Origin of the sequence: Olleya sp. ITB9 (assembly GCF_001315805.1) — a bacterium.
Taxonomy (GTDB): Bacteria; Bacteroidota; Bacteroidia; order Flavobacteriales; family Flavobacteriaceae; genus Olleya; species Olleya sediminilitoris.
This window is the reverse complement of sequence record NZ_BCBW01000017.1, coordinates 36-103,396: the sequence shown is the minus strand read 5'-3', so window position 1 is coordinate 103,396 and position 103,361 is coordinate 36. Positions and strand designations below refer to the sequence as shown.

Annotated in this window: 101 protein-coding genes and 1 other RNA gene; 56 read left to right on the top strand and 46 right to left on the bottom strand. The window is 31.1% G+C overall.

The features are described 5' to 3' along the window. Positions 1 to 181: 181 nt before the first annotated feature. The 6 genes from ITB9_RS04140 (at position 182) to ITB9_RS15570 (ending at position 2,989) form a co-directional block, all read left to right on the top strand. On the top strand, positions 182 to 541 hold the full coding sequence (locus tag ITB9_RS04140) for a rhodanese-like domain-containing protein (RefSeq protein ID WP_261975550.1): 360 nt from the start codon (positions 182 to 184) through the stop codon (positions 539 to 541). Between the two features lie 29 nt (positions 542 to 570). Beyond that, positions 571 to 840, top strand: a complete 270-nt coding sequence (locus ITB9_RS04135; protein WP_054851264.1) for a heavy-metal-associated domain-containing protein — start codon at positions 571 to 573, stop codon at positions 838 to 840. 11 nt (positions 841 to 851) lie between these two features. Beyond that, positions 852 to 1,850 carry a DUF3365 domain-containing protein gene (locus tag ITB9_RS04130; protein ID WP_054851263.1) on the top strand — a complete coding sequence of 333 codons (999 nt, stop codon included), beginning with the start codon at positions 852 to 854 and terminating at the stop codon, positions 1,848 to 1,850. Between the two features lie 12 nt (positions 1,851 to 1,862). Then, on the top strand, positions 1,863 to 2,159 hold the full coding sequence (trxA, locus tag ITB9_RS04125; protein ID WP_036600384.1) for a thioredoxin: 297 nt from the start codon (positions 1,863 to 1,865) through the stop codon (positions 2,157 to 2,159). Beyond that, positions 2,159 to 2,740, top strand: coding sequence for a methyltransferase domain-containing protein (locus ITB9_RS04120; RefSeq protein WP_054851262.1), 582 nt, complete (start codon positions 2,159 to 2,161; stop codon positions 2,738 to 2,740). Before trxA ends, ITB9_RS04120 begins: the two co-directional genes overlap by 1 nt. Positions 2,741 to 2,839: 99 nt before the next feature. Beyond that, entirely contained in the window at positions 2,840 to 2,989 is a 150-nt protein-coding gene (locus tag ITB9_RS15570) for a hypothetical protein (RefSeq protein ID WP_162874837.1), read from the top strand. 82 nt (positions 2,990 to 3,071) lie between these two features. Here the strand turns inward: ITB9_RS15570 and ITB9_RS04115 are convergent, their stop codons facing one another. From ITB9_RS04115 to ITB9_RS04105, 3 genes are all read right to left on the bottom strand, one after another. Further along, positions 3,072 to 3,635 carry a dual specificity protein phosphatase family protein gene (locus ITB9_RS04115; RefSeq protein ID WP_054851261.1) on the bottom strand — a complete coding sequence of 188 codons (564 nt, stop codon included), beginning with the start codon at positions 3,633 to 3,635 and terminating at the stop codon, positions 3,072 to 3,074. 59 nt (positions 3,636 to 3,694) lie between these two features. Continuing rightward, on the bottom strand, positions 3,695 to 5,797 hold the full coding sequence (locus ITB9_RS04110; protein ID WP_054851260.1) for a TonB-dependent receptor domain-containing protein: 2,103 nt from the start codon (positions 5,795 to 5,797) through the stop codon (positions 3,695 to 3,697). 65 nt (positions 5,798 to 5,862) lie between these two features. Further along, positions 5,863 to 6,234, bottom strand: a complete 372-nt coding sequence (locus ITB9_RS04105) for a hypothetical protein (protein WP_051419274.1) — start codon at positions 6,232 to 6,234, stop codon at positions 5,863 to 5,865. A 191-nt stretch (positions 6,235 to 6,425) separates the two neighbouring features. On the opposite strand from ITB9_RS04105, the gene ITB9_RS15800 reads away from it, so the two are divergent. The 6 genes from ITB9_RS15800 (at position 6,426) to ITB9_RS15565 (ending at position 11,364) form a co-directional block, all read left to right on the top strand. Then, positions 6,426 to 6,716, top strand: a complete 291-nt coding sequence (locus ITB9_RS15800; protein WP_261975549.1) for a redoxin domain-containing protein — start codon at positions 6,426 to 6,428, stop codon at positions 6,714 to 6,716. 22 nt (positions 6,717 to 6,738) lie between these two features. Further along, positions 6,739 to 7,149 (top strand): redoxin domain-containing protein, encoded by a 411-nt coding sequence (locus ITB9_RS15795; RefSeq protein WP_261975548.1) that lies wholly within the window; start codon positions 6,739 to 6,741, stop codon positions 7,147 to 7,149. Positions 7,150 to 7,254: 105 nt separating this feature from the next. Then, positions 7,255 to 8,610 (top strand): cytochrome ubiquinol oxidase subunit I, encoded by a 1,356-nt coding sequence (locus tag ITB9_RS04095; protein ID WP_054851259.1) that lies wholly within the window; start codon positions 7,255 to 7,257, stop codon positions 8,608 to 8,610. Between the two features lie 9 nt (positions 8,611 to 8,619). Continuing rightward, on the top strand, positions 8,620 to 9,657 hold the full coding sequence (cydB, locus tag ITB9_RS04090; protein WP_054851258.1) for a cytochrome d ubiquinol oxidase subunit II: 1,038 nt from the start codon (positions 8,620 to 8,622) through the stop codon (positions 9,655 to 9,657). 65 nt (positions 9,658 to 9,722) lie between these two features. Beyond that, complete coding sequence (locus ITB9_RS04085) at positions 9,723 to 11,180, top strand: NAD(P)/FAD-dependent oxidoreductase (protein WP_054851257.1); 1,458 nt, start codon at positions 9,723 to 9,725, stop codon at positions 11,178 to 11,180. A 46-nt stretch (positions 11,181 to 11,226) separates the two neighbouring features. Then, positions 11,227 to 11,364 carry a hypothetical protein gene (locus tag ITB9_RS15565; RefSeq protein WP_187294250.1) on the top strand — a complete coding sequence of 46 codons (138 nt, stop codon included), beginning with the start codon at positions 11,227 to 11,229 and terminating at the stop codon, positions 11,362 to 11,364. 82 nt (positions 11,365 to 11,446) lie between these two features. Here ITB9_RS15565 and ITB9_RS04080 read toward each other — a convergent pair whose 3' ends face one another. Then, a complete protein-coding gene (locus tag ITB9_RS04080) occupies positions 11,447 to 12,445 on the bottom strand; it encodes a metal-dependent hydrolase (protein WP_054851256.1) in 999 nt (332 codons plus the stop codon). A 134-nt stretch (positions 12,446 to 12,579) separates the two neighbouring features. On the opposite strand from ITB9_RS04080, the gene ITB9_RS04075 reads away from it, so the two are divergent. The 6 genes from ITB9_RS04075 to ITB9_RS04050 all read left to right on the top strand — a co-directional run bounded on the left by ITB9_RS04075 (position 12,580) and on the right by ITB9_RS04050 (position 19,781). Further along, positions 12,580 to 13,887 carry a TolC family protein gene (locus ITB9_RS04075; protein WP_054851255.1) on the top strand — a complete coding sequence of 436 codons (1,308 nt, stop codon included), beginning with the start codon at positions 12,580 to 12,582 and terminating at the stop codon, positions 13,885 to 13,887. 8 nt (positions 13,888 to 13,895) lie between these two features. Next, positions 13,896 to 14,972 carry an efflux RND transporter periplasmic adaptor subunit gene (locus tag ITB9_RS04070; protein ID WP_054851254.1) on the top strand — a complete coding sequence of 359 codons (1,077 nt, stop codon included), beginning with the start codon at positions 13,896 to 13,898 and terminating at the stop codon, positions 14,970 to 14,972. Positions 14,973 to 15,144: 172 nt separating this feature from the next. Beyond that, positions 15,145 to 18,339, top strand: coding sequence for an efflux RND transporter permease subunit (locus ITB9_RS04065; RefSeq protein WP_054851253.1), 3,195 nt, complete (start codon positions 15,145 to 15,147; stop codon positions 18,337 to 18,339). Between the two features lie 168 nt (positions 18,340 to 18,507). Then, on the top strand, positions 18,508 to 18,717 hold the full coding sequence (locus ITB9_RS04060) for a DUF2892 domain-containing protein (protein WP_054851252.1): 210 nt from the start codon (positions 18,508 to 18,510) through the stop codon (positions 18,715 to 18,717). A 93-nt stretch (positions 18,718 to 18,810) separates the two neighbouring features. After that, positions 18,811 to 19,365, top strand: a complete 555-nt coding sequence (locus tag ITB9_RS04055) for a YeeE/YedE family protein (protein ID WP_054851251.1) — start codon at positions 18,811 to 18,813, stop codon at positions 19,363 to 19,365. Positions 19,366 to 19,367: 2 nt separating this feature from the next. Further along, positions 19,368 to 19,781 (top strand): DUF6691 family protein, encoded by a 414-nt coding sequence (locus ITB9_RS04050; RefSeq protein ID WP_054851250.1) that lies wholly within the window; start codon positions 19,368 to 19,370, stop codon positions 19,779 to 19,781. A gap of 59 nt (positions 19,782 to 19,840) precedes the next feature. Here ITB9_RS04050 and ITB9_RS04045 read toward each other — a convergent pair whose 3' ends face one another. Further along, the gene (locus ITB9_RS04045) at positions 19,841 to 21,598 is read right to left on the bottom strand and encodes an alkaline phosphatase (protein WP_261975547.1); all 1,758 of its coding nucleotides are present in this window, start codon (positions 21,596 to 21,598) and stop codon (positions 19,841 to 19,843) included. Positions 21,599 to 21,754: 156 nt separating this feature from the next. Here ITB9_RS04045 and ITB9_RS04040 point away from each other — a divergent pair, with 156 nt between their 5' ends. From ITB9_RS04040 to ITB9_RS04015, 6 genes are all read left to right on the top strand, one after another. Next, positions 21,755 to 22,093 carry a DUF4870 domain-containing protein gene (locus tag ITB9_RS04040; RefSeq protein ID WP_028291002.1) on the top strand — a complete coding sequence of 113 codons (339 nt, stop codon included), beginning with the start codon at positions 21,755 to 21,757 and terminating at the stop codon, positions 22,091 to 22,093. Positions 22,094 to 22,274: 181 nt separating this feature from the next. Then, positions 22,275 to 25,127 carry a histidine kinase gene (locus ITB9_RS04035; protein ID WP_261975546.1) on the top strand — a complete coding sequence of 951 codons (2,853 nt, stop codon included), beginning with the start codon at positions 22,275 to 22,277 and terminating at the stop codon, positions 25,125 to 25,127. 7 nt (positions 25,128 to 25,134) lie between these two features. Next, positions 25,135 to 25,887, top strand: coding sequence for a LytTR family DNA-binding domain-containing protein (locus tag ITB9_RS04030; RefSeq protein WP_028606301.1), 753 nt, complete (start codon positions 25,135 to 25,137; stop codon positions 25,885 to 25,887). 116 nt (positions 25,888 to 26,003) lie between these two features. Continuing rightward, on the top strand, positions 26,004 to 27,227 hold the full coding sequence (locus ITB9_RS04025; protein ID WP_054851247.1) for a hypothetical protein: 1,224 nt from the start codon (positions 26,004 to 26,006) through the stop codon (positions 27,225 to 27,227). A 189-nt stretch (positions 27,228 to 27,416) separates the two neighbouring features. Beyond that, positions 27,417 to 29,954, top strand: a complete 2,538-nt coding sequence (locus ITB9_RS04020; protein WP_054851246.1) for a T9SS type A sorting domain-containing protein — start codon at positions 27,417 to 27,419, stop codon at positions 29,952 to 29,954. A 27-nt stretch (positions 29,955 to 29,981) separates the two neighbouring features. Further along, complete coding sequence (locus ITB9_RS04015; protein WP_054851245.1) at positions 29,982 to 30,536, top strand: hypothetical protein; 555 nt, start codon at positions 29,982 to 29,984, stop codon at positions 30,534 to 30,536. A 68-nt stretch (positions 30,537 to 30,604) separates the two neighbouring features. Here the strand turns inward: ITB9_RS04015 and ITB9_RS04010 are convergent, their stop codons facing one another. The 7 genes from ITB9_RS04010 to ITB9_RS03980 form a co-directional block, all read right to left on the bottom strand. Next, complete coding sequence (locus ITB9_RS04010) at positions 30,605 to 30,994, bottom strand: hypothetical protein (RefSeq protein ID WP_054851244.1); 390 nt, start codon at positions 30,992 to 30,994, stop codon at positions 30,605 to 30,607. A 153-nt stretch (positions 30,995 to 31,147) separates the two neighbouring features. After that, complete coding sequence (gene dnaN / locus ITB9_RS04005) at positions 31,148 to 32,266, bottom strand: DNA polymerase III subunit beta (protein ID WP_028290995.1); 1,119 nt, start codon at positions 32,264 to 32,266, stop codon at positions 31,148 to 31,150. A gap of 85 nt (positions 32,267 to 32,351) precedes the next feature. After that, positions 32,352 to 34,031 carry a gliding motility-associated ABC transporter substrate-binding protein GldG gene (gldG, locus tag ITB9_RS04000; protein WP_054851243.1) on the bottom strand — a complete coding sequence of 560 codons (1,680 nt, stop codon included), beginning with the start codon at positions 34,029 to 34,031 and terminating at the stop codon, positions 32,352 to 32,354. Continuing rightward, complete coding sequence (locus tag ITB9_RS03995; RefSeq protein WP_028290993.1) at positions 34,012 to 34,497, bottom strand: hypothetical protein; 486 nt, start codon at positions 34,495 to 34,497, stop codon at positions 34,012 to 34,014. Before ITB9_RS03995 ends, gldG begins: the two co-directional genes overlap by 20 nt. 1 nt (position 34,498) lies before the next feature. After that, the gene (gene gldF / locus ITB9_RS03990) at positions 34,499 to 35,212 is read right to left on the bottom strand and encodes a gliding motility-associated ABC transporter permease subunit GldF (protein WP_028606294.1); all 714 of its coding nucleotides are present in this window, start codon (positions 35,210 to 35,212) and stop codon (positions 34,499 to 34,501) included. A gap of 46 nt (positions 35,213 to 35,258) precedes the next feature. Next, a complete protein-coding gene (locus tag ITB9_RS03985) occupies positions 35,259 to 35,555 on the bottom strand; it encodes a putative quinol monooxygenase (RefSeq protein ID WP_054851242.1) in 297 nt (98 codons plus the stop codon). A 10-nt stretch (positions 35,556 to 35,565) separates the two neighbouring features. Next, on the bottom strand, positions 35,566 to 36,420 hold the full coding sequence (locus ITB9_RS03980; RefSeq protein ID WP_054851241.1) for an S-adenosyl-l-methionine hydroxide adenosyltransferase family protein: 855 nt from the start codon (positions 36,418 to 36,420) through the stop codon (positions 35,566 to 35,568). A gap of 109 nt (positions 36,421 to 36,529) precedes the next feature. Between ITB9_RS03980 and ITB9_RS03975 the strand changes: the two genes are divergently transcribed. Further along, positions 36,530 to 37,483 (top strand): PhoH family protein, encoded by a 954-nt coding sequence (locus ITB9_RS03975; RefSeq protein WP_054851240.1) that lies wholly within the window; start codon positions 36,530 to 36,532, stop codon positions 37,481 to 37,483. 67 nt (positions 37,484 to 37,550) lie between these two features. Beyond that, positions 37,551 to 38,498 (top strand): phosphoribosylaminoimidazolesuccinocarboxamide synthase, encoded by a 948-nt coding sequence (locus ITB9_RS03970; protein WP_054851239.1) that lies wholly within the window; start codon positions 37,551 to 37,553, stop codon positions 38,496 to 38,498. 253 nt (positions 38,499 to 38,751) lie between these two features. Here ITB9_RS03970 and ITB9_RS03965 read toward each other — a convergent pair whose 3' ends face one another. The 7 genes from ITB9_RS03965 to ITB9_RS03935 all read right to left on the bottom strand — a co-directional run bounded on the left by ITB9_RS03965 (position 38,752) and on the right by ITB9_RS03935 (position 43,578). Continuing rightward, positions 38,752 to 39,435 carry a haloacid dehalogenase type II gene (locus tag ITB9_RS03965; protein ID WP_054851238.1) on the bottom strand — a complete coding sequence of 228 codons (684 nt, stop codon included), beginning with the start codon at positions 39,433 to 39,435 and terminating at the stop codon, positions 38,752 to 38,754. Between the two features lie 11 nt (positions 39,436 to 39,446). After that, positions 39,447 to 40,136, bottom strand: coding sequence for a peroxiredoxin-like family protein (locus ITB9_RS03960; RefSeq protein ID WP_054851237.1), 690 nt, complete (start codon positions 40,134 to 40,136; stop codon positions 39,447 to 39,449). 40 nt (positions 40,137 to 40,176) lie between these two features. Continuing rightward, a complete protein-coding gene (locus tag ITB9_RS03955; protein WP_054851236.1) occupies positions 40,177 to 40,821 on the bottom strand; it encodes a DsbA family oxidoreductase in 645 nt (214 codons plus the stop codon). A 2-nt stretch (positions 40,822 to 40,823) separates the two neighbouring features. Then, positions 40,824 to 41,138, bottom strand: coding sequence for an EthD family reductase (locus tag ITB9_RS03950; protein ID WP_054851235.1), 315 nt, complete (start codon positions 41,136 to 41,138; stop codon positions 40,824 to 40,826). Between the two features lie 79 nt (positions 41,139 to 41,217). Continuing rightward, positions 41,218 to 41,766: a carboxymuconolactone decarboxylase family protein gene (locus tag ITB9_RS03945; RefSeq protein ID WP_054851234.1), complete on the bottom strand. Its 549-nt coding sequence runs from the start codon at positions 41,764 to 41,766 to the stop codon at positions 41,218 to 41,220. Positions 41,767 to 41,840: 74 nt separating this feature from the next. Next, positions 41,841 to 42,404, bottom strand: a complete 564-nt coding sequence (locus ITB9_RS03940; protein ID WP_054851233.1) for a TetR/AcrR family transcriptional regulator — start codon at positions 42,402 to 42,404, stop codon at positions 41,841 to 41,843. Positions 42,405 to 42,489: 85 nt separating this feature from the next. Next, positions 42,490 to 43,578: a heparan-alpha-glucosaminide N-acetyltransferase domain-containing protein gene (locus ITB9_RS03935; protein WP_082396035.1), complete on the bottom strand. Its 1,089-nt coding sequence runs from the start codon at positions 43,576 to 43,578 to the stop codon at positions 42,490 to 42,492. 65 nt (positions 43,579 to 43,643) lie between these two features. Between ITB9_RS03935 and ITB9_RS03930 the strand changes: the two genes are divergently transcribed. Next, on the top strand, positions 43,644 to 45,020 hold the full coding sequence (locus tag ITB9_RS03930) for a sodium:alanine symporter family protein (protein ID WP_054851232.1): 1,377 nt from the start codon (positions 43,644 to 43,646) through the stop codon (positions 45,018 to 45,020). A 130-nt stretch (positions 45,021 to 45,150) separates the two neighbouring features. Next, complete coding sequence (locus tag ITB9_RS03925; RefSeq protein WP_054851231.1) at positions 45,151 to 46,224, top strand: right-handed parallel beta-helix repeat-containing protein; 1,074 nt, start codon at positions 45,151 to 45,153, stop codon at positions 46,222 to 46,224. A gap of 230 nt (positions 46,225 to 46,454) precedes the next feature. On the opposite strand, the gene ITB9_RS03920 is transcribed toward ITB9_RS03925, so the two are convergent. Further along, positions 46,455 to 47,375 carry an AraC family transcriptional regulator gene (locus tag ITB9_RS03920; RefSeq protein WP_054851230.1) on the bottom strand — a complete coding sequence of 307 codons (921 nt, stop codon included), beginning with the start codon at positions 47,373 to 47,375 and terminating at the stop codon, positions 46,455 to 46,457. A 173-nt stretch (positions 47,376 to 47,548) separates the two neighbouring features. On the opposite strand from ITB9_RS03920, the gene ITB9_RS03915 reads away from it, so the two are divergent. The 10 genes from ITB9_RS03915 to acs all read left to right on the top strand — a co-directional run bounded on the left by ITB9_RS03915 (position 47,549) and on the right by acs (position 61,020). Next, positions 47,549 to 49,048, top strand: a complete 1,500-nt coding sequence (locus ITB9_RS03915) for an aldehyde dehydrogenase family protein (protein WP_054851229.1) — start codon at positions 47,549 to 47,551, stop codon at positions 49,046 to 49,048. A gap of 68 nt (positions 49,049 to 49,116) precedes the next feature. Beyond that, on the top strand, positions 49,117 to 49,470 hold the full coding sequence (locus tag ITB9_RS03910; protein ID WP_054851228.1) for a DUF779 domain-containing protein: 354 nt from the start codon (positions 49,117 to 49,119) through the stop codon (positions 49,468 to 49,470). Between the two features lie 161 nt (positions 49,471 to 49,631). Next, positions 49,632 to 50,051: a helix-turn-helix domain-containing protein gene (locus ITB9_RS03905; RefSeq protein WP_054851227.1), complete on the top strand. Its 420-nt coding sequence runs from the start codon at positions 49,632 to 49,634 to the stop codon at positions 50,049 to 50,051. A gap of 106 nt (positions 50,052 to 50,157) precedes the next feature. Then, positions 50,158 to 51,405 (top strand): hypothetical protein, encoded by a 1,248-nt coding sequence (locus ITB9_RS03900; protein ID WP_054851226.1) that lies wholly within the window; start codon positions 50,158 to 50,160, stop codon positions 51,403 to 51,405. Between the two features lie 12 nt (positions 51,406 to 51,417). Next, positions 51,418 to 51,678 carry a DUF4212 domain-containing protein gene (locus ITB9_RS03895; protein ID WP_054851225.1) on the top strand — a complete coding sequence of 87 codons (261 nt, stop codon included), beginning with the start codon at positions 51,418 to 51,420 and terminating at the stop codon, positions 51,676 to 51,678. A 33-nt stretch (positions 51,679 to 51,711) separates the two neighbouring features. Beyond that, positions 51,712 to 53,478 (top strand): sodium:solute symporter family protein, encoded by a 1,767-nt coding sequence (locus ITB9_RS03890; RefSeq protein WP_054851224.1) that lies wholly within the window; start codon positions 51,712 to 51,714, stop codon positions 53,476 to 53,478. A 355-nt stretch (positions 53,479 to 53,833) separates the two neighbouring features. Next, a complete protein-coding gene (locus ITB9_RS03880; protein WP_054851222.1) occupies positions 53,834 to 56,524 on the top strand; it encodes a sensor histidine kinase in 2,691 nt (896 codons plus the stop codon). Positions 56,525 to 56,541: 17 nt separating this feature from the next. Beyond that, positions 56,542 to 56,907: a response regulator transcription factor gene (locus ITB9_RS03875; protein ID WP_028606278.1), complete on the top strand. Its 366-nt coding sequence runs from the start codon at positions 56,542 to 56,544 to the stop codon at positions 56,905 to 56,907. Positions 56,908 to 57,199: 292 nt separating this feature from the next. Then, on the top strand, positions 57,200 to 59,095 hold the full coding sequence (locus ITB9_RS03870; protein ID WP_054851221.1) for an acetate--CoA ligase: 1,896 nt from the start codon (positions 57,200 to 57,202) through the stop codon (positions 59,093 to 59,095). 17 nt (positions 59,096 to 59,112) lie between these two features. After that, positions 59,113 to 61,020, top strand: a complete 1,908-nt coding sequence (gene acs / locus ITB9_RS03865) for an acetate--CoA ligase (RefSeq protein ID WP_054851220.1) — start codon at positions 59,113 to 59,115, stop codon at positions 61,018 to 61,020. Positions 61,021 to 61,183: 163 nt separating this feature from the next. Here the strand turns inward: acs and ITB9_RS03860 are convergent, their stop codons facing one another. Next, the gene (locus ITB9_RS03860) at positions 61,184 to 61,798 is read right to left on the bottom strand and encodes a fumarylacetoacetate hydrolase family protein (RefSeq protein ID WP_054851219.1); all 615 of its coding nucleotides are present in this window, start codon (positions 61,796 to 61,798) and stop codon (positions 61,184 to 61,186) included. A 142-nt stretch (positions 61,799 to 61,940) separates the two neighbouring features. On the opposite strand from ITB9_RS03860, the gene ITB9_RS03855 reads away from it, so the two are divergent. From ITB9_RS03855 to ITB9_RS03845, 3 genes are read left to right on the top strand one after another with little or no spacing between them, the layout of a single operon-like run. Then, positions 61,941 to 62,513: a Crp/Fnr family transcriptional regulator gene (locus ITB9_RS03855; RefSeq protein WP_054851218.1), complete on the top strand. Its 573-nt coding sequence runs from the start codon at positions 61,941 to 61,943 to the stop codon at positions 62,511 to 62,513. Positions 62,514 to 62,573: 60 nt separating this feature from the next. Then, positions 62,574 to 63,308 (top strand): acyl-CoA desaturase, encoded by a 735-nt coding sequence (locus ITB9_RS03850; protein WP_028290964.1) that lies wholly within the window; start codon positions 62,574 to 62,576, stop codon positions 63,306 to 63,308. Between the two features lie 55 nt (positions 63,309 to 63,363). Continuing rightward, the gene (locus ITB9_RS03845) at positions 63,364 to 64,590 is read left to right on the top strand and encodes a class I SAM-dependent rRNA methyltransferase (RefSeq protein WP_054851217.1); all 1,227 of its coding nucleotides are present in this window, start codon (positions 63,364 to 63,366) and stop codon (positions 64,588 to 64,590) included. A gap of 236 nt (positions 64,591 to 64,826) precedes the next feature. Here ITB9_RS03845 and ITB9_RS03840 read toward each other — a convergent pair whose 3' ends face one another. Continuing rightward, the gene (locus tag ITB9_RS03840; protein WP_054851216.1) at positions 64,827 to 66,728 is read right to left on the bottom strand and encodes a DUF294 nucleotidyltransferase-like domain-containing protein; all 1,902 of its coding nucleotides are present in this window, start codon (positions 66,726 to 66,728) and stop codon (positions 64,827 to 64,829) included. Between the two features lie 153 nt (positions 66,729 to 66,881). On the opposite strand from ITB9_RS03840, the gene ITB9_RS03835 reads away from it, so the two are divergent. Then, the gene (locus ITB9_RS03835) at positions 66,882 to 67,514 is read left to right on the top strand and encodes a MarC family NAAT transporter (RefSeq protein WP_028606271.1); all 633 of its coding nucleotides are present in this window, start codon (positions 66,882 to 66,884) and stop codon (positions 67,512 to 67,514) included. Here ITB9_RS03835 and ITB9_RS03830 read toward each other — a convergent pair. The 8 genes from ITB9_RS03830 to ITB9_RS03795 form a co-directional block, all read right to left on the bottom strand. Next, positions 67,511 to 68,731: a multidrug effflux MFS transporter gene (locus ITB9_RS03830; RefSeq protein ID WP_054851215.1), complete on the bottom strand. Its 1,221-nt coding sequence runs from the start codon at positions 68,729 to 68,731 to the stop codon at positions 67,511 to 67,513. The two genes, ITB9_RS03835 and ITB9_RS03830, sit on opposite strands and share 4 nt — an antisense overlap. 135 nt (positions 68,732 to 68,866) lie before the next feature. Further along, complete coding sequence (locus ITB9_RS03825) at positions 68,867 to 70,408, bottom strand: acyl-CoA carboxylase subunit beta (RefSeq protein ID WP_054851214.1); 1,542 nt, start codon at positions 70,406 to 70,408, stop codon at positions 68,867 to 68,869. Between the two features lie 60 nt (positions 70,409 to 70,468). Then, positions 70,469 to 71,911: an acetyl-CoA carboxylase biotin carboxylase subunit gene (accC, locus tag ITB9_RS03820; protein WP_054851213.1), complete on the bottom strand. Its 1,443-nt coding sequence runs from the start codon at positions 71,909 to 71,911 to the stop codon at positions 70,469 to 70,471. Between the two features lies 1 nt (position 71,912). Next, positions 71,913 to 72,398: an acetyl-CoA carboxylase biotin carboxyl carrier protein subunit gene (locus ITB9_RS03815; RefSeq protein ID WP_028290957.1), complete on the bottom strand. Its 486-nt coding sequence runs from the start codon at positions 72,396 to 72,398 to the stop codon at positions 71,913 to 71,915. A gap of 66 nt (positions 72,399 to 72,464) precedes the next feature. After that, complete coding sequence (locus ITB9_RS03810) at positions 72,465 to 73,142, bottom strand: PrsW family intramembrane metalloprotease (RefSeq protein ID WP_028290956.1); 678 nt, start codon at positions 73,140 to 73,142, stop codon at positions 72,465 to 72,467. A 9-nt stretch (positions 73,143 to 73,151) separates the two neighbouring features. After that, entirely contained in the window at positions 73,152 to 73,703 is a 552-nt protein-coding gene (locus ITB9_RS03805) for an NUDIX domain-containing protein (RefSeq protein WP_054851212.1), read from the bottom strand. Beyond that, positions 73,704 to 74,870 carry an aminotransferase class V-fold PLP-dependent enzyme gene (locus tag ITB9_RS03800; protein ID WP_054851211.1) on the bottom strand — a complete coding sequence of 389 codons (1,167 nt, stop codon included), beginning with the start codon at positions 74,868 to 74,870 and terminating at the stop codon, positions 73,704 to 73,706. Positions 74,871 to 74,940: 70 nt separating this feature from the next. Further along, the gene (locus tag ITB9_RS03795) at positions 74,941 to 76,032 is read right to left on the bottom strand and encodes a M42 family metallopeptidase (protein WP_054851210.1); all 1,092 of its coding nucleotides are present in this window, start codon (positions 76,030 to 76,032) and stop codon (positions 74,941 to 74,943) included. Between the two features lie 124 nt (positions 76,033 to 76,156). On the opposite strand from ITB9_RS03795, the gene ITB9_RS03790 reads away from it, so the two are divergent. After that, the gene (locus ITB9_RS03790; RefSeq protein WP_028290952.1) at positions 76,157 to 76,828 is read left to right on the top strand and encodes a DUF4294 domain-containing protein; all 672 of its coding nucleotides are present in this window, start codon (positions 76,157 to 76,159) and stop codon (positions 76,826 to 76,828) included. Positions 76,829 to 76,832: 4 nt separating this feature from the next. Next, positions 76,833 to 77,459 carry a hemolysin III family protein gene (locus tag ITB9_RS03785; protein ID WP_054851209.1) on the top strand — a complete coding sequence of 209 codons (627 nt, stop codon included), beginning with the start codon at positions 76,833 to 76,835 and terminating at the stop codon, positions 77,457 to 77,459. Here ITB9_RS03785 and ITB9_RS03780 read toward each other — a convergent pair whose 3' ends face one another. From ITB9_RS03780 to ITB9_RS03745, 8 genes are all read right to left on the bottom strand, one after another. Then, positions 77,460 to 78,062: a short chain dehydrogenase gene (locus tag ITB9_RS03780; protein ID WP_054851208.1), complete on the bottom strand. Its 603-nt coding sequence runs from the start codon at positions 78,060 to 78,062 to the stop codon at positions 77,460 to 77,462. Between the two features lie 18 nt (positions 78,063 to 78,080). Further along, complete coding sequence (locus ITB9_RS03775) at positions 78,081 to 78,791, bottom strand: flavodoxin family protein (RefSeq protein ID WP_028606260.1); 711 nt, start codon at positions 78,789 to 78,791, stop codon at positions 78,081 to 78,083. An 84-nt stretch (positions 78,792 to 78,875) separates the two neighbouring features. Next, on the bottom strand, positions 78,876 to 79,550 hold the full coding sequence (locus tag ITB9_RS03770; protein WP_054851207.1) for an aspartate/glutamate racemase family protein: 675 nt from the start codon (positions 79,548 to 79,550) through the stop codon (positions 78,876 to 78,878). Beyond that, entirely contained in the window at positions 79,543 to 80,493 is a 951-nt protein-coding gene (locus tag ITB9_RS03765) for an L-histidine N(alpha)-methyltransferase (protein ID WP_054851206.1), read from the bottom strand. The genes ITB9_RS03770 and ITB9_RS03765 overlap by 8 nt, the downstream gene beginning before the upstream one ends. A 1-nt stretch (position 80,494) precedes the next feature. Further along, positions 80,495 to 81,643, bottom strand: coding sequence for an ergothioneine biosynthesis protein EgtB (gene egtB / locus ITB9_RS03760; protein WP_054851205.1), 1,149 nt, complete (start codon positions 81,641 to 81,643; stop codon positions 80,495 to 80,497). Positions 81,644 to 81,923: 280 nt separating this feature from the next. After that, positions 81,924 to 82,352 carry a DUF4268 domain-containing protein gene (locus ITB9_RS03755; protein WP_028606256.1) on the bottom strand — a complete coding sequence of 143 codons (429 nt, stop codon included), beginning with the start codon at positions 82,350 to 82,352 and terminating at the stop codon, positions 81,924 to 81,926. A 40-nt stretch (positions 82,353 to 82,392) separates the two neighbouring features. Beyond that, complete coding sequence (locus ITB9_RS03750) at positions 82,393 to 83,064, bottom strand: ZIP family metal transporter (RefSeq protein ID WP_036600372.1); 672 nt, start codon at positions 83,062 to 83,064, stop codon at positions 82,393 to 82,395. Between the two features lie 8 nt (positions 83,065 to 83,072). After that, positions 83,073 to 83,804: a bifunctional 2-polyprenyl-6-hydroxyphenol methylase/3-demethylubiquinol 3-O-methyltransferase UbiG gene (locus ITB9_RS03745; protein ID WP_054851204.1), complete on the bottom strand. Its 732-nt coding sequence runs from the start codon at positions 83,802 to 83,804 to the stop codon at positions 83,073 to 83,075. 169 nt (positions 83,805 to 83,973) lie between these two features. On the opposite strand from ITB9_RS03745, the gene ITB9_RS03740 reads away from it, so the two are divergent. From ITB9_RS03740 to ITB9_RS03730, 3 genes are read left to right on the top strand one after another with little or no spacing between them, the layout of a single operon-like run. After that, the gene (locus ITB9_RS03740; RefSeq protein WP_054851203.1) at positions 83,974 to 85,137 is read left to right on the top strand and encodes a class I SAM-dependent RNA methyltransferase; all 1,164 of its coding nucleotides are present in this window, start codon (positions 83,974 to 83,976) and stop codon (positions 85,135 to 85,137) included. Then, a complete protein-coding gene (locus tag ITB9_RS03735) occupies positions 85,137 to 86,771 on the top strand; it encodes a sulfatase-like hydrolase/transferase (RefSeq protein WP_054851202.1) in 1,635 nt (544 codons plus the stop codon). Before ITB9_RS03740 ends, ITB9_RS03735 begins: the two co-directional genes overlap by 1 nt. Before the next feature lie 2 nt (positions 86,772 to 86,773). Then, positions 86,774 to 87,844 (top strand): acyltransferase, encoded by a 1,071-nt coding sequence (locus tag ITB9_RS03730; RefSeq protein WP_054851201.1) that lies wholly within the window; start codon positions 86,774 to 86,776, stop codon positions 87,842 to 87,844. A gap of 1 nt (position 87,845) precedes the next feature. Here ITB9_RS03730 and ITB9_RS03725 read toward each other — a convergent pair whose 3' ends face one another. Genes ITB9_RS03725 through rlmD form a run of 3 tightly spaced genes read right to left on the bottom strand, consistent with a single transcriptional unit; the run spans position 87,846 to position 90,516 of the window. Continuing rightward, the gene (locus tag ITB9_RS03725) at positions 87,846 to 88,607 is read right to left on the bottom strand and encodes a DUF6048 family protein (protein ID WP_054851200.1); all 762 of its coding nucleotides are present in this window, start codon (positions 88,605 to 88,607) and stop codon (positions 87,846 to 87,848) included. Continuing rightward, positions 88,573 to 89,091 carry a DUF6452 family protein gene (locus tag ITB9_RS03720; protein ID WP_054851199.1) on the bottom strand — a complete coding sequence of 173 codons (519 nt, stop codon included), beginning with the start codon at positions 89,089 to 89,091 and terminating at the stop codon, positions 88,573 to 88,575. The genes ITB9_RS03725 and ITB9_RS03720 overlap by 35 nt, the downstream gene beginning before the upstream one ends. 12 nt (positions 89,092 to 89,103) lie before the next feature. Then, entirely contained in the window at positions 89,104 to 90,516 is a 1,413-nt protein-coding gene (rlmD, locus tag ITB9_RS03715; RefSeq protein WP_054851198.1) for a 23S rRNA (uracil(1939)-C(5))-methyltransferase RlmD, read from the bottom strand. 184 nt (positions 90,517 to 90,700) lie between these two features. Here rlmD and rocD point away from each other — a divergent pair, with 184 nt between their 5' ends. From rocD to ITB9_RS03700, 3 genes are all read left to right on the top strand, one after another. Continuing rightward, entirely contained in the window at positions 90,701 to 91,981 is a 1,281-nt protein-coding gene (rocD, locus tag ITB9_RS03710) for an ornithine--oxo-acid transaminase (RefSeq protein WP_054851197.1), read from the top strand. 116 nt (positions 91,982 to 92,097) lie between these two features. Further along, the gene (locus ITB9_RS03705) at positions 92,098 to 92,313 is read left to right on the top strand and encodes a hypothetical protein (protein WP_051419272.1); all 216 of its coding nucleotides are present in this window, start codon (positions 92,098 to 92,100) and stop codon (positions 92,311 to 92,313) included. Continuing rightward, positions 92,310 to 92,870 carry a Smr/MutS family protein gene (locus tag ITB9_RS03700; RefSeq protein ID WP_028290938.1) on the top strand — a complete coding sequence of 187 codons (561 nt, stop codon included), beginning with the start codon at positions 92,310 to 92,312 and terminating at the stop codon, positions 92,868 to 92,870. The genes ITB9_RS03705 and ITB9_RS03700 overlap by 4 nt, the downstream gene beginning before the upstream one ends. Here the strand turns inward: ITB9_RS03700 and ITB9_RS03695 are convergent. Further along, a complete protein-coding gene (locus tag ITB9_RS03695; RefSeq protein WP_054851196.1) occupies positions 92,867 to 93,799 on the bottom strand; it encodes a hypothetical protein in 933 nt (310 codons plus the stop codon). The two genes, ITB9_RS03700 and ITB9_RS03695, sit on opposite strands and share 4 nt — an antisense overlap. Positions 93,800 to 93,910: 111 nt before the next feature. Here ITB9_RS03695 and ITB9_RS03690 point away from each other — a divergent pair, with 111 nt between their 5' ends. Together ITB9_RS03690 and ITB9_RS03685 are read left to right on the top strand one after the other, a co-directional pair. Further along, the gene (locus ITB9_RS03690) at positions 93,911 to 95,053 is read left to right on the top strand and encodes a cysteine desulfurase family protein (RefSeq protein WP_054851195.1); all 1,143 of its coding nucleotides are present in this window, start codon (positions 93,911 to 93,913) and stop codon (positions 95,051 to 95,053) included. Positions 95,054 to 95,092: 39 nt separating this feature from the next. Continuing rightward, positions 95,093 to 95,881, top strand: a complete 789-nt coding sequence (locus ITB9_RS03685; RefSeq protein WP_054851194.1) for an alpha/beta fold hydrolase — start codon at positions 95,093 to 95,095, stop codon at positions 95,879 to 95,881. Here the strand turns inward: ITB9_RS03685 and ITB9_RS15420 are convergent. The 4 genes from ITB9_RS15420 to ITB9_RS03665 form a co-directional block, all read right to left on the bottom strand. Next, positions 95,878 to 96,048 carry a Lacal_2735 family protein gene (locus ITB9_RS15420; protein ID WP_036598169.1) on the bottom strand — a complete coding sequence of 57 codons (171 nt, stop codon included), beginning with the start codon at positions 96,046 to 96,048 and terminating at the stop codon, positions 95,878 to 95,880. The genes ITB9_RS03685 and ITB9_RS15420 overlap by 4 nt on opposite strands. Before the next feature lie 60 nt (positions 96,049 to 96,108). Then, a complete protein-coding gene (locus tag ITB9_RS03675; RefSeq protein ID WP_054851193.1) occupies positions 96,109 to 96,495 on the bottom strand; it encodes a DUF2306 domain-containing protein in 387 nt (128 codons plus the stop codon). A 95-nt stretch (positions 96,496 to 96,590) separates the two neighbouring features. Next, complete coding sequence (locus ITB9_RS03670; RefSeq protein WP_054851192.1) at positions 96,591 to 99,056, bottom strand: carboxypeptidase-like regulatory domain-containing protein; 2,466 nt, start codon at positions 99,054 to 99,056, stop codon at positions 96,591 to 96,593. Between the two features lie 11 nt (positions 99,057 to 99,067). Then, positions 99,068 to 100,756 carry a M23 family metallopeptidase gene (locus ITB9_RS03665; RefSeq protein WP_054851191.1) on the bottom strand — a complete coding sequence of 563 codons (1,689 nt, stop codon included), beginning with the start codon at positions 100,754 to 100,756 and terminating at the stop codon, positions 99,068 to 99,070. A 174-nt stretch (positions 100,757 to 100,930) separates the two neighbouring features. Here ITB9_RS03665 and ITB9_RS03660 point away from each other — a divergent pair, with 174 nt between their 5' ends. The 4 genes from ITB9_RS03660 to rny all read left to right on the top strand — a co-directional run bounded on the left by ITB9_RS03660 (position 100,931) and on the right by rny (position 103,338). Then, positions 100,931 to 101,221 (top strand): hypothetical protein, encoded by a 291-nt coding sequence (locus ITB9_RS03660; RefSeq protein ID WP_028606247.1) that lies wholly within the window; start codon positions 100,931 to 100,933, stop codon positions 101,219 to 101,221. 16 nt (positions 101,222 to 101,237) lie between these two features. Continuing rightward, entirely contained in the window at positions 101,238 to 101,531 is a 294-nt protein-coding gene (locus ITB9_RS03655; protein WP_054851190.1) for a cell division protein ZapA, read from the top strand. Positions 101,532 to 101,590: 59 nt separating this feature from the next. Then, a non-coding RNA gene (gene ssrS, locus ITB9_RS15295) (6S RNA) lies at positions 101,591 to 101,716 on the top strand. Positions 101,717 to 101,766: 50 nt separating this feature from the next. Further along, the gene (gene rny, locus ITB9_RS03650) at positions 101,767 to 103,338 is read left to right on the top strand and encodes a ribonuclease Y (RefSeq protein ID WP_028290929.1); all 1,572 of its coding nucleotides are present in this window, start codon (positions 101,767 to 101,769) and stop codon (positions 103,336 to 103,338) included. Positions 103,339 to 103,361 lie beyond the last annotated feature (23 nt).

The window sequence follows — 103,361 nt, the reverse complement described above, 5'->3', positions numbered from 1 at the left end:
TTAAAACAACAAATATTCCTAGAACAGACTTTAGATTTGTCCATCTACATTAAAATAAAAAACTTAGTTTTTTTAGTTAGAAAAAGCGCGTATTGCAATCTTGTAATACGCGCTTTTTATGTAACAAAAGTTACTAATAATACGTCCTGTATTTATTAATTTTATAGTAAATAAATTATAAATGAAACACATAATTATCATGTCAATATTTACAGCTCTTTTTGGTTCTAAAACATCAAATAACAATTATATTAAAGTATTAAGCGCTCAAGAGTTTAGAGCACAAATCACAAACAAAAATGTGCAGTTAATAGATGTTAGAACTCCAAAAGAATACAATTCAGGACATATTAAAAATGCAAAAAATATTGACTTTTTTTCAAGTAAATTTAATGCTCAATTCGATAAGTTAGATAAAGATAAAGCAATATATGTATACTGTAGAAGTGGTAGTAGAAGTAAGCAGGCTTCTAAAAAATTAGTTACCTTAGGTTTTAAAGAAATTTACGACTTAAAAGGAGGTTTTTTAAATTATAATTAGTTTCAAAAAAAAAACAAAATACATAAAAAATGAAAACATCAATAATAGTACAAAATTTAAAATGTGGTGGTTGTGCAAACACAATTCAAACTAAATTATCTGAAATTGAAAATATATCAGATATTAAAGTAGATGTAGAGGCAAGTAAAGTTCAATTTAATTATACTAAAGAGGAAGATGCTTTTGCAGTGCAAGACAAATTAAAAGTTTTAGGCTACCCTTCAATAGAAGATACAAATAATATACTATCAAAAGCTAAATCTTTTGTTAGCTGTGCAACTGGCAAGCTTTCAAAATAATAAAAGTTAAAATGAAAAAAGTAATTGCATTTGGAGTATTAATAGTTGTGTTTTTTGGTTGTAAAAACACAAAAAATGAAGCTTATTCTGTATTTGACAAGCAAATGGAAGCTAATAAGCATCCAGGAAAAAAATTAATGGAAATTAATTGTTATACCTGTCACAGTCCATCTGCTAGTCAAACAGATAGGATTGGACCACCAATGATCGCTATTAAAAAGCATTACATTGACGAAAATACAACTAAAACTCAATTTACAGCAGATATGCAATTATGGATTAAAAATCCAAATGCACAAGATGCTAAAATGTATGGTGCAGTAAAACGTTTTGGTGTTATGCCTAAACAGTCCTTTCCAGAAGAAACTATTGCTAAAATTGCCGAGTATATGTTTGACTATGAAATTGATCAGCCAGAATGGTTTGAAAAACATTATAATGAAGAAAAAGGTGATTTTAAAAGTAATGGAAAAGGAAAAAAAAGTACTATTGATCAACAACAAGTCGAAAATAGTATAGAAGAGTTACCATACGCAGAAAGAGGTTTAAAATACGCCTTAACAACAAAAGCGGTATTAGGAAAAAATCTAATGGGTACTATTCAAAAAAAAGGAACTTTAGAAGCATTAGCTTTTTGTAATGAAAAAGCCTATCCATTAACGGATAGTATGTCTGTAGTGCATAATGCATCAATTAAAAGAGTGTCTGATAAACCAAGAAATCAAAATAATTTAGCAAATAAAAAAGAATTAACGTATATTAATTCTTTTAAAAACGATATTAAAAATAATACAGAACCAAAACCAATAGTTGATGTTTTAGAAGATAAAGTACAGGTTTATTATCCAATAAAAACAAACGCAATGTGCTTGCAATGTCATGGTAAACCAAATCAAGATATAAAAAGACCTATATTAAAGAGCCTTGCTAATTTATATCCTGATGATAAGGCTGTAGGTTATGATTTAAATCAAGTTAGAGGGATTTGGAGTATTAGTTTTGATAAATAAATGATATAAATAATGAGTAAATTTTCAGAAATAATCAATCAAGATCAACCAGTTTTAGTAGATTTTTATGCAGAGTGGTGTGGACCTTGTAAAACTATGAGCCCTATTTTAAAGGATGTAAAAGACAATTTAAAAGACCGAGTTTCGATTATTAAAATTGATGTTGATAAAAACCAAGAGTTAGCATCTAAATATCAAGTTAGAGGAGTGCCAACATTATTGCTGTTTAAAAAAGGAAAACAAGTTTGGAGACAATCAGGTGTGCTTCAAAAAAACCAATTAATTGACGTTATAACTGCTACCTATTAATGGATTTAAGTGCAGATTTTTGGGATAATAGATATCAGTCCGATGATATTGGTTGGGATTTAGGAGAAGTTTCGCCTCCTTTAAAAGCTTATTTTGATCAATTAACCAATTTGGATTTAAAAATTTTAATTCCTGGTGGAGGCAATAGCTATGAAGCAGAATACCTTTATGAAAAAGGTTTCAAAAATGTATATGTTGTAGATTTATCTAAAACAGCTTTAGAGAATTTTAAAAAAAGAGTGCCATCGTTTCCTACTTCAAATTTAATTTTAAATAATTTTTTTGATTTAGATCAGACGTTTGATCTAATTATAGAGCAAACCTTTTTTTGTGCTATTAATCCCAGTTTAAGAGGTGATTACGCAAAAAAAGTTTCAGAATTATTAAATATTAATGGTAAAGTTGCAGGTTTATTATTTGATGCAGTTTTAAATACAACTCATCCACCATTTGGAGGTGATAAAACAGAGTATTTAGGCTATTTTAAACCTTATTTTAATATAAAGATTATTAAGGAAGCGCATAACTCTATAAAACCAAGAGCTGGTCGAGAATTGTTCTTTATTTTTCAGAAAAAATAAAGGTCTAAAAAAGGTATCACAAAACTGATATATGTCATATTAATTATGAAAGTACAGTAGTAATTTTACAGTATTAAATAACGATACAATTTTTACACTATGATACCTCAAAACATTGCATTATATAACTGGAACAACGGAGTAATTATGATTGCTATATTTGCTCTAGTTTGTTTAGGGCTTATTGGTTTATTAGTAAGCTCTATGACAAATAGTGACAGAGATAAAGAAGAGCCAAAAGAAAGGTAAATTAAAGGCTGAATAATATTTTTTATAAATAGATTAATTAAACTAAAAGGCTCGATAATTATTAAATCGAGCCTTTTTAGTTTTAATTGATAGTTTTTAACTGCTTTTTGATGTCCTCAACATTTAAATGTTCTAGTAAATAAAGTAGATTTGGATACTTGTTTTCATGATAACCAAATTTTTTAGTTCTAAATTCCTTAATTGCTTTTTCTTTACTCCAGTTTTCTATAACTATTCTGTATGCAGCAACCATTACTCCTGTTCGGTCAGAGCCATGCCAACAATGAATTAAAAGTGGTTTTTCAGCATTGTCAATATGTTGAATAACTTCAAAAATATCCTGTTCTGTAATTTGCTTTGTAGTTAATGGGATATGTTCTAATTGCAAATCAGTGCCTTTAGCTTTTTTAATGTCATTTCGTAATCTTCGTAAATTAACAATGGTTTTTATTCCTGAAGTATCTAATTCTATAAAACCTTTTTTACTTGGTTGTTCTGAACGATAAATAGAATCGTTGATACGATATAAATTGTCAAAGTTTTTAGATTTAATTTCAATATTATCATCTTGTTTTTCTCTGTCGTTTGTATTTTGTGCATAGCCAAAAGTCACAAAAAGTGTAAATACAATTATTAATTTATTCATTCTTTTTTATTTATTTTATAGTTTCGAATTAAAAACAATACTTTCCTCATTTTTTTCTATTAAAAAATATACTGTAAAAATACTGAAAAGTTACGTCCAGGTTCTGTAATAGGTGTACGTCCAAAATCTTCTTGATTAGTAAAAGAGAAGTTTAAATGGTTATTATAAGCTTCATCTAAAGCATTAATTACAGCAACACCTAAAGTAATATTCTTAACGGGTTTAACGCCAAAACGGATGTCTAAAGTTTGATAACCATGCGTTTCGGTTTCTCCAAAACTTCTAGAAATATTATCCTGTTTAGATACGATGTTATATTGTGCATTTCCCCAAAATTTTTCTTTCTGAAATCCTAAAACTAATTTGGTATTAAAAGGAGGCGTTAAGGGGAATGACTCTGCTAAATCTTTGTTTTTAGCATAGACATAAGCAAATTCAGTTTTGAAGTAATAATCGTCTAAAAAATAGATTTCAGCCATAGCTTCAAATCCTGTTTTATAAGCTTCATTTATATTTTTAAATACTTTTACATTGGTTGGGTCCGAAGTAGGATTAAACTTTCTTGTTAATGTTGGATTTATAACACCAACAATATAATTTTCAAAAAACGAATAATAAAAAGACGTTTCGTATTTAAAGCTATTAAATCCATTTTTTAATGGTTGTTTTCCTTTAAAGCCAATTTCAAATTGATTATTTACTTCAGATTTTAAATTAGGATTTCCTACATATTCATAAGGGTCTTGACCAACAGTAAAATGGTTAATAAAACGCTCAATCATATTAGCAGATCGCACACCACGTCCATAAGCAGCTTCTAGTGTAAAATTATTGGTTACTCTTTTTTTAATTGAAATGGTTCCGCTAACATTGTGTTCCGTTCGTTTTTTTAAGTCGTATAAAGCTTCAAAATCAGCTTCTGGATCTTGTATGTCTGAAGTTACATTGTCATAACGTACACCTGCTGTAATAATGGTTTTAGGGTTAATAGAATACTTAGCTTCTGTAAAAACACCCAAATCTGTAATGTACGAATCTTGCCAAACCTTATCGTTAAACGTTATTGGAGTAGCTAACATATTCCCATTCATAATTTTAATAATTCTAGTTCTGCCACCATCTCTAGCAACATGCATAGCATCTAAACCAGAAAAGATATTTAGTTTTTCAAGCGGTTTCCAATTTAATTCTAATTTACCACCAATAGTTGTTGCATCTACCGCAGACGACGCTTCCATCATCATAAAGGACGGTCTGTTATTGTTTGTCATTAAGTGATCAACATAGCTATAATATCCTTTTGCAGTCAAAGATTTAAGGACGTTACCAATGTTATCCAATTTATAGTCTAAAGATAAAATACTGCTGTTATCAAATTCAGTATCCATTGGTAAAGCTGCATGTAAGACATCACGACCAAAAGATTGTCTCCAATGTGCTTGTAGACGTTGGTCTTCAGTAAAATTATACCCTAATTTGATGCCGTAATCGGTACTTCTAAAGGACGAGGGGATTTCTGTTCCATTACCGTCTTCATAATTTCCAAAATCTCTGTAACCAGCATTAGCTACAATATCATATTTTTCTTGAATGTATTGTAATTGCGCTAAATTGACTAATGAGCTTCCGTTGCTTTCATAACCACCAGATACTTTTCCGTAGATGCCATAATCTTCATAATCTGGTTTTTGTGTTACTAAATTAACAACACCTCCAAATGTAGCACCATAACGCACAGTATAAGGTCCTTTTATAATTTCAATTTTAGAAATTTCTTCAGGAATAATATGTGTTGTAATGGGATCCATTCTATTTGGACAAGCATGCATTGCTTTGGTGCCACCATCATATTGGATGTTTAATTGCTCATATTGAGATGCTCTAAAAGATGGGTCTATAGCATAGTTACCTCTTTTAATTACCGAAAAACCATTGATGTTGTTAAACAAATCAGCAACGTTTTTAGGTTGTACAATGTCTTTTTCATAATTATTAGAAACAATTGTTAATACAGGATCTGTGTTTAATTTTCCAGTAACAATAACTTCGTCTAATTTGTGTACTTTTTGATTTGTAGTGTCTTTTTTAGTTTCGTTTTGATTTTGACTAAAAGACATAGCTGTAATTAGCATGCATAAAAGCACGCTATATATTTTTTTCATTTATAGTAGTATTATATTTAACTTCTGTGTTTGGGGTAGATCAACTACCTATACTAAAAGATAAATTATACCTGTGGAGGATGGAAACAATCGTTAATACTGCTAAACGAATACAGGTTTTTGTAAATTGAAGTATTTTGTTTTTTTAGATCGTTTTTGTGTTTAAATGCTAATTTTTCTGTGGTTAGCGTAAATAAAAGAAGCTCTTTAAAATCGACTATATTTTCTGATGTATTTTGCTCTTTATCTAATGATTTTGAAACCTTTTTTAAATGACATTTACCATTACATTGTAACTCAGGTTTATCTTTATTAACACATAAAGCTTCAATAAAACCTATAGGATCTAGTTTATAATAGGCATAAGTTAAGGAGACTCTTGTACTATTAAATAGTATAAGAGTGGTTACACTTAAAGTGAATATATAAGTACTCATTTTCATTAGTGTAAAAATAAAATAACAGTGTGTCATAAAAGGTGACATTTGTTACATTACAGCAGATTTTAGTTGATAGCTAAATCTTATTTTAATATAAGCTTAAGATATTGTTTAAGTGACAAATGTTACACATAGCCACAGCCTTCTAAAGTAATTTTACAGTATCAATAAATTAAAATATATATACTATGAACACATTAGAAACAACACAACAAGAAGTTTTTGCAATGCCAAGAATAGGAGTTAAGGCACCAGAATTTAAAGCAGTAACAACTCAAGGAGATATTAATTACCCATCGGATTATAAAGGGAAATGGTCTATACTATTTAGTCATCCAGCAGATTTTACGCCTGTTTGTACATCTGAGTTTATGACATTTGCGCATTTAGAAGAAAAATTTGAAAAAGCAAATTGTAGTTTAATAGGATTGTCTATTGACGGTCTGTACAGTCATATTGCTTGGTTAAGCAACCATTAAAGATAAAATTGAATTTAATGGAATGAAAGACATTGAAGTTAAATTTCCTTTAATAGAAGATATCTCCATGGAAGTTGCTAAAAAATACGGAATGATTCAACCAGGAGAAAGTAAAACGCAATCGGTTAGAGCTGTTTTTTTTGTTGATCCAAATGAAACTGTTAGAGCTATCATTTATTATCCATTAAGCTTAGGACGTAACTTTGATGAACTTTACAGAGCATTAATAGCTATGCAAACCTCAGACAAATTTAATGTAGCCACTCCTGCAGATTGGAATCCTGGAGATGATGTTATTGTATCACCAGCAGGTTCTTGTGGTGTTGCAGAAGAGCGTATGACGTCTACAGAAGATCTAGATTGTAAAGACTGGTTTTTCTGTACTAAAAAATTAGATAAAGATTTAGTATTGGATTCAATCTTAAAAAAGTAAGTCAATTACATTTAAAAAGAGCCTTTTATTAAGGCTCTTTTTTGTAATATAAGTTACATAATAATTAAGCGTTGTGTCGTATTTTTGTATTAAAATAAATAAGCTATGGATACCGAAATTTTAGCCAGAATTCAATTTGCCTTCACCATTGCCTTTCATTATATCTATCCTCCATTAAGTATTGGTATAGGTTTGATCATGGTTATTATGGAAGGACTATATCTTAAAACAGGAAATAAGCATTATGAAGTATTAACTCGCTTTTGGTTAAAAATCTTTGCTATAACTTTTGGTATTGGTGTCGCAACAGGTATTATTATGGAGTTTGAGTTTGGTACCAATTGGGCAGTATATTCAAGATATGTTGGTGATATTTTTGGAAGCGCTTTAGCAGCCGAAGGTTTATTTGCATTTGGATTAGAAAGTGCCTTTTTGGGAGTGTTAATTTTTGGATGGAATCGTGTATCTCCTAGAGTACATTTTATATCTACAATTGGTGTTTTTCTTGGTTCCATGTTTTCGGCAGTTTGGATTGTTGTGGCTAATAGTTGGCAGCAAACTCCTGCTGGTTATCATATAGTTGGTGAAGGATTTAATGCTAGAGCAGAAGTGACAGATTTTTGGGCAATGGTTTTTAATCCATCTAGTGTAGATAGAATAATTCATGTTTGGCAAGGTGCCTTTTTGGCTGGTGCCTTTTTAGTATTAAGTGTGCATGCTTATTATCTACTTAAAGGTCGATATGTTGAAATTTCAAAAAAAGCATTTAAAATTGCATTAGGATTAGCAACTATTGTATCATTAACTCAGTTACTTTCAGGACATAGTTCAGCAGATGGTGTAGCTGTAAATCAGCCAGCTAAATTAGCAGCTATGGAAGGACATTATGGCAAATCTGCACCTGCTGATTTATACTTGTTTGGTTGGGTTAATGATAAAACTCAAGAGGTTACAGGTATTGGTATACCAGGAGGATTATCGTTTTTAGTGCATCAAGATTTTGAAGCTCCAATTACTGGATTAAATGCTTTTCCAGAAGCGGATAGACCAGGTCAAGTTAATGCAGTATTTCAATTTTATCATATTATGATTTCTATTGGTATGTTTTTAATTGGATTAACATTGTATGCTTCGTTTTTATGGTGGAAAGGAACTTTATTTAAAAAACGATGGTTGTTAAAAATCTTTGCATTTTCAGTCTTACTGCCACAAATAGCAAATCAAGTCGGATGGTTTGCTGCAGAGATGGGACGTCAACCATGGATTGTGTATGGGCACTTAAGAACTAACGAAGGATTTTCGCAAGAAGTGTCTTCTAATCAAATTTTATTCTCTTTAATTTTATTTTTAGTAGTCTATACTATATTGTTTTTATTATTCCTTTATTCTGTAAATAAAAAGATAAAGCATGGTCCTTATGATGAAGCTAAAAACCCAGATGAATTTTTAAAATACGTTTAATACAAAATTATGGAAACAATATTAGGTATAGATTATCCAACACTTTGGTATTTAGTTGTCGGCTTATTATTTTCTGGTTACGCCATCTTAGAAGGCTTTGATTATGGCGCAGGAGCATGGCATTTATTTTTAAAAAAAGACTTAAGTCGTCGTATTGCAATTAATGCAATTGGGCCATTATGGGACGCAAATCAAGTCTGGTTAATTATTGGTGGAGGCGCATTATTTGCTGGTTTTCCGGTTATGTATGCTACTATGTTGTCCGCCATGTATATTCCTTTCATGTTGTTTTTAATGCTTTTAGTATTAAGATCTGCTGCTATAAAATTTAGAAGTGCTGAAGACATGACTTGGTGGCGAAAAACATGGGATATTATTTACTTTATTTCTAATACGCTAATAGCTTTTTTATTAGGTGTCGTTTTAGGAAATGTTTTACAAGGTTTTGAGTTAGGAGAAAATCTAACCTATCAAGGTGGTATTTTTTTCTCCTTTTTAAGTCCTTATGCTATTATGGTTGGGTTGACAACATTGTCTATTTTTATGACACAAGGTGCTATTTTTTTATTGCTAAAAACTGAAGGTCGCTTACATGCTAGATTAACTTTTTTACTTAAAAAAGGAATGATTTTCTTTATTATAAGTTTTGCAGTAACATCCTTATATACTTTGACTTTTTTACACGGAGTTACAGATAAATTTAAAGAAAATCCTGTATTTTTTGTACTACCTATTTTAGCCTTTTTAGCAGTTGCTAATGTGCCTAGATTAGTGTCTAAGAAAAAATACGCTAATGCTTTAGTTTTTTCATCTTTAACAATGGCTTTTTTATTAATGTTGGTTGCTTTTCAGTTATATCCAGTATTATTGCCTTCTACCATAGATCCTAAATACAGTGTAACTATATATAATGCAGCTTCATCTCAAAAATCCTTAGGCATAATGTTAACCATTGTTGCTATTGGAGCACCATTATTAGCAGGTTATTTCTTATTTTTATATAAAACATTTCATGGTAAAGTAAAATTGGACGATACTAGTTACTAGTTATGTAACATAAGTAGCTGTGCAGGTTTTAAGTATATAATATCTTTATTTAAAATTCAAAGATTATGTCTAAAATCGTCATTTTAGGAGCCGGAATTTCTGGTCATGTAGCAGCTTCTCATTTAAGAAGAAAACTATCTAAAGATCACGAAGTTGTTGTGGTATCTCCTAACAGTAATTACCAATGGATTCCTTCCAATATTTGGGTTGGAATTGGTAGAATGAAATCAAAAAAAATCTTATTCCCATTAGCACCTTTATACAAAAAGAAAGGAATAGGTTATAAACAAGCTAAAGCAATTTCGTTTTTTCCTGAAGGCGATAAAAATGATGATAAACCATATGTTTTATCAGAGTATGTCGCAGGAGCTAATAAAGGTCAACAGGAAAAAATAACATACGATTATTTAATTAATGCTACAGGTCCAAAATTAAATTTTGAAGCTACTGAAGGTTTAATTCCTGGACAAAATAAAACCTATTCTGTTTGTACATATACACATGCAGACCATGCTTGGGAAGGTTTAAATGAAGTCATTCAGCAAATGAAAGCTGGTAAAAAAATGAAGATTTTAATTGGTACAGGTCACGCCAAATCAACTTGTCAAGGAGCTGCTTTTGAATATATATTAAATGTAGAACAAGAATTACGTAAGCATAAAGTTAGAGAAATGGCTGAAGTCACTTGGATTTCTAACGAATACCAATTAGGTGATTTTGGTATGGATGGTATGTTGTTAAGCTACGGAAGTATGACCATGAAATCTCATGAAATGGTTGAAATGATTTTTGAAGATAGAGATATCAAATGGATATTAGGAGCAGGTGTTAATAAAATTGAAGATGGCATTGCACATTATGAAAACTTGGAAGGAGAATATAAGACTGAAACTTATGATTTTGCAATGTTAATTCCATCATTTTCTGGTCATGGTTTTAAAGCTTTTGATAGAAATGAAAATGACATCACAGAAAAACTATTTAAAGGGTTTATGATTGTAGATGCGGATTATACAACAAAACCATACGAAGAATGGTCTGTAAAAGATTGGCCAGAAACATATCAAAATCCGAGTTATAAAAACATTTTTGCTCCAGGAATTGCATTTGCGCCACCACATGCCATTTCTAAACCAAGAACAAGTAAAAACGGAACAGTTATTTCACCAGCTCCACCACGTACAGGAATGCCATCTGGTATTACCGCAAAATTGGTTGCAGATAATATTATAGATTCTATAAAATCCGGAAAAGAGTCTTTAACCCATAAGGGAAGTTTAGGTAATATGGGAGCAGCTTGTATTGCTTCTGCTGGATATGGAATGACAAAGGGAAGTGGTGTTAGTATAACAACCTATCCCATTGTTCCAGATTACGAAAAATATCCTAAAACACAAGGTAGACAATTAGGGAAAACCTTCGGAGAAATAGGTTTAGCAGGTCATTGGCTAAAATTGGCTTTACATTACGCATTTATTTATAAAGCAAAAATGCGACCATTTTGGTGGTTGATTCCAGAATAGAAATCAAACTAAAACAAGTTGATTCCTAATTAAAAATATAAATATTATGACACAAAGAATATCAAAATATCAAAGATTTAAAATGATGAATCCAATCATTCAGTTTTTCAAATTCATTTATTTAGGTATAAAAATAATGATTGTTGTAGCTGGAGGTCATGGAGGTACAAGAAAAGTTAACTGATGTGGTTATCAGTTTTTTGATTGGTTGTGAAAAAGGCATTTATAAGCAATTATAAGTGTCTTTTTCTTCTTTATCTAACGTATTAATTTCCTTTTATACGTTGCCATAATTCGGTTAACAGCTTTTTACCATCACGACTATCTTTAGGTGCTTCATTAAAAGTAACGTTACCTGAAGCATCAATATCTAACCTATATTTAAACACGAAATTTTCAGATTTAGGTGTTAGACTTAGTAATCCAAATCTTAAATCGTTAAAATATAATGAGTCATTCTGTTTTGTAATTGTGTACCAACCTTCGGTAATTGCAATCATACGTTTTACGCTTTCATCTTCAATCAAATGTCCTAACAACTCATGGTTTTTGGGATAGCTTTCAAAAGTAATGGCTTGTGTATCAAAAAATGAATAATTCCCAAGTAAATAAGCTTCTTCAGTTTGCACATTAGCACTCCAAAGTATTGTGTTTAAAGGCGAAGGTCTAGTATCAATATCTAAATACGCTATGTTTTGTGTATCTAAAGCAGCTTCAAATTTAGAATAGGAAATCCATTTTAAAACTAAGGTTAATGCCAAATAAGAGGTGCTAATTAGTAATCCCATTGTATTGTAAAAACGACGTTTTGTAGAAGTACGTTTTTCTCGCATTGCCAAAATTAAAAACACTAAAAAAGGGATTGTGTACAATGGATCAATTACAAATATGTTTTTAAAAGCTAATCGTAAATCAAAAGGCCAAAACAATTGCGTTCCCCAAGTAGTATGTGCATCTAAAATAGGATGCGTCACAAACGACCAAAAGAATAACCACGACCAATCCTTAAAATTTTTGTAGGTTTCATAACGCGATACCAACCATCCAAATATGGGAGCAAATAACACAGAAAATACAATAGAATGTGTAAATCCACGATGTATAGCAAGTGCAGAAACAGTATCTGTAAAGTACGAAGCAAACACATCAAAATCAGGAATAGTTCCAGCTATAGCTCCATAAAGCATCGCTTTATTACCAAGTTTTTTGCCTAAAACAACCTCTCCAACAGCTGCTCCTAATACTATTTGTGTTAATGAATCCATATAGTTTACAAAAGTAAGTGTTAGCGTTATATTTACAACAATACTTTATCTTTAACTTATCATGCCACTTGGTAACTTTTGTTACTGACTTCGGTGTTTATCTAACGTACATTTGTACTGTAAATTAATAATTGATGAAAAAACACATTTATATACCTCTATTGGTTTTTGTTTTCAGCATAACTGTTAAAGCACAAGACGTTGTACCTATTGCAAAGTCTGATGTTTTGTCTAAAGTGTCTGAAAATAACACAAGTATTAAAATTTCTGAAGAAGAATTTAATGCTGCAAGAGCAGATTACAGACAAACAAATGCAGTATTTCTTCCTAATATTACAGCAAGTCATACAGGAATAGCAACTACAAACCCGTTAGTGGCTTTTGGTTCTAAATTAAATCAGGAGATTTTAACGCAAAACGATTTTAATCCTGCGTTATTAAACGATCCTTCTCAGATTGAAAACTATGCAACCAAGCTAGAAATTCAGCAACCATTAATAAACTTAGATGGTATTTACCAACGTAAAGCAGCCAAGTCTAAAATGGAAGCCATGTCTTTAAAAACAGAGCGTACACAAGATTATTTAGTATTTGAAGTCGATAAAGCTTACATGCAATTGCAATTAGCTTATAAAGCAGTAGCTGTTTTAGAAAAAGCGTTAGAAGCTGCAAATGCAAATAAAAAATTGGCAGACGATAGTTTTAAACAAGGCTATTTACAACGTGCAGACTTATTGAATGTTGAAGTGAGAGTAACTGAAGTTCAAAATCAGTTGCAAACCGCTAAAAGTAATGTGCAAAATGCCTCTAATTATTTGTCTTTTTTAATGAATGATGACACTTATGTGGTATATACTCCAACCGATGAATTAACCATTGCAACGTTTACATTAGAAGATAAAATGGTGTCAGAAAATCGTTCAGACATTAAAGCTATGCAATTAGCAACCAATGCTTATGAAGCGATGAATAAAGCAGATAAAATGGCGTTTTTACCACGTTTAAATGCGTTTGGAAGTTATGAGTTGTATGACGATCAAATTTTCCAAGGAAGTGCTAATGGGTACCTTTTCGGAGCACAATTAAGTTGGGATATATTTCAAGGGTCTAAACGTATTGGTAAAGCTCAAAAAAGTAAATCAGAATTCGAAAAATCTAAATTAGAATACAAGCAATATGTATCTAAAAGTAATTTAGAATTAAACAAAGCTAAACGTGCTTTTATAGATGCCGACAATAAGTTGAAATTAACAACTTTAGCATTGCAACAGTCAGAAGAATCTTTACGTATTAGAACCAACAGATTTAAAGAAGGTTTAGAAAAAACATCCGATTTACTAATTGCCGAAACACAATATGCACAAAAGCAATTGGAATACTACCAAACTATTTTTGAATACAATTACACACAAGCATACTTACAATTTTTAACTAAAGAATAATTTTTAAGATGAAAAACATATATACAATCCTAACACTTTCTGTAGCGCTATTATTAGCCAGTTGTGGTAGCGAAGACAAAAAACCAGTGGTAGATAATTCGCCAGCAATTAGTGTAAAAACTAGTCAAGTTGCAGCAAATACCAATAGTCCTTTTTTATCGGTTAGCGGAAAAATTCAAGCTACAAATAGTGCAGATTTAAGCACTAGAATGATGGGTTATGTTAATAAAGTGCATGTCAACGTTGGCGATAAAGTACGTAAAGGACAATTATTAGTCTCTATTAATAATAGCGATTTACAAGCTAAAAGAGCTCAGGTTAATGCAGGAATAACAGAAGCTAATGCAGCTTTAAATAATGCGCAAAAAGATTACAACCGTTTTAAAAATTTATTTGCAGACAATAGTGCCTCTCAAAAAGAAATGGATGATATAACTGCAAATTACGAAATGGCTAAGGCTAGAGTAGAAGGTGCCAATCAAATGAAAAACGAGATTAACGCACAGTTTGCTTACAGTAATATTACTGCACCTTTTAGCGGAACCGTAACTAGTAAAAATGTAGAAGCTGGTAATATGGCAAATCCTGGTGTGCCATTAATAAGTATAGAAACACCTGGAAATTTTGAAGTGATGGCAATGGTACCTGAAACTGAAATTTCAGAGATTAAATCAGGAACTACAGTAGATGTTTTGGTTAAATCGATTAACAAAACTTTAAAAGGAAAAGTAAAAGAAGTAAGTACATCAGCCAAAAATACTGGAGGACAGTATTTAGTAAAAATTGATTTAGATAAAACAGAAGCTAATATTTTATCAGGCATGTTTACAACAGTGCAATTTCCTGTAGAGAGAAAAGCAACGTCATCAATGGTTTTAATACCTACTGAAGCTATTGTTACAAACGGACAATTATCTGGAGTTTATACAGTAAGCCAAAGCAATACAGCATTATTACGATGGTTGCGTTTAGGTAAAACTTTTGGAGATCAAGTGGAAGTGTTATCTGGTTTAAATGCAGATGAAGCATACATTGTTTCTGCTGAAGGAAAATTATTTAATGGCGCTAAAATTTCAATTCAATAACTAATAAGTCGCGTTAAGGATAGAAGTGGAAATCCTTTTTACGTCAGTTCGAGTGAATTTGCCTAAGCAAATTTGTATCGAGAACAAGTAAAAAGATTGCAACGGATAGCCTGTTAAAACGCCCAAAATATAAAGATTTCCATTGTCATGGGAATGAAAAAAAGTAATAATTATGAAAGAAGGAATCGCAGGTAAAATTGCCAAAGTCTTTATGCAATCGAAGCTTACAGTGCTTTTAATGATTGTATTTATGGTAGTTGGTGTGTACAGTTCGTTTTTAATTCCGCGCGAAGAAGAACCGCAAATCGATGTGCCTATGGCAGACATTTTTGTGGGTTATCCTGGAGCAAGTCCTACGGAAGTGGAGTCGCGTGTGATTAAGCCTTTAGAACAATTAATTTCGAATATTAAAGGTGTGGAATACGTGTATTCTACGTCTATGAAAGAGCAAGGAATGGTCATCGTACAGTTTTATGTTGGCGAAGATATTGAGCGTAGTTTCGTAAAATTATACAACGAAATTAACAAGCATATGGACCAAATGCCTGAAGGTGTTACGTTTCCGTTAGTAAAAACGCGTGCGATTGATGATGTGCCAATGTTAGGGTTAACGTTGTGGAGCGAAAAATATGACGATTACCAGTTAAACCAGATGGCTCAAGAGTTGGAAGCTGAAATTAAGAAGATAAACGATGTGGCTATTACGCATAAAATTGGTGGTAGAGATCGCCAATTACGTGTGGTTTTAGATAAAGATAAATTGGCTGCAAGTGGTTTGGATTTCTTGTCGGTTTCGGAAATGATTAAAGCCAATAATAGCCAATTAAGTGCTGGAAGTTTTGATAAAAACGATACTGAGTTTTTAGTAAATACAGGTGCTTTTTTAGCTTCGGTTACAGATGTAGAAAATCTAGTAGTTGGTGTGCAACAGAATCAGCCTATTTATTTAAAGCAAGTCGCTAAAATTATTGATGGACCAGAAGTACCACAAAATTATGTGAGTTTAGGTTACGGAAAAGGAAGTGTAAAATCGGCTGATTATAAGTCGGAATATCCTGCAGTCACCATTTCTGTTGCTAAACGTAAAGGTGCAGATGCCATGAAAATTGCAGATGTGATTATTGATAAAGTAGATCACTTACGTAGCACTTTAATTCCGGATGATGTACATGTAGAAATTACAAGAAATTATGGTGAAACAGCGTCTCATAAAGTATCGGAATTACTATGGCATCTTATTGGATCTATCTTTGCGGTTACACTTGTAGTGATGTTAGCCATGGGTTGGCGTGGTGGATTGGTCGTGTTTTTATCGGTTCCAATTACGTTTGCATTGACCTTACTAAGTTACTACATGATGGATTACACGTTAAACCGAATTACCTTATTCGCGTTAGTATTTGTAACAGGAATTGTGGTGGATGATTCCATTATTATTGCCGAAAATATGCACCGACATTTTAAGATGAAACGCTTGCCATTTAAAGAGGCTGCTTTATATGCAATAAATGAAGTTGGAAACCCAACCATTTTAGCAACATTTACTGTAATAGCATCAGTTTTACCTATGGCTTTTGTATCAGGATTAATGGGTCCATATATGGCACCAATGCCAATTGGAGCGTCTATTGCTATGATATTGTCTTTATTTGTGGCCTTAACTATTACACCTTATTTAGGATATATTTTCTTAAGAGAAAAAGATAAAAAAGGCGCAGAAGAGAAACCAGAAAAAGCAGTGGAAGACACGCTTATTTATAAGGTTTACAACAAGTTTGAACGTCCTTTATTAGAAAGTAAAGGCAAACGTTGGTTGTTTTTAGGATTGACTTTTATGGGCTTAATGTTAACCATGTTGTTGTTTTTTACTAAATCGGTTGCTGTAAAAATGTTACCATTTGATAATAAGAATGAGTTTCAGGTGGTTATTGACATGCCAGAAGGCACAACGCTAGAAAGAACAGGAGTTGTAGCACAAGAAATATCTCAATATTTAGCGACGCGACCAGAAGTAGTTAATTACCAAAACTATGTTGGTACCTCTGCACCAATTACATTTAATGGTTTAGTACGTCATTATGATTTACGTGGTGGATCTAATATGGCTGATATACAAGTGAATTTAATTGATAAAGGAGAACGTTCTGCACAGAGTCATGATATTGCTAAATTATTGCGTCCAGATATTCAGAAAATAGCTGCAAAATATAATGCAAACGTGAAGTTAGTTGAAGTTCCACCAGGACCTCCAGTTTTATCGACTATTGTTGCAGAAGTTTATGGACCTGATTATGATGAGCAAATTAGGATAGCTAATAGCGTTCAGGAAATCTTAAAAAACACAGATGATGTGGTAGATATAGATTGGATGGTGGAAGCTGATCAAACTGAATATCAATTCGATATCAACAAAGAAAAAGCCATGTTATATGGTGTTGCGCCACAACAAATTGCTTACACGATGAATATGGCACTATCCAACAGAGCCATCACAAATTTATATGATGAAGATGCTGTAAACCAAGTTGGATTGATATTGGCTTTAGATGAAAAAGAGAAATCTACAATTACTGATATTTCGCAATTAAAGGTAAAATCTAAACAAGGGAATATGGTGCCTATTGCAGATTTAGTAACGATTACTAAAACGATTGCAGCAAAAAGTATTTACCGTAAAAACCAGAAGCGCGTGGTTTATGTGATGGCAGATATGGCTGGAGATTTAGAAAGTCCTGCGTATGCTATTCTTGGAATGGAAGAAAAGTTAAAAGAAATTCCGTTACCAAAAGGCTACGAGTTAAACGAAATGTATTTAGGACAACCAGACTTTGAAGACAATTATACCGTTAAATGGGATGGGGAATGGCAAATTACTTTAGAGGTATTTAGAGATTTAGGTATTGCCTTTTTAGGAGCCATTATCTTAATATACATCTTAATTGTAGGCTGGTTTCAAAACTTTAAAGCACCAATTGTTATGATGGTGGCAATACCATTATCGTTAATCGGAATTATTTTAGGTCACTGGATTATGGGAGCATTCTTTACAGCAACGTCGTTTATTGGGATGATTGCTTTAGCAGGTATTATGGTTAGGAATTCGGTTTTACTTATTGACTTTATAAATTTAAGAACAGCGGAAGGTGTACCTCTTAAAGAAGCGTGTATTGAAGCAGGAGCAGTGCGTACAACACCAATTTTATTAACAGCAGGAACGGTTGTTATAGGAGCATTTGTGATACTGTTTGATCCAATTTTTCAAGGATTGGCAATATCATTAATGGGAGGGACTATTGTGTCTACAGTATTGACTTTACTGGTTGTACCTCTTGTTTATTATATGATAGAGAAGAAGAATTATAAATAATGGGAAACTGTGTTGTTAATAATGAGATTCTGAAATGAATTCAGAATGACGAGCGGTTTGCAGATAAGATTGGGTAATAAAAAGAAAGTTGAGTTGTGAATAATTAGGTTCTGAAATACGTTCAGAATGACTTGAATATTAAGTGTTAAATTTTAAAAAAGAAGAAAAATGTTGAATACATATTTTAGAGTAATTGTTGGTGTAATGATATTATTAAGTGTGGTGCTTTCTGTTTATGTAAGCCCAAAATGGATGTGGTTTACTGTATTTATTGGAGTAAACTTAATACAATCAGCTTTTACAAAATGGTGTTTGTTAGAAACTATATTAGTAAAGTTAGGTGTGAGGAAAGAAAGCGCAGGTTGTAGCGTTAAATAGCTTTAGTTTTATAATAGGTTAATTCCTATAAAATTAGTAGACTAAAAGTCCATAAATTGATTTGTAGCACGTATTTTTGCGCAAACTTAATTTATGGATTTTTTATTTCAACCTTGGCATTGGTTTGTCTCTGGTTTTTTGATAGCACTAACAATGCTAATTTTATTATTAATGGGAAAAAGGTTTGGAATGTCTTCCAATTTAAGAACCTTTTGTGCTGCTTGTGGAGCAGGAAAAGCTAGTGCTTTTTTTAGATTTGATTGGAAGTCTGACCAATGGAACCTACTGGTTGTTTTTGGAGCAATGCTTGGTGGTTTTGTGGCATCGTATTATTTATCTGCTTCAGAAATGCCTGCTATTAGTGAAGATACAAAAGCATCCCTATCAAGTATACAAGTTTCGGTTGATAATAAATACTTACCTGTTGAGCTATTTTCAATTTCCACTTTAAGCGATATAAAAACTATTGTAATTTTAGTTATTGGTGGACTTTTAGTTGGATTTGGAGCACGTTACGCAGGAGGTTGTACGTCTGGTCATGCTATTTCTGGATTAAGTAATTTGCAATTACCATCGTTAATTGCTGTTATTGGGTTCTTTATAGGAGGATTAGTAATGGTACATTTATTATTCCCTTTAATTTTTTAATGATGAAACAAATACTTTTTATTTTAATTGGGTTTTTCTTCGGAATTATTATGTTTAAATCTGAAGCTGCTTCATGGTTTAGAATTTATGAGATGTTCCGTTTTGAAGCGTTTCATATGTATGGAATTATAGGTACTGCTTTAGCTTTTGGAATTTTGTTTGTGCAAATTATAAAACGTTATAAAATAAAATCCTTTGATGGAAATGAAATAAAAATTACGCCTAAAGACAAATCGTTTTCAAGATACATGTATGGTGGAATTATTTTTGGTTTAGGTTGGGCTTTAGTTGGTGCTTGTCCAGGACCAATTTTTGTGTTAATAGGAGCTGGTTATTTACCTATAATAATTGTGTTTTTATCGGCAGCTTTAGGTACTTTTTTATACGGTTTGGTTAAAGATAAATTACCTCATTAAAAGGTAAAACCCTAAATGTTTTAAAAACACTTAGGGTTTTATTATTAAGTTAAGTTATTTTATGCTGTTATAGTTTGTCCAGTTTGTGCTGAAAAAGAGTCAGAAAAAACAGTGTCTACAAATATCCAATTAGAAGTTGCACTTCCTGGAGCAAAGGTTACTTGCATGTAACCACGTTGGGCTGAGTCAAAATAATTTAAGTCATCAATTAATATAGTAATAGCATCTTGAAAAGCACTTACAAAAGCAGGCTCAGAACCTAAATAGGTGTCAAAACCAGGAGATGATACAGATGATGTTGCAAATTCGGTTGCGGTAACGTTTCCGCTATTGGATACAATCTGACTAGACCAAGCATTGTGTGTATCACCAGCTAGAACTACTAATTTTTTACCAGCAAAAGCTTCTAAGATAATTTCTCTTTCGGTTGGATAGCCATCCCAAGCATCTAAATTGTATGGTAAAACTGTATTTATTCTAGCTAATTCTTGAGGAGTTAATGTAGGATCGTTATTTAATACTCTTACTTTTAACTGAACTAATTCTGCTAGTTGTTGTTGGAAAGCAGCCATAGAAGCGTCTGATGCAGATCCTGTTGCGCTTATTTCTGCTATAATTGTACCTAATGCATTTAACAATTCTGCAGGAACCATCATTTTACCCATTAATACTTGTTGACCTAATACTTGCCACTCTGCTGTGTTACCAGACACTTCTCCTAATAACCAATTTTTTTGTGTTGTACCCAACATAGTTCTATTAGGATCTAACCATTCTTGTTGGTAAGTTGCTGCATCAAAATTACCTGAAGCATCAAAATAATCAGTAATACTTAGCTGTTTATCACGACCTACTAAACGTGTGTCAAGCATAATTAAGTTAGCTAAATCACCTATTTGAAAGCTTCTGTAAATAATGCTAATATCATTGGTCATAGCAGGAAGATACTCGCTGTAAGCTTGTAACGCACTTTGTTTTCTAGCTTCAAAAGACCCTTCGTCTTCTTGATGGTTTTCTGCTCCGTTTACATAAGTATCGTTAGTGATTTCATGATCATCCCAAACCGAAATAAATGGCTTTTTCTGGTGTAATAACATTAAGTTTTCATCACTTCTGTATTGCTTGTAACGGGTTCTGTAGTCGTCTAAAGTAATAATTTCGTGAGTTGGATTATGTGTTCTTCCTAGTGTTTCGGTATATTGATTAGTACCATATTCGTTTTCTCCATATTCATATATATAATCGCCTAAATGCACTACAATATCTATGTCAGAATTAGCCATAGCATTATAAACATTAAATAAACCTGCAGCATAATTAGCGCAAGAGGTAACACCAAGTTTTACTTGATTAACACTACCTGTAGGTAATGTTATAGTCTCTCCAATAGGTGAAACAGTTTGATCATTTAGATTAATAAAACGATAATATAATTTTTGGTCTGCTTGTAAATCTTGTACTTCTACAGCAATAGTAAAATCACGAGAGCTATCTGTTGTTACTTCTCCACTTCTTACTAAAGTATTAAAAGAAGAATCTGTAGAAATTTGCCACACTAAAGAAGCATTTGCATTTTCAGTAGAATATCTGGTCCATATAATAACTTGAGATTGGGTAGGGTCAAAACTAGCTACACCAAAGTCAAAATTAGATTGGTTTAAGTTTTCAGGAATTAAAATTTGATCACTTATATCGTCATCGTTGGAACAACTAATAAAGTTTGGAATTAGAATAATTCCTCCAGTTGCTAATAATGAATTTTTTAAAAAAGATCGTCTGTTAAATTGTTTAGCCATGATACGTTTTATGTTATGCATGCATAATTAATTTAATAATGTTATTTGATAGTTATAGAGTTGTTAAGAATAAATTAAATAATTAAAATTTGTAACATTTTGAAGTTTAACGCGTCATATATGTGTAAGTCAGTAATAAGATTTGCAAAATCAATCATCAATTTAAATCAATCATCAATGAAAACAGATAGACAATTATTAGTATTAACCCATTTAAGTCAATTAGTAACTTTATTAATAGGTTGTGGTAGTTTAATATTACCATTTATATTATGGATAACGCAAAAGGACAGAGTATATCAAATGGATACACAAGGTAAAGCAATTGTTAATTTTCAATTAAGCCTAGTTGTATTATATATTGTTTGTGTACCTTTAATACTGTTATTTGGATTAGGATTATTAGGCTGGTTTGTTTTAGGATTAGTATCTATCATTTATCCAGTCTTAAATGCAATAAAAGTAAGCAACGGTCAAAACCCAGAATACCCTTTATCTTTTAATTTTATTAGTTAGTTATATTAATTTGATAAAGAAAAAAAACGCAACCTGTAAGGGTTGCGTTTTTAGTTTAGAAAAAAAAAAGAGACCTACAGAAAAAAATAAAACAGAATATGTGATTAAATATTAATTTTGTTAATCAGTCATTATGTCTCGTTTTATTTTTTACATATTATTTTTAGTAAACATTTGTTTTTTGCAAGCACAAAACCCTGTTTTTGTGCCTATGTCTAATGTTTCTAAACTTCCGGATGTTGAGTTTTATGATGTAATAGAAGACAAACAACACTATATATGGTTAGCAGCAAATAAAGGTTTGTACAGGTATAACGGAAAAAATTACAAGCATTTTAGTCATCCTAAACAAAAAGCAAACTCCTTATTTCAGTTAAAACTTGATAGTAATGGAACTTTGTGGTGTAATAATATTTATGGACAAATATTTTATGTAGAAGACAATAGCTTGAAACTTTTTCACGATGCCAGTAAATTAGTAATTGGTCAATTAGCACCTTTTACAATACACGAAGACTATATCAGATTATTTACTGTAACAGGTATTTATGATATTGATATTACAACAAAAAAAACAACTAAGTTTTTTGATGCTATGTGTATTAGTAACTCTAATAGTAATACTACTAATTATACTTTTGCTATAAATGCTGAAGGAGATACAAAAGGACAGAGTATTTATAAATTCAATAAAAAGGAAAAGTCAAAATTATTTGAAATAACGAGTATTAAAAATATACAATCGCCAAAACTTTTCGCCTTTAACAATGTCATATTTTTTACACACAAAAGTGAAAGTGGTAATATTATTTATTCTATTAACAAAACAAATAATTCAACAAAACAACTTAAAACACCATCAGAAATACGAAATGAAATCATTTACGGACTTCTAAAATTTAATGATGCATATTGGTTTTTAACTAGTTCAGGAGTGTTTATTTATGATTTTAAAAAAGAAGCGTTTATTTTTAGAGAACAACTTTTTAACACAGAATCTATCACTGATGTTGAAGTAGATTTTAATAATAATTATTGGTTTACAACTTTAGATAACGGTGTGTTTGTAGCTCCAAATCTAAATGTTAGACGTACAAATTTAGAGTTTGTAGAGGCTAAAATAACATCGTCTGTAGCTTTACAAAATAATAAATTTGTGTTAGGAACCAATAATGGGAAACTTTTGTTTTATAAAGAAAATAAGCTTTATAAAACACTGCAATTACCAGGAAAAAAAATTATAGGTAAATTATATTTTGATGAGCAAAAAAAACAATTAATAGTAAGTATTAACGCATCAGAATCTTTTGTGGTTAATTTAAAAACCAATAAAATTACAGATTTTAATAATAGGTTTTCGGTTGCCAAAACATTTTCTAAAATTAATGATAGTATTTTGTTTTATGGTAATTATCGTCAAGGCATTGTTTATAAAAATCCTTTTAATAAAACTGAAAAAATAATTATTAAAGACAGTCGTGTAAAAGCTTCAACAGTAATTGGTAAAACGCTGTTTGTATCTTATATAGATGGTTTTTATAAGTATAATACAGCATCTTATTCTTCAGAAGAAATACAATATAATTTTAAAAGTTTATTGGTTAATTGCATTACAAAAAGTAATGATGGTATATGGTTATCTACACAACATAACGGATTGCTTAAATTTAAAAATGATAGTTTAACAAAATTTGATCATAACTTACCAAATAACTTTCAAATAAACAATATACATTATGATGATGATGTATTATGGTTTTCATCCGATTCTGGCTTATTTCAGTACCAATTAAAAAACAACGCACTTAAATTATTAAGTACCCAAGATGGTTTAGACACAGCGGTTAATGATTTTTTAGTACTTAAAAATCAAATTATTATAATTCGTCCAAAAGCATTTTACACGCTTCCAAAGTCACAAAGCTTATTTAAAACATTTAAAACAGCTAAGGTTAGGATAGAGACAGTGTCTATTAATGATCGTGATACATTGGTTAAAAATAACTATAAATTACCTTACAATCATAATAAAATAGGACTAACTTTCAATTCTAACGGATTTCAATCTAATCAACATGTTAACTACCAATATCGTGTAAGAGAGATTGATACAAGCTGGCAAAATATACCTTTAAACACTCACTATGTAAATTTTAATAGTTTATCAAGTGGGACATATAAATTTGAGCTAAAAGCACAAAATATTAGTGCAAAACAGTCTGTTTATGCTGTTCCAATAACCTTTAAAATAGCAAAGCCATTTTGGCAAACCTATTGGTTTTATTGTTTGGTTGTATTGACTGTTTTTGGGTTGATTTGGTTGTATTTTAGATGGAGAATGAAACAAAAAGAAAGACAACGTATTGCAGAAATTGATAAAATTTTAATCGATAAAAAAATAACTAATTTACGTTTAGAAAATCTGCGTTCGCAAATGAATCCGCATTTTATTTTTAATGCTTTAAACTCTATTCAAGATTATATTGTGTCTAACGAAAAAGAATTAGCTAGTTCATACCTAGTAAAATTTAGTCGTCTAATTAGAATGTATTTAGACTACAGCCAGTTAAACGAAATAACTTTAGAAGAAGAATTAAATGCTTTAAAATTGTATTTAGAATTAGAAAAAGTTCGTTTTGAGGACGAATTAGATTATGATATTTCCATCGAAAAACAGTTAAATACAAAACAAATAAAAGTGCCATCGTTGTTCATTCAACCGTATATAGAAAATGCTTTAAAACATGGGTTATTGCACAAATTAACCAATAGGGAACTAAAGGTTGAAGCTAAATTAGTTGAGCAACACAAATTACAAATTACTGTAGAAGATAATGGTATAGGTAGACAAAAATCCGAAAAATTAAAACGTCCAAACCCACAACATAAACCTTTTGCAACCAAAGCCAACGAAGAACGTGTACATCTATATAAAAACAAATTAAAACGCGATATAACCATTGAAATTGAAGATTTATATAATGAAAATCAAAAAGCTTCAGGAACCAGAGTGATTATAACAATGCCAATTTAATATAACAATGAAAGCTATAATTATAGACGACGAAAAACGCGCCAGACATTTACTATCTAACCTCATAACCGAACATTGTAAAAGTGTTACCAGTATTGTCGAAGCACAAGATTTAGCGTCTGGTGTAGATTTAATAAAAGAGTCAAAACCAGACATAGTATTTTTAGATATAGAAATGCCAAATCAGTCAGGTTTAGATATCTTAGAATACTTCCCAAATCAAATCGATTTTAAAATCATTTTTGTAACTGCTTATAACCAATATGCAATTGATGCTTTTAAACTTTCTGCAATAGATTACCTGTTAAAACCAGTGGATACAAATGAGTTAAAAGAAGCTGTTGCAAAAGCAGAAGAAGCTATTAAAACTAATAATCTTACGGATCAACTTAATAAGTTACGCGACTCGTTAAAGCAGTTGTCTTTAGATAAAATAGCATTGGAAATACCTAAGGGTATTATGTTTGCATCTCACAGTGATATCGTTTATTTTAAAGCAGATGGTATGTACACAAACGTTCAACTTATTGATGGTAAACAAAAAACCATTTGCAAACCCTTAAAGCATTTTGTTGAGCAGTTGGAACAAAATACTATGTTTTTTAAATGTCATCGCTCATATTTAATAAATTTAAAATATGTGGACGAATTGGTTAAAGATGATGGTGATTATTTATTGATGAATAATCAAAAACGTATTCCAATTTCAAAATCTAATCGCGATCAATTTTTAGATGTGATTAAGGAGACGTTTATGTGATTCTTCATTTATAATTTTTGAAATTCATTTAGAAAAAAAAACATCATTTTCAGAAAAAACCAAATTAAGAATGGTTGTTAAGTGCTTTATTTTGAGGTCTATTAAACACAATTCTTATGAAAAAAATAGTATTATTATTTGTTTTAGCATTGTGCTACAATACGTTGCACGCACAATTTGGTAAAATGCTTAAAAAGAAAGCTAAAGCAGCTGTAGAAAAGAAGATTAATAAAAAGGAAGATACTAGTTCATCTTCAAACTCGCAAAATGCTTCAGGAATGGTTGGAAACACTTCATCTTCCTCCAAAAATTCATCAAAAACAGAATATACCGATGAAGAATTTAAAGCGGAATTAGCTAAAAAATATCCTAACGACCAAGCGAAGCAAGATTTATACTATCAAAAATATCTTGAAAAAAAGCAACAAGAAGCAGAAGCTAATAAACCTCAAAAAGCCAATGCAATAAGTGACGACTTTTTATATATGTCTTATCCTTTTGCGATGACTAAAGGCATGAGCGCAGTTGGTGTAGATCGTGTAAAATTAAGACGTCAGATGACAGATATGGGTGACAATGTAGATATATTACCTGCACAAGATCCAGAATATGCTTGGTTACGTTTTTTAACAACACCAGAGTTAGAAGCCATGTCTCCAGAAGGTTATATTGGTTACGAGCTAGTTTCAGGAATGTTTACAACCAAAGTTGGTGCAGACAGATCACAAACTTTAGAGCTTGGTACAGGTATGCCAATTTTAGTAAGAGGTATGTTAATTGCAGACGACGTGTTTGTTATTTATGCAGCATCTCATCAAGGTGGACACGCATTTAACGTACCATCATATATGCACCAAAACGATATTACTATTTTAAATGTAATTGGCAAAGGCGAGCAACAATTTCATTTAGACTGGTTAGAAAAAGCAAAGCCAATTGTAAAAGAATTTGAAGCGACGTTAAAAGCCAATTACGATGCTGCTGCAAAATCAACTATGGATGCTATAAAAATGCCTAAAGCAGGTGGTATGAATAGTAATGCATCATTAGTGAGTTTTGCTAAAAATAATGTTTCTAAAACCATTGCAATAGATGGCGCAAAACTATTAAAACTTAATATAGAGTCTAACGATTGGAGTATTGTTAAAAATAAATACACAGGTCACATTTTATATCGATGGATAAAAGGTGCATTCACTGAAAAAAATAAAAATAACGACTGCTATTTGCAAGGTTTTTTAATCAAGCAGCAGTATAATGGTAGTGGTTATGGTAGCTCTCAATTTGGAGGTGTTATTCATGGACAAATGCCTTATGGGCAAAAAATGAATTGCGAATAATTAAAATGTTTTTTGGTTATAGTTTTTTAAAGTCTGCTTGATTAAGCAGGCTTTTTTTATGAAATAACCGTAGGGATAATTTTAATAAATCATTTAGAAAGAAATTAAAGTCATTCAGAAAAAAGCAAATTAAAAACCTTTAGTGTTGCTGTTATTTTGTAGATGATATTAATATTAATCTTAACTACAATGAAAAAAACTTTACTCTTATTATCCTACTTAATGATAACTACATGGTGTAGTATTATAGCGCAAAACGTAAATATACCCGATGCTAACTTTAAAAACTATTTGTTGGCAGATTCAGCAATTAATACAAATTCAGATTCTGAAATTTCTGTTGCAGAAGCACAAGTGTTTTCGGGCGAATTATTAATAAATGGTTTATCTATTTCAGACTTAACTGGTATTGAAGCTTTTGTTAATATTACAAGATTAGATTGTTATAGTAATAATTTAACCGCTTTAGATGTTAGTAATAATTTAGCATTAACACGTTTACACTGTTCTGATAATCAAATAGAAACATTAGACATTAGTGCAAACACATTAATTACAGATATACAATGTCATAACAATGGTGTTTTATATGAATTAAACATTGCCAATGGTAATAACAGTAATATTAACTGGATGAAAGCCTATGGAAATAGTTTATCATGCATTCAAAAAGATGCTGGTTTTACACCACCAGCAGATGCAGGAATATACAGCCAAGGTTGGACTAAAGGTAACTCTGCAATTTATGGCGACGATTGCGCAGCGTTAAACCAAATAGTAAATATTCCTGATGCTAATTTCAAAAGTTTTTTAGTAAACGATAGTAGTATCAATGTAAATAATGATACTGAAATTACAGTGGCTGAAGCACAAGCTACAACAGAGCTTCTTATCAATGGTCTATCTATTGCAGATTTAACAGGTATTGAAGCTTTTACCAATTTAACACGTCTAGATTGTTACACAAATAATTTAACAACTATAGATGTAAGTAATAACTTAGCCTTAACGCGTTTACATTGTGCTGATAATCAAATTGAAATATTAGATATTAGTGCCAATACACAGATTACAGACATACAATGTCATAATAACACTGTTTTATACGAATTAAATATAGCTAATGGTAATAACAGCAATATAAATTGGATGAAAGCTTATGGTAATCCAAGTTTAACTTGTATTCAAGTTGATGCAGGCTTTTCGCCACCAGCAAACAGTGGTTTGTACGTGGCAGGTTGGACTAAAGATAATCAAACAAGTTATAGTGAAAACTGTATACCAACAGTTTATTATGTAGATGCAAATGCAACAGGAGTCAACGATGGTAGCTCATGGACAGATGCTTTTACAAACGTAGCAGACGCTTTAGCACTTACAAATTTAAATGATGCTGTTTGGGTAGCAAAAGGAACGTATACATTAGCAGACAAAAATACACCAATAGCTGTTAGTACAAACGAAGTAGATATTATTGGTGGTTTTGCAGGAACCGAAACGACTCTAGCAGATAGAGACTTAACAGCTATTCATACCACAAATGCAACCATTTTTACAGGAGATATTAATGGTGATGATATTGATGGAGATTTTACCTCAAACAAAACCGATAATGCGGAACGATTATTTGAGTTAAGAACAAGTAACGTGACCTTTGATGGTATTATTTTTGAAAATATTTACGATACATCACAATCTGGAGGCGTAGAAGAAAACGGTGTTATATTTATACCAAATAATTTAAATGCTAATAACTTAAAAATTAAAAATTCTGTATTCAGAAGTAATTATTCAAATGGCTATTTACTTAAAATTAGAAAATTTAATCAAGGATTACTTATTGAAAACACCAAATTTATAAACAACACCATTGTTAATATGGGATTGGTTCTCTTAGTATCTGATAGTACAAACGGTTATATTTTTACACGTTGGGCAAATGTATTGGTAGCAGATAACGATATCAATCTTACAGCCTTAGATATTTACAGAGAAGATTGGAATAACGGAAGCACTTTAGATGTTGTAATTAATAATAGTACGTTTGTTAATAACGATTATAATAGTACTTATGGCAATTCTATTACGGCATCAGGTAATGGTAGTGTAAACTTAAATATTAATAATGTTATTTTTTGGCAGAATAAAACTAATGGCACAGCAGCCACTAGAGATATTTCCGACGGTTTAAGTTCTACATACGATGTATTTATTAGAAACACCATTGCTAATGTATCATCAAACGCAGGAACTTATGGGACATTTAATGCTACAAACGTAACCACTTTAGATCCAACAACAGATAACTTAAATTTAGATAGTGAATATAAGCCAACATCAGCTTCAAATTATATTGTTGATCAAGGAGATAACGCATACTACGATGTAGCTTTATTTGGTGATGTAGATTTATCAGGTAACGATAGAATATTTAATACCACTATAGATTTAGGTGCTTATGAGTATATTTCTACATTAAGTGTTGACGATGTTTCTTTAAGTACAAATTCAGTAAGACTATATCCTAATCCTGTAAACGATAAATTATTTATTAAATCAGATAATGCAATAGATTCAATAACAATTTATAATGTTAGTGGACAAATAATTAAACAAACAGAGATATTTTCTAATGGAATAGATGTTTCTGGTTTAAATGCAGGTTTATATTTTATAAATATTAAATCAGATAACAGAGAAAATATTAAAAAGTTTATTAAAAACTAAAAATTTTTAACTAAAAGAAATAAAAAAATGAAAACAATTAAAATTTTATATCTAAGTCTATTAGTTGTCTTTTTTACAGCTTGTTCGTCAGATGATGATGATAATTCAATTGAAAACAATACAGTAACAAATAAAATAACAGTAGGCGATTCTGAGTTTGAAATGAAAACAGCAATTGTAGAACCTACATTAAATAATTCAGTGTTTTTAAGTTTAACAAATAATACACAAGCACAAATTGAAGCTTCTTATAATGGTACTACACTTAATAATGTAGATTACTTTTATGCTAGAATAAACCATTCAGATTTGACATCTAATGAAACTTATGATTTGTCTGAAATATCAAGTTTAGAGTTTATCGTAAATGGAGATATTATTGATGCAGAATACGAAAATGGTTTTATTCAATTTTATAAAAGTGGTAGTAATCCAGATTTAGAAGTCACCCAAGGTAGTATTACTGTAACTAACTATTCTACAGATAATTTAACCTTAACGTTTAATTTTGTTAGAAATGATGGTACAGAGATTTCAGGAAATTATAATGGTATACTTTTGTCTTTAGATGATCAAGAATAAAAAACTATTATAAAAAAAAGCGCAACTTGTAAGGGTTGCGTTTTTTAGTTTATAATCTTAAGTTATTCTTACTGCTTTATAAAATAATGATCTGATATGTTAGCCAAAATAATCTTTTCATTATCTATAAACTGAACAGTACTTGTCATTTCTGTATCATCGTTTAATGTCATATGTAACATATTATCACTAACGTACCAAGTAATTTGATTAGCACTGGATATTGTACCTTGATCGGTAATTTGTAAATCTGTTATAATACCATTACCATCTGTATCTAACAAGGTTATTTTATATTCTATATTGGGATTAATAAGATTATCAGATCTTAGCCATTCTCCTACTAATACACTATTAGTTTCTGATGGAGTAGATGTAGTATCATCATCATTATTACAAGACCATTGACTTAAGCAAATTATTACAGTTATAACTACTAATTTAATTAAATGCTTCATTGTATTGATTAATTAATATGTCTTAACAAATTGAAAATCAGAAAATTGTTTCAGATAAATAGTATTCAAATGTAATCTTTTATTCTGATAAGGGTCAAAAAAAAAGCAATTCAAAGATGAATTGCTTGATTTATTGGTTAAAGTGTATAAGTTTTAGCTATTAAGCATCACTGGCATTACTAACATTGTTACATGTTCACCTTCTTCTAAATCGTCAATTGGTGTTAAAATACCAGCTCTGTTTGGCATGCTCAACTCTAGTTGTACATCATTAGATCCTAGATTGTTTAACATCTCTGTTAAAAATCTTGAGTTAAACCCTATTTGCATGTCGTCACCTTGATAATCACAAGTTAAACGCTCTTCTGCTTTGTTAGAGTAGTCAATATCTTCTGCAGAAATGTTTAATTCTGCTCCAGCAATTTTTAATCTAATTTGATGTGTTGTTTTATTTGAGAAAATACTAACACGACGTACAGAGTTTAAAAACTGTGTACGATCAATGGTTAATTTATTTGGATTTTCTTTTGGTATTACAGCTTCGTAATTAGGGTATTTACCATCAATTAAACGACAGATTAACACTGTGTTTTCAAAAGTAAACTTAGCATTAGAATCATTATAATCAATAGTGATTTCTTCTTCACTAGCTCCTAAAATTCCTTTTAATAAGTTTAAAGGTTTTTTAGGCATAATAAACTCGGCTACTTGAGAAGCTTGAACATCTTCTCTTGTGTATTTTACTAATTTGTGTGCATCAGTAGCAACAAAGGTTAAACCTTCAGTTGAAAACTGAAAAAAGACACCACTCATTACTGGTCTTAAATCATCATTACCAGCAGCAAAAATAGTTTTATTTATTGCTGTTGCTAATACGTGACCAGGCATTTTTGTGCTGCTTGGATCCTCTAAACTTACAGCCTTAGGAAACTCGTTTCCGTCAGCATAAGCTAAGGCATATTTACCATGATTAGAGCTAATTTCAACAGTGTTGTTTTCTTCAATAACAAAAGTTAGAGGTTGCTCTGGAAAAGTTTTTAAAGTATCTAAAAGTAATCTTGCAGGAATAGCTACGCTACCTTCGTTATCACTTTCTACATCTAATACTGCAGACATAGTCGTTTCTAAATCACTTGCCGAAACGGTTAATTTTGTTCCGTCTAATTCAAATAAAAAATTATCTAAAATTGGCAGTGTATTCGAGCTGTTTATTACACCTCCTAAAACCTGTAGTTGTTTTAGTAAGTATGTACTTGATACAATAAATTTCATTTATATATGGAAATTAATACTATTAATAATTAGTCTTACAAATATATCGTTAATGTCTTAAATTATGAAACAAACTTATCAACACTTATTTTGCGTATTTTTTCTTACGTAAGTAGTTAAAAATAAAACCAAAAACAGCTAATAAAACCAATGGTAACAAGATGTTTATAACTTGCCATTTTGTTTTTTGTAGGGCAATTTTTTCAGGATTTAAAAAGGCTACAGCTATTTCTTTGGACCTAATGTTTATAAGTCCTGTGTCGTCTAATAAATAATTTGCAGCATTTACTAAAAACTCTTTGTTACCAAAGGTCTGTCCAGTATATTTATCAAAACCAAGCTCTTCAACACCATTACGACCAACTTCATTTTTAATAACATCACCATCAGATATTACAATCATTTTGGTTGGATTACTAGTGTCTTTTACAGCGTCTAAAGTTATTGGTTTCACTCGGTTTTTATAAGCCGATGTAAAGGTGCCTTCTAATAATACTGCTAAGGTTTGTGGGCCTTTATTAAATATTTTAGGGTCTAATTGGTTATTTACCATATCCAAGCTTATCTCTCTTGGTGTGCCTTCAATTTTGCTTAAAGGCGCACTTTGTAGTAAAATAGTTTTTTTAGTGCTACTTTTTATAGTATCCATTGGGTTTGCAAAATCAAACTTTAAAAAGTCTAAATTATGCACAATTGGATGTCTGCTGTTTCCTTTTGCTAAAGGAGAATAGGTCCAAGGATAACTTTGAAATTGACTATTACTACCTTCTCCAGATGCTAATGTAATTGGAGCAGAGTACATGGAGCTTACAATTAACGGATTAATTCTAACACCATATTTAAAGAAAAAATCGGTCAAATTAAGATCCATTGGTATTGCCACATTTTTTCCTAAATCGTTGTACAAACTATCTTTGTCCATTGCGACTTGTTCTAGTAACCAAAGACTTTTTCCACCATTCATAGTATATTGGTCAAGTACAAATTTTTCTTTTTCGGTAAAAGCTTCAGTAGGTTTAGCAGATATTACTAAATCGTATTCATTTAGTTTTTTTAATGTGCTTGTTGCATGATTAGCGACGCTATCTAAGGTAAAAGGAGCAATAAAATAGTAGTCTCTAATAGATTTTATATAATCTGCAATGTATTTGTTTTCTAGTTGACCATTACCTTTTAAAACAGCAATTTTGCGTCTTTTTGGGTTAACCAATTTACTTAATCCATCTGCAAAAGCATATTCTAGTTGTTGTACAGAGTTTGTAACTAGTTGTTGTTGTGTGGCTCCAATAGTATTTTTAACTAAAGGAATTTTAACTGTTGTATCATTAAAACTTGCTAAAGCCCAAGGAAAAATAACTGCTTGGCTAGTTTTTCCGTTTTCCTTGACATTTAATTGCATTGGTGTTAACCCTCTTGCGTTTAGCTGTTGTATGCTTTGATCGCGAGTGGCTTCATCCGCAATTGGATTTATAAAGCTAAAAGTAATATTACTATTATAAGCTTTAAATTCTTCTAACAATTGTCTGGTTTCTAATTGAAGCTTTCTAAATTCTGACGGAAAGTCTTCGCCTTCTAAAAACACATCAATTATTATAGGCGAATCTGCTTGGTCTAATATCGCTAAAGCGGAAGGATTAAGCGTATAACGTTGATCTGTAGTTAAGTCAAAACGTTTGTAAACCTTTTGAGATACAACGTTAAGCAAAATTAAACCAACGACAAGAATTACGATATGTTTTATAGATTTATTCAAAAGTTTTTTCAAGTTGATAGATTTTTAATGCTGCTAATGTGTCTTTTTTAAACTGAAACTCAATGCATTCTTGTTGCTTATTAAAAGCACCAGGTTTAAAGCCCATATTATAGTTCCATTGGTCTTTGCTGTTGGCTTTGATGCTGTCATCCCAACCATACCATTCAGCAGCTCCAAAGTCTTTTTTAATTTCAGATTTAGTTTTACCAATTAATTGTTTATTGTTATAAACTTGATCCATCATTTCAAAACGTAATTCAGGATACTCTTTCCAATTTTCTGCATTAAAATGCTTTTGATGATAGTAGTCAGAAAAGATATTGACAATAGGATAAAACAAATAAAAATAAAGTAGAGGAGTAGCTACTAAAGTAATTAGAAGGCTAATCCATTTATTGTCACCAATTGTTTTTATAAATAGCCAAGCTAATATAAAAACAATAATAAAAGATATAATTAATATAGGTGTAATTACCATGTTATTGCTTTTTAATGTTTAGTTTAGTTAAGGCTATAAAAAGTACAGTGATACTTAAAAAATAAATAATATCACGAGTGTCTAAAACTCCACGACTGATACTTTTATAGTGTGCATTGATGCCTAAGTTTTCGATAATGTTACTTGATGTTACGTCTGCAATACCCTCAAAACCAATGTAAAAAAACAAGCATAAAAAAACAGCAATTATAAATGCTACAATTTGATTGTCTGATATTGTTGAGGCAAATACACCAATTGCAGTATATGTAGCCACTAAAAATAACAAACCAAAATAAGAGCCTAATGTGCTACCAAAGTCTAAATTTCCTGTAGGATTACCTAATTTATATACTGTGTATACGTAAAGTAATGTTGGTAATAAGGCTATTAAAATAAGTGCTAAAGCACCAAAATATTTACCTAAAACTAGCTGTAAGGTACTAATCGGTTTGGTTAATAAAAGCTCTAAAGTACCTTGTTTTTTCTCGTCACTAAAACTACGCATAGTGACAGCAGGAATTAAAAATATTAATATCCAAGGTGATAACAAGAAAAAGGACGATAAGTCTGCAAACCCATTATCAAGGATATTAAACTCGCCTTTAAACAACCATAAAAATAGTCCATTTAGTAGTAAAAATATGGCAATGACAAGATAACCAATAGGAGAGGCAAAAAATGAGTTGATTTCTTTTTTAAGTATGGCTAGCATTATTGGGTTATTTGTTTTTGTTTGATGTCGTTATATATTTCACTTTTCACTTTAGCGAAGCTAATTTATCTACACTCCAAGCTTCAGGTTTTGCATTAAATAAAGGTTTAGTTTTAGCCCAAATCCCTTTAAATAGTTCCGAGTTGCGGTAGTTTTCTAAATCACTTTCAGCAGTCCAATAACTATACGTAAAAAAGACATTACTATTGTGTTTGTCTTGATAAAGCTCTAGTAATTGGTTACCTTCAAAGCCTCTTATTTTATGTTTTATAGTTTCAAAGTTAGCTAAAAAAGTCTCTATGTTTTCTTCAGCAAAACTTAATTTTACAATTCTTACAAACATATAGTTTATATTAAAAATTATTAGGTACAGTTTCTTTTTCAAAGTTAATGGTTACAGTGTCACGTAAACCTAAACCCATTAAACTACTGGCACTTCCAACAGATTGGTTGTTGCTTTTATAGATAGCGATTTCTAAATAATTAGAGCTGTTAAAAACAACTAAACCACGACCTTCGTCATTACGTTTGTCCTCAGGTGTGTCAAATTTAACAATGTCACTATACTTTGTATTAATTTTTTTGAATTTATAATTTCTTGCAGATACCTCATAAGGTCGTCCTTTTTGAAGAGTTTCAAAAAAAGACTTTTTAATATTGGTTACCACATTTCCATAATTATCAATATAAATAATACTACCTATAATTTGTGTTTGTTCCTCATTAACATAAGGCACTAAATTTTTGATAGGTTTAATATTGTTTATAGTTTTTCCAATAACATCTAAAGTACCACCTCTGGCTATATGACAAGCTACTTTTACAAATACATCTAAAACAGGAAAACTAGTTTCGATTTTATCATGTATGTTTATTTCTACTAACTTTGTGTAGGCTATTTCATTGGCAATCATACTCATAATTCCGTTGTTAGCACAAACAAAATAATGTTCGTCTAATTCAACTGCTATATGCTTGTTTTCTGGATTGATTTCAGAATCAATTCCAATAACATGAATGGTACCTTTAGGAAAACTACTGTAAGCATTTTGTATAATATAAGCAGCTTCAGCAATATTAAAAGGTGATACAGAGTGTGAGATATCAACAATTCTTACGTCAGATAATTCTGAGTAAATCGCTCCTTTTATTGCGCCAGCAAAGTGATCTTTCTCTCCAAAATCTGTAGTAAGCGTTATAATTGGCATGTAGTATTGTTGATATTTTTTTAACCTATAACACACAAAAAATGTGTAAGTTTGTTAGGTACACAAAACTAATAAATTTGTATAGATTAATTTAATAAATGCTACGCTTTTGAATGAAATAATTATTGAACTTGAAGAGATCTCTCCAAAAGATTTTTTTGGAACAGGTAATGAGAATATTACATTATTAAAAAAATACTTTCCTAAATTAAAAATAGTTGCTCGAGGAAATAAGATTAAAGCTTACGGAGACGAGGATTTACTTGAAGAATTTGATCTAAGATTAAGTATGCTTTTTAAACATTTTGCTAAATATAACAAACTAGACGAAAATGTTATTGAGCGTGTATTAACAAGCAATAGTAGCGATGATTATTCGACTTCAGAACAAAGCGGAGAAGTTTTAGTACATGGCTCTAACGGTAAGCCTATTAAAGCCATTACTGCAAACCAACGTAAAATGGTAGAGCTAATGCGTAAAAACGATATGGTTTTTGCTATTGGTCCAGCAGGAACAGGTAAAACTTACACAGGAGTTGCGTTGGCAGTTAGAGCTTTAAAAAACAAAGAGGTAAAACGCATTATTTTAACACGTCCTGCTGTAGAAGCTGGAGAAAATCTAGGGTTTTTACCAGGAGATTTAAAAGAGAAATTAGATCCATACATGCAACCGATTTATGATGCATTACGCGATATGATTCCTGCTGAAAAATTAGCACAATACATAGAAAATGGAACCATACAAATTGCACCTTTAGCTTTCATGCGTGGACGTACTTTAGATCACGCATTTGTGATTTTGGACGAAGGACAAAACACGACACATGCCCAAATGAAGATGTTTTTAACTAGAATGGGGAAAAATGCAAAGTTTTTACTAACAGGTGATCCAGGTCAAATAGATTTACCACGTCGTACAATTTCTGGTTTAAAAGAAGCTTTGCTAATTTTAAAAGGAGTAGAAGGTGTAGGAATGATATTTTTAGATGATAAAGATGTTGTCAGACACAAATTAGTTAAAAAGATTATAGCTGCTTATAAGAATATTGAAAACAGAGAATAATAATAAGTTTTCATAGATTTGCACCATATAGCAAATAACACAATTTACCCATCAACAACACAACTAAATGAGTAATACAATAATTGATACTAATTTTAATTTCCCAGGACAAAAAAGTTTGTATAAAGGAAAAGTAAGAGCAGTTTATAATATTAATGACCAGGAACTTGTCATGATTGCAACGGACAGGCTTAGCGCTTTTGATGTCGTGATGCCAAAAGGAATTCCTTATAAAGGACAAATCCTTAATCAAATAGCAACTAGCATGATGAAGGCAACTGAAGATTTAGTTCCAAATTGGTTAACAGCAACACCTGATCCTAATGTAGCTGTTGGGCATTTATGCGAGCCTTTTAAAGTAGAAATGGTGATACGTGGTTACATGTCTGGTCATGCAGCACGTGAGTATAAAGCAGGTAAACGTATGCTTTGTGGCGTAACAATGCCTGAAGGTATGAAAGAAAACGATAAGTTTCCTGAACCTATTATCACACCTGCAACTAAAGCGGAAATGGGAGATCATGATGAAGATATTTCTCGTGAAGACATCCTCAAAAAAGGAATCGTTACAGAAGAAGATTATATTGTTTTAGAAGACTATACACGTAAATTATTTGAAAGAGGAACAGAAATAGCAGCTTCTAGAGGTTTAATATTAGTAGATACAAAGTATGAATTTGGAAAAACCAAAGACGGAAAAATTGTATTAATTGACGAAATACATACACCAGATTCTTCACGTTATTTTTATGCGGATGGGTATCAAGAACGTCAGGATAACAATGAAGCGCAGAAACAATTGTCAAAAGAATTTGTTAGACAATGGTTAATTGCTAATGATTTTCAAGGTTTGGAAGGACAAACAGTACCAGTGATGTCTGATGAATATATTGAAACAGTTTCGGAACGTTATATTGAATTATACGAAAACATTATGGGAGAACCATTTGTAAAAGCAGATGTGACCAACATACAAGAACGTATTGAAACTAATGTATTAGCGTATTTAAAATAATATTTAGAAACATAAAAAAGAGCTTGCAAATGCAAGCTCTTTTTTTATAAAATATAGTTTCAATAGCAAAATACACACTTACTAATATTAATAAAGCTAGCTGAGTATCTCTTTTTGAATTTAATATAATAATGCCTTTTTAAAATCTAAGTCCATTTCGATTTAAAACTTTTTAAACAAAATTTTACTGTTTAGTATATTTTAAAAATAAACTAAAGTTGTTTTATCTAAAAATGTATTTATTAAAAAAGTACTACTTATAAGTAACTAAAATGTCAACTACCTTTTGCAAATCATTTTCATTAATTTCCGTTTCTGGAGCTAAAGGAAATTGTTGTTGTCCAGGTCTGCTTATAAAAGCAGCACGCCAATCAGCCCAAAGTGCTCCTGCAACATCCCAACCATGTGCAGCAATTAGCATACAGTCTTCAGGTTTTACTTTCATTTTATTTGAAGCCCAATTATAAACATCAGTAAAAGGTTTAAATTTTCCAACAGATTCGATACTCAACAAATTATCAAAATATTGAGTTAATCCAGCATTTTCAATTTTAGTTTTAAGACTTTCGTCATTTGAATTTGTTAGCGCTACAAGTGTAAAACCTTCATTTTTTAATGTGTTTAAGGCGTTTTTTACCTCAGGATGTGGTGGTAAATCTTGTAAAGCATTTACGACAATATGTCTTGCATTTTCTTCTGTAATTGTAATGTCATTATTGGCAGCAACCATTTGTAAGGCAGCAGCACCAATTTGCCCAAAAGATTTGTATTGTCCACTTGCAGAAACCACTAATGAGTATTGTAATAATGTTGTAAACCATAATGATAGCAAATGGTCTTGACCATTTAGCACGTCTTTAACTTCATTTTTTAAAGGTTTTAAATCTAAAAGAGTTTCGTTTACATCAAAAAATAATACTTTGGGTCTGGTTTTCATTAGTGTAGATTTTATTTTAATTGTTTTAAAGCGGATAATATCTCTAAAGGTTCTGCACGCTGTGTATAATCTGCGTCTAAAAAGGCATATGTAATTGTTCCGTTTGTGTCTATAACATAGGTTGCAGCTAAAGGTAATTGGTTACTTGTGTCTCCATTAACTTTGTTTAGCCCAAAACCAGCATTGTAAATAGTAGCAACATCGTCTGTTAAGGTGAAAACTACACCATATTGTTTACCAACAATGTTTTTTACATCACTTAAAACAGTAAACTCAAGTTCATTTTTTTCTGATGTGCTTAGTGAGTTATCAGGCAATTCTGGAGTTAAAGCTAAAAGCGTAGCTCCTTCTTGTTTAAATTCTGGTAATTTATCTTGTAAAGCGTGTAAAGTGATGTTGCAATATGGGCACCAACCACCTCTGTACCATGTTAAAACTACTGGTCCATTTTTTAATTGGTCGTATAATGTGACGGATTTATTTAATGCATTTTTTAAAGTGAAATCATGCGCTTTGTCTCCAACTTTTAAAGCAGAATCTAAAACTCCTGAGTTTGCTACACTAGAAATGCCATCTGCATATATTTGTTTCTTTTTGTCTGTAAATTTTGCTGCTCCTGATTGACGTACTTCATCTAATAATACATCTAATAATACATCTAATAATACATCTAATTCGCCTTTATTATTTTTGTTTTCCATGAGTTATACTTTTACAGTTGGTTTTTTATTAAACCAAAGATTATTCATTTAACAGCTCTGATAATACTTGTTTAAAAGTATCTATTGGTTGTGCTCCTGTAACAGCACTTTTACGATTAAAAACAATGGTTGGCACAGAGTTTACTCCCATGTTTTTCCATTGATTTTGTATGCTTCTTACTTGGTAACCTGCTTCCTCATTATCTAATTTAGCTAAAGCTTCGTCAGCATTTAAACCAACTTCTAAAAGTGCTTCTTTTAAAACCTCTTTTTTCGAGACGTCTTTTCTATCACTAAAAAAGGCTTTAGTTAAAGTCATTTTTAATTCGGTTTGTTTTCCAAAGTCTTTGGCGTATTCTAATAACACATGTGCGTCAAAAGTATTAACCATACGCATATCTTTAAAGTAGTCGAATTTAAAACCTAAAGCATCACCAATATGAGTCATGCGTTGCTGAGATTCTTTTTGTTGCTCTAAGGTAGAACCATATTTTTCGGAAATGTGTTCTGTTACATTTTGACCTTCAGCTGGCATATTAGGATTTAGCTCAAAAGGTTGCCATTCAATGTCAATTTTATCTTCTACGCCTAAGTCTTTAATTGCTTTTTCTAAATGTTTATAGCCAATGGTACACCATGGACAGACTACATCTGAAACTATATCTATTTTTAATTTATCTGCCATAATTACAATGTTATTAATTCGCTAATTTGAAGTACACCTTGTACATTACTGTAATTTTTTACATCTGCAGCAAAGGTTTCTCCATGTGGTCCAAAGGATTCTTGAAAAGCTTCAACGCTGTCAAATTTTAAATGCGCAATAGCTACATAAGGAGCCAATTCTCCTGGAGTTCTGCTTGCTAAACCTAAGTCTAGTTCTAATCCTTTTAATGCGTCACCAACTAATTTTGACACCATTGGTAAGTGTTTGTTTTGATAATAATCTGCATCAAACTGTACATTTTTACTGTTTGGATACATTACTGATACTTTTATCATTGTATTTGTTTTATAAAAATAAACCTTCTGTAAAGATAACAGAAGGTTTACAGCTAATTAATCTAATTTAGGGATAGTATTATTTTTTCCAAGCAAATTTCTTGAACGCCTCATCTACAGGTGTGTTTGCGATGTGGTTTGTATAATTACTTATTGTTTTTTGAGATAATCCTAAGATGATATCTAAAACGTGTTTTTCTTCATATCCAGCAGCATAAAAAGCATCTAAATCGTCTTGCGAAACATTACCACGATTTCTAACTATTGATAATGTCATAGTACGTAATGCTTCAAGTTTTGAATCTGCTAAAGGTTTTTCGTTACGTAATGCTTCAGTAATATCTGCGTCTACTTTCATCATATGTGCAATACCTGTATGTGCTGGTACACAGTAATGACATGCATGCTCAACATTAATAGCTTGCCAAACTACAGTTAATTCTTCTTCGTTAAATGAAGATTGTGTAAATAACTCGTGTAAGGTTTGGTAGGCTTGTAATAATTGTGGAGAAGCTGCTAAAACTCCGTGTAAACCAGGAATCATTCCGTATGCTTTTTGTGAGTTTTCTAATAATGATTTACTTCCTTCTGGAGCAGTTTCGATGTTGTGAATTTTTAATGTTGTCATAATTTTTGTTTTTATTTAATGTTTTGTTAATCTTTTCTAAACGTTCGTTTAGTTATTGTGTAAAAAAAATGTTTTTATAGGTTTTTAAAAGTCATTTCGATATAATCTTCAATTTCTTGCTTTGTGTTTACTCTAGCTGCTGCAGCTAAACCATGTTTTGCTAATAATAAATAATTAGCTTGTTTGGTTACTGTGTCTTCAGATTTAGAAGGATCCATTTTTAACTTTTCAATAATTATAGATTTTAAATTGTCCATAAATTGATTCATTTGTTTAGTAATGCATTCATCTTGTTTTTCTGAAAACTCATTATAAGTATTAGTTACAAAGCAACCTTTTACTTTGTCGTTTTTAAAACTTGAACTTACAGAATCGTAGAAAAATTGTTTAATATCTTCAATTCCGTCATGCCCTTTTTTTAGTTTATCTAAAACCTTATTGACATTAGATTGGTAAAGTTTTAAACTTTCTAAAAATAAACCATGTTTATTACCAAAACTAGAATATATCGAAAACTTATTAATGCCCATTGCTTTTTCAAGCATTTGCATAGAAGTAGTTTCATAGCCATTTTTCCAAAAAAGGGTCATTGCTTTTTCGACTACTTCAGTTTCGTTATATTGTTTTGTTCTTGCCATTTTTAATTTCCGTGTAAACGGTAATATCTAATTACTCTGCAAATCTAACCAATCGTTTAGAAATAAAAAAGCTATTAACATAACTTTAGTTTTTTAATTTTAAATATAAGTTTCTGATTTTGTTATATAGATAGGTGTTGGTTTTGACGTAGTAAAAAGAAATAAAACAAACAACAACAATAAAAAGTAATGCTCCAAAGATAGCTTGCGTAGGGTTTAAGCTTTTGTAAAAAAACTGTTTTAAGCTAACTCCTGTAAAACTACCATATATAATCATAAAATGAATAACGTAAATAGACAGTGTCTTTTGACCAATTTTAGTAATTATAGCTTGTTTTAAATAGGTCTCAAAAGTATAAAACAATCCAAATATTAATAAGACATTGCCTAGTCTACTAAACAAATAATTATAATTGGCACTTTTTGTAAATAATGGTAAATTAAACCAATGGTCTAATGTTTTTAAAATGGCACTGGAATAAAACATTAGTATAACTCCAACAGTATAAAAGCTAATTATTTTAAATGTTTTATAATTGTTTTTATGTCCATATTTATTAAATAATATCGCTACAAATCCACCAAAAGCGACATAGCCAAACCAAGGGATTATATTAAAAACAGAACCATTTTGTGTGGTAAGGTAATTAACAAATAGTGCTGGAGCATTTTCAATTTTTAAACTTCTGTATAAAGGCTCAGAAACAAAAATACCAAAGCATAATATTAAAAATAGGATAGCTAAAACCCATTCGTTTTTTAAACAGATTTTATATAGCATAATTAATAAGATTAGTGATAATCCAATACATTGTAAAACGTCAACTTGTAAAAAACTCATATTGACTTCACCATACATCAAACTCCAAAACGAAAACCGTAAAGCATAGCCAAGTCCAATTAATAAAAATCCTCGATTTATTCCTTTTTTTATACGTTCAGCATCTGTTTTTTTTGCTTTAGCTTTTAATAATAAATACACAAAAACTAAACCTGTAATTGTAAAAAAAGTAGGAGCAGTAATCCCTCTAAAGTAATTCCAAATATTATAAATAGTGTTATTTGTATCTCTGTAAATTGGATTTAATAAGGTATCAATAAAATGACCTTGAAGCATCATTAAAATAGCAAATGCACGTACAGCATCAAGAAAAAATAGACGAGTTGGTTTCAATAGATAATAGTTGTTAGTGATGTAAAGATAATGGTTATATTTAAAGTCTAAAACTTTGTGTTTGTATGTACCATAAAATAAACGACTTTATAGCAGATTTTGCCACTTTTGTTTGGGGTTTACCATTATTAATTTTATTAATTGGTGGTGGATTATATCTGCTTATTCTTTCTAGATTTTTACCATTTAGATATCTAGGACATGCCATACAAGTGCTAAGAGGTAAATATGACAATAAGGATGACGAAGGCGAAATCACCCATTTTCAAGCATTAACAACAGCATTATCCTCTACCATTGGTATGGGTAACATTGCAGGAGTGGCAGTTGCTATTTCAATAGGTGGTCCTGGAGCAGTATTTTGGATGTGGATTAGTGCAATTGTAGGTATGTCAACCAAATTTTTTACTTCTAGTTTAGCCATAATGTACAGAGGTAAAGACAGTGCAGGTAACATACAAGGTGGACCAATGTATTTTATAATGGAAGGTTTAGGTAAACAATGGAAACTTTTAGCAGTCTTATTTAGTTTTTGTGGATTGATTGGTGCTTTGCCAGTGTTTAACGTTAACCAATTAACTCAAGCCATAAATGATATTGTTTTAATGCCAAACGGAATTATTGTCAATTTCACCTCCAATTTAATCATTGGACTAATATTAGTAACTATTACATCTATTGTTATTTTAGGTGGTTTAAACAGAATTAGTAAAGTAGCATCCAAATTAGTACCAAGTATGGTATTGCTATATTTTGTGTTGATTCTTATAATTTTATTCGCTAATGCGGAAGTCGTGCCAACGTATTTTAAACTTATTTTTACAGATGCTTTTGCAGCAGAAAATTATAAAGGTGATGCATTTTTAGGTGGTCTTTTAGGCGGATTGATAGTTTTAGGAATCCGAAGAGGTGCGTTTTCAAACGAAGCTGGTATAGGTACAGCACCTTTAGCTCACGGAGCAGCAAAAACCAACGAGCCAATTCGTGAAGGTTTAGTGGCTATGTTAGGACCAGCAATAGACACCTTAATTGTTTGTACACTAACAGCTTTAGCAATTTTAGTTACAGGTGTTTGGCAAACCACAGAGGCTAACGGAGTAAGCTTAACAGCCAATGCTTTTGGAGTAGCAATGCCAACTTTTGGTAGGTATTTATTACTACTATGTATTGTAATTTTTAGTGTATCATCATTATTTTCTTATGCATATTATGGCGGAAAATGTCTGTCGTTTTTAATAGGAGACAAATACAAACACTATTACAACTATTTTTATATTTTAAGTATAATTCTTGGAGCAACAACCTCTCTAGCATTAATGATTAATTTAATTGATGGTGTATTTGCCTTAATGGCAATTCCAACCATGACAGCTACATTAATTCTAGCTCCTAAAGTTTTAAAAGAAGCCAAAGCATATTTTAAAAGGATGAGAGAATCATAAATATAGTTATTAATAATCTAGATTTTTTATGTTAAAATAATAGTTATTAAAAGTTTTTTTTGTTAAATGATCCAAAAAGTAAACTTCATACGTACATAATGTTTAATTAATCCTTTACATTATATTCTGTATGAAACAATTATTTACTTTTCTGTTTTTATTATCATTTGTCAATGGTTTTTCTCAAGTTAAACCCGATTTAACAAATACAGGGACAACTGGTACATTAACAGCATACACAGGAACAACCACAATAACTACAGATAATTTTATTTTGGAGAATGCAATTATTTCAGGTTCTTTAAATATTAAAGCAAATAATGTCACCATTAAAAATTGTTTAATAGAAACTGGTGGTTATTATGGTATACGTTGTAACTACAAAGACTCTAATGGTAATGATTATACTAATTTATTAATAGAAGATTGTGAAATTAGAGGAATGCAAAGTGCAGCTATCTATGGAGATAATTTTATTGCAAGAAGATGTAATATATGGAATAGCGGAAATGACGGATTAAAGCCTGTTAGTAATTTTTTAATTGAGTCCTGCTATATTCACGAGTTAGGTTATGCAGATGGTGCTCATGCAGATGGAGTACAAATGGTAAACGGTGGAAATGGTATTATGAGATGGAATAATTTTGATATGCCTTGGAACAATCCTACTTATGCAAATAGTCAGTGTATTATTATGTCTACTAACGTAGGTACTATAAATAATGTTTTAATTGAAGACAACTGGATTAATGGAGGAGGTTATAGTGTGCAGATAATAGATAAAGGTAATGGTTTAGGTGTTCCTACAAACGTTTCTGTTTTAAATAATTTATTTGGTAGAGACCATGAATTTGGTCCTCAAAGAACAGATGCAGGTGTCGTTTGGCAATGTAATACGTATGAGGATGATGGTGAAGCTATTGGTGAGTGTCCTTCATTAACAGTAGAGAGTTTAACTACTTCTAAAGGAATTAAAATGTATCCAAATCCAGCGTCAGATAATTTAAACTTTAATTTCTCAATTGATTTTTCTGGTATGTTATTTATGTATGATGTAACGGGAAGACAAGTGCTAGAGTTAACACTTGAAAATACTTTAGACAAGACAGTTTCTGTAAATTGTTCAGAATTTATTCCTGGAATGTATTTTGTTAAAATGAATAGTAAAAACAAATCGTATGCTACTAAAGTTCTTATTGAGTAATTAGCTTATGTAAACGATAGGAGAATATGTATTACTGAAGGCTTGATAGCTTGTCAAAGTTTACAATAAGTATCATAAATAATAAAAAGGCTACATATATTTATAACGTAGCCTTTTTTAATTATAATATTATTAAATTTTTAAAAAAGGGTTTTCATGAGTAAATTGTAAGGCTTCTTCTAAACCATTAACTAATAGCGGTTAATCTTTTTTATAACAAAAGAAATAATTTAGCCTTTATTTATCGAAGCTTTAAACTGTTGAGGCGTCATTAGTTCCATTTTTTTAAATTGCCTGTTAAAGTAACTTGTGTTATTAAAACCAGATTTAAAAGCAATTTCTGACATTCTAAAATCTGTAGATTCTTTAATTAATTTTTTAGAAAACTTAATTTTTTCAGAGTTTATATAATCAATAGGAGAGATACCTAAGGTGTTTTTAAATTGCTTATGGAAGTGAGACGTGCTCATGTAGGCTTTTTTAGCCAGTAGGTCTACACTAATATCTTTATTGGTTAAGTTGTCTTTAATAAATTTTATAACGGTTCCAATTCTAGTATCGTGAAAAATATGATTAGGATCATTCATAATTAAAGACTTTGCTTTAGTTTGAAGTAGTCTGACAATCAATTCCTGTATCATCAAATCCAATAAAACGTCCTTAGATTTATTGTTATTGGTAAAAGTATAGGTTAACCTTTCTATTAAATGGTTAACGTCTGTGTTATTTATTAAATGCGAAGTGCTTTGGTCTAAATCCCAACTGTTATTCTCGTTTTCTATGGCTACATGTTGGTTAAATTTTTCGACAACTTCATCAATTTTAAAAGCATCAATGCCTAGGGCTAAACATTGGGTTGGCTGTTGCTTAGTGGCAATAGGAAAATCAATAACCATTTCCTTGTTAGTTGGCATGACTACAGATTCACCTGGAAAAAAATCAAAAGCTTTAAAACCATCTATATGCATAACTTTCTGCCCAGTTAGCATACTTGCTATTATCGGAAAGTTAAAAGTTAATGACACTTTTTCTGCAAAAGCGTGGGTTTCATATATGTTAAGTTCTGCATAATCTGCATTATACGTTGTTCTATTTTCCACTAAAGTGGTCAGTTTTCGGCTACTTTTATGATGATTTAATAAGGACTGCATATTCAATACTACAATAAAATTAGAACATACATTTGTTAATAATAGATATGTTCAAGATTATGATAATTCTGTTCAATATAATTAGAATATGATAAAATAACTTTATCAAAAATAAAGATAATATATTTTTTAAACTAAAAAATTATCTATTCACTAATTTAACAAGAAATTATATGAGTTATTCTAAACCTAAATTTAAAGAAAAATATGGCAATTTTATAAACGGAAAATTTGTTGATCCTATAGATGGTCAATATTTTGAAAATACGTCTCCAATAGACAATAGTTTAATTGCTAAATATCCAAGATCACAAAAAGAAGATGTCGAAATGGCTTTGGATGCAGCTAATGCAGCAAAAGAAGCTTGGGGAAACACCTCAGCAACTGAAAGAGCAACGTTGTTAAATAAAGTAGCAGATATTATTGAAGCTAATTTAGAGGAATTTGCTATTATGGAAACCTGTGATAATGGAAAACCTATTCGTGAGACCTTAAACGCAGACTTACCATTATGTGTGGATCATTGGCGTTATTTTGCAGCTTGTATTAGATCTGAAGAAGGTAGTGCAACCGAGTTAGACCAACACACATTATCCATGAATATTAAGGAGCCATTAGGTGTGGTTGGACAAATTATTCCTTGGAATTTCCCATTACTAATGTTGTCTTGGAAGTTACCTCCAGCTTTAGTTACAGGAAATTGCGTGGTTTTAAAACCAGCCGAACAAACACCTTCTACAGCGACATTGTTAATGGAAAAAATAGCTGATGTATTTCCTCCAGGAGTTGTAAATATTGTACATGGTTTTGGTCCAGAAGCAGGTAAACCTTTGGCATCAAGCTCTAAAGTAGATAAAGTTGCGTTTACAGGCGAAACTACAACAGGACAATTAATCATGCAGTACGCCTCTAAAAATTTAAACCCTGTAACAATGGAATTGGGTGGTAAATCACCAAATGTTTTCTTTAATTCGGTTATGGATCATGACGATGCTTTTTTAGATAAAGCAATTGAAGGCGCTGTTTTATTTGCCTTTAATCAAGGAGAAGTGTGTACCGCACCTTCTAGAATTTTGGTTCAAGAAGATATTTACGATGATTTTATGAAGCGTGTGGTTGAAAGAACAAATGCCATAATACAAGATAATCCATTAGATGTAAATACAATGGTAGGTGCACAAGCGTCTAAAGATCAATATGAAAAAATACAATCTTATATAGAAATAGGAAAAGAAGAAGGAGCAAAAGTATTAGCAGGAGGATCTGCTAATAAATTATCCGGTAATTTAGCTGAAGGGTTTTACATCAAACCAACAATATTAGAGGGTCATAATAAAATGCGAGTATTCCAAGAAGAAATTTTTGGGCCAGTCGTTTGTGTTACAAAGTTTAAAGATGAAGCCGAAGCTTTAGAAATTGCTAATGATACACTTTATGGACTCGGAGCAGGAGTATGGACCAGAGATGCACATCAATTATATCAAATACCACGAGCGATTAAAGCTGGTCGTGTATGGGTGAATTGTTATCATTCTTATCCTGCACATGCACCATTTGGTGGTTATAAAAAATCTGGTTTTGGTAGAGAAAACCATGTGATGATGCTTAATTACTATCGTCAAACTAAAAACATGTTAATCTCTTACGATAAAAATAAATTAGGTTTCTTTTAGTAGAAATAAAGTATTAGTATTTAAGGCTGAGTTATTAAGTAATTCAGCCTTTATAATAAATTTAAATTATGAAAAGAGTAGCAATTACACCAAAAGCAGCAAAAGTTTTAGACCAATTAAAAGCAAAGCATGGCGATTTAATTTTTCATCAAAGTGGAGGCTGTTGCGATGGTTCTGCTCCTATGGTATTTGAAAAAGGTGATATGTATTTAGATGAAAGTGATGTTTTGTTAGGAACTTTAAATGATGTTAATTTTTATATGAATCAAGACCAGTTTGAATATTGGAAACACACATACTTAACAGTAGATGTTACTGAAGGTCGAGGTGCAAGTTTTTCATTGGAAATTCCGTTAGGATTGCGTTTTTTAATTCATTCAAGATTATTAACTAAAGATGAAGAAGCGTTTTTTAATGGTTAATACTGTGTAAATCTATTGTTTTTGTTATTTTAATAATTTAAGCTTTAAAAATTAGTGTTATTCACTATTTTGAAGCTTTTTTTGTGGTTAATATTTAAAGATTTAACTAATTAGTGTAATTTTTATTGCTAAAATGATATATTTATGCTAAATTAATATATATGACCGTAGATTTATGTCCCAATTGTGGATCAGACCATTACATTAAAAGTGGAATTGTTAATAATAGACAGCGTTATAAGTGTAAAAAATGCAACTATTTTTTCTCTGTTAATAAGATAGGTAAGAAGATAGACGACTACTACGTTAATAAATCGTTACAATTATACTTAGAAGGATTAACCTATCGCGAAATTGAACGTATTTTAGGGATCTCTCACGTTAGTATCATGAATTGGGTCAAAAAATACAATATCAAACGTCCATATAACTCTAATTATCACCCAACTTATAAGATTTTAAACGCATCAGAACTAGCAATTTATTTTTCAGATGCTTCAAATGTTAAAGGGGCAGGTGTTGTAGTTACAGAGTTAGGAGATAAGTTTATGTTAATAAAATGGGAGCGTTTTAAGGATTAGTATATTAAATTAACAGATAAATATATTAATTTTCTGTTAACACATTGTTTTTAAGAGCTTAGTAGTGCACACAAAATCAATTAACTACTAATTAATCCCTTAAACAATGAGAAAACATACACTATTATTGGCAGGACTCTTTTTAATGTCCTTTCAGTATATGAAAGCTCAAGGTTCTCCTGATTATGATGGAGGTCTTAAGTTTAAATTTAACGAAGATGGATCTAAATATCTTCGGCTTATTTCTTGGGCGCAAGTCCAAGCTAACTATAACACAGACGATACATTTGATGCAAACGGAAACGAAAACAGCAAATTAAATTTCAATTTACGTCGCGCTCGTATATTAATGTTTGCACAAATAAACAAAGACTTTTTAATCGTTTCACACTTCGGATTAAACAGTTTAACCAGTTCTACATTAAGTCCAACGGGAAAAGGAGAGGGCTCTCAACTCTTTTTTCATGATGTTTGGGCACAGTACAATTTAGGTAAAGACCACACTGTTGGAGGTGGTTTACATTATTTTAATGGTATTTCTAGATTAAATAACCAAAGTACACTTAACATGATGACCTTAGACAACAATCGTCAATCTTGGGCAACAATTGGGTTGTCAGATCAATTTGCACGTCATTTAGGTGTTTTTGCAAAAGGAAAATTTGATAAGCTCCAATATCGTGTTGCTATTAATGATGCATCTGTATCTACTTTAGATGCTCGTACTACTGTTGCTGGAGGAGAAGCAGTGTATAACGGTCGTGCAACTCTAGGTTCTAAAGATGCTGGTAAAACATACGCTGGTTATTTTGATTATAATTTCTTAGATCAAGAATCTAATTTTCTGCCTTATAAAGTAGGTAGTTATTTGGGAGGAAAAAAGATTTTTAATGTTGGAGCGGGTTTCTTTTTACATCCTAAAGGCTCTGTAATAGATACAGGTACAGCATTAACACCAAATTTAGAAGGTGAGGATGTTTCAATCTTTGCTGTGGATGCCTTTTATGATGCTCCAATTGATGATAACGGAAGCGCAATTACAGCTTATGCAGTGTATCAAAATAGTGATTACGGTAAAAACTATTTATACAGTGCTTATGGTACAGGAAGCATGATTTACGGTCATGTTGGTTATGTATTTAAAGGTGATGTTGCAAAAACAAGGTTTCAACCTTATGTAAGTTATGGCACGCATAGTTATGATGCGGTAAGTGATGACAGATCTACTTTAGGTATTGGTGTAAATGCTTACATGAGTGGGCATAATTCAAAATTAACTTTAGAATATAAAAATCAAGAATTTGGAGCTTTAGATGCAAATACAATTTCGCTTCAAGCTATGATTTATCTATAAAAATTAACAACTATGAGTGATAAACAAAAACACGCATCAGCGTATTGGAAAGAAAATATTAAATATTTAGCAATATTACTTGTCATATGGTTTGCAGTGTCCTTTGGATGCGGAATCTTATTTAGAGAAGAATTAGATCAATTTAGATTGGGTGGTTTTAAACTAGGTTTCTGGTTTGCACAACAAGGCTCAATATACGTATTTGTAATATTAATATTTGTATACGTAAGATTAATGAATAAACTAGATAAAAAATACGGTTTTGACGATTAGTCTTAACTAATAACTTTAAAAAACAATAATATTATGAGTGTACAATTTTGGACATGGTTATTAGTAGGACTTACTTTTGCCTTATATTTTGGAATAGCAATTTGGGCTAGAGCAGGCTCAACTAAAGAGTTTTATGTTGCTGGTGGAGGTGTTTCTCCTTTAGCAAATGGTATGGCTACTGCAGCAGATTGGATGAGCGCAGCCTCTTTTATTAGTATGGCTGGTATCATTTCCTTTTCAGGTTACGATGGATCAGTTTACCTTATGGGTTGGACTGGTGGATATGTGCTTTTAGCCCTATTATTAGCACCATATTTAAGAAAATTTGGAAAGTTTACTGTTCCAGATTTTATTGGAGATAGATATTACTCCAATACCGCAAGAACAGTAGCTGTAATCTGTGCATTAATTGTATCGTTTACTTACGTTGCAGGACAAATGCGTGGTGTTGGTATTGTATTTTCTCAATTCTTACAAGTGGATATTAATATAGGTGTGATAATAGGTATGGCAGTGGTTTTAACCTTTGCTTTATTAGGAGGAATGAAAGGTATTACATACACACAAGTGGCTCAGTATTGTGTATTAATATTTGCATTTATGGTGCCTGCATTTTTTATATCAATGCAAATGACAGGAAATATTATTCCGCAAATAGGAATGGGAAGTAAGGTTGAAGGTGGAGCATTTTTACTAGATAAATTAGATACTTTACACACTCAATTAGGTTTTAACGAATATACAAGCGGAACCAAAAGTACTTGGGATGTTTTTGCAATTACCTTAGCATTAATGACAGGTACAGCAGGATTACCGCACGTAATTGTACGTTTTTTCACTGTTCCAAAAGTAAAAGATGCACGTAAATCTGCTGGTTATGCTTTATTTTTAATAGCTATTTTATACACAACAGCACCTGCAATTGCAGTGTTTTCTAGAACTAATCTAATAGAAACGGTTAGTAATAAGGAATATAAAGAAATTCCAGAATGGTTTAAAAATTGGGAAAATACAGGGTTAATTGCTTGGTCAGATAAAAATGGAGATGGAAAAATTCAATATGTCGCAGGAAATGCTTTGTCAGGTAAAAAACCAGAATATACTGATGCACGAGGAGCAAATGGAGAACGTGTGGTTGCTAATGTAAGTGATGCTTCAAACGAGTTGTATGTTGATAGAGATATAATGGTATTGGCCAACCCAGAGATTGCTAATCTACCTAATTGGGTAATTGGCTTAGTAGCAGCAGGAGGATTGGCAGCAGCATTGTCAACAGCAGCAGGATTATTATTGGTAATTTCGACATCTGTATCTCACGATTTAGTTAAAAAACAACTAAAGCCAGATATCTCTGATAAAGACGAATTAAAAGTGGCTAGAATAGCTATTTTTATAGCTATCTTAATTGCAGGTTATTTTGGTATTAATCCACCAGGATTTGTAGCTGCAGTCGTCGCGCTAGCATTTGGTTTAGCAGCAGCCTCCTTTTTTCCGGCTATTATTTTGGGTATTTTTGATAAACGTATGAATAGTCAAGGTGCCATCTCTGGTATGGTCGTAGGTATTGTACTAATGCTATTTTACATGATGAAATTTAAACTAAACATGTTTGGTGGTGGTACAAGTGCAGATTGGTGGTTTGGTACCTCTCCAGAAGGATTTGGTACTATTGCAATGTGTGTAAATGTTGTAATATCATTAATCGTTTCTAGATTAACACCAGCTCCACCTCAAGATGTACAAGATATGGTTGAAAGTATAAGAATTCCTTCTGGAGCAGGAGAAGCTCACGATCATTAAGGCTTTGAGTTCTGTCTGAGTGTTTTTCCGCGAAAGCGAAAAGCATATTGAACTTAATTTAAATTTAGTTAGTTAGGAAGTCAGCATTACATTTTGTAGTGCTGATTTTCTTATATTAGTAACGTTATAAATTTTTCGCTTTCGCGGAAAAGAAATTCAATAAACCAAATGAAAAAAAGGCATGAACAAAAGCTAGTAGTATTGTCTATAGCATTATGTTTAATTTTTAATGTTCCATTCATCCTTATTTTTAATTTTGAAGGAGCTCTTTTTGGTATTCCGACTTTATATTTTTCAATATTTTCAATTTGGTTGCTATCCATCGTTATTTCATATATTGTATTAAAACGCCATTATGAATAACTACATATTAGTAATCATAATTGTAATGTATTTAGCAGTGTTATTTTACATTGCTTTTCTTGCTGAAAAAAAACGACAAAGTAAGTGGGTAAATAATCCATATGTGTATACCTTATCTTTAGCAGTCTATTGTTCTGCTTGGACGTATTATGGTAGTGTTGGTATTGCTGCCAATTCTGGTATAAATTTTTTACCAATCTATTTGGGTCCTATTATAGCAACACCTTTATGGATTGTTGTACTTAGGAAGATTATTAGGATTTCTAAACAGCATAAAATATCATCTATTGCAGATTTTATTTCATTACGTTATGGTAATAGTCGGTTTCTTGGTGCTTTAGTAACCATAGTTTGTTTATTCGGTACCTTGCCATACATTTCATTACAATTAAAAGCAGTTTCAGAAACTTTCGAAATCATGTCAGACGACACTAGCTATGTCTCCACAACAGTAATTGACGATTCTACATTTTACGTAGCATTATTGCTAGCCATATTTGCTACTTTTTTTGGAACACAAAATGCAGATGCTTCTGAAAAACATAAAGGTATTATTGCTACAGTAGCGTTTGAGTCGGTTTTAAAATTAGTGTTTTTTTTAGCAATTGGTATTTATGTGACCTTTTATTTGTTTGATGGTACTACGGATATTTATAACCAAATTTCAGTTACCGAAAACTTTAAACAGCTCACTACACTTAGCGGAATAGAAGATGGTTTTAACTGGTTTTTCTTGATAGGTTTATCCTTTATGGCCATATTTTTATTACCAAGACAATTTCAGGTTTCAGTTTTAGAAAACAATAGAGAAAAGCATTTAAAAAAAGCTATTTGGTTGTTTCCGTTGTATCTTTTATTATTTAATTTGTTTGTTATTTTTATTGCTTGGGCTGGTAAATTAACCTTTGGAGAGACGCAAAACTCAGAGTATTATTCATTATTACTTCCTTTAGAAAACGGAAATTCATTTCTAGCCACACTCGTTTTTTTAGGTGGTTTTTCGGCTGTTATTTCTATGGTTATTGTATCTACTTTAGCATTGTCTACTATGGTAAGTAACAACTTAATTATACCGTATGGTTTTTTAGAGAAGTTTATAAAAAATCAACCAGAACGAAATTCTAAATACATTAAAAATATTCGTCGTATTTCTATTTTTACCATCATAATAACTGCATATTTCTTTTATGTGATTTTTTCAAAAGAATTATCATTGTATTCTATTGGTTTAATATCATTTGTAATTATATCACAATTAGGACCTTCTTTTTTTATTGGTTTATACTGGAATCGTGGGTCGTCTAAAGCAGCAACAATTGGTATATTGGTAGGCTTTTTTATAGCAATATATACTTTGATATTACCATTTACATTACAAGTCTATACTGGAACAGATAATTTTACACAATTTGGGTTGTTTGGTATTTCAGCTTTAAAACCTTATGCTTTATTTGGTATAGATTTTTTAAGTCCACCTGCACATGCTTTTTTCTGGAGTATGACGTTTAACATCATGAGTTATTTAGTGTTTTCATTAACCTCAAAAGGAAATTACCGAGAACGTAATTATGCAGAGATGTTTGTAGATAGCAACAATTTTACAACGCTTCAGGATAGTGCATTGGTCTGGAAAGGAGAAGCTCATGTGGCAGATATTAAAAATGTTTTGATTCGTTTTTTAGGTGAAAAACGAGCCACTCGAGCATTAAAAATTTTCTTTACAAAATATAAGTTGCCTCAAGATACCCAATTAGCAGACGCAAGATTAATTAATTTTTCAGAAAAATTACTAACAGGAAGTATTGGTTCGGCTTCAGCCAAAATATTAATTTCAAGTGTTGTTAAAGAAGAGCAAATAAGTCTGGTAGAAGTATTAAAAATTTTAGAAGAGTCTAAAGAAAACATTGTTAGCAATAAGGTGTTACTAGAAAAGTCTAATGAATTATCTAAACTGTCTTCAAAATTAAAAGATGCTAATGAAGAGTTACTAACCAAAGACAAGCAAAAAGACGAGTTTTTAGACACAGTAGCACACGAACTTAAAACACCAATTACAGGTATTAGGGCAGCTACCGAGCTTTTGATGGATGAAGACGATGAGATGCCAAAAGATATTAAAGCTCAGTTTTTAAAAAATATACTACAAGATTCAGATCGTTTGGGACGTTTGATACATAATATTCTTGATTTTGAAAAACTAGAAACTGGTCGTTTACATTTAGATATGCAGTATCAAGATCTTCAAAAAACTATAGCTAAAGCCATTAGTAGTATCTCGCAAATTGCTAGTAAAAAAGAGGTGAAAATAATTAATAATAATCGTCATAGTTTTAAAACTAATTATGACGAGGATCGTATCCTGCAAGTATTAACCAATTTACTGTCTAATGCTATAAAATTTTGTAATCCTAAAACTGGACAAATTATCGTTGATTTAAAGTTAGGTAATGCTTTAGTCGAAATTTCTGTAAGCGATAATGGTAAAGGGATTCCAGAGGAAGATCAGGATTATATTTTCGATAAATTTTACCAGTCTAAACATCAAAATACAATTAAGCCAGAAGGTAGCGGATTAGGTTTAGCAATAACAAAACAAATAGTAGAAAAGCATAACGGGAAAATTTGGGTAAAAAAGGACGTTAAAAAAGGAGCAACATTTGTTTTTACCATACCTTTTAAGTAAATTGTTATCTAGAAAGTATGAAGAAGAAAATTTTAATTGTTGACGACGAGCCAAATATTGTCATGTCGTTAGAATACACTTTCAAAAAACAAGGTTTTGAAGTGTTTATAGCAAGAGATGGAAGTGAGGCTTTAGAGATATTAAAACATCATATTCCTAATGTGATTTTGTTAGATGTTATGATGCCAAATGTAGATGGTTATCAAACACTGACACATATTAAAAATACGGACAGTTTAAAGGCAACCAAAGTGGTGTTTTTAACAGCTAAAAATAAAGCTTCAGATATTGAAAAAGGTTTAAAACTTGGAGCAGATAAATATTTAACAAAACCTTTTTCAGTAAAAAAAATAGTTTCAGAAATATTGGAACTAGTGACTTAAAACAGTTTTTTAAGTTTATTTAAAATTGGTTTTGTGTGCAAACAAACTAAGTTTAATTAAAGTTTAAAGACATGAAATTTCACATCAACCCATTAGCGTCAGATATTATAATTAGCATTTATATTATCGTTACGCTTTATCTTAGGTTTAAATTTGAAAGTCAAACCTATACAAGTCCAATGCTATCCATAGTTTTGGGACTTTGTTTTGTGCTTATAATCTATGCACTTGTAAAATTAAAAGTACTCAATCCTAATTGGTTCGGCTTATTTAATTCTAAAAAAGCTTAACTATGTTTTATCATCAATTTTACAGAAAAAGCATAGATCAACCTGAGCAATTTTGGCTTGAACAAGCCAATAATTTGGAGTGGTTTAAAGTACCAAAAAGCATATTGTCTAAAGATAAATATGACTATGATCAATGGTTTAAAGATGGAGAACTTAACTTAAGTTATTTGTGTGTTGACAAACATATCAAAGAAGGATTTGGAGATCAAAATGCAATTATTTACGACTCTCCAGTTACCAATACAAAACAGCACATTACCTTTAATCAATTACATCACGAAGTGTCAAAACTTGCAGGTGGTTTACAACGTTTAGGATTGCAAAAAGGAGATACGTGTATCATTTATATGCCTATGATTCCGCAAGCATTATATGCTATGTTGGCATGTGCTAGAATAGGTGTTATACATTCGGTTGTGTTCGGAGGTTTTGCACCACATGAATTAGCTATTAGAATTAATGACTGTAAGCCAAAAGCAATTATCACAGCTTCAAATGGAGTCGAAATCCAGAAAATTATTCCATACAAACCATTTGTAGATCAAGCAATCGCTAAAGCGGAAGTAAAGCCAGAACATGTCATTGTTTTTGATAGACAATTAGGTGTTGAGATTCCGAAGAAAAACTACGACGTTGATTATCAAACGTTAGTCGACGAGGCTCCATCAATTAATGCCATTGCAGTACAATCCACACATCCTTCTTATATATTATACACTTCAGGAACCACAGGAACTCCAAAAGGAATTATTAGAGATACAGGTGGTTATGCAACCGCTTTAAAATTTTCTATGAAATATATCTATGGCGTAAACGAAGGTGAAACCTTTTGGGCAGCAAGTGATGTTGGTTGGGTAGTAGGACACAGTTTTATAGCTTACGGACCCTTATTAAATAGAAATACAACAGTACTTTTTGAAGGAAAACCAATTAAAACACCAGACGCATCAACGTTTTGGCGCGTAATTAATGAACATAATGTAAAAGCAATGTTTACTGCTCCAACAGCAATTAGAGCTATTAAAAAAGAAGACCCTAAAGGTCAGATGCTAAAGCGTTTTGATTTGTCTTGTTTAAAATATTTGTTTTTAGCAGGAGAGCGTTGTGATGTGGCAACTCTAAGTTGGACTGAAGAAAAACTTCAAATTCCTGTAATTGACCATTGGTGGCAAACCGAAAGTGGATGGCCTATGATTGCAAATATGGTTGGTGTTGGTTTACAGGATATTAAACCAGGTTCAGCTGGATTACCTGTTTGTGGTTATGATATTCATATTTTAAATGAAGAAGGAGAGCAAGTAAAATCTAGTGTAGAAGGCTACGTTGTAATAAAATTGCCATTACCACCAGGAACCTTAAGTAACCTTTGGGGAAATCCAGAACGTTTTAAATCTGGTTATTTAAATCGTTTTCCTGGTTATTATTTTTCAGGAGATGGTGGATATAAAGACGAAGATGGTTATATATTTATAACAGGTCGTGTAGACGATATTATTAACGTTGCTGGACATCGTTTATCAACAGCAGAAATGGAAGAAATTGTATCCTCACATAAATCTGTTGCAGAATGTGCAGTATTTGGTGTGCATTGTCAGCTTAAAGGTCAAAAATCATTAGGATTGGTTGTTTTAAAAACAGAAACTTCACTTAATCATCATACCATTCAAAATGAAATTATACAAGATGTGCGTCGCGAAATTGGTGCTGTAGCTTCCTTTAGAGAGGTTTTTGTAGTAAACCGATTACCAAAGACAAGAAGCGGAAAAATTCTTCGTAAATTGTTACGTAATATAGCAGATCAACAACAGTATAATATACCATCCACAATTGATGATGATAGTATTATAGAAGAAATAAAATTAATATACAAAACCAACAAAGTTGGGATTCATAAATAAAATTTAATCAAAAAAACATGAGTAATTATCACATAAAACATTTAGAAGAATACTACCAAGTATACCGTAAATCTGTCCGTAATCCAGAAAGTTTTTGGGAAGAAATTGCCGAAGAACATTTTATGTGGCGAAAAAAATGGGATAATGTGTTAAGTTGGGACTTTTCAAAACCAGAAGTTAAGTGGTTTGAAGGTGCCAAACTAAATATAACCGAAAACTGTATAGACAGACATTTATATACAAGAGGTGATAAAACAGCTATTATTTTTGAACCTAATAATCCAGACGAAGAAGCGCTTCATATTACCTACAGAGAATTACATGATCGCGTCTGCAGATTTGCAAACGTATTAAAGGAAAACGGAATAGGTAAAGGAGATAGAGTTTGTATCTATTTACCAATGATTCCAGAATTAGCAGTTTCTGTTTTAGCATGCGCAAGGATTGGTGCAATACATTCTGTTGTATTTGCAGGATTTTCTGCCACAGCTTTAGCAACCAGAATTAAAGATAGTGATTGTAAAATGGTAATAACATCAGATGGTTCTTATCGAGGTGCAAAAACAATAGATTTAAAAGGTATTGTGGACGAAGCGCTTTTGGAATGTCCTGGTGTAAACAATGTATTAGTAGCAAAACGTATTAATTCAGAGATTAATATGCAAAAAGGTCGTGACCAATGGTTACAACCATTATTAGATGAAGCCTATCATGACTGTGTGCCAGAAATTATGGATGCAGAAGATCCATTATTTATTTTATATACCTCAGGATCTACAGGTACACCAAAAGGTATGGTACATACCACAGGAGGATACATGGTATATTCTGCATATACTTTTAAAAATGTATTTCAATATCGCGAAAAAGATGTCTATTGGTGTACAGCAGACATTGGTTGGATTACAGGACACAGTTATATTGTATATGGACCATTATGTAATGGTGCAACCACAGTAATGTTTGAAGGTGTTCCTAGTTATCCAGATTTTGGACGTTTCTGGGAAATTGTAGAAAAACATAAAGTCAGTCAATTTTACACAGCACCAACAGCAATTCGTGCATTAGCAAAAGAAGGTGTAGAACATCTAGAAAAGCACGATTTATCTTCACTTAAAGTATTAGGTACCGTTGGAGAGCCAATTAACGAAGAAGCTTGGCATTGGTACGATGATAACGTTGGTAAACGTAAAGCTCCAATTGTAGATACATGGTGGCAAACCGAAACTGGAGGAATTATGATTACGCCAATAGCCTTTGCAACACCAACCAAACCAACCTATGCTACCTTACCATTTATTGGTATCCAACCAGCATTAATGGATGAGCATGGTAAAGAAATTAAAGGTAATCAAGTAGATGGTCGTTTATGTATAAAATTCCCTTGGCCAAGTATGGCAAGAACCATTTGGGGTAATCACCAACGTTATAAAGACACCTATTTTTCAGCCTATGATAATAAATACTTTACAGGAGATGGAGCATTACGTGATGAGGTTGGATATTACAGAATAACTGGTCGTGTTGACGATGTTATCATTGTCTCTGGACATAACCTTGGAACTGCACCAATTGAAGATGCTATTAACGAGCATCCAGCTGTCTCCGAAAGTGCTATAGTAGGGTTTCCTCATGACATCAAAGGAAACGCATTGTATGGTTATGTAACCCTTAAAGAAACAGGAGAAAGTAGAAAGCACGATAATTTGCGTAAAGAAATTAACCAGCTTATTACAGAGCAAATAGGGCCAATTGCTAAGTTAGATAAAATACAGTTTACTAACGGATTACCTAAAACACGAAGCGGAAAAATAATGCGTCGTATTTTACGTAAAATTGCCAGTAATGACACAGGTAACCTTGGAGATATAAGTACTTTATTAAATCCAGAATGTGTTGAAGATATAATGGATAATGTATTGTAAATAAGTATTTGGGCATTACACTTTTCCGCTTAAGCTACAAAGTGTCGGGCTTTCACTACTCGCTCTCTGCGAGGAGCTCAAACAGACCGTTCAATCCCTAATGCAAAAACAAAACAGGCAACCTTTTAGGGTTGCCTGTTTTGTTTTAAATATGTTATGTAAATTAGATTACTTTAAAATCTAACAATAATTCTCCTTCAATATAAGCCTGTAAATGGTCACCTTTAACACTTTCACCAGTACCAAAAGCTGGAGTCCCTGTAAAGATTAAATCTCCAGGATTTAAAGTCATAAATTGTGATGTAAACGCAATAATTTCAGCAAAATTGTAAATCATAAAATCGGTATTTCCTACCTGTTTTTCTTCATTATTAATAGTCAAACTAAAGTTTATGTCATTTAAATCTTTAAAATTAGACACAGGTAAAAAACCAGATATTGGTGCAGCTCCATCAAACCCTTTAGCTAACTCCCAAGGACCTTTACCTTCACGTACTTGGTTTAATACATCTTTGGCAGTATAATCAATACCAATTGCAATATCTGATATATAATCAGTAGCATCTGTAATGTTTATGTGTTTACCAGTTTTTTCTATTTTAATAACTAATTCAGCTTCATAAACCAATTTTGAAGTAAATTCAGGATAAACTAAATCTTTATTATTAGTTAATAAACTAGATTCAGGTTTAGAAAAAATTATCTGAAACCCTTTGTCAATTGCTTCAAGTTCTGACTTGTCTTTAATATAGTTTTTACCAATAGCTAGTATCTTCATTTTATTTGTTTATTGATTAAATATTTAAAAGTAGTTTATTATAATAAGTAATTAGATTTTTATTAAAATAAAAAATAGAGTATTATTAGATAATTGTAATCACTGTTAATTTAAATAACGTTCTTTGCAATAAGCTTTACACATGAAAAATATTAGAGATTATATAGAAAAAACGGTTGTGATATCTGACGAGGATTGGCAACTTTTTTCATCTAAATTAAAGAATAGAGTGTTTAAAAAAAAGAGCATAATTCTTGATGTAGGTGAAACAGAAAACTATATATCTTTTATAGAAAGTGGTATTGCTAGGTTTTTAATTCCTAAAGAAGATAAGGATAAGGACATTACGTTTGGCTTCTGTTTTAAAAACGAATTTGTAAGTGCATATGATTCTTTTTTGACCAGAAAACCTTCATTATATAGACTACAAGCTTTGTCAGATATTTCTATGTGGAGCATTTCTTACTCAGACTTACAAGAGGTTTACGCAAAGAGTTTTGCTGGTAATGTTATAGGACGCTTGTCTTCAGAACGATTATTTTTAATAAAATCAAAACGCGAACAATCGTTACTAAATCACACTGCAGAAGAGCGTTACCTTAAACTATTTACAGAGCGACCAAATTTAATAAAAGAGATTCCATTAAAATACGTTGCTTCTTATATTGGTGTTACTGCACAAGCATTAAGCAGGATTAGAAAACGTATTTCTTAACCTAGGTTCATTTTAATTGACTTTAAGTATATAGACCTTTGTAAAATTAAAGCAAAGACTATGACAATTTTAATATTTATAATTATTCTGTGGTATACAGGATTATTTTTTCAAACCTTTTTTTTACATCGTTACGCAGCACACCAAACGTTTACAATGTCAAAAGTAACAGAACGTGTGTGTTTTGTTTTAACATGGGTATTTCAGGGTAGTAATTACTTAAGTGCTTATGGTTATGGTGTAATGCACAGAATGCATCATGCTTACGCAGATACAGATAAAGATCCACACTCACCTAAATACGATTCTAATGTGTTTTCTATGATGTGGAGAACAAAAAACATATACCAAGACATTAACAAAAAGCGTATTGCAGTAGCGGACAAGTTTACTAAAAACGTTCCACAATGGAAAAGTTTTGACAAGTTTGCAAGCTCTAGAGTATCGCGTTTAACTTGGGGAACAGCCTACACCATATTTTTTATTGTATTTGCAACCGCTTGGTGGCAATGGTTATTGTTGCCAGTAGCCTTTTTAATGGCTCCGATACATGGTGTTATTATTAATTGGTTTGCTCATATTTATGGATACCGTAATTTTAAAGTTAGTGATACCTCAAAAAACCTTTTACCAATAGATATTTTAATGATGGGAGAAGGGTATCATAATAACCATCATTCGCACAGTGGACGCGCTAATTTTGGAGTACGTTGGTTTGAAATTGATTTTACGTATTTAATAATGGTGGTTTTAGACAAGCTTAAAATTATTAAAATTAAAAAAACAGCAGTATAGTTTAATGTTGGTAAAACATGTAAAGCAATCTTAAAAAAATACATAATTTTGTGACATGAATTTATCAAACGCAATACCATCCAATTTAAAGCCAAAACGCTTAGCAGTAAAACTAACAGCAAATGGCGAGCAATATGTACACCAAGGTCATCCTTGGGTATTTTCGGATAGTATTGTTAAGATAAATAAAGACGCTAAAACAGGTGACTTAGCCATCATTTTTGGTAAACGAAAAAACGCAATGATTGGTATAGGTTTGTATGATGCAAACTCGCCAATACAAATAAAAATGATTTATAATAGCACAGCATCAGTGGTAATTGATGCTGTGTTTTTTAAGCAAAAAATACAAACAGCCTATTCCAAGAGGCTACCATTACTACAAACTAATACAAATAGTTATAGACTATTATTTGGTGAAAACGACGGATTTCCATCTTTAATAGCAGACGTCTACGCAAACGTGTTAGTTGTAAAACTATATTCCGAAATTTGGTTACCCTACATTCACACCATTTTAGAAAGTTTAATAGAAGTCTCTAAATGCAAAACCGTAGTTATGCGTTTAAGTAGAGGATTACAAAACTCTAAAACCCATCAATTAGAAGATGGAGCAGTCGTTTATGGTACACTTAAAAATGAAGTTGTACAGTTTATTGAGCATGGTGTAAACTTCTCGGCTAACGTAATAAAAGGGCATAAAACAGGTTATTTTCTAGATCATAGAGATAACCGTAGGCAAGTAGGTTTGTACAGTAAAGGTAAAACCGTTTTAGATGTATTTAGTTATGCAGGTGGATTTTCGGTACATGCATTAGCCAATCAAGCTACAGAAGTAACAAGTTTAGATATTAGTGCACAAGCCCTAGAAATAGCTAAACAAAACGGAAAGTTAAACAATTATACAGGAAAACATCACACCATTGCTGATGATGCTTTTAAAGCCTTAAAACAGTTAGTCAAAAAAGGCGTTGTTTATGACGTGGTTGTTATAGATCCACCAAGTTTTGCTAAACAACAAACCGAAATTGACTTAGCCAAAAAAAAATACGCTCAACTGGCACAATTAGGAGAGCAGTTAACAGCCAAAAACGGATTATTAGTTTTGGCAAGCTGTTCTAGTCGTGTAACAGCACAAGTATTTTATGACATTAATACAACAACATTAAACGCTAGTCAAAGGGCTTTTAAAACCATAAAAACCACACAGCATGATACAGATCATCCAATAGGTTTTCCTGAAGGAGCCTATTTAAAATGTGGTTATTATCGTTTAGATTAAATGGTAGTTAATAAGTATTAGGGCATTCCCTTTTGCCTTTTTTATTAAGGCAAAACGTCAGGCTGTCCGTTATATCTTTTTTAAGAAAAATAAAAAAGGATGCCACTTCCATCCTTAATGCAAAAACAAAAACACAACTTTAGGTTTGTGTTTTTTGTTTTAAGTTAGATTTTCAGTTTAGAGTAAACCTTATTGTAAGCACGTAAAGTGTTTTCCGCGAAAGCGATATTTATAACCTATGGCAACTGAGATAATTTATACCTACCATGCAACAATTCTTGAATATCTTTAATAGGTTTAAAACAACCCTTAAGTTTAAGTTTATTGTTTTTACTAAGGTTTTTGACATCAACAAACTGTCCAGAATCGTTATGTTTTAACCCTTGTTTGGTCCTAAAACGCAATAAAACTCTAAAGGCGCTAATACAAGAATTGTATAATGCTTTATGCTGAGGTTCTAGCTCAGATAATTTTTTAAACCTTGCAATAGTACTATTAATATCCTTTACGTGATGTGATAAAAGTAACACTCTAGCTGCATCTACAAGAGGCATTATAGCTCTAGATTTAATATCAAATTGGTTTTTATGTTCTCCAGAAATTTCAACCAAAAACGTTTTAAAAAAGCTTAAAGGTGCAGGTTTTTTTATGGCATTACGACCCATATAAGTTAAAAATATCGGATTTGTTTCTAGGGTTTCAAACACGTAATCAGACATGCTGCTTACTAAATTCTGATTTCCATAAACATAATTATAATCAAAAAAGATATTAAATAATGCCATTTTATCCTGGTCCGCATGCGTTATCCAATTGCTAAATTGTGCTTGCCAGTCAGAAACGGTTAAACACCATTTTGGGTTGCTAGCCATCATGTTTGCAGGACATAACTTAAAACCAACAATAGCTAGTTTTTGGTTTACAGCTTCGGCTAATTTTAAAAAATAAGCTTTGGTTTTGATGTCTTCAGTAGAGTCTTCGTAGACTAAAGCATTATCTTGATCTGTATATAACAATTGCTCTTTTCTACCTTGACTACCAATAGCTAACCAAGCAAAAGAAACTGGTGGTTCTTGATTAAATTCGGCAATAGACAAATCAATAATTCGTTTAGTAATAGCTTCATTTATTGCAGTTATTATTTTAGAAATAAAACCAATTGGTATACTTTGTTTTAAATATCCTTTTAATAAATCTTGAGCTTTAGCACGAATGTATTTCAAACTTTCGGCAGAATTAGCACGTTTGATATCCTTTATTAAAACCGAAGGATTATTACCATTAACTACAATAATATCTTGCTGAGATAGTATGCCAATTAATTCTGAGTTTGGTGTACCATCTTTAGTAATACATAAGTAAGTTAAATCGTTTTTTAATAAACCTATTTGTGCTTCTGCAACAGAGATGTTTTTTGGAAAAGTAAAAACAGGAGCATACATAATAGCCTCTACAGGCTCTGTAATAGCATGAATACCTGTTGCTACTTTATGTCTTAAGTCTTTATCTGTAATAATTCCTACAGGCTTTTTATTATCTGTAATAACTATAGATCCTACTTTATTTTGACTCATGATAATGGCAGCTTCTTTAATACTTGTGCCAGGTTCGCAAACTGAAGGATTTGTAGAGTATTTAGCCGATTGGATTTCGGTAAAATTTGAAGTTTCAGGTTTTAATATTCCAATATTTGCAAATAAAGTACCTTTATCCTCATCACTATAAGGGTTACGAGTATTGGTTGCAAAACTGGCTATTAAAAACTGATTAGCTTTAGGATTATTTATTATAATGTCTTCTAATAATTTAGAAGGAATACTATACACAATACTGTCTTCAATAGCTTTAGCATCTAACAAGTATTGATCTTTACGGATTAATGCTCGTAGCCCAAAAACATCTCCTGTATCACATTTATCAACCAAATCTGATTGTCTAAACACGCCAATTGCACCATCCTTAACCACGTAAAAATAATCGTGTAAGGGTTCATTTTGTTTAAAAATAAAATTATCTTTTTCTAAATATAATACTTTAACTTCTTGAGCAATAGTCTGTAATTGCTCGTCTGTTAAGGCATCAAAAGGAGGAAAGCTTTTTAAAAAGTGTAGTATTAATTGGGCATTGGTTTGTTTCATAGCACTAAATTATTGAAATGAAATTGAAATGACTTCATTTTTATAAATTTCTTAATAAATAGTTATGGTTTCTATTTAACTTTTCGGTAAAGTATAAATAACCATTAGGCAACTTTGTAATGTTTAAAATTTACGGAATTTGCAAAAAAAACAATGGAGTTATTTTTAGTCGCTTTTGGCGCATTATTTTCGATTATGAATCCCTTAGGAACCGTTCCTGTTTTTGTTGCGTTAACACAAGAGCACACTAAAAAAGAACGCGCTTTAACAGCATTTTGGACAGCCATAGATGTGCTTGTTATTTTGATGTTATCGTTTTTTGCAGGTAAATACATTTTATCTTTTTTTGGTATTAGTTTAAATGCTTTGAAAATTGCAGGAGGTATGATTATTACGTCTTCAGGTTTTGCTTTGTTAACTGGTAAGTTTAGAGAACATAAAGGTATGAAGCGTCAAAAAGTACAAGACGATATTCATTCTAGAGAAGGTATTAGTTTGACACCTTTGGCAATACCAATGTTAGCAGGACCAGGTACTATATCTTTATTAATAACCTATAATCAAGAATTTGTTTTAACCAGCCAAATTTTAACTATTGTTGGATCAATATTATTAGCAGCAGTTGCAATTTATATTATTTTAAAAAGTGCACATTTTATAGTTAAGTTTTTAGGTGCTTCTGGTATTAATGCTTTATCAAGAATTATTGGTTTTATAGTTATAGCAATAGGTGTGGAGTATATTATATCTTCAGTAGTTGATATTTTGACAAAGATTGATTTTTAATCCATTACGCTAATGTTTTTTTTCTTTTTAGTCATTTTTACATAAGTAAAAATTAAAAAAGAGAGTGTCCCAAAAACAGTAAAACCTATAAATAAAGGTAATGCTGTTTTATGTACAAAACTACCAATGTAATTAGCAATTGGTACAGCCATTATTGTAGATATAAAACCTGTAAGTGCAGCTCCAATACCTGCTATATGACCAATTGGTTCCATTGCTATGGCTCTTAAATTTCCAAAAATAAAGCCAATAGTAAAAAACTGAATAGCCATAAAAAATAAAATAACTACTAAGGAAGGATTGCTAGTTGCATTCCAAAATAACAGAACGTAAAGAAAGGCATTTAGACTAAAGGTAATAATAGCAATATAAGATAAACGCCACATGCCCAATCGCATTACGAAGCTTCCGTTTAAAAAAGTAGATAAACCAACACCAGCAGCTAAACCAGCAAAAATATATGGAAACTCTTCAATCAAGCCATATTGGTTTTCAAAAATAACTTGTGAAGCACTTAAATATACTATAAAAGCTCCAGAAATAAATCCAGAGATGATTGTAAAAGCAATAGTTTCTTTGTGCTTAATAAGTTCTTTTATACCATCAATAAAAACATGTTTACTAAATTTAATTTTATATTCAGGTTTAAGGGTTTCTGGTTGTCTTTTCCAAAACCAAATACTGACAAGTATAGCCATTATTAATTGTACATAAAAGATACCTGACCAATGGTAATGGTTTAAAATAAATTTACCCATTACAGGAGCAATAACAGGAACTAATATGAAAAATGTGGTTACAAAAGACATGATTTTAGCCATGTAATCTCCTTTATACATGTCTCTAATTACAGCAATGGCAATGGTACGTGGAGCAGCTAAACCAATACCTTGAAGTATACGTCCTAAAACCATAATTGCTAAGCTACCAGATAATACGCAAATGATGCTACCTGTAGCAAACACTAAAAATCCAATGTATACAATAGGTTTGCGTCCAAAACTATCTGATAAAGGACCAAATAATAATTGCCCAAAACCTAAACCTAAAAAAATCATTGTTATTAACAATTGGTTGTTATTAGTATCTAAACTGTTTATTGATACGCCAATATGTGTCATAGCTGGTAAAATAGCGTCTATTGCTAAAGCTACAATGGACATTAGTGAAGCCATTAAAGCAATAAATTCTAATCTTACAGTTTGGTTTTCTTGCATTCTGCAAAAGTAGTGTAAATTTAAGTTTTGATTAGTTTTATACTTGTAAAATAGATGTTAAATTAAAGTGTTTGTTAAATGTTTAAACAAAAAAAAGAGCCTTTTTTAAGGCTCTTTTTTTATGTTTTTTTACTTTTATAATGGAATATTACCATGCTTTCGGTTTGGTAATACTTCTTCTTTATGTTCAAGCATTGTAAACGCTTTAATTAATTTACGTCTCGTATTTTCAGGCAGTATAACTTCATCTATAAAACCACGTTCTGCAGCTTTATAAGGGTTAGCAAACAAGTCTGCATATTCAGCTTCTTTTTCTAGTAATTTATCCTCAGGATTATCTGCTGCTTGTATTTCTTTTCTAAAAATAATTTCACTAGCTCCTTTAGCTCCCATTACTGCAATTTCAGCACTTGGCCAAGCATAATTAAGATCTGCTCCAATGTGTTTAGAGTTCATGACATCATAAGCTCCACCATAAGCTTTACGTGTAATAACGGTAACTTTTGGGACAGTAGCTTCACTTAATGCATATAATAATTTTGCACCATGGACAATAATTCCGTTCCATTCTTGATCTGTTCCAGGTAAAAAACCAGGGACATCAACTAATACTAAAAGGGGAATATTGAAGGCGTCACAAAAACGTGTAAAACGTGCTGCTTTACGTGAACTGTTAACATCTAAAACTCCTGCTAAAAACAGAGGTTGATTAGCAACTATACCAACACTTTTACCACCAATTCTTGCAAATCCTACAATAATATTTTCGGCAAAGTCTTTATGTATTTCAAAAAAGCTATCCTCATCTATTAAACCTTTTATAACATTATGCATGTCGTATGGTTTATTAGCATTATTAGGTATGATTGATTTTAGCTCATCTCTAACTTCTTCGCCTAAAGTGTAAGGTAAATCTTTTGGTTTTTCAAGGTTGCTTTGTGGTAAGTAGCTTAAAAGACGCTTAACATCTTCAAGACAATCTATATCATTAGATGAAGTAACGTGAGCAACTCCAGATTTAGTAGAGTGTGTACTTGCACCTCCTAATTCTTCGCTTGTCACAGCTTCATTAGTTACTGTTTTTACTACGTTTGGACCAGTTACAAACATGTAACTGGTGTCTTCCACCATCATAGTGAAATCTGTCATTGCAGGACTATAAACAGCACCTCCAGCACATGGACCCATAATTGCTGAAATTTGAGGAATTACTCCTGATGCTTTTACATTACGATGAAAAATATCTGCATAACCACCTAAAGATCTTACACCTTCTTGGATACGTGCTCCACCAGAGTCATTTAATCCAATTAAAGGCGCTCCAACTTTTAGGGACAAGTCCATTATTTTACAGATTTTTTCGGCATGTGTTTCTGATAATGCACCACCAAATACGGTAAAGTCTTGTGCAAAAACATAGACTAAACGTCCATTAATAGTACCATAACCAGTAATTACACCATCACCATAAAATTTTTGATCTTGCATACCAAAATCTACGGTTCTGTGTGTTACTAAAGCACCAATTTCTTCAAAAGACCCTTGATCCATTAAATAGGTGACACGCTCTCTTGCTGTTAATTTTTTCTTTTGGTGTTGTTTATCTATTCTAGCTTGTCCTCCTCCTAATTTGGATAGTTCTAGTTTTTCGTTTAAAGTTTTTATTTTGGATTCCATAAGGTTTCAATTAATAAACATTAACATTATTAATCTTTTACTATCATTAAATAGTTAAGATTAGTTGTTAGGTAGTCTAAGTTGTTTTTGATCTTCTAAATATTGTTTAACAGCTATCATTGCAGCAATTTTAGCTTCTGCTTCTGAGGCTTCATGTAAAGCTTCAGGTGAGTAATGTTTTTTAACAAAATGAGTATCAAAATTTCCAGATTTAAAAGCCTCATGATTACAAACAAATGTACCAAAAGGTAAAGTGGTTTTAATCCCTTCAACTTGATAATCTGCAATAGCTTTAATCATAAGTTGTATGGCTTCTTCACGAGTTTTTCCGTAGGTAATTAATTTAGCCAACATTGGATCATAATAGATAGGGACATCCATACCTTGCTTAAAACCATTGTCTACCCTTATGCCTTTACCAACAGGAAGTTTATAAACATCTAAATGACCAACACTTGGTAAAAAGTCGTTTAAAGGGTCTTCTGCATACACACGTAGCTCTAAAGCGTGTCCATTAATTTTTAAATCCTCTTGTTTGATATTTAATGCCTCACCACGAGCTACTTTTATTTGCAATTCTACTAAGTCAACACCAGCAATAATTTCTGACACAGGATGCTCAACTTGTAGTCTTGTATTCATTTCTAAAAAATAGAAGTTTTTATTTTCGTCTAATAAAAACTCGACCGTACCTGCACCAACATAATCACAAGCATTAGCAACTTTTATAGCAGCTTGTCCCATTTCTTCTCTTAATTCAGGAGTTAAAACAACACTTGGCGCTTCTTCAACAACTTTTTGATGACGACGTTGAATACTACATTCGCGTTCAAAAAGATGAATAACATTACCATGTGTATCTGCCATAACCTGAATTTCGATATGACGAGGAGATCCAACGTATTTTTCAATAAAAACCGAACCATCACCAAAAGCATTAACAGCTTCACTAATTGCACGATTCATTTGAGATTCAAACTCTGATTCTTTTTCAACAACACGCATTCCTTTTCCACCACCTCCAGCAGACGCTTTTATAAGAATAGGAAACCCTATGGTTTTAGCTATTTTTTTTGCTTCAGGAATATCTGTTATGGCTTGGTCTGTTCCAGGAACCATAGGTATATCATAGGCTTTTACAGCTTCTTTTGCTGCTAACTTGCTTCCCATAACTTTTATAGCATGAGATTTAGGACCTATAAATTGGATGTTGTTTTTTTCGCAAAGTTCTGCGAAATCTGCATTTTCACTTAAAAAACCATAACCAGGATGTATACCATCTACATTTAGGCTTTTAGCAACTTCAATAATTTTATCACCTAATAAATAGGATTGATTAGAAGGTGCCTCTCCAATTAAAACAGCTTCATCAGCAAAAGTAACGTGAGGAGCATGTCTGTCTGCAGTCGAGTAAACAGCTACAGTTTTTACACCCATTTTTTTGGCTGTACTCATGACTCTTATTGCAATTTCGCCTCTATTAGCGACTAGTATCTTTTTCATGTTATTCAAATTCAATTAACAATTCACCTTTATCAACAGTGTTTCCTTTTGTACCAGAAACAGACTTTATAACTCCATCTCTGGGAGATACAATACTGTTTTCCATTTTCATAGCTTCTAAAATAAGTAAAGGTGTGTCTACAGTAACTTGATCTCCAGCTTTAACCATTATATCCAATATTAATCCTGGCATTGGAGCTTTAATATCATTAACCATTTTTGAAGCACCAACTTCAAACCCTAAAGATTTGATTAAGGCATCTAAATCGTCTTCAATCTTGACAGTATAACTGTTGTTATTGACTTTAATAGTATAGGTTTTAGTATTAAAATTACTGTCTATAATTTGTATATTAGATGGTTTACTTTGTTCTAAAAGATGAAATAATTGAGGTTTAGTTTCAATTAAATCAAGGTTTTTAGCAGATTCTGAATCAATAGTAAATTGAAGCGAATCATTAACTTTTGTGTTAAATTTTTGATTCATTAAAAGATGATGTTTAAAGGTATAAAGATAAACAACTATAACGTTTTAGTAAAATAGTTTTATCATTTATTCTGTTTTAAAGACAGAGTTGTTTTGATGATATTTTATAGCTTTTTTAGATAAGAATATTCCAATACCTAAGGATATAAAAGCACCAACCCAAATACCAGGAACAAAATCTATAAATAGAAAAAAGTCATAAGCACCATGAAATAGTATTGCAAAGCATAAACCGACTAGATTTAAATATAATTTATTGGGCGCAAACTTGGCTTTTCCCATAAAATAACCCATTAAAATCCCAAAAGTAGCATGAGCAGGTACAGCTGTAAATGCTCTAGCTAGAGCAGTAGCAGGACCGCTTTGTAATACATACATTAGGTTTTCGGTAGCTGCAAAACCCATCGATACCATTACCGCATAGACAATTCCGTCAAAGGGTTCGTTAAATTCTTTATGACGTTGTGCATATAGAAGAACGATTAAAAATTTACTTAATTCTTCTGAAAAACCTACTACAAAAAAGGCTTGTTTAAACTGCTCCCAAATACTTAATTTATCTTGTAAAGGTACCAAAATATTAAAAACAGAGTAGAGTAGTGTTGTTATTATAATACTGACTATTGCTCCTAGTAAAAAGGAAGCAAATAGCAGTCTTTTGGGTTCTTTTTCATATTTATCTTTTAAATAAATATAAAATATGATGACAAAAATTGGCGCTAAAGCCATTATTATTAATTGCATAAAACTGAGTTAAGGTAATTTATTAGAGATAGCTTGGATGACTTTAAGGTAATATTCTGTATTTGTGGCTACAAAATGACCATTGTTTTTACTGTTTTTTAATAAGGATTTAAATTCTGATATTGTAACTAGTTTTAAAGCTTCGACTTCTTCTGGTTGTGCTTTTAAATTAGTAATATCAACTTCTAATGGTGTTATAAAAGTATTATGAAACTCGTTATCATTAATTCCGTTTGGATAAGATTGAAAACATTCAAAAACTCCAATTTTTTCTAGTTTAGATGTTTCAATTTGCAACCCAATTTCCTCTTTAATTTCTCTAATAGCTCCATTAATAACAGTTTCTCCAGCATCAATATGTCCAGCAACGGAAACATCCCAAAGTAAAGGATAAATTATTTTTGAGGCTGCACGTTGCCCTAACAATATTTGACCATTTGTTGTATACAGCCAAATGTGTGCAGTATTATGTAAATATCCTTTAGTGTGAATAATGGATTTTAATGCTGTTTGACCAGTTGGTTTACCATTGTTGTCAACAATATCTATTAGCTCGTCCATTTAGTTGTGATTAATTAAAGTAGAAAAAGTAGAGATTAAAGTTTTAAAATCTTTAGCGGTATTATATACATGACAAGATAATCTAATATAATTGCCTCTGTACGAAACATAAATGTTTTGTTTCGCTAAAGCGTTTTTAACGGTATTTATGTCAAGATTTTTAGGAAGTTTTATTCCAAAAAGATGGTGTGATCTATACTCATTATTTTCAATAGTAAAGCCTAATGCTTTTAATTGTTGTACAGCTTCAAGGGAAATGTTTTTACAATACTCTTGAATAGCTTCAGGAGTCCAGTCTAATATCTGTTGTAAAGCTGCAATTTGCATTTTGACGTTTAAAAAGGCAGCACTTTCACCAGCACAATACCTATTAGCCAAAGGTCTATATTGTTGTTTATAGTTAGTTAATTCAGAAAAATCATGACTATCTAACCTATTTATCCAATTTTCTTCAATTGGGTTTCCGTTGTCAAACGCTTTTCCAAAATAGGCATATCCACAACCATAAGGTCCAAATAGCCATTTATAACCAGCACATATTAAAGCATCAGGTTGTAATTCTTTTACCGAAAACGGTAGAGCTCCAATACTTTGACTTCCATCTATAATAAATAAACCATTATGTTGTTTAATTTTTTGTTGTATGGTTTTTAAGTCAAACAAGGTGCCATTAGACCAATGTATGTGTCCCATGGTTACTACAGCAGTATTACTGTTTATGGCATTAATTATGTCTAAATTCCATTGTTTACCAATGTCATTAGATTGGTTTGGTGCTTTAATAACTCTAATTTTGGCTTGATATTTATCGGCTAATTTTTTCCAGGAATAATAATTACTAGGAAATTTTTGGTCTATAATTAAAATTTCATCTGTTGGTTTTAAAACAATATTGTTAGTTACTGTAGCAATACCATAAGAGGCAGATGGTATTAACGCAATACGATTATAATCTGAAGCTTTAATTAAATTAGCGAATAACGATTTTAGTGTTTTTACAGGTTCAAAATAATCAGACCCTGTTATCAGGTAAGGTTTTCTTTTTTGCATTAACCCTTCTAATCCAGCTTGATGTATACTATTAAAAGCAGGAGATTGAGAAGCGATATTTAAATATGTTACGTGTTCTGGTAAATCAAATAAATGTTTTTGATGTTTTAAAGCCATATTTACTACTATTAAAAAAGCCTCAAAATCGAGGCTTTTATGTTTGTTTTAATGCTTTTTAATGATGCCTTTACTTTTTAAAGTATGAAAAAGTTTCGCCATCTTCTATTTTAAGTAATGTTTCATAAATTAATTTAATCACATTTTCAACATCATCTTTATGTACCGTTTCAACAGTGGTATGCATGTAACGTAAAGGTAATGAGATTAAAGCCGAAGCAACTCCACCATTACTATAAGCAAAAGCATCTGTATCTGTACCAGTTGCACGAGAGCATGCAGCACGTTGAAACGGAATGTTTTTTTCATCTGCAGTATCTGTAATTAAATCTCTTAATTTTTGTTGCACAGCAGGAGCATAAGCAACAACAGGACCTTTACCATTCTCTACATGACCTTGTACTTTTTGATCTATCATTGGTGTAGTCGTATCATGTGTTACATCAGTAACTATAGCGACATTAGGTTTAATAGTTTCTGTTATCATTTGTGCACCACGTAATCCAATTTCTTCTTGAACCGAGTTTACTATGTATAATCCAAAAGGTAATTCTTTTTTGTTTTCTTTTAATAAACGTGCTACTTCAGCAATCATAAATCCACCCATACGATTATCTAAAGCACGACAAACAAAGTTATTTTCGTTTAAAATATGAAACTCGTCTGGATACGTAATCACGCAACCAACATGCACACCAAGTGCTTCAACTTCTTCTTTAGTCTTACATCCACAATCAATAAATATATTGTTTGGTTTTGGTGCTTCTTCTTTAGATTTATTACGTGTGTGTATTGCTGGCCATCCAAATACACCTTTTACAATTCCGTTTTTAGTATGGATATTTACAATTTTACTAGGTGCAATTTGGTGATCACTTCCACCATTACGGATGACATAAATTAATCCGTTGTCAGAAATATAGTTAACATACCATGAGATTTCGTCTGCATGACCTTCAATTACCACCTTATATTTAGCATTTGGGTTAATAACACCAACAGCTGTACCGTATGTATCTGTAAAAAACTCGTCAACATAAGGTTTTAAGTAATCCATCCATATGTTTTGACCATCCCATTCATAACCAGTAGGAGCTGCATTATTTAAATATGTTTCTAAAAAGTCCATTGACTTTTTGTTTAATATGCTTTTTGTTGCCATTTAATATGTTTTTTTTGTCTAAAATAACAATAATAGGAGTTATATAGTAGTTAGCAATGTGTTAATTCTTAATTTTACAAGATAAAGTTTTTAGCTTTGGAATGATTTTAGTAGTTTTTGGATTATGAAATATATATATATTCTTTTTTTTAGTGTTCCTTTTATGTTGTTTTCTCAAGAAACAAACGAAACTGTACAAGACACCACGGACGTTGAATATGTGATAATTGCGGGAGACTCAATTGTGCAAAAATCTATTTATTTAGACGAAATTGTTTTGTTAGATAAATTGCGATTTAAAAATAAAGAGGGTAGAAGACGGTATTTAATTTTAAGACGAAAAACCCTTAAAGTATATCCTTATGCTAAATTGGCTGCTGATAGACTTAGAGCTTTAAATACCAAATTAGCAACTATTAGCAAAAAAAGACATAAAAAGAAATATGCAAAAAAAGTACAAAAATATATTGAAGAGCAATTTTCTGAAGAACTAAAAAAATTAACCAAAACCGAAGGTCAAATTTTAGTCAAATTGATACATCGCCAAACAGGTGAAACAGCCTTTAACTTGATAAAAACATTACGCAGTGGTTGGCGTGCTTTTTGGTATAACAGTACAGCTTACATGTTTAATATCTCTTTAAAACGAGAGTATAACCCTATGGAAGTAGAAGAGGATTATTTAATTGAAAATATTTTAATTAGAGCTTGGCAAGATGGACATTTAAAATTAGTAAAATCGCCTTTAAATTTTGAATATTTTAATTTAACCAATAAATGGGGAACCATATACTAGAATCATGAGAAAACAAACTCCGTTTGAAGAAAAATTAAATGCCTTAACCCATGGTATAGGAGCAGTTTTTGGTATAGTAGCTTTAGTATTGCTTATTGTTTTTGAAACTAAAAAAACAGAATTTAGTCTGTTTAGTGTTATTGTTTATGGATTATCTATAATTATACTGTTTACAGCGTCCACATTATATCACATAATTACTGACGAGAAAAAGAAACATTACTTTAGGATTGTAGATCATGTTAGCATCTACCTTTTGATAGCTGGAACATACACGCCAGTTTTACTAATTACTTTAGAGCAAAGTTTGGGGTGGACATTGTTTTTTACTGTTTGGGGTATTGCTACTTTTGGAGTTGTTTTAAAACTGTTTTTTACAGGACGTTTTAATACGTTTTCTACGTTACTATATTTAGTAATGGGTTGGTTAATTGTATTTGATTTTAGTAATTTATCTAATATAATGGATCCAAATGGTATTATATTATTAATGGCAGGAGGTTTACTGTATACCGTTGGGATTGTATTTTATGCTATAGAAAAAATACCATACAATCACGTTATATGGCATTTATTTGTACTTGGTGGAGCCATTTGTCATTTTTTTATGGTCCTATTGTATGTGGTATAATTAATCGTAAATTCGTATAATTTCTCCGTTTCCTTTACCTAAAACACTTCTTACATAACCGTTAACTACTTTGGTCATTGGGATAGGATTATGTCCTGGAAAATAATCTTTATACTTGTCATACGCAGCTTCAACCATTCCAGAAGATACTACATTAACTCTAATATTATTTTCTATTTCTAAAGCAACTGCTTGCACAAAACTATGTATCGCTCCATTTACCATTGCAGCACTAGTTGTTTTTATAACAGGATCATCTGCAAGTATTCCTGTAGATAAAGTTATAGATCCTTTGTTGTTTAAAAAGTGTTGCCCAATTCTTACAAGATTGACTTGACCCATTAGTTTACTTTTAATTCCGATGTAGTAATCATCTTCAGTCAAAGCATTAAAATTATCCCATTTAGCTTCGCCAGCAATACAAATTATAGCATCCAAAGAACCTGTTTTTTCAAACATAGATTGTATGGACTTCCTGTCTTCAATATTTACAGTTACATCTGCGTTGGTTCTACCTGCAATAATGATGTGATGCGAAGTTTTAAAATGAGACACTACTGTTTTTCCAATAGTTCCGTTACCACCAATAATTAAAATTTTCATTGTTGTTTGTTTAAATTGTTATCTGTATTCTGGATTATCAAAGCTCCATCTTGTACCATCGTCCCAACCTTCTCTGGAGTTTCCGTAAGCAGAATATCCTTTGTTTTGCTTAAGCATATTAGCTAAATGTAATAAATTATAAGTCATGAAGGTCGTATTTCGGTTAGTGAAATCGTTATTTTTTGCATCACTAACTTCATCTAAATAACTTGGTCCAGGACCAACCTCTCCTATCCAACCAGCATCAGCTTGAGGCGGAATAGAATAGCCTACATGTTGTAACGCATATAAAATACCCATAGCACAATGCTTTACACCATCTTCGTTTCCTGTAATAATACAACCACCAACTTTTCCATAAAATAAATATTGGCCTTTATCATTAGTTTTACCGCTCATACTATATAATCTTTCGATTAGCTTTTGACAAACTGAAGATTTTTCGCCTAACCAAATGGGTGTACCAACAATAATAATATCTGCTTCAAAAATGCGCTCAAATAGTGTTGGCCATTCATCTTTAGCAACACCTTCTTTAGTCATATCTGGTTGTACACCAAATGCGACATCATGATCTATAAATCTAATATCATCAACAGTCACGCCTTCGTTTTTCATGATGTTTTTAGAAACATCAATCAATCCTTGAGTATGACTTTGTCTTGGAGATTGTTTTAGTGTACAATTTATGTACACAGCTTTTAGTTTTGAAAAATCTGGTGTATTCATTATATATTTTGCTTTAAGATTAGTGTTCTTAAAATACAAAACATAAACGATGATTAGGTTTGGTTTATAAAGACTTTAACACCTTTAAATATAATCTTTAATGGCTTTTTCTATTTGAAGTAATGCCATGTCTATAACTGTTTTAGAATCATATTTGGGACTCCAAATAGATAGTTCTGTACATGCAACAACAACACAACTCTCCTTATTGTATTTAGAAATTAAATAAGAATAGTTTGATTGGTCTGCGTCAGTTTCAGAATAATTATAAATTTGTTTACGACAATTATCAATTGAAATTTGATCTTGTTTATTAGGAAAAGAAATAGAGATGTTTTCTTTTTTAAATATATCAGAAATATAACTTGACGTCATGGTGTATAAAGAACCAAATAAAGTTACCTTGTTAATATTATGTGATTTGAGGTGTCTAATACATAAAGTAATTGGATGTATAATTGAAACAGGTGTGTGCAACTGATCAACGGTTTCATGCAAAGTGATATTGGGTATGATGCATGAAGAAATGTTATATTGAGTTAAACGATTAAGATGTTTGGCGACAACTGGTTTTAATACGTCAAATTGATTTGGTAAATATGGGTTTAGGGTATTAAAATCAACCGAATAAGTAATAGAAGGGAAGGTGTGATATTCTCCTTTTATAGCATGAAACTTAGTGTTTAGTTGCTCAAGGTAAAATAAGGTGCTTCTGGTACCAAGTCCTAAAATGGCAATATTTGGTTGTGAGTTACTCATCTTTATTTAAAATATAATCTGCAAAATATTGGTTGCTATCCATTAACTTATCAATGACTTTTAATGATGTTTTTTTTAAAAAACCATTTAAGATAGCGTCATTGTATTTTCTTGAAGTTTCAGTGTGGATACGCTCGCCTTCCATAAAATGGAATGACTTATTTAAAGCTTTAATTGTTACGGTTTGCGATTTTGTACTCACTAAATAACTTCTAGCAATACCTTCATCTTCGGTATATTCTGGTTGATGCTTAAATGTGTCAATATCAAAATTGGCATCAAACTCTTTATTAATTCTTTCTAATAAATTTAAATTAAAACGTTTGGTAATTCCTTGACTATCATTATAAGCTGGTAAAACTATTTTTTCAGACTTTATAAGATCTAAACCTATACATACTTTGTCATTGGCTTGTAAACTATCCGCTAATTTTGTCAGAAAATCTTGGGCTAAAACATCGTTTAAATTACCTATGTTTGATCCTAAAAATAATATAACTTTTGGATGATTAGACTGTTTTAAAGATGATAGTACATTAAAATAATCTCCTTGTTTAGGTGTTGTATTTATATTTGGTAATTCACTGTTTACACTTGATTTTAATTGGTCTAATGCATTTTGAGAAATATCTATTGGTACATAATTAAAATTATAATTAGCGGTATCTAAAGCTTTTAAAAGTTGTTTGGTTTTGGTACCATCACCAGCACCAAGTTCTATCAATTCAAAAAAAGTGTCTTTTTTAAGTTTTAAAGCTTCAATTAGATTTTGTGTTTGATTTTTAAAAATATCAAATTCTGCTCTGGTTAAATAATACTCAGGCATATTCATGATATCAACAAAAAGTGCGTCACCAATTTTATCATAAAAATATTTAGATAATAAATATTTAGGAGTACTACTTAGGCCTTTATCGACGTCGTTTAAAAATGTGTTATTCATATTATTTGGCTAGTCTAATTCCAGCGAATTGCCACTGTGTGTGAGATTGAAAAAAATTTCGGTACGTGTGTCTACTATGGTTTTTAGAAGTTGCTACTGAGGCACCACGAAGTACCATTTGATTACTCATAAATTTACCGTTATATTCTCCAACAGCACCTTTAGCAATTTCAAAATTTGGATAGGGTAGGTAAGCAGAGTTGGTCCATTCCCAACGTTTTCCCCAATTTAAATGTTTGGAAGCGACTTCCCATTCAAATTCAGTAGGTAATCTCATGCCTTTATAAAAAGCAAAAGCTGCAGCTTCAAAATAAGAAATATGAGATAATATTGCATCAGGATTAACAGGTTTTAAGCCTGATAAAGTGTAATGATGCCAAGTGTTTTTTATTTTTATCCAATATAATGGTTGGGTTATTTTATTACTGTTTATCCAATGCCAACCTTCATCTAACCAATAGTTAGCAGTATTATAACCATCTGCTTCAATAAATTCAATAAATTCTTGATTGGTTACTAATGCTTTATTGATGCTAAAGGGTTGAATATATGTTTTATGCATACCAAGTTCGTTATCAAAACAAAATCCATCAGTATCATGTCCAATATTGTAAACGCCTTCGGTTACATCTAACCAACCAGTATCTGTATTGGTATCTTCTACAAAATTAAGATCTGTATATTTTGGACAAATAGGGTTTAACGAAAACGTGTATTTTAAATCTGTAAGTAGTAATTCTTGATGTTGTTGCTCATGATTAACTCCTAAAACGGTTAATGATTTTATAGTTTCATTATCAGTAGTTTTTAAAAGTTGGGTCATGTGTTGGTCTACATAATCACGATATTTAAAAACAATATCAATATTTGGTCTTGTAATTAGGCCTCTGTTGTGTCTTTCAATACGTTTTCCAATTGTATTATAATAGCTGTTAAAAAGATATGAATACTCATTATCAAAGATTTGATAATTTGGAGAGTAGGTTTTTAAAATCATTTCTTCAAAAAACCAAGTAGTATGCGCAATGTGCCATTTGGGTGGACTTGCAAAAGCAGCAGATTGAGGCGTAAAATCCTCGGTTTGTAAAGGTTTGCAAAGTGTATTAGTGTATTGTCTAGTTGTTAAATATTGGTTTAAAATGTCATCCATAGCTTCTCAAATATAATAAGGAAAAGGCTACAGATGTACTGAAAAGCCTAAATTTAATCTTATTTTAACTTTATTTCACCTTAATATTTAGGCTTTGTTTAAAGCTAAAAATGAAGAAAATAAAACATGAAATTAACCCCAAAGGGGTTGCTTAACTATTAAAATAAAGTTTAATATTTTATAATCAAAAACGCTTTTAAAAGCTTTATTGGATGTAAGTCGTAACAATTAAAAATTCCTGACAGAGAAGGGATCGTTATTTTAATATAATTTATATTAATTAACCTTCAATAACCTCTTTGTATTCATCAAAAAAGGCTTCAAATAAAGACATGTGTGTATTAAAAAACACCATAACATCTTGCCAAGAGTTTTTATTATGGATAGATACTTTTTGCTCTAAAGGGACATAAATACGTGATATTTCTTTACCATTGTCCAAAATATATTCTTCGTTATAAATGGCTTCAGGAAGATAGTCGTCTAATAAAATAGCTTTTAAAGCAACTAATTTTTCCCAGTATTTAATACGATGTTCTAAATCATCCTCAACATCTAAAGCTACTAATGCAGTTTTATTATCAAAATGAAACTTAAAACTAAACCCTTTAAGCTTTGTATTGTATAGCAACCATTTTCTTGGAAAAGATTTACCAAAGCTGGTCCAGAAAAGCTCTTTTAGCTGTCTTGATTCTTCTTTACTAAACATGTTTTATTGACTTTTAATTATAAATAACAATTGGATAAAATTAAAGAAGATATGCTAAAACAATACCTAAAATAATGGTACTTAATTTAGCTAAATTAAATTTATGACCTTCACTACTTTCAAATAAAATAGTAGTACTAATATGTAAAAATATACCAATAACTAAAGCAGAAACCTCATAATAATAGTTTTCAAAAAACTCAAATTGCATAGATAAAAAGACACCTAATGGAGTCATTAAAGCAAAAAGGATTAAAAAAATAAAGCATTTAACTTTGCTTATATCTGAAGCTAAAAAAAAGGTCGATAAGATTATAGCAACAGGAAGTTTATGAATAATTATACCATATATTAAATGTTCATGCGCTTCAATAGGGATACCTTCTAAAACACTATGTATGCTTAAACTTATAAATAATAACCACGGAAAATCTACACGAGATTTGTCAATATGTACATGTCCATGCTCTGCACCTTTAGAGAAAAACTCTAAAATGATTTGTAGTAAAATACCAATCATTATAAATAAACCTACAGGTTTACCATGACTATTGTAAACTTCTGGTAAAAAATGAAAAACGGTTGTAGATAATAAAAACGATCCACTAAAAGCTAGAAGTAATTTTAAATTACGATTTTGTTTTGGCTTAAATAATAAGACAATTAAAAACCCTAAACCAACAGATAAAATTGGAAATAAAAAATTTTGCATCAATTAATTTATTTAAAAATCATAACCAAACGTTGTGATGTAGATTTGTCAAATTTACTTAATTTGTAATCACCAAAAACATCAAGTAAATATACACCAGCTTGTTCAAATAAAGCTTTAAAATCAGATAAGCTAAAAGCCTTAACACGCTCTTGAAATTGATAATCTTCACCTTCAAAAGAAAAACTAATATCCTTAATTATATATCCATTTTCAACACGTCTTTGTTGTAAAAAGTCAATTCCGTCTACGGTTTTAACATCTTCATTAACAAGATTTTCAATTACGTAATCTGTATTCATAAAATCTATTACACCAAAACCAGAATCGTTTAAATTAGCTTTTATAGCTTTAATAGTTGCAAGATTATCAGCTTCGTTTTCAAAATAACCAAAGCTTGTAAATAAATTAAACACAGCATCAAAAGTTTCGCCGAAAGGCTCACACATATTATGAACTTTAAAATGCAAGGTGTTATTTTCAAACTGCTTAGCATGACTAATACTGTTTTCTGACAAGTCTGCACCAATCACATCATAACCAATAGCATTTAAATACACAGCATGTCTACCTTTACCGCAAGCTAAATCTAATATTTTTCCGTTTTCAGGTACATTAAGATACTCGGTTAAATTGGACATAAACTGTTCCGCTTCGTTATGATCTCTATCTTTATAAAGTATGTGGTAAAATGGACTATCAAACCATGATGCGTACCATTTTTTATCGTTTTTTTTCATATATTTTTTTTGGGGTTTAAACTTCCGCTTAAGCTCCAGTTTACCAGGCTCTCGCAACTCGCTCTCTGCGAGGAGCTCAGACAAATTGCTCCATCCTTAACCCATTTATTTGTAAAGGTCCTATTTTCGGCAAAAATAAAGTATTTTTGCAAGGTAACAGACGTAAAGAATGGAAGAAAATTTCAAGATGGTTGCCAAAACTTTATTTGGCTTTGAAGAATTACTAGAAAAAGAGCTTAAACAGCTTGGAGCACAACAGGTTAAAAAAGGTGTGCGAAACGTGACTTTTGTTGGTGATAAAGGCTTTATGTATAAAGCTAATATGGCTTTGCGTACAGCAACTAAAATTTTAAAGCCAATACATAGTTTTAAAATAAAAACTGAACAAGATTTATATGACCAAGTTTATAAAATGGACTGGACGCCATATTTAAAATCTACAGGTAGTTTAGCAATTGATGCAACAGTAAACTCAACAGTGTTTACACACTCGTTATATATTTCTCAAAAAACTAAAGACGCCATTGTTGACAAGTTTAGAGATGAGACTGGAGAGCGTCCTAATGTTGATTTAAAATTTCCGGATGTTAAGATAAATGTACATATAGACCGTCAGTCTTGTAATATTTCTTTGGACTCTTCAGGAGACTCTTTACACAAGCGTGGTTATAAATTAGCAACCAATATTGCACCAATAAACGAAGTGTTAGCAGCAGGAATTATCATGATGTCAGGTTGGGATGGACAATCAGATTTTATAGATCCAATGTGTGGTAGTGGTACCATATTAGCCGAAGCAGCAATGATAGCTTGTAATATACCACCAAACTTGATGCGTAAAGAATTTGCTTTTGAACGTTGGTCTGATTGGGATGTTGATTTATTTGAAAAAATAGAAGAATCTTTGCTTAACAAAACCAGAGATTTTCATCATAAAATTATAGGTTATGATAAATCTCCAAGTGCTGTAACTAAAGCAAAAGAAAATATTGCTAATGCACATTTAGACGAGTTTGTTAGTATACAACATGAGGACTTTTTTAAGACACAGCGTGGAGGAGAAGCAAAATTACATATGGTATTTAATCCACCATATGGAGAACGTCTTGATATTGAAATGGAAAGCTTTTATAAAGATATTGGAGATACTTTAAAGCAAAATTATCCTAATACTAATGCATGGTTTATCACTTCTAACTTAGACGCTTTAAAACATGTTGGTTTAAGACCATCAAGAAAAATACATTTAATGAATGCAAAATTAGAGTCGCGTTTAGTTAAATATGAAATTTATGCAGGAAGTAAAAAAGGAAAGTATATGAATAAAAACTAATGGATAAAAGTTTATTAACAAATATTAAATCGTTATTTAGATTAGCATTAGTTTTTAGTATTCCGTTTTTTGTATTGGTTATTTTAGGGTTCTTTAAAATTCCAGATACATTTGGTTATATAAAAGAAGTAATTGGTTTTGTTTTTTTAACAGCACTCTTTTTTTGTGTTACGATATTGTTTTCTAAAGCAAAAATAAGACAAGTTTTATCTCTTATTTTTGTCGTTATACTATCTATTTTAGTATTTATCAAAATTAGTTTTTATCATAATTATAATGTTAAACTAAGTGCTTCAGCATTATTTGTAATATTTGAAACTGATACAACAGAAAGCGTTGATTTTTTATCTAATTACTTTGATGGTTTTGTAACAGTTTCTGGTGCTTTTATAGTTTTTGTTTTACCGTTATTTGTATATTTTATTTTAAAGTATATTACTATAACTGGCCAAATCAAGTTTTTAAAATTGATAGCATTAATTTTTTTTATTATTTTTAGTTTTATTATTCATAAACGCTTTAATTCTCAAAATTTAATAATTACTAGTTTTAAAAGTTACACAGAGTATAGCTCATTAATTAAAGATTTGAAGATTGATTTAGCAAAACCAATTTCGTCTTTTGTAGCTGTTGAAAAATCCGATGACAACCCAGAAACACATATTGTAATTATTGGTGAGTCAACCTCTAATTGGCACATGCAATTGTATGGTTATGATAGACCAACAAATCCAAAATTAACTAAAATTAAGGATCAATTAATTATTTTTGATAGTGTAATTTCTCCTAATGTACACACTATAGTGTCGTTAGATAAAATATTAACCTTTTCTGATATTAATTCACCTAACAAAAAAAATAACACGTCAATAGTTCAGTTGGCAAATGCAGCTGGATATGATACGTATTGGATCTCTAATCAACGACCTGTAGGAATGCACGAAAGGATATCTTCAATAGTAGGAAATGCAGCTACAGAAAAATATTTTATTGCAACTGATAATTATGACGACGTAATATATGACGAAACTTTGTTACCAGTTTTAGATACTGTTCTTAAAAAAAAAACAGAAAAGAAAATTATCTTTATACACTTAATCGGTACTCATGGTCGTTTTGATAGACGCTACCCAGAGAAGTTTAATTATTTTCAAACAAATAAACCTAATACAAAGTTTAATCATAAAAAAGCACTAAAATTAATTAATGATTATGATAATGCAGTACGTTATAATGATTATATAGTTAAAGAAGTTATAGATCGTGTTAAATCACAACAAACCTATAGTTTTGTGTTATATTTTTCTGATCATGGAGACGAGTTGTATGATACAATGGATTTAGTTGGTCATAATGAGTATTGGGCAACACGTCCAATGTATGAGATTCCATTTATAGCTTGGTTTTCTGATGCTTACAAACAAAGCAATATAAGTTTTGAAACTTTTTTGTCTTACAAAAACAGAGCCTATAATTTAGAGGATTTTATATACAGTTTTTCTGACTTAGCACAAATTAGATTTAAAGAGTTGGATAGCACTAAAAGTATTTTTAGTAAAGCATTTATAAGAAAGCCACGGTTAATTAAAGATGGAGAAGATTATGATAAAAGAGTTAAGCTGAAAGAAAATTAATCATGCTTACTAAAAAAGATACATTAATACTAAAAGGGTTAAGCATTTTGATTATTGTTTTACACAATTTTATGCACAGAATAAAACCAGTTTTTGGAGAGAATGAGTTTTATTTTGATGCTCAAACATTTGTAAATTACTATTCAAGTTTTATAAGTAATCCTCAACATTTTATACAATATTTTTTTTCTTATTTTGGACATTATGGTGTACAGATTTTTATTTTTTTAAGTGGTTATGGATTGTTGTTATCCTATGACGATAAAGAAATATCTTTTTTTAACTTTATTAAAAAACGACTAATTAAAATTTACCCAGTATTTATAATTGCTGTATTAATGGTTGTTGTTTTTAAATACATTGTTTTAAAGATACCTTTTAATAGCGAAGCAACTAATAATATATTAATTACACTAAGTTTAATATCTAATTGGATACCAGAAAAATGGTATGTGTTAAGTGGTCCATTTTGGTTTTATTCTATGATAGTACAATTGTATATATTATTTTATTTAATAGTACAATGGACTAAAAAGAGCACCAAACCTCTTTGGCTGATTTTAGTTTTAAGTTATATGATTATTTTTATTTCAGGCGTATATTTTGAAAGTATAAAAATAAGTCTTTACCTCAATTTTATGGGCAATTTGCCAGTATTCGTACTAGGTATGATTTTAGCAAAAAGTAAATTTAATTTTACTAAAACTTCAGTTTTTGTATGGTTGTTATTTGTGTTAGTTTTTATTTTAGGACAATTAAATAACTATTTTTGGTATATTTCTCAAGCGTTAGTTGTTATGATTTTTATACCATTATATGTTTGGTTAAAAAGTTATGTTGATAGTCTGAAATTAAAAAACTTTTTATTATTTACTGGACAATTATCTATGTACTTGTTTGCTGTAAATGGATTGCTAAGAGCACCATGGTTTTATTTACTATCAAAGTTAGAATCCCAATGGTATCCATACTTATTAGCAATAGCACATTTTATTTTTGTTTATATAGTAGCTTTGATAGTAAGAATGTTTGAGCAATTTATAATATCATATTTAATTCCTGAAAGGAATTGAATTACTCTTTAATTTCTTCCCCTTCCTCTTCTTTTTTAGTTTTGTTTTTCTTCTTTTTAAAAATTGGTATCATATAAGATACGGTATAACTGTAACCTACACCAATACGTCCTGAGTCAAAAGTTTTATTAAAACCAGGAACGTATAAATTTTCAAATTCAACAGGTTGATCTTGAGTAATCATACCTTTAAGTTGTGTATTAATACCAAGATATAAATTGTTTAATACTTCTGCTTTAATACCAATAATTAATTCTACCCAAATAGCAGACAATCCTGAGGACTCTAAACTATCTGAAGAGCTATTTTGTGGTGCCCAATATTGGTCTGTAGAATATACAGTATAATTGGTTCTGGTTTGATTAAAAGTACTAGCACCAATTCTAAATCCAGCAAAAATCATATTATCTAATCCAGCCCAATTGTCATACATATTGTAATCAAAACCAGCTTTAAAATAGCTTCCTTTTGCTGTGACGCTTAAGAAGTCATTGGTTGTAGTTTTTTCTTCATTACCAATTTCTCCAGCAATAAACCAATTTTCTGTAAGTCTGTAATCACCATTAATTTCAAAACCAGTATAGTCATCATCTAAAGCTGTTCGGATTAGTTTACTAGCATCAGTACCAATACGTAATCCATATTGCAATTTTAAAGTGTCTTGCTTAATTTGAGTAGCATCTACAGTGTCTTGCGCTTGAAGTGTACCACATAGGCACAACAAAAAGTTAATGATAAAAAAAGTAGTGTGTCGTTGTGTCATCTTCAATTATTAAATTATCATTTGCAGCTTCAGTAAAAATCACCCAATTACCATCTGTACCACCATCAATGGTTGCAACTACATTTTCAAAAGTTGTTTTATAACCACAAGCTCTTGATACGTAAACATCTTTTCTGGCGTAAGTAATTGTTAAAATATCAGTATTTCCTGAGGTAATGTTTCCATCATCATCCAAGACAGTATTGCTGGTTATATTAAACGTTGTACTATCTTGATCTGTACGTAAAGGTAAGATTAACTGATTTACGTTTTCTAGATTATAACCTGTTAAAACCTCTTCATTGTCTTGACCAATAACATAAATATCCACTACGTTTTTTCGGCTATCTTGAGCATTGTTGTTGTAAAAATCAATAACAAAACTAGGAGTAGTAGGTGTGGTTTCTGGACATAAATCATCACGCTCACAAGTTAAAAAACTTAAAGTTGTGACTAATAGTAAATACAGTTTTAGGTGTTTCATGTAATACAATTATTATTTCTTTTCTAAAAGTACAATATTTTCTACATGATGTGTCTGCGGAAACATATCTACAGCCTGTACTTTAGTAATATTATAGTGTTCTTTCATTAACGCTAAATCTCTAGCTTGTGTCGCACTATTACAACTTACATAAACAACTTTTTGTGGTGCAATATTTAGTATTTGTTGCACAACGTCCTTATGCATTCCGTCTCTTGGTGGATCTGTTATAATAACGTCTGGTTGACCATGAGTATTTATAAATTCTTGGTTAAAAACATTTTTCATGTCTCCTACAAAAAACTCGCAATTTGTAATATTATTGCGTTTAGCGTTTTCTTTTGCAGCACTAATCGCATCAGGAACAGCCTCTACACCAACTACTTTTTTAGCTTTTTTAGATACAAATTGCGCAATGGTACCAGTACCTGTGTACAAGTCGTAAACAAGCTCGTCACCTTTTAAATCAGCAAATTGACGTGTTAATTTATATAATTCAAAAGCTTGATCAGAATTAGTTTGGTAAAAAGATTTAGCATTAATCTTAAACTTTAAACCTTCCATTTCTTCAAAAATATGATCTTCGCCTTTATAACAAATCACGTCTTGGTCATAAATAGTATCATTAGCCTTTTGGTTAATAATGTATTGTAAAGACGTAATTTCTGGAAACGTTTCGGCTACAAAATTTAATAGTAACTCACGTTTTTCTTTATCTTCTTTAAAAAACTGAATCACAACCATAATATCTTTGGTTGAAGAGGTACGTATCATCATAGTACGTAATAATCCTGTTTGATTTCTAGTATTAAAAAATTCTAATCCATTTTCAATCGAAAAATCTCTTACAGCATTACGGATTGCATTAGATGGATCTGCTTGTAAATGACATTTTTTAATATCTAAAATTTTGTCCCACATTCCTGGAATATGAAAACCAAGCGCATTACGATCTCCTAAATCTTCATCAGACTGAACCTCTTCTAAAGTTAACCATCTAGAGTCACTAAAAGAAAACTCCATTTTATTTCTATAAAAATACTGTTCGGCAGATCCTAAAATAGGCGTCACTTCTGGCAAGTCTAAATGTCCAATTCTAGTCAGGTTATTAGTGACTTCATTTTGTTTGTAATACAACTGGTGTTCATAACCCATGTCTTGCCATTTACAACCTCCACAAACACCAAAATGCTGACATTCTGGAGTAACACGTTTATCACTTAATTTATGAAAAACGGTTGCTTTACCTTCAAAATAAGCTTTACGCTTTTTAAAAGTTTGCACATCAACGACATCTCCAGGAACAGCGTTGGGTAAAAATATTACACGTCCATCAGGTGCTTTAGCTATAGTTTTTCCTTTAGCTGCAGCATCTAATACTTCAACATTTGTAAATATTTGTTTTCTTCTATTTTTTCTTGCCATAATTGCAAAAGTACTTTGTTTTTTTGTTAGTAAAAAACTACTCACAATTATTTTAATAACGCTTTTATTTACTAATTTGCAATTTCTTAGGGATGATTTCTTTCCCACGCTGAATTTTCGGAACTTTTCGAAAGGATAAAGGTAGATAAGGAATGGTTATTTTATAAATTTAAAATTATTAAAAATGGCTGTTTTAGACCAATTAACATCGCAACAAGCGATGGACTTAGAAAACAAATACGGAGCACACAATTACCATCCATTACCAGTTGTATTAAGCAAAGGTGAAGGTGTATTTGTTTGGGACGTAGAAGGAAAAAAATACTATGATTTTTTATCTGCATATTCTGCAGTAAATCAAGGACATTGTCATCCAAAAATTGTTGGAGCAATGGTAGAACAAGCAAAAACATTAACGCTAACATCACGTGCATTTTATAATGACATGTTAGGTAAGTTTGAAAAATTTGCTACCGAAACGTTTAATTACGATAAGTTATTACCAATGAATACAGGAGCAGAAGCGGTTGAAACTGCTTTAAAACTATGTAGAAAATGGGCTTATGAAGTTAAAGGAATTGATGAAAATGAAGCAGAAATTATTGTTTGCGAAAACAACTTTCATGGTCGTACCACAACAATTATTTCGTTTTCAAACGATCCTGTAGCACGTAAAAACTTTGGTCCTTACACTAAAGGTTTTATTAAAATAGAATATGATAATCTTCAAGCACTAGAAGACGCATTAATTAATAACAAAAATGTTGCTGGATTTTTAGTAGAACCAATTCAAGGTGAAGCAGGTGTTTATGTACCTAGTGAAGGGTATTTAGCTAAAGCTAAAGCCTTGTGCGAAAAACATAATGTTTTATTTATTGCAGACGAAGTACAAACAGGTATTGCAAGAACGGGACGTTTACTAGCAACTTGTGGTGATTGTAGTTGTGCAGACAAACATTGTTCTGGTACACCAGAAGTAAAAGCAGATATCCTAATTTTGGGTAAAGCATTATCAGGAGGAGCTTATCCAGTAAGTGCTGTATTAGCAAACGATGCTATAATGAATGTTATTAAACCAGGAAATCACGGAAGTACATTTGGTGGTAATCCAGTTGCAGCAGCTATTGGTACAGCAGCTTTAGAGGTTATTAAAGATGAAGCTTTAGCAGATAATGCTTTTAATTTAGGACAAGTATTTAGAGCAGAAATGACTAAATACATCGAAACTTCAAACATTGTAAATGCTGTTAGAGGTAAAGGGTTATTAAATGCTATATTAATAAATGATACAGAAGATAGCGATACAGCTTGGAACATTTGTATTGCTTTACGTGATAATGGATTATTAGCAAAACCTACACATGGTAACATTATAAGATTTGCACCACCATTAGTAATGACAGAGGAGCAACTTATGGATTGTGTTGGTATTATTACCAAAACATTAAAACAATTTGAAAAATAGAAAACCAAAATTTCTATTACAATAAAAAAAGCTATTCAATTGATANCTTTTTTATATCCAATCTTTATATAAATTGAAGTTTAAAATTTTATTTTTGCTTAAATAATTTAGATTTAGTGTTGAAAAATAAATATATATATTACCTATCAGTTGTAATAGGTGGTGCAATAGCTATTTATGCTAATGCTTCAGAGCAACAAAATACTTTAATTTTAATATTAGGAATTGTCTTTTTGATGTTCGGTATTTTTAAAATTCAAAGTACAATTCCAAGTAAAAAAGAAAAAGAGACTTTTGTAGAGTCCGAACCTTTTGAAGACGAAGAAGAATGAAATTAAAAATAGGAGATACGGTTGATGTTTTAGATGATGTTTTATCAGGTCAAGTTACAGCAATAAAAGGCAATGTTGTGACTATTGAAACTGATGAAGGTTTTGAGCTTACTTTTAATGCTTCAGAATTAGTAAAAACTAAATCATCAACGTTAAGAAATAACGTATTTAATTCCGCTTCTTTAAAACAAGTTTTATCTGAAAAAACAGAAAAAAAGCGACACAATACAGTTAAGGTAAAAGCTAAAGAACGCTATTTACCGACCATGGAAGTAGATTTACATTTACATAAATTAGTTAATAACGAACGAGGTATGACTAATTTTGATAAATTAAGTGTACAATTGGATACCGCAAGACATAAACTAGAATTTGCTATAAAGAAGCGTATCCAGAAAATTGTATTTATTCACGGAGTTGGAGAAGGTGTTTTAAAAATGGAATTAGAAACTCTTTTTAGTCGTTATGATAATATAAAATACTACGAAGCTGACTATAAAAAATACGGACTTGGTGCTACAGAAGTCTATATTTTACAAAACCCAAATAACCGTTAGTTAAAAGGAGGTGTAACAGTTCTTGAAGCGGACATTGAGCTATCTTCTAATGTACCAAAATTAGTGGTTTCATAAATAATTTCAGGAAAACTAACGTTTTGTAATAATAAAGTAACTGTAAAAGTTTGTTGTATGGTGTGTGACCTAAAAGATGTTGGTGCATTGTTGTTAGTATCCACAATACTATTTAAATAATCTGCACCTACAGTACTATCTGTAACATCATTAGTTGGATTATTGTCAAAGGTGTTAAATTCTTCATTTCTAGTTGGTACACCATCACCATCATCGTCATTATCTAAGTAATTTGGTATGCCATCTCCATCTGTGTCTAAAGCATTAGTTAAACCATCTGTTTCAGTATAATTAACACTTTCACTTGAAGTTAATACGTTATCACCATCATCATCTACATCTAAAAAGTCAGGTAAACCATCACCATCAGTATCATCATCATAGTAATTACCATTATTGTTTCTGTCTTCTAATTCAGCAGGAATACCATCATTATCGTCTTCTAATAAAGCCATTGTAAAATAAGCTTCTCCACTTGTAGAGGTATATTCTTCTGTAACTTCAATACCACTTGGAGGTACATCTTGACAGAAAAAATTTGAAGGATCACTAGTGTAACTTCTAAATTGTAACCTATTAGCAATAGAAAAAGAGCTTGATTCTGCAGCAACTAAATTGACAAGTAAATCATTAGTTTCATCAGTTTCAGTTATAATTAAATCTGCAATTGTAAAATCAGGACTGCTTAATTGTATAGATAAACTTTCATTTGGATCTGTTTTTGTTTTATGAAATACTAAATCACCACAAGCTTCAAATGTATCGTCAAACTCAAGCTCAGTTGTTATTATATCTCCATCATCGCAAGATAATACACTTAATAAAACATTAAAAACAACTAAAAATTTACGCATAGTTTACAAGTTTAAAAAAACAAAAATAATAGAATTGTTAAACTTATAACGACGCTTAACACAATTAATTTTATTTAAAGTATTTTTGTGCTCAATTAGAGCAAAAATTACATGAAATCTGTTTATTTTGATAACGCTGCAACTACGCAGTTACGTCCAGAAATTATTGAAAAAATGACGCAAGTCATGCATCAAAATTATGGTAATGCTTCCTCAACGCATAGTTTTGGTCGTGCAACTAAAGCTTTGGTTGAGCAAGCAAGAAAAACAGTAGCTAAATATTTTAATGTTACTGCTTCTGAAATTATATTTACAGCAGGAGGTACTGAAGCAGATAATTTAGCTTTAACAAGTGCAGTTAGAGATTTAAGTGTAAAACGTATAATTACTTCTAAAATAGAGCATCATGCTGTTTTTAATACTGTTTTACAACTTAAAAAACAATACGGAATAAGTGTAGATTATGTTAATCTTGATCAGACAGGACAGATTGATTATTTACATTTAAAACAATTATTACAATCATCTAACGGTAAGACTCTAGTAAGTTTAATGCATGTTAATAACGAGGTTGGTAATATTCTAGACCTTAAACGTGTTGGTCAATTATGTGAAGATTATCAAGCATTATTCCATAGTGATACCGTTCAGTCTGTTGGACATTATATTATAGATTTACAAGATATTCCGTTGGATTTTATGGCTGTTAGTGCACATAAATTTCATGGACCAAAAGGTGTTGGTTTTGCCTTTGTGAGAAAAAAATCTGGTTTAAAGCCTTTAATTTTTGGAGGTGAACAAGAACGTGGTCTCAGAGCAGGTACAGAGTCTGTTCATAATATTGTTGGTATGGCTGAAGCATTAAAATTATCTTATCTAAATTTAGATGAAGAGAAATTTTACATCCAAAATTTAAAACAGTACTTCATTGAGAGATTAAGTACCGAGATTGAAGGTGTTAAATTTAATGGTACTTCTTCAGATTTTGAAAAAAGTACTTATACCGTTTTAAATGTTTGTTTGCCATTTTCACCAGAGAAAGAGTCTATTTTGTTATTTCAATTAGATTTAAAAGGAATTGCTTGTTCTAAAGGTAGTGCTTGTCAAAGTGGTAGTCCTAAAGGAAGTCATGTTTTATCTCAAATTTTAAACAATGAAGATTTAGAAAAACCATCGTTAAGATTTTCATTTAGTAAATACAATACTAAAGATGAGATAGATTATGTTATTGAGGTGTTAAAAGAATTTATTTAACATTGTTTATATCGTATTTTTGTATTTCAAAAAAAATAATTGCTAAACTATACTACTTATTTAAATCCCAATTCTAATCAATGGGTGACTTTTGTTCATGGAGCAGGAGGTAGCAGTGCTATTTGGTTTAAACAAATTAGAGCGTTTAAAGCAGAGTTTAATGTCCTTATTTTAGATTTACGTGGTCACGGAAGTAGTAAAGCTAAATTAAAAGACGCTTTTAAATCCAAATATACTTTTGACGCAATAACTAACGATATTATTGAAGTTATTAACCATTTAAAAATTACAAATAGTCATTTTATTGGTATTTCTTTAGGTACAATTTTAATTAGAAATTTAGCAGAAAAACATCCAAGTAAAGTATTAAGTATGATTATGGGTGGAGCTATAATGAAACTTAATTTTAGGTCTCAAATACTTATAAAATTAGGTATTACCTTTAAAAGTATAGTACCTTATATGTATTTATATAAGTTGTTTGCTTTTATAATTATGCCTAGAAAAAACCATAAAAAATCAAGATTAATTTTTGTTAATGAAGCAAAAAAACTTTACCAAAAAGAGTTTGTAAGATGGTTTAAATTAACATCAGAAATAAATCCTTTATTACGATTTTTTAGAACTAAAGATATTAATATTCCTACTTTGTACGTAATGGGAGCAGAGGACCATTTATTTTTACCTTCAATAAAAAAAATCACCGAAAAGCATTTAAAATCAACACTTTTGGTGATTGAAAAATGTGGACATGTTGTTAATATAGAACAGCCAGAAGTATTTAATACTAATACTATTCAGTTTATTAAAAACAGGTTGTTAGATTAGTTTTCTTTTAAAATTTCTATTTGCTCTAAAACTAGTTGTGCTTCAGCTTGTTTAGCATCACTTAAGCTTCGGTTGCTAGTAGATAATTTATAAGATTCTTCTAATAGTTTTTTATACTCGTCTTGTAGTTTTTCTAACTTACTTTTCTTTTTGAAAAATTTGAACATCGCTTTTTTATCAAAAATAATGAAATATTAGGTATTTAATTTTAAATACGATGTTAATTATTATCCAAAAACTAAGCTATGCATATAGCGTCCAGGCATAAAAGTGAAAGCGCCAGCAATTAACATGGCACCAACATATAAACCTATCATTTTGTACTTATGGCGTTTAATATGTCCGTTTTTAACTGCAATATAGGCTGTTGGAACTGTGTAAATGGTCAAGAAACTAAAACAATGTATCCAACCAAAATGATTAAATAATTGAGGACCAACAAAAGAGGGCATAAACAAAGTAATGATGGCTGTGGTCAGCATTAAAACCATATAAACGCGACCTATATATTTGTGGGTTATTGTTCCTTTTTTTAAAATGAAACTAAGTGTTCCAAGTATAAAGGCAGGAAGGATGGTTGCTAAATGAAGGTACATTAAAGTTGTATAAGACATAGTTTTTTTATTTATGTCAAACTTAAATGAATATGGTTTTTAATAAAATTTAGCTTTACCGAAGTGTTGTTTAATTAAGACGACTTGTAATTATTTTAAAATCGCATTGTGGTTCTAATATTAAATACACGAGGTGTTAAGTAGTTTGGTATAGCATACTGACGTTTGCTGTATACATCTCTTACCCAAGTATTGGTAATTGAGTTTTGTACATTAAATACATTAAAAATTTCAAAACCAAAGGATAGTGCTTTAAATGGTTTTTTCCAACCACTATCAAATTGTTTATCTGCATCTACTAACACAAACTGAAAACCTATGTCAGCACGTTTATAATCTGGTAAACGACTCTGGAAAAGATAAGGGTCTGCATAACTTGGTGATCCACCAGGTAAGCCTGTATTATAAACAAGATTTAAATACATTTTCATACTTGGTATGTTTGGTACGTAATCTTGAAACAAAGCAGCAAATTTTAAACGTTGGTCTGTTGGACGTGCAATGTAACCTCTGTCATTAATGTTTTCTTCGGTTTTAAGATAGCCAAAACTAAACCAACTTTCTGTACCAGGAACAAATTCTCCGTTTAAGCGTAAATCCAAACCATAAGCATAGGCTTCAGCATTATTGGTAGCATTATATCTAATACGAACATTTTCCAAAGTATATGGATTGACATCTGTCATTTTTTTATAGTAAGCTTCACTAGTTAATTTAAAAGGTCTGTCCCACATTTTAAAACTATAATCGTTACCAAGCACAACATGTACAGATTTTTGGGCTTTGACATCAGCTTGTACAATTCCGTTTTGATCACGTAATTCTCTGTAAAAAGGAGGTTGGTAATATAATCCACCACTAAGTCTAAACAACATGTCGTTATCCCAATTTGGTTTGATAGCAAATTGAGCACGTGGACTAAACACGTTTTGTGATACATTTTTATTTGTAGCTTGGTCATCCACAGTCCAACTATGGTTTCTAACGCCTGCATTGTACCATACATCATGCTCTCCAATGGTACTACGTTTGCTCCATTGTAAGTAAGTTTGTAGTCTAGTTATGGTTGTGTTATTTCTAGCTCTTACGTTTTGATAGGCTTCCAAAGGACCTTCATAAGGTGTGTATGGTTGGTCATTAAACGCATCTGAACTAGGAGGATTAATTGAAAAACCTGCAGAATCCACAACTTCCCATTCTATTAGTCTATCTCTAATATCTTCATTTGTATATTTAATAGAAAACTTAAATTCGTTTTCATTTTTAGTATAAGTCCCTTTAGCTTCAATATTGGTTATTAAGGCGTCCAAATCATTACGACCATGATTAAGTTGACTTCCAATACCTTCAGCAAATTCAACCTCTCCTAAATTTTCATCTCCAATATTACTATTGACTTCACCTAATGCATATTGTGCGAGGATGTCAAAATATTCTTCTTCAGTAGTGTGGTAAGTGGATGTTATTAATGATAACGATAAATCATCATTAACTTGATAATTAGCACTTAAAGCACCAAAAAGCGTTTGGTATTGGTCTTTTTCTTGACCTTGGTATTGAACAATTAAAGCTTGTGGGTTGTCTAATGTCCCAAAATTGGTTTGACGCGTTAACGGTATGTAGTTGTATTTGTTAAGTGAAGCATTTCCTAAAAAACTTAATTCTAGTTTATCTGTAAACTGATAGGTTAAATAACTTTGTACATCTGCAAAAGTAGGATTAAAGTTTGTTTCGGTTTCTTTAGCATCAACCAGTAAGCTATTGTCTCTGTAACGCAATCCAACTATACCATTAAATTTAGAATCCTTGCTAACTGTTTCAAGTGCAACACTAGCACCTAATAGGCTAGCATCAACAGCTATTGCTTTTTCAGTTGGTTTACGGTAAGTAATGTCTAAAACCGATGATAGTTTATCACCATACTTAGCCTGAAATCCACCTGCCGAAAAATCTACGTTTTGGACTAAATCTGAATTAACAAAGCTTAAACCTTCTTGTTGACCAGAGCGTATTAAAAATGGACGATATACTTCAATACCATTAACGTAAATAAGATTTTCGTCATAATTACCACCTCTAACAGAGTATTGTGTGCTTAACTCATTATTACTACTAACTCCCGGAAGTGTTTTAAGTAAATTTTCTACACCAGCTTGTGCTCCTGGTATTTTGATTAAAACAGCTGGATCTATATTTACAATACCTTGTACGTCTTTTCGTTTACGACCATTAATAACTACTGTAGATATTTGTTCTACATTTTCTTTCATTACAGGATTAAACTTAAAGTTTTCTCCGTTTTTAAGATTAAATGTTGCAGTAATATTTTTATGAGATACATGAGAAAATACAACCTTTACATCTGTATTAGCTTTAATTTTTAGTTCGTAAAAACCGTTGCTATTAGTTTGTGTTCCATAATCACCACTTTTGATGTTAACAGCATCAATGGGTTGGTTAAACTCGTTTAAAATAACTCCAGTTATTGTTCCTGTTTGCGCTAAACAAAACAAAGGAAATAAAAATATAAATGCTGTTAAGGTTAGGTTAGTTTTAGTCAAAAGTTGTCGTTTTATTTTCTGAAAAAGCTTGCTTCAAATGTAGTGCTATTTCCAACATTATCTGTAACAATAACTTTTAAATTGTTTTTAGTATCAGTAACGACATTATCGCTAAAATCGTATATCAAGGTTTTCTTTTTGTAGTCGTATTCCATTAAAATCCATTTGCCATTAATGGTCGCTCTGTAATTACTAATTCCTGTATGTTTATCGTCAATTTTTAATTTTAAATAGCGATACTTACTTAACCATTGTTTGTCTTTAAAATTAATAGGTTTAATGGTTGGGTTAACGGTATCTCTTGCTAAACAATAAGTACCTAGGTTTTTGGTACGTGTGTAAAGTGTGTTGTCTTTTCTTTTGGTAGAGGAGTAGCTTAAGTAGTTGTTCCAGCCAACCAATCTAGCTATGTAAATCTGTTTTAAATCTTCTGGTGTGTAATTGCTTACATCATAAGAAATTGTAAAGTATTTTTTAGCAGCACGATTATTTTCACCTAGATTTAAAGTATCCACATTTACACTATAATCTATAAAAAAGTCGTCGTAAAAGGTTTCTTTAGGAAATTCTACTTTAATATTGTTATCTTCTAAGACAGAAACATCACTTGATTGTATATAGTAAGGTGATGTAAAAGGAGCTTCAATATCACTAGGTTGTTTGTTTTCACCTTTAATATTTATATCAATGTTTGTGGTGTTACCTTCAAAGTCAGTAATTTTAACTTTATAAACATTAGAAATGGTATCGTAAATAATTAAATAACCATCATCTATGATGTTGTCATACATACTTAAGGGATTATTACTATCTATAAATAATTTCTGTAAGCGCTCTTTTTCATCTTTATAATGTTTGTAATCAATTAGTCTGTTAAGATGTTTTGTTTCGGCAAACGAAAACTTTTTAAAATCTATTGTCAGATTTTGCATTCCGTTATAAAACGTTTCAATTTTATAAACACCATTTTTATTGGCAGCTAAATCTTGTCTGTCAATCGAGTTTATAGCAAATCCAATTTTGCCATAAGCAGTTAAATCTTCAACTTTATAATCACCATTTTTTAAAGGGACTAATCTTAGTTTCTGTTTTAAATTTGATCCATTAATATGAGATAAGTCATCAATTGGATATGCATAAACACTGCGTACAATTGGTTTTTTAGAATCTTTTACTTTTAAACCAAATAACAAAGGATTAATTGGTCGTTCTTGATTATCTCTAATTTCAAAATGAAGATGTGGACCACCAGATCCACCAGTATTTCCAGAATACGCAATAACATCTCCTTTGGTTACAACCAAATCGTTAAGGTCAGGAAATAGTTCTATTTCAAAACTCTCTTTTTCGTATTGTTTAGCTTTAACATAAGCTTCAATTTTATCAGAAAACCGTTGTATATGGCCATGCACAGTTACATACCCATTAGGATGTGTAATATAAACAGCTTTACCATATCCATAATGCGAGACCTTTATACGACTAATATAACCACTTGCTGTAGCATAAATATTTAAACCTTCACGTTGTTTAGTTTTTAGATCTAAACCCGAATGAAAATGGTTGCTTCTTAACTCTCCAAAAGTACCAGAAAGGATTAGTTCTATGTCAAGTGGAGACCTAAAATAATCTTGTGGATAAATGCTTTGAGCTTGAGTGAAACTTGCAGTAAAAACTAGTAAAAAAAGTATGTGTCGCATAAATAAATGGTTACTGCTAAAATAGAAATAAGGTTTTAATTACCAAAGTAAAATTAAACACTAAGCCATATAATTGATAATGAGTTGAATTATTAATACTTAAAAAAAAAATGAAAATTAATTGTAAAGTGTTACGGTTTGATTAACTTTGTAAGATAAGTATAGTATTAGTTAATGAGTAAGATTGAAAATATTGTTGATGCTCTAGAAAGTAAAATTAATAAAGTCTTAAATAGACAAAAAGATTTAAAACTAGAAAATACTAAGCTAAAAAAAGCTTTAGAACAATCTCAATCAAAATTAACTGCAAAGGATTTAGAATTAAAAACTTGGCAAGATAATTACAACACATTAAAGATGGCTAATACAATACTTGGCAGTGACAAAGATAAACGAGAAACAAAGCTCAAAATAAATACATTAATAAGAGAGATTGACCATTGTATTAGTCAATTATCAAGTTAAAGTTTAAATAGTTTTTATGGAAGACGTGCTAAAAATAAAATTATCTATAGCAAACAGAGTCTACCCTTTAACTATAACACCTAGTCAAGAAGAAGGGTTGCGTTTAGCAGCAAAGAAGATAGAGACTATGATAAATAAGTTTGAGCAAAGCTATTCTGTTAGAGATAAACAAGATGTATTAGCCATGTGCGCATTGCAATTTGCTAGTCAATTAGAACAGAAAGCCTTAGATAAAGACCATGTGGAAGAACACGTTCAGCAAAAGTTAGAAACTTTAAATGAATTGTTACAGTCACATCTTAGTTTATAATACGTTCATATAACATAATAAAATTAGGTTACTGCCTACATTAATTATTTTTTTGATAAACTCAACGTTGATTCTTTTAAAAAGGGTGAGTTCTAAGTTGTAAAAGCATGCTGCTAATAACATTTATGTTATTTAGGCAGACCCTTGATCAGCTTGTTAGCCCTAAACTTGATTTTAAGGAGTTTATACAAAACCAAAGTTAGTGTAGGCTTTTTTTATATATAAACAATTAATAATGGATAAAACAATTTTAATTATAGCAGGTGTTGCAATTGGAGCAATAATAGGCTTTGTTATTGCAAAAATACTAGAGCGTAACAATGCATCAAAGCTAATAAAAAGTGCAAAAAAATCTGCAGGTGCAATTCTAAAAGAAGCTAAAGTAGAAGGAGAAGGAATAAAAAAAGATAAAATACTACAAGCTAAAGAGAAGTTTTTAGAACTTAAAGCAGAGCATGAAAAAGTAATTTTATCTAGAGATAAAAAGATGGCTGATGCCGAAAAGCGTGTGCGTGACAAAGAATCTCAAATTTCAAGTGAACTATCAAAAAACAAGAAGCTTAACACAGAGTTTGAAAGTAAAGTTAAAGACTACAATCATAGACTTGATGTATTAGATAAAAAGCAAGACGAATTAGATAGACTACACAAAAGCCAAGTAGAACAATTAGAGGTTATATCAAGCTTATCTGCTGATGAAGCAAAATCACAATTAGTAGAATCTTTAAAAGGTGAAGCTAAAAATGATGCTATGGCTTACGTCCAAGGTAAAATGGAAGAAGCTAAGCTTACAGCACAACAGGACGCTAAAAAAATTATTATAAATACAATCCAACGTATTGGTACAGAAGAAGCAGTAGATAATTGTGTGTCTGTATTTAATATAGAAAGTGATGATGTTAAAGGACGTATTATTGGTCGTGAAGGTCGTAATATTCGTGCAATTGAAGCAGCAACAGGAGTAGAGATTATAGTTGATGATACTCCAGAAGCAATTATCTTATCATGTTTTGATTCGGTTAGACGTGAAGTTGCAAGATTATCTTTACACAAGTTAGTAACAGATGGTCGTATCCACCCAGCACGAATTGAAGAAGTTGTTAGAAAAACACAAAAACAAATTGAACAAGAAATAATTGAAGTTGGAAAACGTACAGTTATAGATTTAGGTATCCATGGTTTGCATCCAGAATTAATAAAAATGGTTGGACGTATGAAATACCGTTCGTCATATGGGCAAAACTTGTTACAACACTCACGTGAAGTTGCAAAACTTTGTGGTGTTATGGCAGCAGAATTAGGTTTAAATCCAAAATTAGCTAAACGCGCAGGATTATTACACGATATTGGTAAAGTACCAGATGCAGAAGCAGACATGGAAACTCCACACGCTATTTTAGGTATGCAATGGGCTGAAAAATATGGTGAAAAAGACGAAGTTTGTAATGCTATTGGTGCTCACCACGATGAAATAGAAATGAAATCGTTATTATCTCCAATAATACAAGTTTGTGATGCTATATCTGGAGCACGTCCAGGAGCAAGACGTCAAGTATTAGATAGCTACATACAGCGTTTAAAAGATTTAGAAGAAATTGCTTTTGGATTTAACGGAGTTAAAAAAGCATATGCTATTCAAGCAGGTAGAGAATTACGTGTTATTGTTGAAAGCGAAAAGGTTAGTGATCAAAATGCATCTGACTTGTCATTTAATATTTCTCAAAAAATACAAACAGATATGACTTATCCTGGTCAGGTTAAAGTAACAGTAATTAGAGAGACTAGAGCAGTAAATATTGCGAAGTAATCTACATGATATAATCCNTAAAA

Bases quoted from the DNA above. Each gene is read 5' to 3' on its own strand.
- ITB9_RS03920 (WP_054851230.1), bottom strand. From the start codon at position 47,375: ATGCAGTCCTTATTAAATCATCATAAAAGTAGCCGAAAACTGACCACT.
- ITB9_RS04050 (WP_054851250.1), top strand. From the start codon at position 19,368: ATGAAACAAATACTTTTTATTTTAATTGGGTTTTTCTTCGGAATTATT.
- ITB9_RS03840 (WP_054851216.1), bottom strand. From the start codon at position 66,728: ATGAAACAAACCAATGCCCAATTAATACTACACTTTTTAAAAAGCTTT.
- ITB9_RS03925 (WP_054851231.1), top strand. From the start codon at position 45,151: ATGAAACAATTATTTACTTTTCTGTTTTTATTATCATTTGTCAATGGT.
- ITB9_RS03780 (WP_054851208.1), bottom strand. From the start codon at position 78,062: ATGAAAATTTTAATTATTGGTGGTAACGGAACTATTGGAAAAACAGTA.
- gldF (WP_028606294.1), bottom strand. From the start codon at position 35,212: ATGCTAGCCATACTTAAAAAAGAAATCAACTCATTTTTTGCCTCTCCT.
- ITB9_RS03755 (WP_028606256.1), bottom strand. From the start codon at position 82,352: ATGTTTAGTAAAGAAGAATCAAGACAGCTAAAAGAGCTTTTCTGGACC.
- ITB9_RS03940 (WP_054851233.1), bottom strand. From the start codon at position 42,404: ATGGCAAGAACAAAACAATATAACGAAACTGAAGTAGTCGAAAAAGCA.
- ITB9_RS03995 (WP_028290993.1), bottom strand. From the start codon at position 34,497: ATGGTAATTACACCTATATTAATTATATCTTTTATTATTGTTTTTATA.
- ITB9_RS04025 (WP_054851247.1), top strand. From the start codon at position 26,004: ATGAAAAAAATAGTATTATTATTTGTTTTAGCATTGTGCTACAATACG.
- acs (WP_054851220.1), top strand. From the start codon at position 59,113: ATGAGTAATTATCACATAAAACATTTAGAAGAATACTACCAAGTATAC.
- ITB9_RS03835 (WP_028606271.1), top strand. From the start codon at position 66,882: ATGGAGTTATTTTTAGTCGCTTTTGGCGCATTATTTTCGATTATGAAT.
- ITB9_RS03930 (WP_054851232.1), top strand. From the start codon at position 43,644: ATGTACCATAAAATAAACGACTTTATAGCAGATTTTGCCACTTTTGTT.
- ITB9_RS04110 (WP_054851260.1), bottom strand. From the start codon at position 5,797: ATGAAAAAAATATATAGCGTGCTTTTATGCATGCTAATTACAGCTATG.
- rocD (WP_054851197.1), top strand. From the start codon at position 90,701: ATGGCTGTTTTAGACCAATTAACATCGCAACAAGCGATGGACTTAGAA.
- ITB9_RS03825 (WP_054851214.1), bottom strand. From the start codon at position 70,408: ATGGAATCCAAAATAAAAACTTTAAACGAAAAACTAGAACTATCCAAA.
- trxA (WP_036600384.1), top strand. From the start codon at position 1,863: ATGAGTAAATTTTCAGAAATAATCAATCAAGATCAACCAGTTTTAGTA.
- ITB9_RS03720 (WP_054851199.1), bottom strand. From the start codon at position 89,091: ATGAAACACCTAAAACTGTATTTACTATTAGTCACAACTTTAAGTTTT.
- ITB9_RS03660 (WP_028606247.1), top strand. From the start codon at position 100,931: ATGAGTAAGATTGAAAATATTGTTGATGCTCTAGAAAGTAAAATTAAT.
- ITB9_RS03890 (WP_054851224.1), top strand. From the start codon at position 51,712: ATGAGTGTACAATTTTGGACATGGTTATTAGTAGGACTTACTTTTGCC.
- ITB9_RS03810 (WP_028290956.1), bottom strand. From the start codon at position 73,142: ATGCAATTAATAATAATGGCTTTAGCGCCAATTTTTGTCATCATATTT.
- ITB9_RS04065 (WP_054851253.1), top strand. From the start codon at position 15,145: ATGAAAGAAGGAATCGCAGGTAAAATTGCCAAAGTCTTTATGCAATCG.
- ITB9_RS04075 (WP_054851255.1), top strand. From the start codon at position 12,580: ATGAAAAAACACATTTATATACCTCTATTGGTTTTTGTTTTCAGCATA.
- ITB9_RS03955 (WP_054851236.1), bottom strand. From the start codon at position 40,821: ATGGCAGATAAATTAAAAATAGATATAGTTTCAGATGTAGTCTGTCCA.
- ITB9_RS04120 (WP_054851262.1), top strand. From the start codon at position 2,159: ATGGATTTAAGTGCAGATTTTTGGGATAATAGATATCAGTCCGATGAT.
- ITB9_RS15795 (WP_261975548.1), top strand. From the start codon at position 6,739: ATGAAAGACATTGAAGTTAAATTTCCTTTAATAGAAGATATCTCCATG.
- ITB9_RS03795 (WP_054851210.1), bottom strand. From the start codon at position 76,032: ATGGCAACAAAAAGCATATTAAACAAAAAGTCAATGGACTTTTTAGAA.
- rlmD (WP_054851198.1), bottom strand. From the start codon at position 90,516: ATGGCAAGAAAAAATAGAAGAAAACAAATATTTACAAATGTTGAAGTA.
- ITB9_RS03785 (WP_054851209.1), top strand. From the start codon at position 76,833: ATGAGAAAACAAACTCCGTTTGAAGAAAAATTAAATGCCTTAACCCAT.
- accC (WP_054851213.1), bottom strand. From the start codon at position 71,911: ATGAAAAAGATACTAGTCGCTAATAGAGGCGAAATTGCAATAAGAGTC.
- ITB9_RS03690 (WP_054851195.1), top strand. From the start codon at position 93,911: ATGAAATCTGTTTATTTTGATAACGCTGCAACTACGCAGTTACGTCCA.
- ITB9_RS15800 (WP_261975549.1), top strand. From the start codon at position 6,426: ATGAACACATTAGAAACAACACAACAAGAAGTTTTTGCAATGCCAAGA.
- ITB9_RS03770 (WP_054851207.1), bottom strand. From the start codon at position 79,550: ATGAGTAACTCACAACCAAATATTGCCATTTTAGGACTTGGTACCAGA.
- ITB9_RS03845 (WP_054851217.1), top strand. From the start codon at position 63,364: ATGAATTTATCAAACGCAATACCATCCAATTTAAAGCCAAAACGCTTA.
- cydB (WP_054851258.1), top strand. From the start codon at position 8,620: ATGGAAACAATATTAGGTATAGATTATCCAACACTTTGGTATTTAGTT.
- ITB9_RS15420 (WP_036598169.1), bottom strand. From the start codon at position 96,048: ATGTTCAAATTTTTCAAAAAGAAAAGTAAGTTAGAAAAACTACAAGAC.
- ITB9_RS03960 (WP_054851237.1), bottom strand. From the start codon at position 40,136: ATGGAAAACAAAAATAATAAAGGCGAATTAGATGTATTATTAGATGTA.
- ITB9_RS04070 (WP_054851254.1), top strand. From the start codon at position 13,896: ATGAAAAACATATATACAATCCTAACACTTTCTGTAGCGCTATTATTA.
- ITB9_RS03895 (WP_054851225.1), top strand. From the start codon at position 51,418: ATGAGTGATAAACAAAAACACGCATCAGCGTATTGGAAAGAAAATATT.
- ITB9_RS03700 (WP_028290938.1), top strand. From the start codon at position 92,310: ATGAAATTAAAAATAGGAGATACGGTTGATGTTTTAGATGATGTTTTA.
- ITB9_RS03735 (WP_054851202.1), top strand. From the start codon at position 85,137: ATGGATAAAAGTTTATTAACAAATATTAAATCGTTATTTAGATTAGCA.
- ITB9_RS03805 (WP_054851212.1), bottom strand. From the start codon at position 73,703: ATGGACGAGCTAATAGATATTGTTGACAACAATGGTAAACCAACTGGT.
- ITB9_RS03965 (WP_054851238.1), bottom strand. From the start codon at position 39,435: ATGAAAACCAGACCCAAAGTATTATTTTTTGATGTAAACGAAACTCTT.
- ITB9_RS04085 (WP_054851257.1), top strand. From the start codon at position 9,723: ATGTCTAAAATCGTCATTTTAGGAGCCGGAATTTCTGGTCATGTAGCA.
- ITB9_RS03970 (WP_054851239.1), top strand. From the start codon at position 37,551: ATGAGTAATACAATAATTGATACTAATTTTAATTTCCCAGGACAAAAA.
- ITB9_RS03665 (WP_054851191.1), bottom strand. From the start codon at position 100,756: ATGCGACACATACTTTTTTTACTAGTTTTTACTGCAAGTTTCACTCAA.
- ITB9_RS03675 (WP_054851193.1), bottom strand. From the start codon at position 96,495: ATGTCTTATACAACTTTAATGTACCTTCATTTAGCAACCATCCTTCCT.
- ITB9_RS04080 (WP_054851256.1), bottom strand. From the start codon at position 12,445: ATGGATTCATTAACACAAATAGTATTAGGAGCAGCTGTTGGAGAGGTT.
- egtB (WP_054851205.1), bottom strand. From the start codon at position 81,643: ATGGATGACATTTTAAACCAATATTTAACAACTAGACAATACACTAAT.
- ITB9_RS04040 (WP_028291002.1), top strand. From the start codon at position 21,755: ATGAAAACAGATAGACAATTATTAGTATTAACCCATTTAAGTCAATTA.
- ITB9_RS04115 (WP_054851261.1), bottom strand. From the start codon at position 3,635: ATGAATAAATTAATAATTGTATTTACACTTTTTGTGACTTTTGGCTAT.
- ITB9_RS03765 (WP_054851206.1), bottom strand. From the start codon at position 80,493: ATGAATAACACATTTTTAAACGACGTCGATAAAGGCCTAAGTAGTACT.
- ITB9_RS04105 (WP_051419274.1), bottom strand. From the start codon at position 6,234: ATGAGTACTTATATATTCACTTTAAGTGTAACCACTCTTATACTATTT.
- ITB9_RS03875 (WP_028606278.1), top strand. From the start codon at position 56,542: ATGAAGAAGAAAATTTTAATTGTTGACGACGAGCCAAATATTGTCATG.
- ITB9_RS04055 (WP_054851251.1), top strand. From the start codon at position 18,811: ATGGATTTTTTATTTCAACCTTGGCATTGGTTTGTCTCTGGTTTTTTG.
- ITB9_RS03945 (WP_054851234.1), bottom strand. From the start codon at position 41,766: ATGACAACATTAAAAATTCACAACATCGAAACTGCTCCAGAAGGAAGT.
- ITB9_RS03880 (WP_054851222.1), top strand. From the start codon at position 53,834: ATGAATAACTACATATTAGTAATCATAATTGTAATGTATTTAGCAGTG.
- ITB9_RS03830 (WP_054851215.1), bottom strand. From the start codon at position 68,731: ATGCAAGAAAACCAAACTGTAAGATTAGAATTTATTGCTTTAATGGCT.
- ITB9_RS03740 (WP_054851203.1), top strand. From the start codon at position 83,974: ATGGAAGAAAATTTCAAGATGGTTGCCAAAACTTTATTTGGCTTTGAA.
- ITB9_RS03905 (WP_054851227.1), top strand. From the start codon at position 49,632: ATGACCGTAGATTTATGTCCCAATTGTGGATCAGACCATTACATTAAA.
- ITB9_RS15570 (WP_162874837.1), top strand. From the start codon at position 2,840: ATGATACCTCAAAACATTGCATTATATAACTGGAACAACGGAGTAATT.
- ITB9_RS04130 (WP_054851263.1), top strand. From the start codon at position 852: ATGAAAAAAGTAATTGCATTTGGAGTATTAATAGTTGTGTTTTTTGGT.
- ITB9_RS03790 (WP_028290952.1), top strand. From the start codon at position 76,157: ATGAAATATATATATATTCTTTTTTTTAGTGTTCCTTTTATGTTGTTT.
- ITB9_RS03730 (WP_054851201.1), top strand. From the start codon at position 86,774: ATGCTTACTAAAAAAGATACATTAATACTAAAAGGGTTAAGCATTTTG.
- ITB9_RS03800 (WP_054851211.1), bottom strand. From the start codon at position 74,870: ATGGCTTTAAAACATCAAAAACATTTATTTGATTTACCAGAACACGTA.
- ITB9_RS03980 (WP_054851241.1), bottom strand. From the start codon at position 36,420: ATGCCAATTATAACGCTTACTACAGATTTTGGAGAGAAAGATCACTTT.
- ITB9_RS04060 (WP_054851252.1), top strand. From the start codon at position 18,508: ATGTTGAATACATATTTTAGAGTAATTGTTGGTGTAATGATATTATTA.
- ITB9_RS03855 (WP_054851218.1), top strand. From the start codon at position 61,941: ATGAAAAATATTAGAGATTATATAGAAAAAACGGTTGTGATATCTGAC.
- ITB9_RS03915 (WP_054851229.1), top strand. From the start codon at position 47,549: ATGAGTTATTCTAAACCTAAATTTAAAGAAAAATATGGCAATTTTATA.
- ITB9_RS04015 (WP_054851245.1), top strand. From the start codon at position 29,982: ATGAAAACAATTAAAATTTTATATCTAAGTCTATTAGTTGTCTTTTTT.
- ITB9_RS03950 (WP_054851235.1), bottom strand. From the start codon at position 41,138: ATGATAAAAGTATCAGTAATGTATCCAAACAGTAAAAATGTACAGTTT.
- ITB9_RS03985 (WP_054851242.1), bottom strand. From the start codon at position 35,555: ATGTTTGTAAGAATTGTAAAATTAAGTTTTGCTGAAGAAAACATAGAG.
- ITB9_RS03900 (WP_054851226.1), top strand. From the start codon at position 50,158: ATGAGAAAACATACACTATTATTGGCAGGACTCTTTTTAATGTCCTTT.
- rny (WP_028290929.1), top strand. From the start codon at position 101,767: ATGGATAAAACAATTTTAATTATAGCAGGTGTTGCAATTGGAGCAATA.
- ITB9_RS04095 (WP_054851259.1), top strand. From the start codon at position 7,255: ATGGATACCGAAATTTTAGCCAGAATTCAATTTGCCTTCACCATTGCC.
- ITB9_RS04140 (WP_261975550.1), top strand. From the start codon at position 182: ATGAAACACATAATTATCATGTCAATATTTACAGCTCTTTTTGGTTCT.
- ITB9_RS04030 (WP_028606301.1), top strand. From the start codon at position 25,135: ATGAAAGCTATAATTATAGACGACGAAAAACGCGCCAGACATTTACTA.
- ITB9_RS03655 (WP_054851190.1), top strand. From the start codon at position 101,238: ATGGAAGACGTGCTAAAAATAAAATTATCTATAGCAAACAGAGTCTAC.
- ITB9_RS03725 (WP_054851200.1), bottom strand. From the start codon at position 88,607: ATGACACAACGACACACTACTTTTTTTATCATTAACTTTTTGTTGTGC.
- dnaN (WP_028290995.1), bottom strand. From the start codon at position 32,266: ATGAAATTTATTGTATCAAGTACATACTTACTAAAACAACTACAGGTT.
- ITB9_RS03745 (WP_054851204.1), bottom strand. From the start codon at position 83,804: ATGAAAAAAAACGATAAAAAATGGTACGCATCATGGTTTGATAGTCCA.
- ITB9_RS03850 (WP_028290964.1), top strand. From the start codon at position 62,574: ATGACAATTTTAATATTTATAATTATTCTGTGGTATACAGGATTATTT.
- ITB9_RS04135 (WP_054851264.1), top strand. From the start codon at position 571: ATGAAAACATCAATAATAGTACAAAATTTAAAATGTGGTGGTTGTGCA.
- ITB9_RS04010 (WP_054851244.1), bottom strand. From the start codon at position 30,994: ATGAAGCATTTAATTAAATTAGTAGTTATAACTGTAATAATTTGCTTA.
- ITB9_RS03860 (WP_054851219.1), bottom strand. From the start codon at position 61,798: ATGAAGATACTAGCTATTGGTAAAAACTATATTAAAGACAAGTCAGAA.
- ITB9_RS03870 (WP_054851221.1), top strand. From the start codon at position 57,200: ATGTTTTATCATCAATTTTACAGAAAAAGCATAGATCAACCTGAGCAA.
- ITB9_RS03750 (WP_036600372.1), bottom strand. From the start codon at position 83,064: ATGCAAAATTTTTTATTTCCAATTTTATCTGTTGGTTTAGGGTTTTTA.
- ITB9_RS15565 (WP_187294250.1), top strand. From the start codon at position 11,227: ATGACACAAAGAATATCAAAATATCAAAGATTTAAAATGATGAATCCA.
- ITB9_RS03695 (WP_054851196.1), bottom strand. From the start codon at position 93,799: ATGCGTAAATTTTTAGTTGTTTTTAATGTTTTATTAAGTGTATTATCT.
- ITB9_RS04020 (WP_054851246.1), top strand. From the start codon at position 27,417: ATGAAAAAAACTTTACTCTTATTATCCTACTTAATGATAACTACATGG.
- ITB9_RS04045 (WP_261975547.1), bottom strand. From the start codon at position 21,598: ATGCATAACATAAAACGTATCATGGCTAAACAATTTAACAGACGATCT.
- ITB9_RS03910 (WP_054851228.1), top strand. From the start codon at position 49,117: ATGAAAAGAGTAGCAATTACACCAAAAGCAGCAAAAGTTTTAGACCAA.
- ITB9_RS03775 (WP_028606260.1), bottom strand. From the start codon at position 78,791: ATGAATACACCAGATTTTTCAAAACTAAAAGCTGTGTACATAAATTGT.
- ITB9_RS03815 (WP_028290957.1), bottom strand. From the start codon at position 72,398: ATGAATCAAAAATTTAACACAAAAGTTAATGATTCGCTTCAATTTACT.